Origin of the sequence: Nocardia kruczakiae NBRC 101016 (genome assembly GCF_001612965.1) — a bacterium.
Classification (GTDB): domain Bacteria; phylum Actinomycetota; class Actinomycetes; order Mycobacteriales; family Mycobacteriaceae; genus Nocardia; species Nocardia kruczakiae.
Genome location: NZ_BDBL01000023.1, coordinates 1 through 115,343, shown reverse-complemented (window position 1 = coordinate 115,343; position 115,343 = coordinate 1). Strand labels below are relative to the sequence as shown.

Sequence of the window (115,343 nt, the reverse complement as noted above, 5' to 3'; positions counted from 1 at the left end):
CTTGTTGCAGTAGGACTGGGTCGCGACGTCGATGTAGATCTGACCCGCCTGTTCAACCGACATCTTCTGCGGATCGAAGGACGGGTCGGTGCCCGCCATCGCGTTCACGAACGTCTTCACCTCTTGATCGGAGGCGCCGCTCGCCTTGCTTTGGCAGACGTAGTTGGCCGCGGTGATCGCGATGTCCGGGCTGGACGGATTCACCCCGCGCTTCTTCAACTCGTCCAGATAGGCCTGATCCTTCGCCGACAGCTGCGTGGTGTCGCCCGCGTTCGGCTGCGCCGGCTCGGGACGCTCGTTCGCGGTGCTGGTGACCGGGGCCTGTTCCTGCGTGGGCTCGGGCGCCGCCTGCGCGCTGCTCGGCGCACTCTGCGCGGACGCGACCGTGGCGGTCGTGTGGGACGGCTTCAACGTGGGCGTGCTCGACGCCGTGGAATCGTTACCGCCGCAGGCGGCCAGTAATCCGGTGGCCGCCAGCGCGACCACGATGCCGGCGACCTTGCCACCAGCGATGTACCGTTCTCCGACCGGACGGGTCCGAAGCATGAATCGTATCCTCGATCTAGTTCGCTAAAGGCTAGAGCTCGTTCCAAGGTCTAGCAGGTCGCGCTCCAGGTTAACGGCAACCGGCGCGGACAGGGATCCCATGGCCGGAACCCTCATCAACCACTTAAAGGTGATTTATCGCCCTAGGCCCCGTGCACCTCGGGGGGTTTGCCGTCGCGCACGACGACGAATCCGGCCTGGAAATTCTGCTGGACGCCGCCGGGCACCGGGAACTCGTCACTGATCGGATAGCCGAGCTTGCCGTTCTCGAAGCCCTGCTGGCCCCATGCGTCCATGATCGGGCCGTTGCGCACGGCCCACGCCCCGGAGAGCGGACTCCAGTAGATGTTGCCGCCCTCGAATTTGCTGTAGCGGCCGAGATCCTTGGTCGGCTGCTCCTCGGCCGCCGGGAAACCGAGCCAGCTGTTCTCGAAGCCCATCTGCGCGTACTTGCCGAGAATCAGGCCCTGCACCCGGTGCGCCCCGGTTTTGTCGCTGAAGTACATCGGCCCGCCCTGGAAGCCCTGCACCACGCCGTCCCTGTTCGGCGTCCTGGTCTCCGCCCCGGTCGGGTAGCCGGCGGGGCCGCGTTCGAAGCCCTGCCGCTCCCATTCGGCCAGAATCGCCCCGCGGATCACCTGGGCGCCGGTCTGCGGCGTCCAATAGACCGAACCGCCCTGGAAGGTCTGGAAACGGCCCTGACCGTCCGGCAGCGGCTGTTCGGCCGAGGTGGGCAGGCCCAGCGGGCCACCCGGGCCGGCCGTCGCCTGATAGGTCCCGCCGATCGCCCCCGCCACGGCATGGGCGCCGGTGGCCTGCGACCAGAACATCCGGCCGCCCTTGAAGTCCTGCGCGCTGCCATTGGTCACCTGGTACTCCCCGGTGACGCAGTCGCCCAGCCACTTGTCGATCTGCACGGCCGCGGCGACCGCGCCGTTCACCGCGCACGCCGGTTTGTCGGCCTCCACGCCGAGGGCGGCCGCGGCCTGTGGCCACGACTGCCGCATCTCGAAATCCCAGTACGGCCACGAATGTGTGCCGGAGGGGCGGTAATTGGCCTGTACCGGAATCGAGAGCTTGTTCAGCTTGTCGACGAAGTTCTGACTTGTCAACCGGGACAGCATCTCCAGGCCCATCCCGGCGTAGTTGGTGCTGATGCCCGGGATGTCGGACGGCTTGTCGTAGGCGCCCGTGGTGCCGCTGCCGGCGGAGACGTACATGCTGATGCCCTTGAGCTTGGGCGCCAGCTGGTACGGATCGTGTTCGGACCACTCGGCATTCGTCGGCGGCCCCCACATGGCGTTGGCGTCGAATCCGCCGGCGTCGCGCATCGCGAACATGATCGCCTGTGGCATACCGACACTCGTCGTGGTCAGGAAACCCGAATAGGAGGCGGCGTACTTCACCCAGCCGGGGTTGCGCCCGGCCAGGAACATCGCGGCCGTACCGCCCATCGAAAGCCCCTCCACCCCATGCGCATCGGTGGCACGCCACTGGTTCTCCAGCAGGGGCGGCAGTTCCTTGGTCAGGAAGGTTTCCCACTTGTAGTTCTTACCGTTGTCCTGCTGCACCCAGTCGGAATAGAAGCTCGACTGGCCGCCGATCGGCAGCACCACGGTGACGTTCTTGTCGGCGTAGAAGTCGACGGCGCCCGCATCCTTGGTCCAGCCGCTCTCGTCGTCCTGGGCACGCAGGCCGTCGAGCATGAACAGCAGCGGGAATCGCGCGTCCGGACGGGAATTCCAGTCCCGGGCCAGCAGTAGTTGCACCTGGACCGGCGAGCCCATGGACGGGGAATTGACCCACAGCGCGACACGACGCTCGGTCAGCCAGACGACCTTCTCGACGGTCGCCCCGGCGGGAGCCGGCACCGCGGCGGGTTCGGCGAACGCCGGGAGCGGTGCGACGGTGATCCCGGATGCGATCGGCACGATCACGGCGGCGGCCAGCATCGCCAGTCGTCGCCTGCCCCAACGGCCGCGACGCAGCGTCCCCCGGCTACCGGAAACCACACCTGCCACAGGAGTGTTGTACCGCGCCGAGGCCGCTCGAGGCGGTAGGACGCGCGGACAGCAAACCTGAGAAATGCCAGCGCACAAGGCAACCTGGGACGGCCCGCAACACATCGGCGCCGCGCAGATCGGATCTGCGCGGCGCCGAGTTCAGTTGCTGTTGCGGCCCTTGATCAGGCGTTCAGTGCGGCCAGGATGCCCGTGCGAGCCTTGGCCAGCTCGTCCTGCCAGTAGAGCCAGGCGTGGGTGCCGGTGGGCGGGAAGTCGTAGGCGGCCGGGATGCCCAGCGAGTCCAGTCGGGCCTTGAACGAGTGGGTGCTGACCATCGAGATCAACTCGATGCCCATGGCGTTACCGGTGTTGAACGCACCGACGAGGCCGTTCGGGTGGTCGTACTGACCCGGCAGACCACTGGCGGCCGAGATGTACATCGGCAGACCGCGCAGCTGCGGCGCGAACACCATCGGGTCCGAACGCAGCCACTGCGGGCTCCACGGCGCGGCCATCGAGTCGACGTTGAAGCGGCCGGCATCGAGCATCATCACGCGAATCGCCTCGCGCATACCCGGAGCGTTCCAGTTCAGCGGGCCCGAGAAGGAGGCCGCGTACTTGAACTGGTCGCGGTGGAATGCCGCCAGGCGCAACGCCGCCGGACCACTCATCGACAGACCGGCGACCGCGTAGTTGGTCCGCGAAACGCCGTAATTGCTGAGGAAGTCCGGAAGTTCCTTGGTGAGGAAGGTTTCCCACTTGTAGGTGAACTTCTGGCCGTTGGTGTTGCTCGGGCCCTGCCAGTCGGCGTACCAGCTGGACTGGCCACCCACCGGCATCACCAGGGTGACGTTGTCGTTGCCGAACATCTGCTGGGCGTTGGTCTCGAACGACCACGCGTTGCGGTCGTCGCGGGCACGCAGGCCGTCCAGCAGCAGCAGGGCGGCGTTACCGCCGTTGCGCGCCCACTGCACCTGCACCTTGATGGGGCCCATGCTCGACGGAACCATCAGTTCGTCGTAGCCGCCCGCGGGTGTCTGGTGCACGGGTGCGTGAACGGGAGCGGCGATGGCGGCCGGAGCCATGATGCCCGCCGCGATCGGGAGTGCCATCGCGGCACCCGCAGCGAGAAGTCGTGTGCGCCAACCACGCTGAGCGCCTCGCCGCCCTCTGGGGGCTGACTCCGGCGCGAGCGCCGAATGCGAAACCGGCGCGGCCGACCTGCCGAAACGCATGGATACTGCTCTCTTTCTGCTGCTGTCTGCTGTTGTCGCCGCGCCACGACCACTTCCGTCAGCGACGGCATGATCTGCGCTCACGTCGAACCCGACCTTTCGACATGAGCGACGCCGCGGCTACGAACGGTCACACTTGCGCTCGCTGGACGATATTCGACCGCCCAATCGTTAGCAACACGGACCCCGCCGGGTGGCTGAAATCCGCCCGTGCGCCATTCGTAATCGTGCAGTGACCCTATCGCGTCCGCACGGAAATGACAGCGTGAAATGACGAATCAACTACTGTGCCGGTGAATTTCACCAGGAAACGCCCAACATGCCACGGGCCCCGGCGGTTTCGGCCGGGGCCCGTGGGCAGAGGATGTTCAGCCGATATTCGCCGAAAGGTCCGGAATCATCCGGTATACCTCGGCCTGCCAGTTGAACCAGTCGTGCACACCGACATTCGGGAACGAATACACCACGTTGGTCGCGCCCAGCGTCATCATCCGCACCTGGAAGGCACGGGTATTCGCCAAGGCCAGCACCTCCAGCGGCGCACCGCGCATGATGTGGTCGGCCGCCGCCGGTAGTGGCAGGCCCAAGTCCTCCTGGGACGGCACACCGCTGCCGGCGGCGATCCAGAGCCGGGTGTTGTCGGCGATCAAGCGGGGAGCGAAGACGAAGGGATCCATCCGCAGCCACTGCGGGCCCCACGGCGGAGCCATCGAATCGACGTTGTAACCACCGGCGTCGATCATCGCCATCCGAATCGCCTCGCGCATACCGGGGGCGGAATTGTTCAGATATCCCGAGAACGATCCGGCGAAGCTGAACTGGTCCGGGTGATACGCCGCCAACGTCAACGCGGCGCTACCGCCCATCGACAATCCGAAGGCGCCGTTGCGACTCCCCCGGAAGCCGAGCCGATCCCGCAGGGCACTGCGCAACTGAACGGTCAGGAACGTCTCCCAGTCGTAGCGATAGTCCTTCCCCGGCCCACCCAGGAATGTTTCGGTCGCACCGGATCCGGAGTTGACCGAACCGAAATTGCCCGGCGGGACGCCGAAGAACGAGCTGGGCGCATTCCAGTCCGCGTAGAAACTGGATTGGCCGCCGACCGGCATCACGACGTTGATATTCCAGTCGGTCAGGACCTGGGCGACATTCGTCTCGATCTCCCAGCCGTTGAGTGTCTGAGGTGCCCGCAAACCGTCGAGCGCGTAGACCACGCGATCGGTGTTGCCATCCTTCGCCCGGAAAACCCGGGACTTGACCCCACCCATGACCGGGGAATCCACCCAGAAGTCGAACCCCGACGGATCGAATGCCGCGGACGCGCTCGCGCCGTTGCCGAGAACCGAAACTCCCAGCGGGAGCAACAGTGCCAATGCCATGCCCAGCGCCGAGCGCCTGAGCCACGAACCGGACCTACCTCCGAGTGACGGCTTCCTGTGCGCAAATCGCATCGACACGACCTTTCACCTGAAGCGGCGGTCGCACCCGATCCCACACCGCACGAGCCACCGCTCATTCCGGACAACACAGACAAAGCGTTCCGGCGAAGGCACTCGCCGCTGTACTGAGGATTCTTCGATACCAATCGAGTATCGGTGATCCGGTAGCGCGACCAAATGATTCAACACGGAAATAGTCCGAAAGGTGATCTGCGGCACACATCCCGGATACGACGCAGCCCCGCAGCGGAAGTCCGCCGCGGGGCTGCGAGTCGTGCTGAGATCAGCCGATATTGGCCGACATATCCGGGAGCATCCGGTAGACCTCGTCCTCCCAGTTGTGCCAGTTGTGCACACCGACGTTCGGGAAGTCGTAGGTGACGTTGCCGGCGCCCAGGGTCATCATGCGCACCTGGAAGGCGCGGGTGTTGGCCAGCGCCAAGGCCTCCAGCGGCGATCCCTGGATGATGTCGAGCGGGGCGACCGCGTCCTGCGGCGACGGAATGCCGCTGCCGGCCGCGACCCACAGTCGAGTGTTGTTGGCCTTCAACCGCGGTGCGAACACGAACGGATCCATCCGCAACCACTGCGGGCCCCACGGCGGTGCCATCGCGTCGATGTTGTACCCGCCGGCGCTCAGCATCGCCACGCGCATGGCCTCACGCATACCCGGCGCCGAGATGTTCAGGTAGCCCGAGAACGAGCCGGCGTAGCTGAACTGGTCCGGGTGATACGCGGCGAGCGTCAGGGCGGCGCTACCACCCATCGACAGGCCGAAGACGCCGTTGCGGTGCGAACTGAAGCCCATCCGCGCGCTCAGGGCGTTGGGCAGGTCCTGGGTGAGGAAGCTTTCCCACTTGTAGGTGTTGACCTTGCCCAGCGTCTCGTTGTAGTTCGAGGAACCGGTCATCGCGGAGCCGGTCGAGGCCGAGCCGGAGGAGCCGACCGAACCGGTATCGATTCCGAAGAAGTTGCTCGGCGCGTTCCAGTCGGCGTAGAAGCTCGACGGACCGCCGACCGGCATCACCACGTTGATGTTGGCGTTCACCAACGCCGGGATGATGTTGGTTTCCTTCTCCCAGCCGCTGATGTCGCCCTGGGCGCGCATACCGTCGAGGGCGTACACCACCCGTCCGGTGCTGCCGTCGGCCGCACGGAAGATGCGCGACTTGATCGGGCCCATCGACGAATCGACCCAGAAGTCGATACCCGTCGGATTGAACGCCGCGGCCGCATGTCCGGCCTCTGCCACCGACACCCCGAACGGCAGCAACGTCGCCAAGGCAACGCCCACCGCGGACCGCTTGAGCCATCCGGTTCGATGAGGCGCCGACGGCTGCTGCGACCGTCTCCGACGTCTCTGCTGCACCCATCGCACAGTCACGCCTCGCATACCCTGTCCGGCCTTTCCCGTAGCGCGGCCCGTCCGACCGCTGTTCTTCTCTGCGAATGATCACCCGTGCGCATACCGAGATGCGCCCCCGACGGACGTCCGTCACCGAGCGTATCGTGAAATCGATACGTCGGCGTTATCAAACCGAGACTAATACACGACTTCTTCGTTGCCGTCGGCGGTCTAGTTCGGCACCGGAGGCGGTGTCGTCGGGTCCACCAGGTGGCATCGCTGGATCTCGTATTTCGGCACCCGGTCGATGCGGTACTTCGCGAAATGCAGCGACTGGATAATGTTGTGCTTGAACCGATCCCGGGTCAGCGGCGCTCGATAGGAGGCCAGCAGGTCCTGGGTGGCCGGGCACGACAGCGCGGTCCGCGCCTGCCGTACCCACTTCTCGTCGAGGAACCACGGCATCCACGGATGCTGGTCGACCATACCGGTATCGACGACCACCCAGTCGGGATACAGGTTCTTGTCGTGTCCGATACGTCCGTCGGCCAGCCGGTCGGTATGGGCGGCCAGCGGATAGGCCAGGCCCTCCTGATCGATGACGCGTACGCTCAACGGCACGTTCATGCTGGTCATGCCCAGGTTGAGGAAGTAGACGGTGTGCCCGTACCCGCCGGGCGGAATCGGCAGCGGCGGCGGCGCGACGTACCACATCATGAACGACGGCGAGTTGATCAACAGTCCGCCGTCCGGCGTGGCGGCGATGTCCTGCAGCATCGCCCGCATGCGCGGGTAGTCCAGATAGTCCTCGGCCAGTACCGGATGGTCGTGCCCGCTGTTGAGGACGTAGTAGATCCGCTCGTCCACGATGCCCGAGGCGCTGATCTGCCCGCCCGAGGTGTCGGCGGTCGTGTTGGCCGCGAACAGCGCCCAGCCGACCGTCCCCGCCCAGGCGATCAGCGGCACGGCGAACGACCACCGCAGCCATGCGGAACGTTCGCCGACCGGCAACCGGACCGGCAGCACCGACACCGGCAGCAGCAGGCAGAACAGCTGCGGCAGCAGCATGCGGCCGTGCATGAAGTCGCCGCCGACCCGCATGTTGAACAGCACGAGCAGCAGGCCGCCGCCGACCATCAGGGTCACCACCGCGGCCGGGGAGCGCAGCCACCGCCGCAGCCGGACCCATCGCCCGGCATCGGCGGCAACGGCGGCGCCGGTCGTCCGGTGGCGTCTGCCGCGCAGCAGCACCGCGGCCACCACGACGAGGATCAGCAGCGGAATCCACAGGTAGTACGGGCCGAGTAGATCCCACAGATATTTCAGGCCCTGACCCCATTTCGCGCCGCCGGCCTCCTTGGCCACCGCGGTGTTCGGATAGGGCAGGCCGTAATAGCCCATGCGCCAGATCTGATAGCCGACCGGCACCGCGCCGCCGACCGCCACCAGCAGCGCGCGAATCAGCAGCGGGCGCAACCGGGTACGCGGCACCGGCGCGAAGAACAGCATGAGCAGGGCCAGACCGCCGATGACGGTCATCTCCGGCCGGACCACCCAGCACAGACCGGCCCAGAAGCCGGCCACGAGAAGTTGTGCCAGGCCGGGCTTCTCGTCCTGGCTCCAGCGCAGCAGCAACCACCACAGCACGCCGAGCCAGAAGATGACCAGGCAGTTCTCCAGGCCCGAGGTGGCATAGTCGCGAGCCGGCGGCACGGCGATGTAGACCAGCGCACCGGCGGGCAACAGCAGCGTCGGCGCGGTGGCGGTGAACGGGCGCCACAACCGCGCCGAACCCATCATGGCGAAGACGACGGCCAGCAGCGAAAGGGTCAGCGCGACAGCCAGACTGACGTATTCGAGCCGGGCTTCGCTGATCCAGCTGAAGAACCAGATCACATAGGTCCAGGCCGCGCTGGTGTTGGTCTCCACCCGCTCGCCGGCGTTGAAGACCGGGCCGTTTCCGGCCAGCAGATTGCGCACAGTGCGCAGGACGATCAGGCCGTCGTCGGCGATCCAGCGCCGTTGCCAGGCACCGATTCCGAACAACGCGACGGTGACGAGCACCCCACCGACGAATACCGTGCGGGAGAGCACCGAAAAGCGGCGCGCGGCATCGCCGTCGCGCTGTAGTGCGCGATCGGACGACTCCGCGTCTGCCCCCTCCCCGTGTTCGTCTCCCGCTACCAGCATCTCGTCAGGTGAGATAGACAGCGACACCTACCGCTCCGATCCAGGCGATGGCCAGGAGCTGCAATATGCGATCCCCCAGCGCGATCTCTTCGGGTTCCCCGGCCTCGCCGCCATCGACGTCGACCGCGTAGCGCAGGACTGCGATGGTAAACGGGATCATCGAGATCGCGAACCACTGGGTGTGCTTGTGATCGGTTTCGAAGGCCCACAGCCCGTAGAAGACCACCACTGCGGTGGCCGACAGGGTCCAGATGAAGCGCAGGTAGGTGGGTGTGTAGTACTGCAGCGACTTGCGGATCTTGGCGCCGGTGTCGAGCGCGATCTTCAACTCCGCGTAGCGCTTACCCGCCGCCATGAACAGCGAGCCGAAGGCCATGATCAGCAGGAACCACTGCGAGAGCCGGATATCGGCGGCCGCGCCGCCGGCGACCGCGCGCAGCAGGAAGCCCGAGGACACGATGCAGATGTCGAGCACCGCTTGGTGTTTCAGGCCGAAGCAGTAGGCCAGCTGAATGCCGATGTAGACCGCCATCACGACGGCCAGATGCCAGGACGCCAGGAACGAGCCCGCGATCGAGCCGACCAGCAGCACCGCCGAGAGCGAGTACGCCAGGTTCACCGGCACGATGCCGGCCGCGATGGGCCGGAACCGCTTGGTGGGGTGGGCGCGGTCCGCCTCGACGTCGAGCGCGTCGTTGACCAGGTAGATACCCGAGGCCGCCATGCAGAACACGACGAACGCGATCGCGATATGGGCGACCACGGTCGCATCCGCCAGCACGTACGCACCGGAGGCCGCGTCCTTACCGGCGGCCAGCGGCGCCGCCAGCACGAGGACGTTCTTCACCCACTGCCGTGGCCGCACCGCCTTGACGATTCCGCCGGCCAGCGTCTTCGGCGGACCCTTCAGGACGGCTTCGTCGAGGTCGGTGCCGGTCGGCTCTTCACTCATATCAGCGAGGGTTCTTTCCTGTGCGGTCACTGGCGAATCTCTTTTCGGCGGCTAGCACGGCTGCGGCGGATGCCGCACCCAGAGCGGATCCGGCGAGCACGTCGGAGGGATAGTGCACTCCCAGAACGACCCGGGAGAGCAGCATCGGCGGCACGAGCACCGCAGGCAAGGGTAGCCCGGTCAACTTCCCGAGCAACACGGCCGCCGCCGTCGTGGAGGTGGCGTGCGAGGACGGAAAGCTCAGTTTGCTCGGCGTCGATACGTTGACCTGCACCGATGGGTCGTGTGGGCGCGGGCGCCGGACGATGCGCTTGATGACGACCGAGGCGGCGTGCGCCCCGAAGGCGCCGACCGCGACTCCGGCCCACTGGCGCCTGCGGGACTTGTCGACCAGCGCACCGGCGGCTCCGACGGCCATCCAGCCGAGCGCGTGCTCACCGAAGTGCGACATCCCGCGCGCCGCCTTGATCACCGGCGGCGTGCCGATCGCGCCCTGCACCGCGTTGAGGATCTTGACCTCCGCGGGCTTGGAGACCTCGGGGTCCGCCACCACCTGCAGATGCGGGGCGCCTGCCGGATCGGAGGAGGCTGGGACGGTCATTTGTCCTCACTAGTGTTGATTCCGAACGCGTTCTCCCACGCCGCGGTGCTGGTCAAGCGGGCGTGTGCGGCACGGTACCGCTCCCGCAGCTCCGGGAATCGGGCGGCCAGTTCCCGGCGCAGCCGCATCGCCTCGGCGAACAGCTCCCGGGCCTGACGCGGATCACGCTTGCGGTACACCACACCACGCCCGTCGGCTGTGGTCACGGTAACCCCGTCGACCTGCGAGAGCAGGAACCAACGCGCGTCCAGGGTCGGGACGTTCAACTGCGGGCGGTCGTGATGTTCGGTCTTGGCTTTGCGCAGGTTGTGCACCACGCCCTTGCCGAGCCGCACGACCTTCGCCAGCGGATTCGACGGTTCACCGACCGCACCCACATCGGCGCCGCTGGGCAGCGGCAGATCCGTCGAGGAGCCGACGATCACCGCGTCGGGGAATTCTTTGCGCATCGCGGCGACCTGCCCCAGGGCGGTGGGCAGCAGTTCGAACAGCTTGTCCGGCCCGGCGAGGAAATCGCGGATCGCCTGGTTCTGAATGGCGACCGTCGAATATTCCAGGCACAGCAGATGTTTCAGCGTCGCCTTGACCGTGTTCACGATCATCGGGCGGCCGTCGTTGCCGAGGTGCAGGGCCGCGACCACCAGGCGATTGCGCAGGTGGAAATAGGCCTGCCAGTCGATGGCGTCGTCCTTGTCGCTCCACGCCATATGCCACACCGCCGCACCCGGCAGCGTGACCGTCGGATATCCGGCCGCCCGGGCGCGCAGCCCGTATTCCACGTCGTCCCACTTCAGGAAAAGCGGCAGCGGCTGCCCGATCTGCTCGGCCACCACGCGCGGGATCACGCAGGTCCACCAGCCGTTGAAATCGACATCGATGCGCCGGTGCAGCAGTTTGGAATTGTCGCGGTCGCGCAGCGGATATTTCGAGAAATCGTGGTCGTATTCGACATTCGGCGCCGCGGTCCACATCCAGATTCCGCGGTCGACCACCTCGCCCATGGTGTGCAGATGCGAGCGCTCCTGCAGATTCAGCATCTGCCCGCCCACCAGCGTGGGGGTGCGGGAGAAACGGGCGAAGGCCAGTGCGCGCAGAATGCAGTCCGGCTCGATCTCGATATCGTCGTCCATGTAGACGATGTATTGCGCGTCCGTGGTTTTCAGCGCCTCGTACATGACGCGGCTGTAACCGCCGGAACCACCGAGATTCGGCTGATCGTGAATCGCGAGCCGATCGCCGAGAACCGCGGCCGCCTCGGCGAATCCGGGTTCGTCGACGGCCTTGCGATTGCCCTGATCGGGAATGATCACGGCCTTGATCTTCTCCAGCACCAGCGGATCGGAACCGAGGGCCGCGAGGGTGTTCACACAGTCGGTGGGCCGGTTGAAGGTCGGCATGCCCACCGCGATACTGCCCTCACCGGGCGCCTCGATCGGCGCGTACCAACCACCGCTGCGCAATTCGACCGCGGAATCGGTGGTGATGTCGAACCAGATCCAGCCGCCGTCCTCGAACGGCGCCAACTCGACCTCGAATTCGACGGTGGTCACATCGGCCGGTGCGGTGAGCGATTCACGGCCCGCCGCGGTGGTGGCGAATTCGTTACCGCGCACATGGATTCGGGAGCCGTCGGCCTTGGAGCGGTAGACGTCCACCCGGCCGTGCCCGGACAGGTCCAGGCGCAGCACCACCGATTCCAGAATGGTCCAGCGCCGCCAGTAACTGGCCGGCACCGCGTTGAAATAGGTGCAGAACGACACTTCGGATTCGGCGCCGATGGACAGCGAGGTGCGCGTGGGAGCGTGGGCGCGCCGAGCGTTCGTCGCCGATTCCTCCAGATACAGCGTCCGCACATCCAGCGGCTCGCCGGGGCGCGGCAGAATGATGCGCTGCAGCAGGGATTTCGCGCGGGTCTCGGTGCTCATATCCTCGAGGGTCACTTGTGCGGTCATTTCACTTCCTGCATCCGCGGTACGGGCCGGTGGCACATTACTCGGAATCGCCGGCCGTGAGCGGCGCGCCGGATTCCAGATGCGGGCGCAGCACGTTGTCGAAGGTGCTCAGCGCGCTGCCGATGGCCATATGCATGTCGAGATACTGGTATGTGCCCAGACGACCGCCGAAAATCACCTTGGCCGTGGCGGTTTCGTTCTTCGCCCGCTCGCGGTAGGCGAGCAGTTTGGCGCGGTCCTCCGGGGTGTTGATCGGGTAGTACGGCTCGTCGCCGGTCTGCGCGAAGCGGGAGAATTCGCGCATGATCACGGTTTTGTCCTCCGGGTAGCTGTCCCGTTCCGGGTGGAAATGGCGCGGCTCGATGATGCGGGTGAACGGCACATCGGCATCGTTGTAGTTCATCACCGAGGTGCCCTGGAAGTCGCCGGTCTCGAGCACTTCGGTCTCGAAATCGATGGTGCGCCAGCCCAGCTCGCCCTCGCTGTAGTCGAAGTAGCGGTCCAGCGGGCCGGTGTAGACGACGGGCGCGTCCGGATTCTGCGCGCGGATTTCGTCGCGAACCTCGAACCAATCGGTATTCAGGCGCACCTCGATCAGATCCGATTCGGCCATCTTCTCCAGCCAGGCGGTGTAACCGTTGGCCGGTAGACCCTCGTAGGTGTCGTTGAAATAGCGATTGTCGAAGGTGTATCGCACGGGCAGCCGGGTGATATTGCCGGCGGGCAGTTCCTTGGGGTCGGTCTGCCACTGCTTGGCGGTGTAATCGCGGACGAACGCCTCGTACAGCGGGCGGCCGATCAGCGAAATCGCCTTTTCCTCGAGATTCGTGGCGTCTTTGGTGTCGATCTCGGCGGACTGCTCCGCGATGAGCGCGCGCGCCTCCTCGGGACCGAAATAGCGTCCGAAGAACTGCGAGATCAGCCCCAGACCCATCGGGAACTGGTAGGCCTGCCCCTTGTGCATCGCGAAGACCCGATGCTGGTAACCGGTGAACTCGGTGAACTGATTGACGTAATCCCACACTCGCTTGTTGGAGGTGTGGAACAGGTGGGCACCGTACTTGTGGATTTCGATTCCGGTTTCAGGGTCCGCCTCCGAATACGCGTTACCGCCCAAGTGGTAGCGGCGCTCGATCACGAGCACCCGCTTACCCAGCAGGTTGGCGGTGCGTTCGGCAACGGTCAGCCCGAAGAATCCGGAGCCGACGACGATCAGATCGAAGGGAGCTGCGACGGTCACGGGAGCCCAGCGTAGCCGTAGCGGGTCACCACGTCTGCACGCCGTAGGTCTCGCCGGCGGGGATGGTGGTCACGGCCGTGCGCGGACCGGGACGGGTAGCGGAATATCGCCGCGGGGGCCCGGAAGTGTTCACCGCACGGTCACCGGCCGGTCGATGACGGCCGTCCGAGCCACCGGCGGACCGGCCGCTGGGCATGCCGCGAACCCGACCGGGTCTCTGCGGAGGCGACGCACACGCGGTCGTCCGTTCACTCAGTAATAGGGGTATACAGGGGCCGGTGGAACGTGGGTTTTCACGGTTCGGGCCGCGATCCACCGTCCGGTCGAGCTCATCGCGGCGCACACGAGCGTGGGGAGCTCGACCGTGAAGAGCAGCGCGAGCATCACGGCGAACCCCACCACATCGGACTTCTCGACGCCGCCCCCGATCGCGGCGACGACGGGGAAGGCGGGAACTACCAGCATGACCAGCGATGTCACAGCGACGACGATGAATCGTCCGGCCTTTCGCCGGCAGAGCAGAAGTATCGCGCCGACGAGAAACAGCGACGACAGCGAGCCGAAGATGATCAAGGCGACGAGATCCTCCGTCGAGCCGTCTCCGCTCTGGCGATCCTGGCGGGTCGCGATCGCCCCGATGATGGAGAACACGGTCAACGCGATGCCCTGTAGCAGGGCCGACACCCCGGCGGTGATCGCCGTTCCGCCGCCCGGCTTCGGTGGCGCCGGGGCGTAGGCGGGTTGCATATACGGATACGCCACGTTCGCCTTCTCAGTACGGATACGGAGGCTGACCGTAGTAGGCCACCGGCGGATAGGCCGGCATTCCCACGCCGCACCACCGCTTCGCCGAACCGGACAGCGTCAGGCTCAACATCAGCACCGCGAACAGCAGTCCGATGATCGCGCCGATCGATGCCGCGGGCACGCCGTTGGCCAGCGCCATCACGATTCCCGCGAGACCACCGAGCAGTCCGAGCGAGGACAGCACGACCAGCATCACCCGCCCGGCATTCTTGTGGTTCATCAGCATGATTCCGCCGACGGCCCACAGCAGCGCGATCACGCCGTCGATCGCGGCCATGATGTAGAAGATGTCGGCCGAATCGCTGCTGTGCGAACGGTAGGACCCGTAGGAGTGGCTCACACTGTCGGCCGCGCTGAGCAATCCGATGATTCCGAACGCGGCCAGCAGCGCCAGCAGGAGTGCGAAGACTCCCGCGGTGATCGCCGCGCCGCCGCTCGGGCGCGGCTCCTGATAACCGTAGGGCGCGTAGCCCGGCGCCGGATATCCCGCGGGCGGATACCCGGGTGGCGGATAGCCCGCCGGCGGATAGCCGTTCCCCCCGTAGCCGGGTCCGTACGGATAGCTCATCGGCCTCCCCCTTCTCTCGGGCAGGCACTCTACCGCCTGCCGACGACGTCGGTACGAGGTGAACCCGCATCACGCGGGGAAGCCGGCTCACCGGATGTCATCTATCGTCGCGGGGGCGGTTGGCCGATCCTTATGGACGGGATAAAGCCGTGCCCGAGAACGTGGTTCGGTCCGGCAATTCAGTAGGCGACGGTGAAGCGGGTGCGGGTGTGGCGCTGCACCTCGGCCTCGTCGAGCAGGGCGACGGCGAGGTCTTCCATCGAGATGTGCGAGGCGCCCGTGCTGTCGGTGACCAGTTCGTCGGCGCCGACCCGGTAGGTTCCGCGGCGTTCGCCGGGCTCGAGCAGCGCGGGTGGGCTGAGATAGGTCCAGTCGACATCGGTTGTCGCGCTGCGGAACACCTCTCGTTGCGCATGGCAGGCCAGGGCGATCGGACGCCAGTCCGGCGGGAAATCCGGCCGTTGCATGACGGTCGTGCCGGTGCCGGGCACGATCAGATCGCCCGCGCCGCCGACGACCAGCAGGCGGATTCCGGTGCCGCGCAAACCATCCAGCAGTGCCGCGGCCACGTCCGCCAATTCGTATTCGCGCCCGGGTCGCGGCCGCGTCGCGCTGATGACCACGTCGCTACCGGCGGTGGCGTCCTTCACCTGGGCCGGGTCGGTGGCGTCGGCGGTGCGGAAGCTCGCCGCGGCGGGCAGATCGTCCGAACGCTCGCCACGGCCGACAGCGGTGACCTCGTGGCCGCGCGACAGCGCCTCGCGCACGATGCGGCTGCCAGCAGCGCCCGCCGCGCCGAAAACGGTGATATGCAACGTTTTTCACTCCTCGATCGATGAAAGTTGCCGTGGGTCGGCGAGTTCGGGTGCGTCGGTGACCGACGGCGAGAGCGGCTCCGGGTGCTCGGACGGCGGCTGCGCGTGATCGCCCACCTGTCCCAGCACCGTGCCGCCGAGGGCGATCGCCATGCCCAGCACCTGCAGCGGAGTCAGTGACTGTCCGAGCGCGAGCCAGCCGATCACCGCCGCGGACAGCGGACTCAACAGGCCCAGGAAGGCGACCGATGTGGCCGGTACCCGAGCCAGACCGCGGAACCAGAGGGCATAGGCGGCCGCGGTGCCGAGCACGCCGAGATAGAGGTATCCGCCGATGGCCGGAGCGTCCAGCGCGGGCGGCGCACCCTCGGCGATCAGCGCCAACGGCAGCAGCACCACCCCGCCCGCGGTCAGTTGCCAGCTCGTGAACGCCAGCGGGCCGACACCTTCGGGCCGTCCCCAATGCCCGGTCAGCACGGTTCCCGCGGCCATCGATGCCGCACCCGCCAACCCGGCCAGCACACCGATCGTGTCCAGGGCGGCGTTCGCCCGCAGCACCACCAGCGCCACACCGAGCATGCCGATCGCTCCGGCCAGCAGCTTGCGTCCGCTCGGCCGCACCCGCAACAGCACCGCCGCGAAGCCGAGCGCGAACAGCGGTGCGGCCGAACCCAATACGGCCGCCACGCCGCCGGGCAGCCGGTACGCGGCGAGGAACAGCAGCGGGAAGAAGGCGCCGATGTTGAGCACGCCGAGCAGGGCGGCACGGCCGATCCAGCGGCCGCGCGGCAGCACCCGGGTCGCGCCCAGCAGCACCAATCCGGCCGGGAGGGCTCGCATCAGCGCGGTGAACATCGGCCGCTCCGGCGGCAGGAATTCGGAGGTGACGGCGTACGTCGTCCCCCACACCAGCGGCGCCAGACCGGTGATCGCGAGGATCGCGGCGGTCGAACCACGGGCGGTGGCGGCACCTGTCATGACGGTATCTCCTCATTGATAATCTCAACGTTGAGATAATCGGACACCAGAGAGTGTCTTGATGTCAAGTATCTGAACGTTGAGATACTCTGTGCACGGAAGGAGAGCGCTGTGAGCGACGCCGTGGACCGGATCGTCGCGGACTGGGGTCGCGTCCGCCCCGACCTCGACGTCTGGCCGACCCACGTCATCGGCCGGTTGAAGCGGATGGGCCGCCGGCTCGAGCGTGAGATGAAGGAGTTCTTCGCCCGCTACGGACTCGAATACGGGGAGTTCGACGTGCTGTCCACGCTGCGCCGCTCCGGTGGGCCCGACGGCCTCACGGCCGGTGATCTGATCAAAGCCACCATGGTGACCTCGGGCGCGATCACCAATCGCATCGACCGCATGGCAGCCAAGGATCTGGTCCGCCGGGTTCCCGATGCGAGGGACCGGCGAACCATTCGCGTCCAGTTGACCGACCACGGCCGTGACGTGATCGACGAGGTCATGCCGCTGCACGTCGACAACGAGATCCGCCTGCTGTCCGGGATGAGCCGTACCGAACTGGACCAGCTCGCCGACCTGCTCCGGCGACTCTCCGAATCACTGGACGACACCTCGCTGGGTTGAGCGAGGGTGGGCAAACGCCCGGCTGCGTCACATCCGGCGAGCGAGGCGGCAGCGGTCCGCCCCTTATTTGGAAGCCGCTGCGGCCGGTGCGGTTGCGGTGTGGTCCGGCGCCGCGATCCCCGCGGCGGGCGGGCCGACGGGTGATCCGCTCGCGGCAGCCGGAGTGCCGGCCGCGTCCGCCGGGACCGGGCGGGTCTGCGCATCCTGCCCGGTAGGAGCCGGCGGCGGGATGGGAGTCGCCGCCGTCCCCGGCGGGTGGGTGCCGCCGGGAGCCGCGGCCTGCGCTCCGGCGTCCTCCCCCGCGCTCTGGCTCACCTGCGGCGCGATCTGCAGCAGGCGCGCGTAATCGACGATCTGGGCGCCGAGGGTCGGGGTGGCGATGATGACACCGCCCTGGTACAGGCGGAAGGTTCCCACCTTGCCGGGCAGCAACGACTCCGGCCCCATCGGATCACCCAAAGGTCCTGCCGCGCCGCCGCTTTCGGCATACTTCACATCGATGGCGGAATTGCCGCGGACCGCTTGTTCGGGGACCGCCGGCGCGGGTGCGGCCGGAGCCTCGGGCACGGCCGGCGCGGCTTCCAGCTCGGCGGGCGTCGGCCCGACCTCGAGGGTGGTGATGTCGATCGGCTGCCCGCCGCCGGGCGCCGCCGAATACTCCGTGCGCAGGATATGGCCGTCTCGCATGAGGACCTGGCCCGCGGTGGCGTGGACCGCGTCGGCCGCGCGCGGATCCTCCTTGTCGGTGCCGGGATACATCTGACAGTCGGTGGTGTCGCAGGTCTGGGCATACGGGTAGCGATGTTCGGCCAGAGCGTACGAGCGGGCCGCGATCGCCTGTGCCCGTAGCGCTTCCGCACCACCCTTGTCGGCCCAGTCGGCCTGCATCTCGGCCGGGACCACACCGAGCAGATAGTCCTCGACGTCGAGCTGGTTCACCGTCGCCGGCTGCCCGTCGTCCTGCGTAACCCCCAGTGCCCCACGGAAACTCGAGCCGTCGCACACCTTCAGCTGTTCGGCCTCGGGCCGGTCGGGACCCGGGTCGGCGGGGTAGGCCCAGGGGTCGTCGGTGGAACCCTGCCACAGCACATCACCGTCACAACCGATGGTCACCACGACGTTCGCACCACCGTCGGGGGTCGGGGTCAGGTGCGCGGCCTGGCCCGCCACCACCCGCCGGCCGGCGACGGTCAGCCCGGAATCGGAATACACGTCCAGGGTTTCGTTGTCGTAGACGGTGAGTCGCACCCGCACCGTGGTCGGCCCGATCGTCCCGAGCTGGGCGCCCGGGTAATAGTGCGCCAGGATGCCGTCGGCCGTCGCGCCCGCGGTGGCCTGGTCGAACGCGCCGACCTGACTCATCCCGCGCCCGTGCCCGGGACCCGCGGCCGCCTGATAGGCGGCGTTGCGAGTACCGGAACCGAACATCGGCACCGCGAAGGCGACGACGATCCCGCCGGTCACCGGCACCACGACCAAGCCGATCAGCGCACCACGCCGCATCCGCCGGCGACGCAGCAGTCCACCGTGCCGGCGTCGTAGTCGGCTCGTGAATCCGCCCACCACCCCGTCCGCGGGTGTGATGTTCGGGCGATCCGGCGGTGCGGCGCCGGCCCGAGGGACTTCGGTCCGGGTCATCGAACCCTCCTGTGGTGTGCGGACAGCGCCGATCGGCCATCCCGGCGCGCACTCGGGCGGGGGTGAGCCATCGTGCCTCCCAACGGGTTCGGCGAGCCGGGTGGTTGATCGAACGCACCGCTCGCCCGGCATGTCCTGAACTTGCGTGGCTACTGGAAAGTTACATTCGAGCTATCTTAGCTCTAATCCTCAACCAAAGGTTTAGATATGTGGCATTTGGGACTAGTGTGACCATCGATCCGTCAGGAATCAACCCCGCGCGCCACCCTGTTCCACGCTGACGGTCACCGGTTCTACCTGAATGGGAGATGCTCGTGCCGTACCGCCGCCCGAAACGTTCCGTCGTCCTGCCCGTGGTCGCGACTCTCGCGGTTGCCGCCCCACTCGCGACGCTGACACTGCGCGACGCTCCCGGCTATCGCCCAGCGGGCGACAGCGACCTCGCCGCGATACCCGCGCAACTCGCCGAGGTGGCCTTGGCGTCGGCCCCCGACATCGTGTTGCCGCTGCGCGAACTCACCGGATTGAACCTGCCGGATCTGCGGCTGTCCGACCTGCGCAAGCTCCCGCTGCCGAAGTCGATTCCCGTGCCGCCCGGCCTACCCGCCCCGCCGGGCGTGCAGCTACCCAGCGAGATTCCACTACCCCAATTCGATGATCGAACGACCACCACACCGACCCCGACGCCGTACGCCGGACCGGTCACCCCGCAGGCTCCCGCCCCCGCCGCGTCCCCCGCGCACGCCGGCCCCGGCTTCATCGCCGCCCCGCTCGAACCCGCACAGATTCCGGGCACCGACCCGGCCGCGCCCGCCCTGTCCCCCGGTGCCGTACCACCGGATATGGCCGATCAGGTCGGTGCGGAAGTCAAGGAATTGACCAGGGATACGCCCTTCAGCATGGTCGCGCTGACCGCGAAGGAGCTGGCCGACACCACCGCCCTGATCCGCGCCCAGCAGGCCGACGGCACCTGGGGACCGTGGTTCCCGGCCGACCGGGTCGACACCGGTCGCAGCGATCACGCGGCCGCCCCCGCCCGCACCGGTACCGAACCGATCTACGTCGGCGAGACCAAGGCGGTTCAGATCCTCACCACCCACAAGGCGATCGCTCCGGCCGCCGGCCGCTCCGACGATCCGGCGCAGCAGGCGGCGTCGCAACTGTCGGCGGTGCTGATCGATCCCGGCCGCGGCGCGATCGACGACAACCTGACTTCGGTCGCCGCGCCGCTGCCGGGCGGCGGGCCGAAGGTGATCAGCCGCGCGCAGTGGGGCGCCGACGAATCGCTGCGCTGCGAGGAGCCCACCTACGACGACGGGCTGGGCGGAATCACCGTCCACCACACCGCCGGTCGCAACGACTACAGCAAGGCCGAATCCGCCGGCATCGTGCGCGCGATCTACGCGTATCACGCCAAGACGCTGGGCTGGTGCGATATCGGCTACAACGCGCTGGTCGACAAGTACGGCCAGATCTTCGAGGGCCGCTACGGCGGTCTGGACCGCCCGGTCGAGGGCGCGCACGCCGGTGGTTTCAACGAGAACACCGCGGGCGTGGCGATGATGGGCGATTTCGAGACCGCCGCACCCAGCGACGCCCAGCTCCAGGCCACCGGGCAGTTCGTCGGGTGGCGGGCCAAGGTCGCGGGGCTGGATCCCGAGGGCCACACCACCATGTATTCCGAGGGCACCGACTACACGCCGTACGCCGAGGGTGAGGCGGTGGACCTGCCGATCGTGTTCGCACATCGCGACGTCGGCAACACCACCTGCCCCGGCGACGCCGCCTACGCGCGCATGGACCGGATCCGGGAGATCGCCGCGGGGGTTGCCGCCGGCACCGCGCCCGCGGCTCCGAAAGACCAACGCGCGCACGCGGATCTGGCAGCTCTGGCGAATCTGACCACGCAGCTGCTGAGCATGGTCGACAAGAACACCATCGCCACCTACTGGGCGGGACAGGGCGGTCCGGACGGACGCCTCGGTGCCGCCTCCTCCGAACCGACCCCGACCGGGGACGGCGGTCAGTACGCCAAGTTCGTCAACGGATACGTCTACGCGGCGCCCGACGGTTCGATCGTGGAACTGGCCGGCCAGATTCTCGACCGCTTCGTTCAGCTCGGCGCCGAATCCGGACTGCTCGGAACGCCGCTGCGCAACCCGTACCCGGTTCCCGGCGGCCAGCGGGCCGATTTCCGGCTCGGCTCGTTGATCCTCAACACCGCCACCGGCGTGGTCACCACCCTGCTGAAGCATGGTGGCGCACAACCGGGCCCGGCGGGCGAGCCGATTCCGCAGGCACTGCCCGCCGCGGACGCCCCCGCCCCGCAGGCGGAGCCGGAGGCGGAGCCTTCCGATCCGCAAGCGCCCCCGGTGGCGCCGTCTCAGCCCATTCCTGTCGCCCCCGCGGGCTGAGGGCTGGGCCGAGAGTTCGCATCACCCTGCATTTTTCGTGCAAACCTCCGACCGAATGCGCGAAACCTGCTCGAAGCGGCGAGGTTTGCACGATCAGTTCAGGGCAAAGCCAACCTGGCGGACGTCCCTAACTCTCCCACCAGCGCTCGAGCACCCGCGCCACGCCGTCCTCCGAATTGGAGGCGGTGATCTCGTCGGCGGCGGCAAGGGCTTCGGGGTGGGCGTTGCCCATCGCGACGCCGTGGCCGGCCATGCGGAGCATCGGCACATCGTTGGGCATATCGCCGAAGGCCAGGATCGCCGCCGCGTCCACCCCGAGCCGCTCGGCGACCACACTCAGTCCGGCGGCCTTGGTGATACCGGGCGCGGACAGTTCGATGAGTCCGTTGTTGGTGGAGTAGGTGATGTCGGCGCGCCCGGCCAGATGCGGTTCCAGGGCCGACTGCATCTGGGCGCTCGGCGTTCCGCGCAGCCGGATCAGCATCTTGATCGCCGAGGCCGAGATGACCTCCTGCCGCGAGACCTGCGTGTCGTCCGGATTCAGCCAGGCGTGCTCGTACTCGGGCGAGCTGACGAACTGCGGCGTCGCCGCATCGTGCGCACTGCGGCCGACGCGCTCGGCGGCCAGCCCACAGCCCGGCAGTACGCGCTCGGCGAGGTCGGCGATCCACGCCAGACTCTCCACATCCAGCGTGCTGGTGTGCAGGATGCGGTCGGCGGCACTGTCGTAGATCACCGCGCCGTTGCCGCAGACGCACAGCGGAGGAAAGCCCAGCCCCTCGATCACCGGATCGATCCAGCGCGGCGGACGGCCCGTGGCCAGCACGAACGGCACGCCGTCGGCGATCAGCGCGGCCACCGCGGTACGGGTGCGCGGCGTCACCCGTTCCCACTCGTCGAGCAGCGTGCCATCGACATCGGTGGCCACCATCTTCGGCTTCGGCAGACGCGTCACCTATTCCATCCTGCCCGAAATCGCGGCGCGGCTGTAATCGTTTGCCCGCGCCCCGCCTGCGAGCGGGCCGGAAGTGGTGCACGATGTCACCGGTGGACTCGAGACCATTCCCTATGATCAGGGGCTAGTAACCGACCCGAGGGGACCGATGACCGGCTTTCTGCTACGACGTGCGCTCAACTATGTCGTGCTGCTGGCGCTGGCGTCGTTCCTGGCCTTCAGTCTGGCGTCGCTGACATTTCGCCCGCTGGACAGCCTCGAACAGCGCAATCCGCGACCGCCGCAGTCGGTGATCGACGCCAAGGCCCACGAACTGCATCTCGACCAGCCCATCCCGCAGCGCTACCTCACCTGGGTCGGCGGTGTGATGCACGGCGACTTCGGCACGACCCTGACGGGGCAGCCGGTCAGTCAGGAACTGCCGCGCCGGATCGGGGTCAGTCTGCGGTTGCTGATCGTGGGCTCGGTGGTCGGAACGGTCCTCGGTGTGCTGATCGGCGCGGCCGGTGCGATCCGGCAATATCGGTTCACCGATTACTTCACGACGATTATTTCCCTGCTGGTGCTCAGCACGCCCGTATTCCTCTTGGCGACCCTACTGAAATACGGTGCACTGGAAATCAATTCGGCCACCGGTCAGCAGATATTCCTGTACACCGGGGAAACGTCGGCCAATGCCGTACACGGGGTGTGGAATCAGTTCGTCGACCGGTTGCAGCACATGATCGTCCCAACCCTCGGCCTCGCCTTGGGCGCGATGGCCAGTTACAGCCGCTATCAGCGCAACGCCATGCTGGACGTGCTGCAGAGCGATTTCATCCGTACCGCGCGGGCGAAGGGACTCACCCGCCGCCGCGCACTCTACAAACACGGTCTGCGCACCGCGCTGATTCCGATGGCGACCCTGTTCGCCTACAGTCTCGGCGCGCTGATCACCGGCGCCACCTTCACCGAGAAGATCTTCGGATGGCACGGCGTCGGTGAATGGCTGGTCGACGCGATCAACGCGCAGGACATCTACATCGTGGTGACCGTCACGGTGTTCGCGGGATTCGTGGTGCTGGTTTCGGGCCTGCTGTCCGACATCGTGTATGCGATTCTGGATCCGCGAGTGCGGGTCGGATGATCGGGGCGAGACAGTGACCGAAACCGAGATCATCGCGCAGGGCGCGCCGGAACCCGCGGCCGCGGGTCGCCGAAAGCTGGTGTGGCGCAGGTTCCTGCGCAACAAACCCGCCATCGCCGGTGCGTCCGTGCTGATCATCATGCTGATCGGCGCCTTCGCGATTCCGCCGTTCCTGTCCTACGACTATCAGGAGCGCGACCCGTACGCGCTGCTGCAACCACCTTCGCCGCAGCATCTGTTCGGCACCAACGAGATCGGCCAGGACATGCTGGCCCAGACCCTGCACGGTTTGCAGAAATCGCTGATCATCGGCATCTGCGTGGCGGTGCTGACCTCTCTGGTCGCGGTCACCGCGGGGTCGATCGCGGGTCTGCTCGGCGGCTGGACCGACCGGGCGATCATGTGGCTGGTCGATCTGCTGCTGGTGGTGCCCAGCTTCATCATCATCGCGATCTTCGCCCCGCGCACCAAGGGCAGCAGTTCGATTCTGCTGCTGATCGTGCTGCTGGCCGGATTCAGCTGGATGATCAGCGCCCGGATCGTGCGCGGATTGACGATGAGCCTGCGGGAACGCGAATTCGTCCGCGCGGCACGGTATATGGGCGCGTCGACGCGTTCGGTGATCGTCACTCACATCGTGCCGAATATCGCGTCCATCCTCATCATCGACACCACCCTCGCGGTCGGCGCGGCGATCATGTCCGAAACCGGTTTGAGCTTCCTCGGATTCGGCGTGCAGCCGCCGGATGTGTCACTGGGCTCGCTGATCGCCTTCGGCACCAAATCGGCGCTGACCTTCCCGTGGTTGTTCCTGTTCCCGGGTGGTTTCCTGATCGCGATCGTGCTGTGCGCCAACCTCGTCGGCGACGGCCTCCGCGACGCCTTCGACCCCAGTTCCAAGGGGGCGCGGGCGGGCCGCAAGGCCGGCAAGCGGGACAAGGCGCTGCGTGGACAGTCGGCGCGGACCTCCGGTGCCGGTCCGGATGAGCAGTCGGACAAGAGGATTGAAGCGGCATGACCGATCGCACCACCGAATCCGCCGACCGGGCGGACTCGCGCCGCGCTACGACCGCGCCCCTGCTGGAAGTGTCGGACCTGCACGTGTCCTTCCCCGGCGAGGAGGGCCGCATCGATGCGGTGCGCGGTGTGAACTACACCGTCGCCGACGGTGAGGTGCTGGCCATCGTCGGCGAGTCGGGTTCCGGTAAATCGGTGTCCTCGCTGGCCGTGATGGGGTTGCTGCCCAATCAGGCCCGCATCCGCGGCTCGATTCGCCTGCGCGGCAGGGAATTGCTCGGCATGGGCGACAAACAGCTCTCGGCGCTGCGGGGCACGCGGGTCAGCATGGTCTTCCAGGACCCGCTCTCGGCGCTCACCCCGGTCTACCGGGTCGGCGATCAGATCGCCGAAGCGCTGGTCGCCCACAAGAAGATGAGCAAGTCGCAGGCCGCGGGCCGGGCGGTGGAGCTGCTCGATCTGGTCGGCATTCCCGAACCGGCGGTGCGTGCCAAGGCTTTTCCACACGAATTCTCCGGCGGTATGCGTCAGCGCGTGGTGATCGCGATGGCGATCGCCAACGATCCGGAACTTATCATCTGCGACGAACCGACCACCGCCTTGGATGTGACGGTGCAGGCGCAGATTCTCGACCTGCTGCGCAAGGCCCGCGACATCACCGGCGCCGGTGTCATCATGATCACCCACGACATGGGGATCGCGGCCACACTGGCCGACCGCGTGGCCGTGATGTACGCCGGGCGGATCGTCGAGAACGCCCCGGCCGCAGAGCTGTTCAACTCACCGCGGATGCCGTACACCGTCGGCTTGCTCGGGTCCATCCCGCGGATGGACGGCCCGGCCCGCGCGCCGCTCATCCCGATCGTCGGCGCTCCCCCGCCCATGCACGCCCTGCCGCCGGGCTGTCCCTTCGCGCCGCGTTGCCCGGTCTCGATCGACGACTGCCTGGCCGCGGAGCCGCCGCTGCAGGAAACCGCGCCCGCGCACCGGGCCGCCTGCATCCGCACCGCCGAAGTGGGGACCGCGGAACTGTTCGACGCCTACCGCCACGACACCGACAGTGTGGCCGCGGCGGAACCCGCCGATTCGGATGTGGTGCTGCGCGTTTCGGGTCTGACCAAGACCTTCCCGGTCACCTCCGGTGTCGTCTTCAAACGGCGCACCGGTGAGGTGCGCGCGGTCGACGGTATCGATTTCGCCGTGCGAAAGGGACGCACCCTCGCACTCGTCGGCGAATCCGGATCCGGGAAGTCGACGACGCTGAGCCAGATCATGGACCTCGCCCAACCCGAGGCGGGCACGATCGAGGTCTTCGGCGAGGATGTGGCGACACTGAGCAAGCAGCGCAAACGCGATATCCGCCGCAGATTGCAGATCGTCTTCCAGGATCCGTCCTCCTCGCTGGATCCACGTCTGCCGATCTTCGACGCCCTGGCCGAACCGTTGCGGGTCGACGGCCGGTCCCGCGACGAAATCCGCAAGCGGGTACCGGAATTGCTGAAGCAGGTCGGGCTGCGCGCCGAACACGCCGATCGCTATCCGGCCGATTTCTCCGGCGGACAGAAGCAGCGCATCAATATCGCGCGGGCGATGGCGCTGGATCCGGACATGCTGGTGCTCGACGAGCCGGTGTCCTCGCTCGACGTGTCCATTCAGGCCGGGGTGCTGAACCTCCTGCGGGATCTGCAGGCCGAACGCGGGCTGTCGTATCTGTTCGTCTCCCACGACCTTTCGGTGGTCCGCAACCTCGCGCACGATATCGCGGTCATGTATCGCGGCAAGATCGTCGAATCCGGGCCGGCCGAGCAGATTTTCGCGGCGCCGCAGCACGAGTACACCCGCGCGCTGATCGACGCGGTGCCCCTTCCGGTCGTCGCACGCTAGGAGTTCGCCGTGAGGATACGTTCGCGCGCAGTACGTTCGGCTGTTGTCGTACTGTCGGCCGGGCTGGCTGTCGCGCTGGCCGGCTGCGCATCCGTGAACACGACGAACGGGCCCGCGGCCCTCGGAACCACCGACGACATCAATCCGCAGCCGCGCGATGCGGTGCGCGAGGGCGGCAACCTGCGGTTGGCGATCAGTGGATATCCGGCCAATTGGAACAGCCTGTCCATCGACGGCAACGAGTTGGAGACCGGTGAGGTGCTGTGGCCGTTGATGCCGCGGTCATACCTGATCGACGCAACCGGCCAATTGACGATCAACAGAGACTACTTCACCGATATCCAGCTCACCGGCACCGATCCGCAGCAGGTCACCTACACCATCAACCCCAAGGCGGTGTGGAGTGACGGATCACCGATCACCTGGGAGGACATCGCCTCCGAAGCTCGTGCGCTGTCGAGTGTGGACAAACGCTATCTGATCGCGATCAACAACGGGTTCGATCGGGTCGACAGGGTCGAACGCGGGGTCGACGACCGACAGGCCGTCATCACCTTCAAACAGCATTACGCGGATTGGCGCGGTCAGTTCGCCGGAAACGCGATGCTGTATCCGAAGTCGGTCACCGCCGATCCGGATACCTTCAATCGCGCGCTCGCCGAAGGCATCAGGCTGACCTCCGGACCGTTCGTGATCCGCTCCACCGACCGTACGCAGGGCCGAATCGTGCTGAGCCGCAATCCGAAATGGTGGGGCGACACTCCGAAACTGGACACCATCACCTTCAGTGTGATGGATCAGGCCGCATATGCGGCAGCTCTGCAGAACAACGAACTCGACGCCGCACGCCTGAACTCCATCGAGGATCTGGCGACCGTGCGCAGCAGTGCCGAACTGGTCGTACGCCACGCACCGGGAAATCTGTGGCGGCACATCACCTTCAACGGCGCGCCCGGTTCGATACTGGCCGATCCCGCGCTGCGCGTGGCGATTTCGAAGGCCGTCGATCGGCAGGGCATCGCGAATGCGATCGAAAACGGTCTGGTGTCGAACCCGAAGCCGTTGAACAACCACATTTTCGTCCAGGGCCAAGAGGGCTATCAAGACAACAGCCTGCCGTTCGATCCCGCGGCCGCCGCGCGCGAGCTCGATGCACTGGGCTGGAAACAGCAGGGTGATGTGCGGGTCAAGGACGGCCGCCGCCTCGAGATTCGGGATGTGATGTACAACGACCCCACCTGGGTTCGGGTCGCGCAGATCGTCCAGGGTGATCTCGCGAAGGTCGGCGTGAAGCTGATCATCGCCACCCGGCAACGCCAGGGATTCTTCAGCGATGCGATGATTCCCGGTGATTTCGATATCGCCCAGTTCCAGTTCTCGGGTGACGCATTCCCGTTCGGGAGCATCCCGCAGATCTACGCGTACCACCCCGATGACGAGCAGAGCAATTTCGGTCGGATCGGCTCTCCGGAGTTGAATGCGCTGATCGAGCAGACGCTCAGCGAATTGGATCCGAAAAAGGCTGTCGACCTGGCGAATCAGGTGGACCGCAAGGTTTTCGAAGAGGGTTTCTCGCTGCCGCTCACCCAGGATCCCGGCAACTACGGCGTGCGCACCACCGTCGCCAACTACGGCGCTCCGGGCCTGGCCTCCTACGACTACACCAAGATCGGCTTCGTAAGTTAGCCGCCCGTCCCGACGAAAGGAGAACGAGACCATGCGGATTCGTTCGACAATAACCCGGCTCGCGATTCCCGCGGTCGCGTGCGGACTGCTGCTGTCGGGGTGTTCGGGCTCCACGACCGGGACCGGGAGCTCCGCTCTCGGCACGACCAACGACATCAATCCGCACGACGTCGCCGACCTTCGCGACGGCGGCAGCGTGCGGTTGGCGATCTCGGAGTTCCCGCCGAACTGGAACACCCTCCAGATCGACGGCAACAACTACGACATCACCGCGGTGGAACGCCCGATGCTGCCGCAGGCGTTCAGCATCGATGCCGCCGGTGGCACCCATCTCAACACCGACTACTTCACCAATGTCGAGTTGACCGGAACCGATCCGCAGACCGTCACCTACACCATCAACCCGAAAGCGGTGTGGACGGACGGGACGCCGATCACCTGGGAGGACATCGCTTCTCAGGCCGAGGCGCTGAGTGGTCGCAACCCGGAGTACCTGATCGCCAACAACATGGGTTTCGATCGGGTCGCGAAGGTCGAGCGCGGCGTCGACGATCGCCAGGCGGTGCTGACCTTCAGCAAGCACTTCGGTGAATGGCAGGGGCAATTCTCCGGCAACAGCATGCTGTACCCGAAGTCGGTGACCTCGAATCCGGAGGCGTTCAACAAGAGCCTCGTCGACGGCATCAAGGTGACGGCCGGACCGTTCGCCGTCCAATCCACCGACCGGACTCAGGGGCGGATCACGCTGGGGCGCAATCCGAAATGGTGGGGTGCGACGCCGAAACTCGACACCGTCAATTTCAGCGTGCTCGATTCCGCCGCACTGGTACCCGCATTGCAGAACGACGAACTGGACGCGATCGGCATCGGCAGCCGTGGTGATTTGGTGACGGCACAAGGTGTTCCGAATGTCTCCATTCGCCGCGCGCCGGCGCTGCAGTGGTCGCATCTGACCTTCAACGGCGCTCCGGGTTCGATTCTGGAGGATCCCAAGGTTCGGGTGGCCGTTTCGAAGGCCATCGATCGCCAGGGCATCGCGAACGCGATTCAGAACGGTCTGGTCGCCGAACCCAAACCGCTGAACAATCACATCTACCTGGAGGGGCAGAAGGGTTACCAGGACAACGCCCTGCCCTACGACCCCGATGCCGCCGCCCGCGAACTCGACGCCTTGGGCTGGAAATTGCAGGGTGACGTGCGCGTGAAGGACGGCCGCAGACTCGAGATCCGCGACGTGATGTACAACGATCCGTCCTGGGTTCAGATGGCGCAGATCATGCAGCAGAATCTCGCCAAGATCGGTGTGAAGCTGACGATCGACACCCGACCCGGCCAGGGGCTTTTCACCAATGTCTTCCAAAAGGGCGACTTCGATCTGGCCCAGTTCTCCTGGGTCGGTGACCCCTTCCCGTTGGGCAGCATCAACCAGATCTGGGGATACGACCCGAACAACTGGCAGGGCAATTACGGCCACATCGGTTCCCCGGAACTCAACGATCTGATCGAGAAGACCGTCTCCGAACTGGATCCGGCCAAGGCCATCGATCTGGCCAATCAGGTCGACCGCCAGATCTTCGCCGAGGGTCATTCCCTCCCGCTGCTGCAGTCGCCCGGCATCGTCGCGGCCCGATCCAACCTCGCCAACTACGGCGCGCGCGGCCTGGCCTCCCTGGACTGGACGAAAGTCGGCTACCTGAAGTGATTTCCGGTACCGGCCATCCGCTGGCCTATCCGGTTCTGACCACGATCGGCGCCCTGGTGATCTGCATCGCCTGGGCGCCGTTCGCCGATCCGGAACAGTTGGCCATGCTGGCGGCGGTGGGGCTGGTTGTGCTGCTGTACACCGGGTTTCGCCTCGCGGTGGCGTTCGGGGTGGTGCCGTGGCGCACGATTCCGGCCGGGACGTTCCGGGTGAAGCGGGTACGCCAGCAGAACCGGTTGGTCAGCCGATCGTGGCTGGAACTGAGCTCCGGCGGCCGAACCCGTTGGCTGCCGGTCTATTTCGATCCGTCACTCGCCGTCCTCACGGAGTCCGACGCCGACTGTGACGCGGCTGTGGTCGTGCACGGCCACCGCCTGTTCGCCTCCGGAGCGGTCCGCGACCGCGAACCGCAGGGCCGCCTGATCGACAACCCGACCCGCCCCGACCCCGACGGCCCGTCCCACGCCGCCGCAGCCACCCGCCTCGGCCGCCGCCTCCTCCTCGACGCCCAATTCGCCGTCGTCGCCCCCTTCGCCGGCCTGTTCTGGATCTACGTCGGCGGCGGCGGCGTTCCCGCCTTCGCCGCCGCGACGGTGGTCGCTGCGGCTACCGCCACCTGGTTCGCCGCCATCCGGGGATCGGATCCGAGCTGAGGCGATCGAGGGCCGAAGAGCAGCGGTGGCGGCTCGGCATCGAAGCGCTGGGCCCGGGTCAGCGTCTTCACCCTTGTGCGCGTTTGGCTTTCGCGGCGGCGCGGCGTTCCATCTCCTCGCGTTCCAGGACCTTCGCCTGCTCCAATGTCGGTGCGGTGCCGCCCAAACGGGCCGGGACCCAGCGGGCGCCCGGGGGCATGTCGTAGTCCCGTTGCGCGGCGTCGAGCAGTTTCTCCATGCTGGAGCGCAGGGCGGCGGTGAGGTCGTCGGCGTGGTCGACGGGGGCTATGGGGTCGCCTACCTGGATGTGGATCGGGAAGTTGTGGCGGCCCAGTTGTTTCGGGATGTCTTTGGTCCAGACGCGTTGGGCACCCCAGATCGTCATGGGGATGATGGGGACGGCGGCTTCGATCGCCATGCGGGCGGCGCCGGATTTGAATTCCTTCAGTTCGAAGCTGCGGCTGATGGTGGCTTCGGGGTAGACGACGACGATTTCACCGTCGCGCAGGGCGGTGACGGCGCGGGCGTAGGATTCGGCGCCGGCGGTGCGGTCGACGCCGATCGCCTTGCACTGTCTCATGAGCCAGCCGACGATGCCGTGTTCGAGTTCGGCCTTCATCATGTAGCGGACGTTGCGGCCCGATTCGCGGCCGACGAGTCCGACCTCCATGAAGTCCAGGTAGGCCGTGTGATTCACGGCCAGGACCGCACCGCCGGTGCGCGGGATGTGCTCGCCGCCGACGATGTCGATCTTCAGGCCCTGTGCCCAGAAGATGGTGCGAACCAATCCGGTGAGGACGTCGAAAACGGGTTCTCGCGTCATCGGTGACACTCCTGGTACTACCGGGCCGACCCTGCCGTCAGGAGTCGGCATCTCCCGCTTCGGCGGCGCGACGCGCGGCGCGCGCCTCCGCTTTCGCCTTGGCCTCGGCCGCGTCCATCGCGTCGGCTTCCTCCAGTGTCGGTGCGCCGCCGCCCAAGCGGGCCGGAACCCAGTATGCGCCGGGCTCGTGCGGGTAGTCCTTCTGCAGGCCGAGCAGCATCTCCTGCATGGTCGCGCGCACGGTCTCGGTGAGTTCGGCGACCGCCTTCTCGTCCGCCTCCGCGGGCGGGAAGATGGGTTTGCCGACGGCGATCGAAATGGGGGTGTTGGTGCGGCCCAGGCGTTTCGGATGCCCCTTGGTCCAGACCCGCTGCGCACCCCAGATCGTCATCGGGACGATCGGTACCCCGGCCTCGACGGCCATCCGCGCGGCACCCGATTTGAATTCCTTGATCTCGAAGCTGCGGCTGATGGTCGCCTCGGGATACACCCCGACCAGTTCGCCGCGGCGCAGATAGTCGACGGCCGCCTTGTAGGAGTCCGCGCCGGCCCCACGGTCGACCGGGATGTGCCGCAGCACGCGCATGATCGGCCCGGAGATCGGGTTGTCGAAGACTTCCTTCTTCGCCATGAACCGGATGTAGCGCTTCGGTGTCCGCGCGGGCAGGCCCGCGTAGGTGAAGTCCATATAGCCGGTGTGGTTGATCGCGATGACCGCGCCGCCCTGCGCGGGGATGTTCTCAGCGCCCGTGACGTCGAATTTCAGTCCCTGTACGAAGAAGACGGTCCGGGCCAGGCCGATGATCGTCCGGTATACGGGTTCCACAATTCCGCTAGCGTAGTCGCTGTCACATTTTCGCTACCGACCGCCGCACAGAAAACGAGGTTCAGCGCAGTGGAAAGCCCCAATCCAGCATCGCGTGCAGGCGGCCGGAAACCACGAGGGGGTATGGGCGCAGCGCTGCATACCGGACGGGCGGCGCGACGCGGCAGGCGGTTCTCGGCGGTGCGGGCAGGTGGTCTGGCGATCGTGGTCGCGGGCATCCTCGCCGGATGTGATTCGCAGGTCGGCATCGAGGGCACCGACTATCACAAGTCCGAGAATTCCCCCGCGGCAACGCGATCCGCCGCTCCGTCGTCCTCGCGGATCGCCGCTCCCGCTCCGGCAGCGCCCGAACCCGCGGTAGCGGTGGCCCTCGTCACGGCCGATCCTCAGGCCACCGACGCCATGACCCGCTGGGTGACCGATCTGCGGCAGCTCACTCCGGCGGAAATGGCAGCCAAGTGCTGGACGATGGCTCCCCGCAACGTCGAGACGATGTACTCCGACAAGCAGGCCATCGAGGCGGCGCTGGCCGAACCCGGCAGTGACAACGGAACCGCCCTCGTGTGGAAGTCGGCGAGCGGAGCCGCCGACGCGGTGACCGTCGTCGCCGAGCGAACCGATATCGCCACCGGATATGCCTGCCCACGGGTATACCCTGCCGGCACCGAGATCGGTTTCGGCACCGGCAGCGAGGCCCAGACCGCCGACGCCCGCCACATCGTCCGGCGCTATCTGTCCCGCCAGACCGGACATCCGATCGACGCGGCGGACCAGGAAAACACCCATCCGCTGGTGTGCACCGCCGCCACCGCGTGGGATCCGAACGGCACCGGACGCACATCGCGCCCGCCGCTGGCCACGAATGCGGCCAAGCTCACCTCGCCGACCGCTTTCGCCGATCAGTCGCTCAGTTCCACGGCTCTGAACAGCACATACCTGTCCATATCCGCGACGGTCACGGCCGGCGGTGCCCAGCAGGAACGGACATACACCGTGAAAGCGACGGACAACGGATATTGCATCGGCGACGTTTCGGCCTGATGCGCGGGAGCGGGCCGGCCTCGTCGCGATAGCCCGGGGGTAACCGCGAGGTCACGAGATGACAGTGGGCGCGATAGCGATCCGCCTGCCGCTCAGACCAGTTCGGGGACGCGCAGATGCGCGAGGGCGACCTCGAAATCGCCGACTTCGAGCACGTCGACACCGGCTCGGCGGGTTCCTTCGCGGCGCAGGGTGGCGAGTTGTTCGCGATTGCGTTCGACCGCGTCGGCGCTCTCGAAGGTCTCGCACGCGACACCGCGCCCGTTCGCCCGATCGACCAGCAGGCTCGTGCTGCAGAACCCCGGCATCTGTTCCAGTTGCGACGCCACCATGGACTTGTAGGTGTCGATCGCCTGGTCGAACCTGCTGGGATCGTCGGACTTGGCCCAGGTGAGCTGGGCACATGCGCCTTCGGGCAGGCGATGGTCGCGGTGCATGGCCGCGACCTCCCACTGCTCGACCCGCGCCGAATCGGCACCGAGCAGCTGGACGGCGCGATCACGCAGCGAACGCACCCGATCGGCGCTCTCGCGCATCATCTCCTCGGATTCCCAGGACGTCGTCGCGATGCAACGACCGGACTTCCGGTCGACAAGCAACGACATCCCGACACAGCCGGGCATGTTCTCCAGGGCCGGCATCACCTCGTCGCGCATATGCGCGATTCCGGTGTCGATCGCGGAGGTCTTGGCTTGGATAGTCGTAGAACGTGCGTACACGGGTCCACTTCCTCTGTACTCGGGGCAGCGCCCCGGTGGCGCCACCGTGCACCTCCACACTGCGCCGGTCCGACGGCCAAGGCAATAGCTCGGAAATAACCGGTATCGAGGCCTTCGAAAGCGCCCCTCAGGCTGCGCAAGCCCGTTCAACCGCTACCCTGGGTGGCTGGTAGCCGGGTTCAGGAGGGACTTCTTCGTGCAGATCACCAGCGTCGGACATGCCGGATTCCACATCCGCACCGCGGCCGGGACGATCCTCTGTGATCCGTGGGTGAATCCGGCCTATTTCGCGTCGTGGGTCCCGTTCCCGGACAACACCGGGCTGGACTGGGACGAGCTGGGCAACTGCGATTTCCTCTACGTCTCGCACCTGCATCGCGACCACTTCGACGCGAAGAATCTGCTCGACCACGTGAACAAGGACGCCACCGTCCTGCTGCCGGACTATCCGGTGCCGGATCTGCAGCGCGAGCTCGAGAAGCTGGGCTTCCACACATTCTTCGAAACCCAGGACTCGGTCAAGCACACGATCACCGGCCGGGACGGGCACGAACTGGACATCATGATCATCGCGCTGCGGGCGCCGGCCGACGGGCCGATCGGCGATTCGGGCCTGGTCGTCTCCGACCGCGAGACCGTGTGTTTCAACATGAACGACGCCCGGCCGGTGGACATGGACGTCCTGCACGAGCAGTTCGGACATATCGACATCCACCTGCTGCAGTATTCGGGTGCCATCTGGTACCCGATGGTCTACGACATCCCGAGCAAGACCAAGGCGAATTTCGGCAAGCAGAAGCGCCAGCGCGGAATGGACCGCGCGCGCAGCTATATCGAGCAGGTCGGCGCCACCTGGGTGGTGCCCTCGGCCGGACCGCCGGTGTTCCTCGACGACGAACTGCGCTACCTCAACGACGACGGCGAGAACCGCTACTCCACCGACAACGGCAATATCTTCCCGGACCAGATGGTCTTCCTCGAGCAGATGCGCATCCACGGCAATCCCGGTGGGGTGCTGATGATTCCGGGTTCGGTCGCCGATGTGCGCGGGAAGGAACTGGATCTGACCCATCCGTTCGATCCGGCCGAGATCTACGACGACAAGGCCGGCTATATCGAGCGGATGGCGCAGCGCATGGCGCCGGTGCTGGAACGCGAGAAGGCTTCCTGGGCAACCGAAGACGGCACACCGCTGCTTCCCCAGCTCAAGGAGCTGTTCGAACCGATCATGGCGCAGAGCGATCTGATCTGCGACGGGATCGGCTATCCGGTCGGGCTGGTCATGGGCGAGGAAACCGTGGTGCTCGACTTCCCGAAGCGGCTGGTGCGCGGGCCGATCGAGGGAGAAGGCAAGTACCGGTACGGGTTCCGCATCGCCCCGCAGCTGGTACGCACCGTGCTGCGCGACAACGAACCCGACTGGGTGAACACCATCTTCCTGTCCACCCGCTTCCAGGCGTGGCGGATCGGCGGCTACAACGAATTCCTCTACACCTTCTTCAAGTGCCTCACCGACGAGCGCATCGCGTATGCCGACGGCTGGTTCGCCGAGGCACACGACGATTCCGCCTCGACCGAGCTCGCCGGCTGGGAGGTACAGCGACGCTGCCCGCACCTGAAGGCCGATCTGTCGAAATTCGGTGTGGTGGAGGGCAATACGCTCACCTGCAATCTGCACGGCTGGCAGTGGGATCTGGAGACCGGGCGCTGCAAGACGTCCAAGGGGCACGAACTTCGTTCGCGCAAGTTGTGAAAGGGGTGAACTATTCGTGCAAACTCGGGCCGAATGAGCAGATTTCCGCGCAGAAGGCTCAGGTTTGCACGAATAGTTCACCGCCCTCAGCCGGGCGCCAACCGGCTGAGCGACTCCCAGGCTCGATACCCTTCGGAGCGCACCGCAGTGAGTTCGGCGACCTGATCGAAGGAATTGCCGCCCACGATCAGACGTCGCGGCGGATCCTCGAGTTCGACCAGTTTCATGATCACCGGCGCGGCCGAACTCGGCGCCGGCCCGGATTCGTCGCCCCACATGCGTGCCAGCTCCTCGCGCAGTGACTCGTACTGCGGCAGGGCCTCGGTCGCGGTCGTTCCCGCGGTGAACAGGCCGGTGTCGTAGCCGCCCATCTCCAGATTGGTGACCTTGACGCCGAAGGGTTCGGCCTCCATCGCCAGAGCTTCGGTCAGCGAGGCCAGCGCCGCCTTCCCGGCGCCGTAGTAGCCGACGGCGGCCATATCACCGGCGGTTCCCATCGAGGTCACCTGCAGGATGCGGCCGTGCCCCTGTGCGCGCAGCTGCGGCAGCACGGCCTGGACGACCCATACCGCGCCGAAGAAGTTCACATCCAGATGCGCGCGAATCTGGTCCTCGCTCGCCTCCTCGACCATGCCGTAGAGCATGCCGCCGGCGTTGTTCACGACGACGTCGAGCTCCCCGACCAGCGCGAGGGCCCGCTCGACGACCTCGAATACGGCCCGGCGATCCGACACGTCCAGGCCGAGCGGAATCAGCCGATCCGGATGTGCGGCGGCCAGATCCCGTAGCGGTTCGACATCGCGGGCCGTCGCGACCACTCGATCACCGGCATGGAGGGCGGCTTCGGTGAACGCACGCCCCAGCCCACGGGAAGCGCCGGTGATGAACCAGGTCTTACCGGTGGTCATATCCCACATCCTCTCTTAATGAGACGGTCCGTCTCGTCTCGACACAGAGTGCTGACCGCAGTGCGAATTGTCAAGACGATCCGTCTCGTCTCGCTGGAAATGCTAGGGTCGACCGCGTGTCCGATACCGCGAAATCCGAACCGGCCGGCTCCCGGCGCAGCGAGAAGTCGCGGCAGGCGATTCTGACGGCCACGCGTGACCTGCTCTCCGAGGTCGGATATCGGAAGGTCTCGATCGAGGCGATCGCCTCGCGCGCGGGTGTCGGCAAGCAGACGATCTACCGCTGGTGGCCGTCCAAGGGGGCGGTGATCTTCGAATCGTTCCTGGACCTGAGCGACACCGACGGGGAGGGCATCTCGCTGCCGGACACCGGGGATATCGAGGCGGATCTGAAGCTGGTGATGCGGGCGACGGTCGCGGAATTCGCGGATGCGGAATTCGAGAAGCCGGTGCGGGCGCTCAACACCGAGATCATCAACGATCCGGAGCTGGCCGCGCAGTACGACCGGCAGTTGCGACGTCCCGTCGACGACGCCAAGAAGGCGCGGTTACGCAGCGCGCAGGCGGCCGGGCAGGTGCGCGCGGATGCCGACCTCGACCTGATGCTCGAAATGCTGTACGCGCCGGTGTATCAGCGATGGCTGCTGCGATACGGGCCGCTCGACGACGCGTATGCCGATGCGCTGGTGGAGCACACGCTCCGCGCCTTCCGGCCCTGAATCACGAAAGCCGTTCAGGCCGGTGGGTGGTGCGCCCCTGCGCGAGGACGCCGATAGCGGCGGCGAGCAGCGTCAATACGCACCCGACGACGGTCAGCGCCGACAGTCGGGTGCCCGTCGGTGCGACGACATCCAGGACCACCGAACCGATGAGCTGGCCGGACACCGAGGTCAGGCCGAACAGGAGCACCCCGATCCAGCGCACGATCAGCGCCGCCACGGCGATGAAGAAGACCCCGATCGCCCCGCCGAGGTAGAGCCACGGTTCGGTGGGAAAGCCGCTGGGCCGGCCGATCCGTGCGAGTTGCGCCGCCTCCACCACCAGCAGGCCCGCGGTCCCGGTCGCGAAATTGATCGTGGTGGCCGGCACCGGCCCGCCGACGGTCGCCAGCCGTCCGTTGACCGCCTGCTGCCACGCCAAACCGAGTCCCGCCAGGGCGGGCAGTGCGATCAGTAGATAGGCCGCGCCCCCGCCGGAAGCGGATTCGCCGCCGGAGCGCCCCAGCGCGGCCACACCGACAGCCGCGACCGCGAGGGCCGCCGCACCGAGCCGCACCGGCGTCACCGGCGTGATTCCGGCCGGGCTCACACCCAGACGGTCCACGACGAGACCGCTGGTCAACTGGCCGGCGACCACCGCGATCGTGAAGGCGGTGACGCCGATCGTGGCCACGGACAACCCTTGACAGGCAACGAAGAACGCGCCGCACAACCCACCCAGCAGATGCCACCACCGCAGCCGGCCGGCGTGCACCGAGCGGCGTATCGCGGCCAGACCGATGCGCATCCGCCCGCTGAAACCGCTGACGATGAGCAGCAGGATCAGACCGGAGCCGAAACTGATGACCGCCGCGGCGATTCCGTCGTTCAGCCGATCGCCGAGATCACCGTTGATTCGTGCCTGGACCGCCACGCCGGCGCCGCAGCACAGGCCCAGCAGCACCCCGATCCAGCGCCGCACGTCGGTTCGTTCACGGGCTGCGGTCATATCCGCCACGGTAGTGGGTCCGGCCGAGCCGATACCGCACCCCTGATCGGGTCAGCTCCGACGGATCGAGCCCTCGGGATCGAATCCGTTGTTGTCCAACGGGACCCAGCCCTTGGCGGCGAGCTCCCGATCGGTCGCACCCGCGCCGACCAGCCCGCGGTTGGAGTTCATATCGCTGATCAGCTCGGACACCGGATGCGAATCGCTGTAGTGATAGCCCTGGGCGAGCGCGAAGCCGAGTTCGGTCAGCACGGCCGCCTGATATTCGGTTTCCACACCCTCGGCGATGACTTGGAGATCCAGCGACTTGCTCAGCGCCGCAATCACTCCCAGTAGCGGTGGGGCGGGCGAATCGGACCGGATCGCGGCGACGAACGACTGGTCGACCTTGAGAATGTCGCTGGGGATGGTGGCCAATCGGCTCAGCGAGGAGTAGCCGGTGCCGAAATCGTCGATGGCGATCCGAACGCCGCTGTCGCGCAATTGGTTCAGATTCGCGATGGCGGTCTGCGATTCGGCGGCCAATTCGCTCTCGGTGACCTCCAGGACGAGCTGGTCGGCCGGCCAGCCGGTATCGGCGAGGATGCCGGAGACTCGGTCGGCGTAGTTGCTCTCGGCCAATTCGAGACCGCTGACGTTGACATTCAGGGTCAGATCGAGCTGGGCGAAGGTCTGTTGCAACCGGGCCGCATCGGCACACGCGCGCCGCAGAACCAGCTCGTCGAGGTCGGAGATCAGGTCGTATTCCTCGGCGACCCGGATCAGCCCCTCGGTGGTCACGTCGGGCTGGGCGTTGGACGACCAGCGCAGCAGCGCCTCCACGCCGACCGCCTGGGCGCCGTCCTCACCCAGGCTCACGATGGGCTGGTAGTGCACGTCCAGCGCACCGGTGTCGATGGCTTCGCGCAGTTCGACCGCCAGCGGCAGCTGCCGCGACGACTCCAGCACAGTGCGGTTGCGCCCGGCCTGCTTGGCGCGGTACAGACCCACGTCGGCGCGACTGACCAGCAGCGATCCGGATTCGCCGGGCTGCCAGGAGGTGACGCCGGCCGAACATCCCGTGGTGACCGCGGCACGCAGCTGTTCGGTCAGCAGGATCGCGGCCTGTTCGGTGGTGTTGGGCAACAACAGCGCGAACGCGTCGCCGCCGTATCGGGCCAGCACCTGATCCGGGCCCAGCAGTTTCGACCAGGTGTCGCCGACGCGCTGCAGCACGGCATCGCCGGCGCGGTGGCCGAGATGATCGTTGATCTTCTGGAACCGGTCCAGGTCGACCAGGACCAGCGCCAGGCCCTGCCCGGTCCGCCCGGCATGTCCGATGGCGCTGTTGAGCGCGCGATCGAAACCGCGGCGGTTCAGCAAGCCGGTGAGTGTGTCGATATCGGCGTCCGAGGCCATCCGGGTGAGGATGCCGACCACGATGCCGACGCCGACCGTGATACCGGCCGGGATGATGCCCGACCACCAGGGCAGACCCCGGGACGGCACCACCCACAGACAGAGCACGACCGCGAAGCCCACATGCGCCCCGGCCAGCCGCCAGGCGAAGAAGATCGCGGCATCGGCGGCGACGAAGACGTAGAAGGCGGCGAGGGTGATCGCGCCGACGGTGTTCGGGAACCAGTGCACGGCGATGGTGACCAGTACCGTCGCCACCGCGACATAGCCGTGGTGCACCCAGTGCGGCTGGCGCGGGCCCCAGATCAGCAGGCTCACGCCGAGCAACAGCGCGACCGCGGCGGCCGAGCCGACCAGCGGGCGGTTGCCCTCGTCTCCCGGTGCGATGGCAGTGATCAGCAGGCCCAGGACCCCACCCATGACGTAGAACGCCCCGGTGGTCCGAGCCATGACCATTGCCGTCGCCAGCGCCGATGCCGCCCGAACCTGCGTGCGGGTATCGCCGCGAGACCCGAGTCCTCGCACGCCGTCCAGCCTAGACAACGCGGTGCATAGCAGTAGTGACAACCGCCGGATTCGAGGTCGAAGTCACCGCGCCCCGGCCGCGATCATCACCGCGACAGGGCCGCAACCGTCAGCGCGGCGGCTCGAGCACCTCGCGGCCCACGAACGGAACCAGCGCGGCGGGCACCCGGACCGAGCCGTCGGCCTGCTGGTGATTTTCCAGCAACGCGACGATCCACCGAGTGGTCGCGAGGGTTCCGTTGAGGGTCGCGGCGATCTGCGGCTTGCCGTTCTCGTCCCGGTAGCGCACCGACAGGCGGCGGGCCTGGAAGGTGGTGCAGTTCGAGGTCGAGGTGAGTTCGCGATAGGTCTGCTGGGTCGGCACCCAGGCCTCGCAGTCGAATTTGCGGGCGGCCGAGCTGCCGAGATCGCCACCGGCCACATCGATGACCCGGTACGGGACCTCGATCGCGGCGAGCATCTCCTTCTCCCAGTCCAGCAGGCGGCGGTGTTCGGCGTCGGCGTCCTCGGGACGGCAGTAGACGAACATCTCGACCTTGTCGAACTGATGCACCCGAATGATGCCGCGGGTGTCCTTGCCGTAGCTGCCGGCCTCGCGGCGGAAGCACGACGACCAGCCGGCATAGCGCTTCGGACCCTCGCTCAGATCGAGGATCTCGCCCGAGTGGTAGCCGGCCAGCGGGACCTCCGAGGTGCCGACCAGGTACAGATCGTCGTCGTCGAGGTGGTAGACCTCGGCCGAATGCTGGCCCAGGAAGCCCGTTCCGGCCATGATCTCCGGACGCACGAGTACCGGCGGGATCATCATGGTGAAACCGTTGGCGACCGCGCGCTGGGCGGCCAGCTGCAGCAGACCGAGTTGCAGCAGGGCGCCGTAGCCGGTCAGGAAGTAGAACCGGGCGCCCGAGACCTTGGCGCCGCGTTCCATATCGATCAGTCCGAGCGCCTCGCCCAGGTCGAGATGATCGCGCGGAGAGAAGTCGAATTCGGTGGGAGCGCCCACGGTTTCGAGCAGAACGAAATCGTCCTCGCCGCCCGCGGGTGCGCCCTCCTGCACGACGTTCGAGATCGCGCGGTGGGCGCTGTCGAGTTCGGCGTCGGCGGCGTTCTCGGCGGCCTCGGCCTCCTTCACCTTCGCCGACAGCTCCTGCGCGTGGGCCAGCAGCGTCGCGCGCTCGTCCGGGGACGCCTTGCCGACCTTCTTACCCAGCGCCTTCTGCTCGGCGCGCAGGTTGTCCGCCGTCGCGACCGCGGCGCGGCGGGCGGCGTCCGCCTCGAGCAGGGCATCCACCAGCGCCGGGTCCTCACCGCGGGCACGCTGCGAGGCACGGACCGCTTCGGGATTCTCGCGCAGGAATCGGAGGTCGATCATGGGCAATCAGCCTAGTGGGAGGTGTCCACCGCATTTTCTGTGGATCCGGTGAAATCCGAACCGATCGTGGCAGGCCCCGCACGGCGCCTGCCATGATGGACGGCGATGTCCTCCGACGATGGGGCGCCAGCGGCGCCGGAACCGGGAAACGAAGAATCCGACATGCCTCGCCGCAGGCGTGCCGGGGCGAACCGTCACCGCCCGTCGCCGGGCGCCGGGAAACGCTCCGGGGACGGCAAGGCGCTGCATCCGCATCGGCTGCGGTGGGGATTGCTCGCGGTCGCCGTCGGCGCCGTGGTAGCGGCCCTGGTGACGCTGTCCATATCGGGATTTCGCAGTTCGCACGGGCTGGAGGTGCACGATCCCGGGTCGGGCAAGGCGCCCGCCGGCCGCGCAGACGCCGCCTTCGGCTCCGCCAGATCGGGTGACTGCCTCACCTGGACCAGCGCCAAAACCCTGGATCTGACCAAGGTCAACTGCGCCGACAAACATCTGTTCGAGGTGACCGCCGACATCGACCTGAGCAAATATCCGGGCCGCGAATTCGGGCCGGGCTCGGCCTTCCCCGATTCGCTGCGCTTCGGCGAACTGCGCGACGAACACTGCGCCTCGGCCGCGGCCGCCTACCTCGGTGGCCGGCTCGACCCGCGGGGGCGGTTCGTGGTCGGCATGGTCAACCCGGGTGAACCGGGCTGGCGCAACGGCGACCGGACCATCCGGTGCGGATTGCAGTTGGTGAGCGCCACGGGTAGCGCGACGCAGCAGACCGTGGGCCGGGTGCGCGACAGCGACCAGTCCCGCGTCTTCGATCCGGGCACCTGCATCGGCATCAATCAGAATCTGCCGACCAACGAACCGGTCCCCTGTGGTCAGCCGCACGCCTACGAGGTGATGTCGACCGTCGATCTCGGCACCCACTTCAACGGCGGCCCGCCGGCGAATGCCGATCAGGACAAGTTCATGCAGGACGAATGCGCCCGCGCCGCAGGCGATTACCTCGGCGGTCAGGACGCGCTGATCAACAAGACGCTGACCATCTTCTGGGACAACCTCGACGCCCGCAGCTGGCTGGTCGGCAGTCACAAGCTGAACTGCCTGGTGGGCAAGGGCTCTCAGGACGGGTTCGCGACGATCACCGGATCCGCCAAGGGCGATGTGCTGATCGACGGCCAGGCCCCGGTGCCGCCGCCGAGTTCCGGGCGTTCCACCCCGGCACCGCTGCCGGGCGCGGCGCCCGCGCCGATTCCACCGCAGCGCTGACACCATGCCGGTGTCGATGTCGGAGAGCCGGTTCGAGGAACTGGTCGGCGATGCGCTGGATACGATTCCGCCCGCGCTCGCCGCGGCGATCGAGAACGTGGTGGTGCTGATCGAGGCCCGCGATCCCGAGGATCCGCAACTGCTCGGGCTGTATCACGGCATCGCGCTGACCGACCGGGTGGACAGTCAGTACGGCGGCGCGCTACCGGACACCGTCACCATCTACCGCGACACGATTCTGGAAATGTGCGACGACGAACGGCAGGTCGTCGAGGAAGTGGCCATCACGGTGATCCATGAGATAGCTCACTATTTCGGGATCGACGAAGAACGGCTGCATCAGCTCGGTTGGGGCTAGTCTTTACGCGCGTAGCGGGTAAAGTCGAATCGATTCGTGACTCGAGGGAACCGAACCGGGGGCCGTCGCGTCCAATCATCTCGTAGGGGGAATTCTCGTGGTTCCACCGACGGGTCTGCCGGATCCTCTGTGCCGGAACAGCACTGGGCTCGGGCAGCCTCGACACTTGCACAGCCGCCACAAGAAGGAGTTCGAGTCATGGTTGGTTTGCTCGGTGTACAGCCCGAAGTCGTGCTCGCGGCCTCGGCGGAACTCGATCTGCTCGCCGAACGTCTCACTGCTGCCGCCGCTTTGAGCGGCCCGGCCACCCACGTCGTCCCCGCCGGCGCCGAAGAGGTGTCCGTCGCCGCGGCAACCCATCTGAACGAGGGCGCGCTCAGCCATGACCGCGCGGCCGCGCAGGCCATTCTCGAATTGCACCACGCGGCCGCGATCCTGCGTCAGCAGCTGGCCTCGTACATCGCCGAGGACGCGATCAACGCGGCCGGCACCGCCGCGATTCAGTTCTGACCGGCGCGATCCTTCACCACACCATTCGTTCAGGGGAGAGACAATGACTGCAGGGATCACCGGAATCTATTGGCTGCCGCGGCTCGCCGAGGGCAACTCGAGTCTGCTGACCGCGGGTCCGCACGCCGTTCCGGCCGCTGCCGCGGCCACGGCATGGGGTGGTCTCACGGCGGCGTGGGTCGACGCGACCGCCACCGTCACCCGGGTCATGGCCGAACTGGGTGTCGGCATGGTCGGTCTCAACGGTGCCGTCGCACTGACCAAACTCGCCGGCTTCACCGGCTGGGCCGAACAGCAGGGCATGCAGGCGGCGGCGATGGCGGCCAAGGCCTCCGCCCACGCCACCGCCAATACCGTTGCCACCCTTGCCATGCCGAGCCTGCCGGAGATCGCCGCGGTGGACGCCGCGCGCGTCGCGGCACATGCTCACGGCGGCGATCTGGACGGCAGCGCCGAGGTGGCGGAAGCCGCCAAGGCCGCCCTGGATGTGCAGGCCGCACTGGTCATGGACACCTACGAATCCACCGTCGAGGCCATGACGGCGACTCCGGCCGAGTTCCTGACGCCGCCGCCGATCGCGGCGGGCGCCGGGGTGGCCGACAGCGGCGCCGAGGCGGCGTCGCAGAACACCACCAGCGACCCCGTGCAGACGGCCATCGGTGTGGCACAGGCGCTCGCGACCGATCCGGGCGTGATCAGCGCCGCCACCCAGGCGGCCAATGTCGCCGGATCGGTGGCGACGACGGGTGTGTCCACGGTGGGCAATGTCGCCGGTACCGCGATCGCCGCGGCGACCAGCCAAGCCGCGCCCGCCGCGAGCATGTCGCCGATGATGATGGGCGGCATCGGTGGAGTCGCCGCCGCCGGTGGTGCCGCGGCCGCCACGCGCGCCGTGTCCTTCGGTGGCAGCTCCGTCGGCATCGGCAACGGCGCCGGCACGCTGCAACTCCCCGAGGGCTGGGGCGCCGGCAACGTGATCGGCGCTCCGGCCGCGACCGCTCCGGTGGCGGAGACGGCACCCGTCGCGCAGATGGGCGCACCGGCTCCGGCCCGCGCGAACAACGCCGCCGGTAACCCGCTGCTGGGCCGCCAGGTGGACAGCGACGACGACGAGGGCGAGCACCAGGGCAACGACTACCTGCGGGGCGAGCACTTCGCCGACGGCCGGGTCATCGCACCCGGTGTCATCGGAGCAGACCCGGCCGCCGGAGCGCGCTAAGTGACCGTGCTCGGCGCCGGCCGCGGGCCGTCGATGCTCGAGTCGGTCGTGTTGTCGCTCGACGAGATGCAGTTTCTGCTCGAGAAACTGGAGATCGACGAGGTGCCTGTCGTACTGGATGCGAGGGGCCGCTACGACAATGTCGTCGACCACGACCGGGCGATGACCGCGGCCGCCGAATCGCTCACCGCGCGTGACCTGCTCGTCGACGGAGTCGTGCATCACGACCTCGAAGACCGGCTGCGCGGGCTGTACCGCCCGCACTGGGTGATCTCGATGCGCTGGTACGTCGGCGACCGAGTGAACCGATTCTGCCTCGCCAAGGGCGACGACATCGATGTCGTCGCCCTACGCGGGCCGACTTCCTACAGCATCGACGAGGCGGGACACGACCTGCCGGGCACGATCATGGCGGCGCTGGGTCCGGCGGAGGCGCTCGAACTCAGCGGAATGAATGTTCTCACCGAGGAACTCAAGCCGATTCTCGGTGATGCCGGGGATGCCGCGACCACCGCGCGGCGCCTGGAGCGAGTGGGGCGGCCGCCCCGCGACGCGCAGGCGCTGGCCTCGGCGCTGGTCGAAATCCATTCGCACGCTTCGATCGTCGGCGTCGTGTACAACGACGCCAGTCGCGACATCTCCGACGGGATGATCGCGGTGTACAACACCCGCAACGGGCGATTCATCGGCGTCACCACCCGCTCCGACGACGAGGTCATGTGGACCTCGCTGGCCAGCGGGACACCGGGCCGATTGCGCACCGCGATCAAGGACCTCGTCGACAAGCTTCCGCTCCGTGAGGATTTCAAGCCGGCGACGCCCGGAATCGGCTAACCCATCGGGTCGTCGGCCTTCGGTTCGACCTTGTATCCGAACGGCGGGGTGTAGCGGCCCCAGCGGACACAGGTCCAACCGCCGTCGGCGGTCGGTGCCAGCTCGATGGTTTCGGTGTTGTCCAGATGGTTGTTGGTCGTGAACGGCGGGGCGACGCCGGTGAGTTCACGGGCCGCCAGTCGCATCGCGGCGCCGTGGCTGACCAGAAGCACGTCGCGCGATTCCGAGCCGGGGAGCAGGTAGTCGTCTCGAAGTTGTTCCAGCACGGGCAGATACCGCTCGAGGACCTCCTCGCCGGATTCGCCGCCGGGCAGTCGCGTATGCAGTTCACCCAGATGCCAGGAACGGTAGACCCGCTGGAATTCCCGATGCGCCGCATCGGAATTCTGCCCCTCCAGTTCACCGACCTGCACCTCGTACACACCGTCGGCCACCTCGGCCGCCACACCGGTCACCGATTCGATATGGCTCGCGGTCTGCTGGGCACGCAGCGCCACCGAGGAGTACAACCGCACCGGCGGCACCGCGAGCCGCGCGGCGAACGACTTCGCTTGCGCCACACCACGTTCGGTCAGCGGTAGACCCGGTACCCGGGTATCCAGAAGTTTCGCGACATTACCCTCGGTCTCGCCGTGACGGACCAGCACCAATCTGCCGGAACCGCGGACGGGATCGCGGTTCGCACCGGTTTCGCTCATGAGGCGTCCACCCCCTTTTTCACATCGTCCAACCAGGCCGCCGCCGGCTCGTCGGCGGGCGGCGGCGAACCACTCGGTGAACTGGCCGGCCAGGAACCCAGATAGCGGATCCGCCCGGCGGTCCGGTGCAGCGCCTTGAGGGCCTCGGCGACGGCGGTGTCGTCGATATGGCCGACACAGTCCAGATAGAAGCGATAGGTGCCCATCCCGGTGCGCGTCGGCCGGGATTCGATGCGGGTCAGATCCACACCGCGCGTGGCGAATTCGGCGAACACCCGCATCAGCGAACCGGGTTCGTTCGCCAGTTCCAGCACCACCAGCGAGGTGCGGTCGGCGCCGGTGCGGGCCGGCGCCTCCCGTGGTGGGGTGACGAGCACGAAACGGGTGATGGCCTGGTCGTGGTCGGCGACGCCGGTGGCCAGTTCGATGAGGTTCAGCCGCTGACCGGCCAGGGTGGTCGAGACCGCGGCGTCGGCATGACCGGCCACCACATCCTCGGCCGCGGCCGCGTTGGAGGCCGAGGTGTACAGCGTTGCCTGCGGTATCCGATCCGCCAGCCACAACCGCACCTGTGCGGCCGCCACGGGATAGGCCGCGACGGTACGCACCCGTGACAGCTCCATTCCGGGTTTCGCCACGATCGTGAACGCCACGTCGAGCTCGGTTTCGGCGATGATCTGGAGCCGCGGGCCCACCGCGAGCGCGTCCAGGGTCGCCGAGATGGAACCCTCGACCGAGCTCTCGATCGGCACCACCGCGCCGTCGGCCGCACCGGACCGGACCATCTCGAGTGCCGCGCCCTGACTGGGTGCGGCGATCCGCTCGACCGGCTCGTCGAAGGCCCCGTCCGATTCGAGTCGGGCCAGGGCCATCTCGGTGAAAGTTCCCGACGGTCCGAAATAGGCGATACGCGGCACGGATACGACATTACTGGCAGTTGGCTGCGCGCTCGCCGTTTGTGCGTACCCAGCGGTAACAGCCCAGGTCGGGGCCGGGCTCGATCAGGAGGTCAGCACCCGCAGCGCCGCCGTCACCGACTCCACCTGTTCGGTCTCGACGGCCAGCAGCACCTCGCGCAGTGCCTGGACGGCCGGCGCGGACAGGCCACGCAGGAAATCGATATCGGGGCTGGTCAGCGCGGTCCGGATATTCTCGCCGCACAGCGCGGCCACCGTCGCCGCGACGATCGCCACCGCCCGCTCACCCGAGCCCGTCGCGGCGACGAATCCGGTATCGGAATGTGCTACGCCGACCAGGAATTCGGCGATGCGCTCATCGGGCAGGGTCAGATCGAGTACCGGCGCCTGGGGATTCGCCGAGGGCGGCCGGACCAGTCCGTCCACCAGATCGGACGGGCCCGTGCTGGGCACGCTCAACGACAACAGAACGGGTTCGGAAGCGGGCGTCGAATCGTGCGGCACATTTCCACCGTAGCGAGCGCAATGCTTGCGTAACCACGGGCCGTGACTTAGCTTAGGTTTACCTAATTATCCGTCCGTATCCGTCCCGGGTTCGTCACTGGAGGTCTGTATGCGCCGCACGATCACGTCCGCCGCTCCATCCGCCGCGGAGCGGATCCGCAGTGCGTGCGCCCATGCCGAGAGTTCCGTCCTGGCCCTGCCCGGCACCGATCCGATTCCCACGACCGTGCACCACCTGCGCGCGTGCGGTGATGTGGTCGTCGCCGTCGCGCGCAACTCGGCGGCGGTCGCCGCCGCGGCGGCCGAGGTCGGTTCACCAGGTGTGCTGGAGCTGACCGACCACGCACCCTTGGCGTTACGCGAACCCGTGCGTGCGCTGGTCTGGTTGCGCGGGCGCGTGCGGGCGGTACCCGGACATGCCCAGCGCGCCTTGGCATCTCAGGTCGCGAGCGAATATCCGCATCCCGGCCTGCTCGATGTCGGCCATACCAGCACCCTGCTGCGAGTGGTGCTGGAATCGGCCGTCGTCGCCGACTCCGCCGGCGCCGAATCGGTCTGCCCGCACGATCTGCGCAGCGCCGACGCCGATCCGTTCTGGGAGCTGGAAGCGGCCTGGTTGCAGCATATGGACTCCGATCACGCGGATGTGATCGCCCGGCTGGCCCGCCATCTGCCGGTCCGGCTGCGCGGCGGCTCGGTGCGGCCGCTGGCCATCGACCGCTACGGCGTCACGCTGCGGGTCGAGGGGCCCGACGCCGATCACGACGTGCGCCTGCCCTTCCACGCGCCGGTGGACGACGTGCAGCAGTTGAGCCGCGCGGTGCGCATCCTCGCCGGCTGCCCGTTCTTCGATCGCATGCACGGCTCCGATCGCTCCGCCTGAAACAACTCCCGCCACGGCCGGATACGCGGCATGCGGCCGACCACCCCTAGATTGTTCCTATGGTTCCGGCCGATCGTTTCGCAGCTGCCTGGCCCGATCCCGCTGCGGAGCGCGACCGGTTCGCGATCCGGGTGGAGATCGCGATCGTCCTGGTCGTCACCTTCGGGACGAGCGGGGCCGGTGCGGCACTGTCGTTGCTGGAAAGCGCGCTGGCACCGGGCGGAATCGGTGGTCAGCAGGTCGCGCTGAATCCCTCCCGGGCCGCCCAGTCGACGATCGATCTGCTGTTTCAGCTGTTGAGCGTCACCCGCCTGATCGGCTGGGGTGCGCTGGGACTGTATCTGTTGTGGCGCAGCGGAATCGGGCCGCGACCGGTCGGGCTGGCGCGGATCCGGTGGCGTGGTGATGTGGTCCCCGGTGTCGTCCTCGCCGCGGTGATCGGGCTGCCCGGACTGGGTCTGTACCTGGCCGCCCACGCGCTGGGCATGAGCGTGACGATCGTGCCCAGTTCACTGCACGACCACTGGTGGCGGTTGCCGGTGCTGGTGCTCTCGGCCGTGGCGAATGCCGTGGCCGAGGAGATCGTCGTCGTCGGCTATCTGATCAGCCGGCTGCGCACGCTCGGCTGGTCGGAGAACCGATCGCTGGCCGCGTCGGCGCTGCTGCGTGGCAGTTATCACCTGTACCAGGGGCTGGGGGGAGGCCTCGGCAACCTGGTGATGGGGGTGATCTTCGGCCGGTACTGGCAGCGGACCGGACGGCTGTGGCCGCTGATCCTGGCACACGCGACGATCGATTCGGTGGCCTACATCGGCTACACCGCCCTGCACGGCCACGTCTCCTGGCTGCCGTGAGATCGCGCCGACCTGCGGAAATCGGCCACGTTCAGCCCTGCGGACGCATTGTGCCGACCGGCACAACGCCCCGGTCAGTACCATCTCGGTGGTGAACGGCGACGACCCCCAGCAGTATCCGCGGACCCGCCGGGTGCCGCCGCCGGCGGGCCCGGACGGTCGACGCATGCCGCCGCCGGACCGGCACGGGCACGATCCGCGCGTCCCGCCCGGTTCCGGGCGGCCGGTACCACCCGGCTCGGGCCGCCCGCCGCATTCGGGCCGTCCTCCCGGTTCGGGACGGCCGCTACCCCCGGGATCGGGTCATCCGCCCGGACGTCCACCGATCGAACCGACCCAGGTCATTCGCCGCGACGGCAACAATCCGCCGCTGGCCTGGTCGCAGGTGCCGAGCAGCCCCGCGCGGCCGCGCGGCAACCCGCCGCCCTACGAACACGGCGGCGAGCCGCCCACCCACGCTCCGACCCAGCGCCCGGTGCCGTACCGGGAAGCACCACCACCACCGCCCCCGGCACGTCCCCGCCGCACCGAGCGCCCGCCGCGCGAACCCCGTGCGCCGCGGGCCCGCCGGAAGCGGCATTGGGGCAGATGGTTGCTGATCCTGCTGCTCATCGTCATCCTGCTGCCGGTCGCCGGGCTGATCTATCTGGATCGCTCACTCCACCGCGTCGACGCACTGGCCGCCTATCCGGACCGCGTCGCGCAGACGGCCGGTACCAATTGGCTGCTCACCGGATCCGATACCCGCGTCGGTCTGACGCCGGAACAGGAGAAGGAACTGTCGACCGGCGACAGCGCCGACGCGGGCGGTGAGCGCAGCGACACCATCATGCTCGTGCACATCCCGAAATCGGGTGCGCCCACCGTGGTGAGCCTGCCGCGCGATTCGTATGTGAGCATTCCGGGCGTCGGCAAGGACAAACTCAATGCGGCGTTTTCCGCCGGTGGCCCGAAATTGCTGGTGCAGACGGTCGAGAACGCGACCGGCCTGCGCATCGACCATTTCGCCGAAATCGGATTCGGCGGTTTCGCCGGCATGGTCGATTCACTCGGCGGGATCGATATGTGCCTGCCCGATGCGATCGACGATCCGAAGGCCGGTATCGACCTTCCGGCCGGATGTCAGCATCTGTCCGGCTCTCAGGCACTCGGGTTCGTGCGGACCCGCGCCACCCCGCGAGCGGATCTGGACCGCATGAACAATCAGCGGCTGTTCCTGTCCGCGCTGCTGGAGAAGGCGACCAGCGCGGGTACGCTCGCCAACCCGTTGAAGGTGTGGCCGCTGGCCCGCGATGTGGCCTCCTCGATGCAGGTCGACAACGGCGATCACATCTGGGATCTCGGCCGGTTGGGCTGGGCGCTGCACGGTAAGACGATCGCCACCACCGTGCCGATCGGCGGCTTCATCGACGAGTCGGGTTCCGGCAACGTGCTGCTGTGGGACAAGGATCGGGCGAGCCGCTTCTTCGATGCGCTGGCACACGACCGGGCGGTCCCGGACGATCTGCTCACCCGGTAGCGTCGGGGTATGTCCGGTACCGGCCCCTTCCCCGACCTGCTGCGCGCGCAGATTCGACGCGAATTCACCGCCTCGCAGCAATATCTCGCCGCGGCCGTCCATTTCGACGCGCAGCGGCTGCCGCAGCTGGCACGTATCTGCTATCTGGGCGCGGAGGACAAACGCGCCCATGCCCTGCGGATGGTGCGGTATCTGCTCGACCGGGATGTCGCCGTCGCGGTCACCGGAACCGACGAGGTGCGCTCGGATTTCGAATCCCCCTCGGCCACCGTGGAATTCCTGCTGGCTCGGGAACGGGAACTGACCGATCACATCACCACGCTGACCCGCACCGCCCGCGATGCGGGGGATTATCTCGGTGAGCAGTTCATCCGCTGGTTCCTCGAGGATCAGCTCGCGGAGGTCGCGCGGCTCACCACCCTGACGGCGGTGTGCGAGCGAGCGGCGGGCAATCTGTTCGACATCGAGGAGTTCGTGGCGCGCGAGATCCCGGCCACACGCACGCCCGACGCCTCCGCTCCGAAACCGGCGGGAATCGCGCGGCGATGAAAATGCGAGGGCGTCCGAAATCGCAGGCAGCCGGCGAATTCCGAAATGCGGCCGAGCCGCTCGGGTAAGGCGCCGGTAACTAAGGCAATACTTGCCTCATTAAGGGTGTACTTGGATGACAGCCGCACTTGACCAGCACTAATGTCGGGCCCATGTCCAGCCACCCCGATTCCTCGCACAGCAAATTTCACGCCCTGCTCCACGATCAGATCCGGCATGAATTCAATGCCGAGCACCAGTACATCGCGATCGCGGTGTGGTTCGACAATGCCGATCTGCCGGTTCTGGCGAAGCACTTCTACGCCCAGGCCATCGAGGAACGTAATCACGCGATGATGATCGTGCGGTATTTCCTCGATCGGGACATGAGCGTCGAACTGTCCGGCGTCGACGCCGCGCGGTCGCAATTCGAGAATGCCCGCGAGCCGATCCAACTGGCGCTGCAGCAGGAGAAGACCGTCACCGAGCAGATAGTCCAATTGGCCAGCACCGCCCGCGAGGAGGGCGATTATCTGGGCGAACAGTTCATGCAGTGGTTCCTGAAGGAGCAGGTCGAGGAGGTGGCGCGGATGACCACGCTGCTCACCGTCGCCGACCGGGCCGGATCGAACCTGTTCGACCTCGAGTATTTCGTCTCCCGCGAGATGAGCGGTCCGAGCGATGCTTCCGGGGCGCCGGCGGCGGCCGGCGGAAATATCTGACGCGAGAGATCGACGAACTCGGCCTGCCGTCCGGCGGGCCGAGTTCGTCGTATGCAGCCGGTGCGGAACGCTTGTCCCGCAGTGGGTTTCGCTAGCGCAGCGTGACCTGGCGCGAGCGCAGTCCGTCGCGCGAGCGCCGCTCCTCCGAGCTCAGCGGCGCGTCGGAGGCCAGCGCCTCGGCCAGGCGGGCACCGAATTCGTGTGCGGGGGTGACCCATTCGCTCGGGTGCCGTTCGCGATCCAGATCGAAGACCGGCACCAGCAGGCCGTGCGTGCGGAACGAACCCGCGAATCGAGAGCCGTCGCCCAGGTGCAGCCCACCCGCGGCGTGCACGCGTGCGAGGGCCAGCATCAGGGCGTCCTCGTCCTCGGGCCGGACCCAGCGCAGATGCGCCTTCTCGCCGGCGTCGACCCACCAGGCCGCGCCCACGGATTCGGCGCCGAGGGCCAGCCGGTCCGACGGCATGATCGCCTGATCGGCCTGGTCGATGGTCGCGGCGACCTGCGGATCCGGCGTGACGCCCTCCGGAACCCACCACTGGAAGTTCTGGTGGACGGTCAGATCCAGATTCGCCTTGGGGTCGATGACCTCCGACAGCGGGGGCACCGCGTCCTGGGCGGCTTCGCTTGCCGCGGTGAGCGATTCGCCGGGTTCGGCGGCCTGCGTCCACAGAATCGCGGCGGCCAGATCGGCGGCCGGATTGTCCGACTGGACCTGCACCTGCGCACCGACGAATCCGGTCGGCTCGTCACCGGCGCGAACCAGGGCGGCGACGGCGCCGGGCAGCACGGTGGCCAGCGTCACCGGGCGCTCGGCGGAGACACCCGCGGCCAGATCGAGGGTCGCGGTCGCCGACGGGACGAATTCGCGGAGTGCGACCAGGTCGCATTCGGCGGCCAGCCCGGCGAAGGGGCGCGTCACGGCCGAAGCGGCCTGCTGTTGCGCCGCACGACGTTCGGCGAGGCGCTGGGCCCGATTACTGTCGGGCTTGGGACTGTTGCGCTTGCTCTTACCCACGAACGCAGAACCTACAGGTTCCCGCGGCCACCGCTGCGCAGGGGCGCACCGAATTGCCGCGGAAGCGCGGACGGAATCCGCCGCGGAGGGCGAACCGATTCCGCCGCCGGGATTTCCCGTTCGATCAGATTCCGTCCAGCACGTTCTTGGTCCGGCCGGGATGGTTGGTCGCGACCCAGCTGACGCCCAGTTCCGCGCACAGTTCGACGTCCTGGGGATCGTCGACGGTCCAGCAGTAGGTGGCGCGTCCGGCGGCGGCGGCCTTGTCGACCAGTTCCGGATGTTCGCGCAGGGTTTTCACCGACGGGCCGACGGCGGTGGCACCGACCGTCGTCGCGGCGCTTCCGCCCAGATACCGCGAGGATTCGCCGAGCAGCACGGTCGGCAACAGCGGCGCGGCCCGGCGGATCCGCCACACCGCGGTGGCGGCGAACGACATCACGACCGCGCGGGAATGGTCGGCCGAGGCCGGTGTGGCGATGCCGAAGCGCTGCAGTTCGGCCAGCACCTTGTTCTCCACCAGCGCGCCGTAGCGGACCGGATGCTTGGTCTCGATGAACAGTTTGGTCGGGCGGCTGCGCCAGTCCAGTACCAGCGTGATCAGCTCACTCAGCGTCAGCACCGGTGCGGGGCTGCCGTTGCCGCCGAAGTCGAGATCCCGCAGCTCGTCGAGGGTCATCTCGCTGACCAGGCCGGTGCCGGAGGAGGTGCGGTCCACCGTGCGGTCGTGCACACAGACCAGATGACCGTCACGAGTCAGCCGGACATCGCATTCGACACCGTCCGCGCCCTCCTCCAATGCCAGCTCGTAGGCGGCGAGGGTGTGTTCGGGACGGGTACCCGACGCACCCCGGTGCGCGACCACGAACGGTGCGCGATTGCCCTGGCTCACTTGGCCATGACCTCCTCCTGTTCGACGCGCTCCGCCTCGGTGTTCTCGGCGCCGGTGCTCTCGGCTTCGGTGTGCTGCGTTTCGGCGTTCCCGGCGGGCGCCCGGTCCGCGGTTTCCACCGCGCCGACCGGATGGACGGGCTCGATCACCGGTACCGCCGGACCGGCCGCGGGCAACCAGCGCTTGGCCGTCCGGATCCGGCCGCGCAGATCACGACCCTCGCACATCCGCAGCACCCACAGCGACAGCACCGCCGCCGCGACCGCGACCAGATCGGTGTAGACCGTGAAGATCACACCGTCGGCTTGGCCCTGCAGCGTATCGGCCGTGCGCCAGAACAGCGACGCAATGACCATCACACCGTTGAGAACCCAGACACACCACCAGATCCGGACCGCGCGCAGCGTGCGCGGGTCACCGCCGAGCTGGCGAGCCAGTTCGGTGAGGAAAACACCCGGCCAGACCAGATTGACCACCGGAATGAGCCCGCCGCACAGCAGCGCCCGCAGGGAGCGGGGATCGCGACGGCCGTTTCCGGCGTAGGCGCTGCGGCGAGCACGGACCAGCCAGCCGAGCAGGCCGACCGCGGTGATCAACGCGCAGATCAGTGCGGCGACCGAGGTCGCGTAGACGGTGAGATCGGAGAAGAACAGCAGCAGCGGCTGGATCAGCCGGGTGCGGTTGCGCAGCAGAATCAGATAGCGGCCGAATTCGGCGACCGCCGAGAGTCCGAACAGGATGACGGTGGCCAGCAGCAGACCGGCGACCCGTTCGGTCAGCCAGTGCAGGACGGCCTGGATCCGGTTCCGCGGCGCGGCGGCGAGGTGCGGCGGCCGGTCCCGCAGTCCCCAGCGCGGAATCTCGGTGTAGCGCGGGGTGGCCGGATCGATCGCGGGCGCCGGACGCGGACGTTCGACCCGCGGGCCGCGCCCCGGCGGGCGGGCCACCCAGCGGTAGTTGCGCCGTTCCGGCGGGGCGTCGACGGGCGCCGGTGACAGCAGCACACCGCGGCAGCGCGGACACCAGTGCATCGGGGCGCCGTGCACCGCCCAGCGGGCGCCGCACCGGGCGCAGGGTTGCACGACCGTACTCACCGGGCTGCTCCCCCTTCCATCCAGTCGACCTTCATCATCGGGTGTGCGGTTGCGTTCGTATTCGACAGCTCGTCAGTAGATTTTCGCCTCGGTATCGCCCGCGCCGATCAGGGGGCGTCCGGCCTGCTGCCAGGCGACCATGCCGCCCACGACCTGGTAGACCTCGAATCCCACGTACGCCAGATACTTCGCGACCTCGATCGAGCGTCCGCCCTGACGGCAGACGACGTAGATGTCGGCGTCGTAGTCCAGTTCGTCCAGGCGTGCGGGCACGTCGATCATCGGGATGTGCAGCGCGGCCGGCGCGTGGCCGAGCTGCCACTCGTCTTCCTCGCGGACATCGAGCAGGATCGCGGACGGGGCGCCGGCTCCGGATCCGGCACCCGCCGACGGTGCGGCGTCGAATTCGGCAGGCAGATCCTGGACCGGCACCGAGGGGATTTCGGAGCTCGTCACAATGGACGATCCTGCCACGTCCCCCGGATCGGCGGGGAGACCCGGCAGTCGATCGCCCGGGTGAACTCCAGGTTTGTTCCGGCCATCCTTACCGTGCCGCACACCCCGGGCACACCGACCTGTGTATATCTCACCCCTAGTTATCCACATAATCCACAACCTCATCCACAGGTTGCGACTTGCGAGACCGGTCGGTTCGCATCAACCGATTCCGGAAAACGGAACGGGGGCCGCTCCGGGACTCCCCTCCTCGGTCCCGGAGCGGCCCCCGCCGCCGCCTGCGGGTCTCCTGCGCTGGTCAACGGCGTATCACCGGCCGCTACGAGAGCCCGACACATACTTGGACGGGGCGGCTGACCGATCGGTTCCCTCGCTTCGGCAAAAAAACGACAACACTAGCGAGAAACCGAAATACCGGGCTCGACGGCGGGGAATCGGTAGCCTGACGCTATGGACGCGAGCAGGGCGTTACTCGACGGATTGGATACGACCGGGCTCAACACCGCACTCGCCGAGGCGACCTGCCTCGGACTCGTGGTCGACGCCGCGGACGGACGACTTCGAATCGAACTGGAGGTACTCACCCTCCCCGGTGACGGGCAGCCCGCCGACAGCCGGGTGACGCTCACACTGTCCGGGGTCAGCCGGGTCGCGGCATCCCTGCGCCAGCAGCGCTGGGACGATCTGGCACCGCGCATCTTCCCGCTCACCCTCGACACCCTCGGGGACGCCATCGCCGGATTCGGCGGCGGCGCCCTGCACGGCTGGGATTTCATCGATGTCGACGACAGTGGCTGGGCGCTGTGGCGCGAGCTGCTGAGTTTCGACACCACGATCAGCGATCGGGTTCCGGCCCACGTCCTCGAGTTCTCCCAGCAGGAGGGCACCGATCCGCGTGAGCTGGATGTGCGGGTCTGGTTCGAGGACGTCACCATCGAGACCGCCGACGGAACTCTGGTCGGGCTCGACGAATTCGTGGCCGGCGCACGGCGCTGGTGGAAGGCACACGACTCGTGCGATCCGCGCACGATGCTGCCCGACGTCGCACCGCCTATGTAGGCGCGGCCCACCGCCGGCGTGGCGGAACTCCGTACCGCGATCCGGGCGAAATCGCGCCGACATGCGTTCAGCGTGAATAAATCTCCGAGCCGGGGCATACCACGGGCGTGCGCCCTCGATCCTGGCCGAGCCGTCGATTTCGGGCCGTGGGAATCTAGGGTGGACCGGACCCGGTTGCATCGAGCGGGTGTACGAATGAAGGTTGGTGTGCTCGACATGACCGGGTACACGCGCCGACATCATGAGGAAGGGACATCGTGGCTGAGTACACGCTGCCAGATCTGGATTACGACTACGGCGCCTTGGAGCCTCACATCTCCGGGCAGATCAACGAGATTCACCACTCGAAGCATCACGCCGCATACGTCGCCGGCGTCAACACCGCGCTCGAGAAGCTGGAAGCCGCGCGCGAGGCCGACGACCACGGTGCGATCTTCCTGCACGAGAAGAACCTGGCCTTCCACCTCGGTGGTCACGTGAACCACTCCATCTGGTGGAAGAACCTGTCCCCCAACGGCGGCGACAAGCCGGTCGGGGACCTGGCCGCCGCGATCGACGACCAGTTCGGATCGTTCGACAAGTTCCGCGCGCAGTTCACCGCTGCCGCCAACGGCCTGCAGGGCTCGGGCTGGGCGGTGCTGGGTTACGACACCCTCGGTCAGAAGCTGCTGACCTTCCAGCTGTACGACCAGCAGGCCAACGTGCCGCTCGGCATCATCCCGCTGCTGCAGGTCGACATGTGGGAGCACGCCTTCTACCTGCAGTACAAGAACGTCAAGGCCGATTACGTGAAGGCGTTCTGGAACGTCGTCAACTGGGCCGACGTGCAGGAGCGCTTCGCCAAGGCCGTCGCTCAGGGCAAGGGCCTGATCTTCGGCTGATATGCCTCTCCGCGACTTCAGGCCATACCCGCCGGGTATGGCCTGAGTTGCGTTTCGGCCGTGTTACCTGCGACTTAGCACTCTGTGGTACTTGTGTGCCAGACATTGTTCGAGTCATTCTCGGGTACTCCTATCGCACGATAGGTCGAGGACGGGCTCGCTCATCGCGGAGCCGCCCCCGTTGACAGTTCGGGAGGCATCCGATGCGTACGAACAATCCGGTCGGGGTCACGCCGTTCCAGGCACGCGGCATACTGCGTGGCTTCGTGATCTCCGGGCGCTGGCCCGATACGACCAAGGAATGGGCACAACTGCTGGCACTCGCGGTGCGGGTGGCGAGCCTGCCCGGCCTGCTGACCACCACGACGGTCTTCGGTGCGCGCGAAGAACTGCCCGACGATCCGCAGCCGGACACCGTCGGACTGGTGGTGGCCGAGGGGCCGGTACTGGGCGAGCAAGCGATCGAACCGGGACGCTTCGCCGATCATGTGCCGCCCGCGTTGATGATGTTGCATCCCCCCTCGGAGACCAATCCGTCGCTGCCCGAATGTGTCGGCGCCGCGTCGGGATGCGTTCTGCTGCCGGGCATTCCGCATCTGGGGCTTGCGCACCGGGCGGCGTGGGTGGAGGCCGAACTCGACGGCACGGTCACCTCGATGGTCAGCCGCGTGGGCGTGGACCCGATCTCGGATCCGGACACCGCGGTGCTGGCCATGCTGCTCGCCGCCTGAGGCCCACGGGCACCCCGGCACCCGCGGCACGGACGTCCGAACGCGGTGCGGAGCCCCGGCGAAACACCTTCGACGGGTACCCGAAACTTTTCGGCCGCATCGCCAAACTTATTGTGCGCATTGCGATTTCGACAACAGATACTTGGCGGCAGCGCGCAGGTAAGGGTAGGCTGAAAGACAGCGAAGGGGAGTAGCCCGCAATCGCATGGTCGACATACTGATCCGCTCGACGGATCCGGCCATCCGAACCGGATTTCCGGTGGGCGAGACCTTCGGCCGACGACAGACCGTTCATACGGGCGTGGTCGGCTGAGGGCGCCCCGTCTTCGGCCGACACGCCGGAGACCTGGGAGCCGATGATGATCGCCGCGATACTACTGAGCTTCGGCGTGCTCTTCGTCGCCGAACTCGGCGACAAATCGCAGCTGATGGCCCTGACCTTCGCATTGCGTTACCGCTGGTGGATCGTGCTGGGCGGTATCACCGTCGCGAGCGTGCTGGTGAATGTAATCGCCGTCGGCGTCGGACATTTCCTCGGCGCGGCCCTGCCCACCGACTTCATCGCACTCTGCACCGGCCTCATCCTGCTGGCGGTGGGCGTGTGGACGCTGTGGGCGGCCCGGCACGAGGAACCCGATCCCGACGAACCCGAGACCGCCGGCCCGGCCTCTCCCGGCCGCGCCTTCCTCATCGTGATCTCGTCGTTCCTGCTCGCCGAACTCGGCGACCGCACCATGTTCGCGACCATCGCCCTGGCCTCGAATCACAGCTGGGTGGCCGTCTGGGTGGGTTCGGTCGCGGGCATGGTCGCCGCCGGCGGTCTCGCCATCGCCATCGGCATCACGGTCGGCAAGCACATTCCGGAGCGGGCGGTCGCCGTCGCGTCCGGCCTGCTGTTCCTGTACATCGGTGCCGCCACCCTGCTCGGCGCGATAGCGCCGGACCTGGGCAAACTCGGCGAGTACTCGATCGCGGCGGTGGTGCCGATGGTCGGCGGCGCGCTGTGGGGACTGCTGGGGCGGTCGAATCGGACCGACGAGGAGCCGGCGGAACCGCATTCGCTGCACGGACGCTGAGCGGCTCGCCGCACAGCGGTCGGCTCAGCCCGGTTCGGCTAGAGCCGACAGATCGTGGGCCAGGTGAGCGGCGGCTTCGCGGAGTTCCGGAGGCTCCAGCACGTCGACCTCGAAGCCGAGGCGGACGATGCGGACCGCGAGCCAGTCCAGGTCGTCGCCGGCCACCACCAGGACCGACCAGCCGTCACGATCGTCTTCGACGCGGCCGACCTGGGGCGGAATCAGGTCGCGTACCCGGGCGGAATCGGCGTGGACGCGGATCCGGGCGAGATAGCGGTAGGGCGCCTCGGCCACCGATCGCTGGACGTAGCCGACCGGATCCGGATGGTCCCGCGGCCGGAACCGCCAGGTCGTGGCACGCACCTCCCGCATGCGGTCGAGGCGGAATGTGCGCCAGTCGTCGCGGTCGATATCGCGGGCCATCAGATACCAGCGGCGGCCGGTGGTGACCATGCGGACCGGTTCGACGGTACGTTCACCGGCGACCCCGTTGCGGCCCGCGTACTGGAAGCGGACCCGGACGGCGTCGCGGCAGGCCCGGGCGAGGGTCATCAGCAGTTCCGCATCGATCTCGATACCCGGGCCGACCATGGTCTCGGTGGCGTCGTGTACCGCGCGCACCTCGGCACGCAATCTGGGCGGCATCACCTGATCGAGCTTCGTCAGCGCCCGTAGCGCCGCCTCACCCGAGCCGGCGACGGTTCCTCCGGTGGCCAGGCGCAGCGACACCGCCGTGGCGATGGCCTCCTCGTCGTCGAGCAGCAGCGGCGGCAGCCGCGTCCCGGCACCCAGTCGGTATCCGCCGCCGACGCCGGCCGTGGCCTGTACCGGATAACCGATCGCGCGCAGTCGTTCCACGTCGCGGCGCACCGAACGGTCGGTGACACCCAGCTCGTCGGCCAGTTCCGTGGCGGTCCACGACGGCCGGCGTTGCAGCAGGGCCAGCAGCCGCAACACCCGTTCGGTGGTCGCCTCGACGGTCATTCGCTCATGGTGACACAGATCGCGGAAGGCATCTGTCCGCTATGCCCGCGAAGCTGTGTCCATGACCGACTGGAACACGCTGCTGCGCGAGCAGATCGACTGGCACTGGACCCACCAGCTCCGCCCCCGGCTCGACGGGCTCACCGACGACGAGTACTTCTGGGAGCCCGTGCCCGGCTGCTGGAATCTGCACCCGCGCGGCACCGGCAACGCACCGATCCAGGGTGGTTCGGGCGCGATGACCATCGACTTCGCCTTCCCGCCGCCGGAGCCGGCGCCGTTCACGACGATCGCGTGGCGGCTCGGGCACGTGATCGTCGGCGTACTCGCCGTGCGCAACGCCTCGCATTTCGGGCGCGCGGCCACCGATTACCATTCGTTCGAGTACGCCGAGACGGCGAAAGGCGCACTGGCCCAGCTCGATTCGGAATATTCCACCTGGCTGGCCGGCATCGGATCGCTGGGTGAGGACGACCTCGACCGTCCGTGCGGTGCGGCCGAAGGGCCCTATGCCGAATTCCCGTTCTCGGCACTGGTTTTGCACATCAATCGTGAACTGATCCACCATCTGGCGGAGGTGTGCCTGCTGCGCGACCTCAACCTGCACCACAACCGACAGGAGGCGAGCTGATGGCCCGCGATGTCCAGATCACCTTCGACTGCGGCGATCCCGCGGAATTGGCCGCGTTCTGGGCCGAAGCCCTCGGCTACCGACTGCAGGATCCACCGCCCGGATTCCGGACCTGGGACGAGGCACTGGCGGCCATGAACGTGCCGCCGGAACGGCGCAACGACGCCTCGGCGTTGATCGATCCCGAGGGCGCCGGCCCGCGGCTGTTCTTCCAGCGGGTGCCCGAAGGCAAGCAGGCCAAGAATCGGGTCCACCTGGATGTACGAGCGGCCCCGGGCCTGACCGGCGACGACCGGATGGCCGCGTTGGAGGCCGAGGCCGAGCGGCTGGTATCCCGCGGTGCGACCAGGCTGCGGCGCTACGAACCCGCTCCCCCGCTCGGCAACGGTCACATCGTGATGGCCGATCCGGAGGGCAACGAGTTCTGCCTCGACTGACCGGGGAGCCCGCGCCGCGACCGGGATGCGGCGGACGACCCGGCTACCACGGGTCGAAATGCTCGCTCGGATCGGTGCGAGGCACGTCGACGCGGTCGGCGGGCGCGTCGCCGAACAGATCGCCGCTGCGGTGGACCAGCTCGAGCATGGGCTCGCGCAGTTCACGCAGACCGTCCAGATCGTCGGCGGCGACGTGGCTGGTGACCATGGCGCTGAGCGCGGCGACCATGGTGCGGCAGGCGAAGCGCTGCTGATCGGTGCGGGCATCGAGGATGTCGGCGACCAGCGATACGAACGATTCCTGCAGTTCCGCGCGGCGCGCGATCGCCTCGGTACCGGCGGCGTAGACCTCGACGAGGAACAGCCGCGCATAGGCCGGTTCGGAAGCCAGCCCGTCGAGGTAGGCATCGAGCAAGGCGCCGATCGGCGGTTCGGCCGCGTGCGAATCGCGGCCGATCTCCGTCCCGGACCGCGCTCGATCGGGGGCTGGGCGATCGGGGGCTGGGCGCAGCGCGTCCTGGATGCGCGCGATCAGCTGTTCCACCGCCCGCTCGTAGGCCGCCTCGAAACAGTCCTCCTTGGAGCGGAACTGCTCGTAGAACGTCTCCCGCGACACTCCCGCACGCTTGATCACCTCCGCGACCGATGTGCCCACATATCCGTGCGCGGCCATCGCGTCTGCCATCGCCGCGAGAATCCGGTCGCGTTGGTCCCGGACGACCGTTTCCCGCGGGATACCGTGCCGGCCCCGAGGTAGCCGGCGGTCCGCGGGGGCCGAGGCGGTCATGTGGCAACTCCATCGTTCGATCGGGTACCGGTTCGCAAACGAAACTAGCTGGTTGTCTTCCATTCTGCGCTGCGCCGGCTTCCCACGCGGCGCACCCCCGGCTGTGACGGCACCCACGCCCGATATGGTGCTGTTGACGGAAGGCCAGTACCCATAGGGCCGTCACTAACGAGAGGACCAAACACCGTGGAGATTTCCGGCTCCGCCGCGATCATCACCGGAGCTGCGTCCGGTCTGGGCGCCGCGACCGCACAACGCTTCGCCGACCAGGGTGCGACCGTATTCGGTCTCGATCTGACTCAGTCGATCGAACGGGCCGGCGACAGCGTCCCCGCCGGTGTCACCCTGATTCCGACCGATGTGACCAGCAACGACGAGGTCGCCGCCGCGGTGGCGAAGGTCGTCGAATCCGGTGTGCCGCCGCGCATCGTGGTCAACTGCGCCGGTGTGGGCTGGGCGGGACGCATCCTGTCCAAGAACGGCCCGCACGATCTGGAGCTGTTCCGGACCGTGATCACCGTGAATCTGCTGGGCACCTTCAACGTGATGCGCCTGGCCGCCGACGCCATCTCCAAGACCGAGCCGGTCGACGAGTACGGCCAGCGCGGCGTCGTGATCAACACCGCGTCGGTGGCGGCGTTCGAGGGCCAGATCGGCCAGATCGCCTACTCCGCCTCCAAGGGCGGCGTGGCCGGTATGACCGTTCCGGCCGCGCGCGACCTGGCCCAGTTCGGCATCCGCGTCAACACGATCGCCCCCGGCATCATCGACACCCCGATGCTGGCCGGCGTCACCGAGGAGTACCGCAAGGGCCTCGAGGCCGGCGTGCCGTTCCCCTCGCGCCTGGGCCGGCCGGACGAGTACGCGCAGCTCGCGCAGTACATCACCGAGCACGACTACCTGAACGGCGAAACCTTCCGTATGGACGGTGCGCTGCGCATGGCGCCGCGCTGACGTCGAGTGAGGCCGGCACGGATTCCCGTGTCGGCCTTTTGCTTCGACGGGCCGCCGGTTGTGAACCATCACAATTTCGGCGGCCCGGTTTCGGGGCGGGTGACCAGGTATTTCTCCCCAGAGGGAATTAACGCTATGTTAAAGCTGATTCTACTGGGTAGTAAGTTCAAAAGGCCAGGTCGTGACGATGCAACTGGGTGACAGAGCACAACGCTCGAGGGCGAGCGGATCGCCGAGACGGCGTGCGGGCGGCTTCCGCCGGATGGTCGCGCTCGGGGCTGCGGCATGTGCGGGGGCGGCGCTCACCGGCGCCGCCGCGGGCACCGCCACCGCCACGCCGGTGAGCGAGTTCTACACTCCCCCGGCACAATTCGCGACCACGCCGGGCTCGGTGATCAAGACCGAGGCGATGCCGGTTTTCGTGGCGCCGCCGGGATTCGGGCCGTGGCCCGCGAACGCGCAGAAGGTGCTGTACACCTCGCAGACCCAGGACGGCGCTCCCACCGCGGTCAGCGGCACCTACCTCGACGCCACCGCCGCCTGGCAGGGCACCGGACCGCGGCCGACCGTCGTGATCGCGCCCGGTACCTCCGGACAGGGCGATCAGTGCGCGCCGTCGGAGGCCTTCGCCACCGGTCTCTACGCCCAGATCACCCCGCCGAGCATCTCCGCCAATCAGGAGGCGGTATCGGCGATGGTGTGGCATGCGCTGGGCGCCCGGGTTTTCGTGACCGACTACATCGGACTGGGCACGCCCGGCGTCCACACCTACGTCAACCGGGTGGAAGAGGCGCACGCCGTTCTCGACGCGGCGCGCGCCGCGAATGCGCTCTCGGGTACCGGAGCGCAGACGCCGCTCGCCTTCTGGGGTTACTCCCAGGGCGGCGGGGCGACCGCGTCCGCGGCGGAGTTGCAGCCGAGCTATGCACCGGAGCTGAACCTGAAAGGGGTGTGGGCCGGCGCGCCGACCGCCGATCTGAGCGCGGTTCTGCAGAAGATCGACGGAAATCTCATCGGTGGTGTGGTCGCCTATGCCCTCAACGGATTCCTCGAACGCTATCCGGATTTGAAACCCGAGGTGGACAAGCGGGTGACGCCGCAGGGCGAGGGCCTGCTCGCGGAACTGCGGGACAGCTGCGTGGGCGATGTCATCCTGAAACATCCGCTCCTGCGCGGCAGTGACTTCACCCGCGACCATCGGCCGATTCTGGACAACCTGCGCGAAGTTCCGGCGGCCATGGACATTCTGAACCGGCAGCGCATCGGCACCCTCAGCCCCACCGCACCGGTTCTGATCACCAGCGGGGTCAACGACGACACCGTGCCCTATCCGCAGGCGCGCCGGCTCGCCGACGACTGGTGCGGCAAGGGTGCCACCGTCACCTTCCGCAGTAACGGTCTCCCGCCGATCCTGCCCGGGATGGCGCTGCCGAACCACTTCGGTCCGGAGATCATCGACGGTTTCAGCCCGAGCGGTGTCATTCCCTATCTGATGGACCGGTTGAACGACAAGCCGGTCGCCGGTTGCACCGTCGACTGATGCGCCGCTGACGGCGGCCCGGTCGAGCACGTGCGTTCACGATCCGAGGCCCGCAAGGAAATTCCTTGCGGGCCTCGGTGTTTCGGTTGTCGTGGTCGGACGGTCCCGCCGAGTCAGACGGACTTGGTGAGGCGGTCGGCCAGGAGCCGGGCGAAGTGGGCCGGGTCTTTCAATTCGCCACCTTCGGCCAGAACCGCTGTGCCGTAGAGCAATTCGGCCGTCGCGCCCAGATCCTCGGACTCCTTGTCCTTGGCGTACGCATCGCGCAGGCCGGTGACCAGCGGGTGCTCCGGGTTGAGCTCCAGAATCCGCTTGGATTCCGGGAGCGCCTGGCCGGACGCGCGGTACATCCGCTCCAGCTGCGGGGTGAAGTCGAAGACATCACCGACGACACAGGCCGGGGAGGTGGTCAGGCGGGAGGACAGGCGGACCTCCTTGACGCTGTCGCTCAGCGTCTCCTGCAGCCACTTCAGCACCTCGCCGAAGTCCTTCTCCTGCTGTTCGCGCAGCTGTTCGGAGGCCTTCTTCTCCTCCTCGGTCTCCAGATCGACCTCGCCCTTGGCGATCGACTGGAACGGCTTGCCGTCGAAGTCCGGCACCGAGCCGACCCACATCTCGTCGACCGGGTCGGTGAGGATCAGCACCTCGAGACCCTTGGCCTTGAAGGCCTCCATATGCGGGGAATTCTCGATCTGCTGCCGGGATTCACCGGTCATGTAGTAGATCTGGTCCTGGCCCTCGGCCATGCGCTCCACGTACTGCGCGAGCGTGGTCGGCTCGGAATCGGAGTGCGTCGAGGCGAAAGACGAGACCTGCAGGATGGTTTCGCGGTTGTCGAAGTCGGAGAGCAAGCCCTCCTTGAGAACTCGGCCGAATTCGTTCCAGAAGGTCTGGTACTTCGACTCTTTCGCGGTGGCGTCGTCGGAGCCGGATTCGGCCGATTCGGCGCTCTGCAAATCCTTGATCGTCGAGAGCACCTTGCGGACCAGGCGCTTGCGGATCATCTGAATCTGCCGGTCCTGCTGCAGAATCTCGCGCGAGACGTTCAGCGACAGATCCTGCGCGTCCACCACACCCTTGACGAAGCGCAGATACTCCGGCATCAACTCTTCGCAGTTGTCCATGATGAACACCCGGCGCACGTAGAGCTGCACGCCGCGCTTGTGCTCGCGCATGAACAGATCGAACGGCGCGCGCGACGGGATGAACAGCAGCGCCTGATATTCGAACGTGCCCTCGGCCTTGAGCGGGATGATCTCCAAGGGATCGTCCCAGGCATGCGAGACGTGCTTGTAGAACTCCTTGTACTCCTCGTCGGAGACGTCGCTGCGCGGGCGCGTCCACAGCGCCTTCTGCGAATTGAGCGTCTGCTCCTCGAGGATGGTCTTTTCCTGCTTCTCCTCGCCCTCACCCTCGGTGACGGTGCGCTCCACCTGCATCCGAATCGGCCAGGAGATGAAGTCCGAGTACTTCTTGACGATCTCGCGGAGCTTCCACTCCTGCGTGTAATCGAAGAGGTGATCGTCCTCGTCCGCGGACTTCAGATGCAGCGACACCGCGGTGCCCTGGGGCGCCTCGTCGAGGGTTTCGATGGTGTAGGTCGAGCTGCCGGCCGCGGACTCCCAGCGGGTCCCCTCGGACTCACCGGCGCGGCGGGTGGTCAGCGTGACCTTGTCGGCCACCATGAAGGTCGAGTAGAAGCCGATACCGAACTGGCCGATGAGGTCTTCGGAGCTCACCGCGCCCTCGCCGCTCTTGGATTCCAGCAGCTGGCGGCGCAGTTCCGCGGTGCCCGACTTGGCCAGGGTGCCGATGAGATCGACCACCTCGGCGCGCGACATGCCGATGCCGTTGTCGCGGACGGTCAGCACCCGGGCGTCCTTGTCGACCTCGAGTTCGATATGCAGATCCGAGGTGTCGACCTCGAGATCCTTGTCCCGGAACGACTCGAGCCGCAGCTTGTCCAGCGCGTCCGAGGCGTTCGAGATCAATTCCCGCAGGAAGGTGTCCTTGTTCGAGTAGACCGAGTGGATCATCAGTTCCAGAAGCTGATGGGTCTCGGCCTGAAACTCCAGTTGTTCGACGTGATCGGTCACGTGCAGATATTACGACGGACCGCGGGTGGCTCGCGAAAGTCGGTCATCGCGGGAACCTCCGCGTCGGCACTGTGCGCCCGCGGTTGCGCGGGCGCCATCCATTCGCGCAACACCTGGGTGGCGCGGACGTCGTCCTCGTTGTATTCCAGCAGGCGGGTGCGCTGCGACAGATCGGGTGCACCGTCGTATCCGACCGCCAGGCGATACCAGCTCATCGACGCCTCGCCGCCCGCCTCGGGGTCGCGCCAGCCGAATCCGGCGACCGGGGCGATCTTCTTGAGCCCCTTGCCGTTCGGGCAGATGAACTGCTCAGACACCGCCTGGAACATATCCACCCACTGCGGGCTGTCGACGAAGGCGCGGACCTCGGCCTCGGTGGGCACGCCGGGCCGTCCGGCGAATCGGCGCGCCGATTCGTAGAGCCACTTGTCCTCGGCCGTGCGCGAATAGCAGTAGGCGGCGAACGTCTTGCCCGCCGCGGCCGCGTCGGCGCGCACCGCCATCAGCCAGGTCCAGAATTCGGCGAACGAGCGCGCCTCATCGGCGGTCGGCAGCGGGTCCCAGGTGAAGAAGGGGCGATACACCCCGTCGAGCAGGGTCCCCCACAGGTACGCGCCGTACTCCTGATAGCTCTCCAGATCGACGTCGACCTCGACGTCGGCCCGGGTGACCCGCACCCGGTCCACGCGGCGGACCAGTGGCGCGCCCGAGATCCAGGCACGCGCGGTCACGACCGTCTCGGCGAACGGCTCGTACTGCCAGTCCTCGGGTTCCTCGGCGGTCCACTCGGCCAGGTCGTCGATGGTCTGCACGCCGTGGCGGCGCAGCAGTTCGGCGCGTGAGCCGGGTGCGACGAGGCTGACGTCGCGGTGGGCCGCCAGCCAGCCCTCACAGCTCACCGCGGGCGGTTCGGTGATATCCGGACGCTCACCGCCGGTCACACTCGGCGCCCGCGTCCACCACGGGCACTGCCGGCATTCCGGCACCTTGGACGGAACGGTCGGCAGCTCACCGCGCACCACCGCGATGCGGTCGGCATAACGCCGGTCGTACTCGTCGAGCACCGGGGCCAGATCGTGCACCAGGATCCGGTCGAAGTGATAGCCGATGGCCCCGCCGACCAGCGCCGGACTGGCCAGCCCGTGCCGCTGCAACATGCGGTAGAGATGGGCCAGCCGCTGCTGGTCGCGCGGTTGGGTGCGGACCCGGACGTGCCGGTCGGGGCGCGGATCCCAGCGGTACAGGTCGGAGGTGGTGGGATGGAAATCTGCCGGATCCGGCTGGCGCGGGTCGGTCACCTTGTGGTTGACCACGATGATCGGGATGTAACCGCCGCGGTCGGTATCGCGCAACAGGATCTCGCAGCCGCCACGGCGGCCGGTATCGGCCTCCTGCGGTAGCAACGCGCCCCAAATGTACCGCGCCCCTTCCGAACACGCGCGCAGCGTGTCCTCGGCGCGGCCGCTCGCGTGCTGATCCGGGTCGATGATCACCCATGCCTGCGGATCGGCGGCGACGAGTGTGTCGCGAACCTTCGAGCGATGCGCGGTGGCGGCGTCGCGGCGCTGTTTGACACCCGCGTCCTCCGGCACCCCCAGCAGCCGTTCCGGATGGGTCGCGTCCAGATGCAGCCGGTGCCGGCAGCCGACCAGCGCGCGGGCGTCGACATAGGCGATGCGCGGTGGGCGCTCGCCGGGCCCGGCGGGCGCCGACAGGTCCGCCGGGCCGGCCGGAGCACTCGCCGTACCGGCCGAAACCTGCTGCGCCCGTTCCACTTCGGCGGGCACCACGACGGTTCGTCGAGCAGCAGCCCGCCGCTCGTCGCCTCCGCCGTCCTCCTCGCGACCGTCTGGGTCGCCGCTGCCCGAATACACGCTAAGCAGTATGGTCCCTACCTCCGACACTCCCGCGAACCGCCTGCGTGCCGGGCGTACGCGGAGCCGCTACCTCGGCACTCACGCGGCCGGCGAGCCCGGATCGGCCCGCGCCCCGACCGCGCACCGGCCGCCGCGACGGCGCCCTCGGGTGCGCATCCCGCTACAGTTGGCGCAAACCGTGTGGCATGTGGGTATATCAGCATGACGGAACTTCGTGACGGAGGGCTTTCGATGGGGTTGTTCACCAAGCGCAAGCGGCGTGCGGACCGCAAAGCCGAGGCGAAAGCCCTCAAGCACAAGGCCGCGATGGAGGCCAAACTCGGCGCCCGCAACGAACGCAAACGCCAGCGCGCCGAACTCCGCACCCAGCGCGAGGTGGCGAAGGCACAGATCGCGGCATTGAAGGCCGAGGAGAAAGCCGCCCTCAAGACCGCCGAACGCGCCGACCGGGAACTGCTCACCGCGAGCCAGGTGAAGAAGTATCTGGGCGTGGCGCGGGTGCTGGTGCCGGTGCTGGCGCCGCTGGCCTACCGGGCCGCCACCTTCGTCCGCGGCCAGATCGACACCCGCCGCGCCCACCGGCTGGGTATCGGCCTCGGCGAGCTGGGCAACTTCACCGGCCACGGCGCCCGACTGCAGGCCCGCATCACCGGCGTCGAATCGACCCTGGCCGGTATCGAGAACTCCGGTGACAAGAGCGGCGAGACGCAGAAGTTCGTGGCCGCCACCCGCGACCGGCTCGCCAGCCTGTCCGCGGCCGTGCGCACCGCCGAGCAGATGCCCGCGCCGCGCCGCCGGGCGGTGCACAACTCCATCTCGCACGAACTCTCCGGCGTCGAAGCCGATATCCTCGCGCGCCTCGGCGTGCACTGACCGACCGTTTCGCCATGCTGCCTCGTGCCCGGCCCGCGACCGGATCCCCGCCGTCCCGGCGAGCGGTCCGGCGGCCGGGCATCGATGGACTCCGGGGCGGCCTGGTCGGTATGGCGGTGGTGGTCCTCGCGACCGCCGCGCACGGCTGGGCCGACGGCGGCTATCCCGGCTCGGCGACGCTGGCGCTGCTCCTGGTGAGCGCGACGGTCGCCGGAACCTTCGCCTCGATGCTGCCGGCCGCCGGCGGCGCGTGGGGCCGGACCGGCGTCCTGGCGGCACTCGGTGGCGGACAGGCGGTTTCCCATATCGCGCTGAGTCTGCTGCCCGCCCACGGGCCGAGTGAAACATCGTGCGGGAGCGGCCTTTCCGGCCCGACGTCGATCTTCCCGAGCGGCTGGATGACGCTGGCGCACACGCTCGCGACCGTGACCTGTGCCGCGCTCATCGTGGCCGTGGAACGTCTGTACGCCGCTGTCTCGCACTCGGTCCGGGCCGTCACGACCCGGCCGCTGCCGCCGGTGGATATCGCCACACCCCGGTGGCGAAGCTCCGTGCCGCCACCGTGGCAGCAATGGCGCGCCGGTGCCCTCGGCTCCCGCGCACCGCCGGTACTCGCCTGAACCGCTCCCCGACCACAGGCAATTCCCCCGGCAAATCGCCGAGTACCGAGAAAGTCATCCAACGTGAGCTCACGCATGTCCACCTCCCTGTCGCGCGCCCTGGTCGCGACCGGCGCCGCCGCAGGTCTGGCCCTGCTCGCCTCCGGCACCGCGGCCGCGCACGTCACCGCCGACGCGCCCGGCGCGGCCCAGGGCGGTTACGCCGTCATCACCTTCCGCGTGCCGACCGAATCGGCGACCGCGTCGACCACCAAGCTGACCGTCGCGCTGCCGCAACTGTCCGCGGCCCGCACCGAACCCGTCGCGGGCTGGACCGCCAAGACCGAGAAGAACGACAAGAACCAGTTCACCTCCGTGACCTGGACCGCGAACCCGGGTAATCCCGGCATCACCCCCGAACAGTTCCAGCGCTTCGCCCTGGCGGTCGGTCCGCTACCGAAGCAGGACAAGATCAGCTTCCCGGCCACCCAGACCTACAGCGACGGCAAGGTCGTCAACTGGAACGAGCCCATGCCCGCCGGCGGCGACGAACCCGAGCATCCCGCACCGAGCGTCACGCTGGCGGCCGCCGGATCCGATCACGACCACGCGGCCGGCATGTCGAGCGACACCGACAGCGACGAGTCCGATTCCGACAACACCGCGCGCTGGCTGGGCGGTATCGGACTGGTGCTCGGCGCCCTCGGCGCCGCGCTCGGACTCGGCAGCCTGATCCGGAGCCGGCGCGCATGATGCGCCGCATACTGTTCGCCCTGGTCGGTGCGCTGGCGCTGGGCGGACTGACGATCGCGGTCGCCGGCCCGGCCGCCGCGCATTCGACGGTGGTATCCACCGACCCCGCCGACGGCGCGAAACTCGCGTCCGGCCCGGCGCGGGTCAGCATCACCTTCAACGAGAATCTGCAGCCGAGCTTCCCGTCGCTGACCGTCGTCGGCCCGGACGGGAATCTGTGGTCGAAGGGCAAACCGGTGGTGGACGGGCCGACCGTCAGCGTCGAGGTCGGTGACCTCGGCCCGGCCGGCACGTACACGATGGCGTACCGCGTCACCTCCGCCGACGGACATCCGGTCAGCGGCACCCGCACCTTCGAGCTGACCACGCCCGGGCACGGGACACCGGGGGCCAAGGCCGACGCCAAGAGCAGCTCCGGTGGTGACGGTGATTCCGGTGGCGTTCCGCTGTGGGTGTTCATCGTGGCCGCGGTCGTCCTGTTCGGCGGTGGATTGGCGTTCGCGCTGTTCGGCGGTCGCTCCCGACGGCCGGGCAGCGGCGGCAAACCATGAGGCCGGGGACGGCCGGCAGCAGATCGACCGCACTGCGTTACGCACTGCTGCTGGTCGTCCCGGCCGCCCTCGTCGGGGTCGCCGCCGGATGGGCGCTCGCCGCACCCGATCCGGTACAGGCCGAGGCGCCGGTACGCACCCTGGCCGACGGGCTGGGCGCGACGGTTCTCGGCCTCGCGGCTCTGCCGCGCCTGCACGACCGGCTGCGGCCCGCGTGGCGGCTGCTGGCCGTGTTCGGCGGGCTCTGGACGCTCGCGGAATTCGTACTGCTGTCCACCGAGGCCGCCGAGGTGGTCGGGGTCCCGCTGAGCCGGTTGCGCGCCGCCGATTTCGGCGACTACGTCGCGCATGTCAGCGGCGGCCAGATCGGCATCGCCGTACTGATCGGCACCGCGGCGGTCGCCTGCTACAGCACGCTGGCCTTCCGGCGACCGGAGCGCGCGAGCGCCGATCTGGTGCTGGTCTTCGCCGCGGTGACGCTGGTGCTGCGGCCGATCACCGGCCATATGTCACAGCAGACGCTCGGCTCGGTCCTGGCCGCGGTGCACGCTCTCGCCGCGGCCGCCTGGTTCGGTCTGCTGCTGGCGCTGGCACTGGTGGTGCGCACCCGCGGTGAATGGGCGGTGATCCTGCCGCGCTATTCGGGCTGGGCGCTGCCCGCGGTGGCGGCGGTGACGGTGACCGGCGTGGTCAACGGGCTGGTCCGCGTCGGCGATCCGGTGGCGCTGCTCGACACCGGGTACGGCCGCATCCTGCTCGCGAAGACGGTCATGGCTCTCGCGCTGCTCGGGCTCGGCTGGTGGTGGCGGCGCAGCTGGGTTCCGGTGGCCACCGACCATCGGATGAGTGCGGACGACTCGCTGCGCCGGGCACTGATCGAGGTGGTGGTGATGGCGGCGGTGTTCGGTCTGGCGGCGACCCTGTCGGTGACGGCCTGAGTCCGAGCCCGGACCGGATAGGCCCTGCGAACTGGAGTGATAGCAATTACATCCGGTCCGGGCCGGACTGCAACACGTTACGGTTACTGCATGACCGCAGTGAAGATCGTGGCCGATTGCGCCGCGCCGGCCGAGACCGCGTTCGACTACGTCAACGACTATCGCCATCTTCCGGAATTCGTCACCGAGGTCCATTCCTTCCGCCCGATCACCGATCAGGTGGCCGGGCTGGGCGCGACGTTCGACACCGAGATCAAACTGGGCCCCGCATCACTGACCTCCCGGTTGCAGATCGTGCGCTGGGAGAAGAACGTCGCGATCGCGGTGAAGGCCGTGACCGGATTCGAGATCGAATCGACCTTCCTGTTCCATCCGCGTGGCGAGCGCGACTGCACGGTGGACGCCATCGTGGAGTACCGGGTACCGGGCGGGCTCGCGGGCAAGGTACTGGGTAAGACCATCGAGCCGTTCGTGAAGATGTCGGTCAAACACACCACCCACAACCTGACGACCAAGATCGCGGAGTATCAGCGCACCCTCGACAGTTGATCCGGGCCGGTGCCCGCGGCGGGCGGCCGAGGTCTCAGGATTCGATCACCGCCCGCATGGCAAGCTTATTTGGTGACCGATTCAGCAAACTCAGTGGCAACCGCCGACCTCGCCGATGAGATCGGCCCCGAGATTCGTAGCTGCGACACGCAATTCACGCAGTTCGGCGGCAATCCGGTGTTCAGCGGACGCATCGTCACCATTCGCTGCTTCCAGGACAATCTGTTGGTCAAGCAGACTCTCAGCGAACCCGGTGAAGGACGTGTGCTGGTCGTCGACGGCGGTGCGAGCATCCACACCGCCCTCGTCGGTGACGTGATCGCCGGACGCGGCGTCGACAACGGCTGGTCCGGTGTCGTCGTCAACGGCGGCGTGCGCGATTCGGCGATTCTGCGCACTCTGCCCATCGGCATCAAGGCGCTGGGCACCAATCCCCGCAAGAGCACGCAGACCGGATCCGGCGAACGCGACGTGCCGGTCGAATTCGGCGGCGTCACCTTCGTTCCGGGCGAGATGCTCTACAGCGATCACGACGGGGTCGTCGTCCGCGCGGAATGAATCACCGATCGCCGCCGGGCCGGAAGGCCCCGCGCCTGCCGGACTATCCGCCTGCCACCCGCACGCGGTGGCCGGCCAGTTCGACCACGTCTCCGGCATGGAGCTGGCGGCCCCGCCGTAGTTCCACCTCTTCGTTGACGCGCACGAGCCCGGCGGCGATCACCGTCTTGGCCTCCGACCCGCTGTCGATGAGATTGGCCAGCTTCAGGAATTGCCCGAGTCGAATGACTTCGTCTTCGATCGGCACATCGACTGGATCCGACATGGGTTACATCTTTACCGCCGCGCCCGACGGGCCGCACGCCGCCCCCGTCGCGACGGATACCGGGGTCCGGCGAAAGGATCGAATATGACCGTGCACGAGCAGGACTCGCCCGGTGGCCTTCTCCCCTCGAGCGGTCCCAGCCCGCACACTGGTGCGGTGACTTCCACGCAAGACCAGCTTCACTCGCGCGACCGCAGATCACCCGCCTCACCGGTTCCGCATCGCGCCCACGGTCGGCTGAGCGAAGTCCCCCACCTGGTCGGCCTGGTTCTCGGCGTGTTCTCGATTCTGTGTGCGCTGTGGAGTATTTCGCCCGGTCTGCGCTACATCACCTCGGTCCCGCGGCACTACCTCGACGCCTACTATTTCGACGCGCCCGACACGAACCTGATGTGGGCGGTGATCGTCGGTCTGCTCGCCGGCGCGACGGCGTCCCGCAAACGCATCGCCTGGTGGCTGCTGGCCGGGTACATGGCGCTGTTCGCGCTCGCCAACGGACTGGATTTCGCCGAGGAACAGGATCCGCACGCGCTGGCCGCGCTGTTCGTCCACCTGGCGGTGATCGGCCTGATGATCGCGGCGTGGCCGGAGTTCTACACCCGGGTGCGGCGGGGCGCGGTGTGGAAGGCGCTCGGTGTCCTGGTCAGCGGGCTGATCATCAGCAGTCTGCTCGGGTGGGGGCTGGTGGAACTGTTCCCCGGCAGCCTGCCGCGCGGTGCGCAACGGCCGCTGTGGGCGGTCTCGCGGGTCACCGCGACAATTCTGGTGGCGGACAACAACTTCGACGGGCACCCCCCGCACGTGGTGAATCTGCTGCTCGGCCTGTTCGGTGCGATCGCGCTGCTGGCGGCGGCACTGGTGCTGTTCCGCTCCCAGCGCGCCTCCAACGCCATGACCGGACTGGACGAGTCCGCGGTGCGCGGCCTGCTCGCCCGCTCCGACGTCGAGGATTCGCTGGGCTACTTCGCGACTCGCCGCGACAAGGCCGTGGTGTTCGCGCCCAGCGGTAAAGCGGCTATCACCTATCGCGTCGAACTCGGCGTCTGCCTGGCCTCCGGCGATCCGATCGGTGTGCGGGAGGCGTGGCCGCAGGCCATCGATGCCTGGTTGCGACTGGCCGACGAATACGGTTGGGCCCCGGCCGTGATGGGTGCGGGTGAACTCGGCGCCACCGCCTACCGCCGGGCGGGCCTGTCCGCCCTGCGCCTGGGCGACGAGGCGATTCTCGACACCCGTTCCTTCTCGCTGGCCGGGCCCGAGATGAAGCAGGTCCGCCAGGCCGCCAACCGTTTACACAAACAGGGTTTCACCGTCCGGGTCCGCCGGCACAGCGAACTGTCGCCGGACGAGATGGCGCAGATGATCGCCCGCGCCGATTCGTGGCGCGACACCGAAACCGAACGCGGCTTCTCGATGGCACTGGGCCGGCTCGGCGACCGGCTCGACGGAGACAGCCTGCTGGTGGAGGCGCTCGACCGCGACGGCCGCGTATGGGGCATGCTCTCGCTGGTGCCGTGGGGCCGCAGCGGTGTCTCGCTCGATGTGATGCGACGAGATCCCAAGGGCCCCAACGGAATCATGGAATTCATGATTTCCCAGCTGGCGCTGACCTCGGATCAGTACGGGATCACCCGAGTCTCGCTGAACTTCGCGGTGTTCCGCTCGGTGTTCGAGGAGGGCGGCCGGATCGGCGCCGGCCCGGTGCTGCGGCTGTGGCGCAGTGTGCTGATGTTCTTCAGCCGCTGGTGGCAGCTCGAGGCGCTGTACCGGTCGAATGTGAAATATCAGCCGCAGTGGGTGCCGCGGTTCCTCATCTTCGAGGAACGCCGCCAGCTGCCGCGGGTGGCGTTCGCCGGCGCGCTGGCCGAGGGCTTCCTGCCGCGCTTCGGCACGCAGCCGGACGCCTCGGCGCACACCGGTCTTCATTCCGCGGTACCGCCCACCCTCACGGGCCTGCACGCCGACGGCAGCCCGCCCGAGGCGCCGCCCTCGGAACTCGAACAGGCCGCCGCCCGCCGCCCCGAACAGGTGCGGGTACGGATGGACAAGGTGCGCCGGCTCGAATCGGCCGATATCGACGCCTACCCGGTGGCCTACGCCCCGACCCATTCGATCGCCGATGCCCGCCGCTCCCCCAAGGGCACCACGGTGCGGGTGTGTGGACGGCTGTTGCGGATCCGCGATCACGGCGGCGTCACCTTCGCCGCACTGCGCGACTGGTCCGGCGACATCCAGATCCTCATCGACCGGGACCGGGTCGGCGCGCGCCGCTCGAGTTCGTTCGGCGAGTACTTCGACCTGGGTGATCTGATCGAGGTGAGCGGCCAGATCGGCAGCAGCCGCCGCGGCGAACTGTCGCTGCTCGCCCAGGACTGGCGGATGATCGGCAAATGCCTGCACCCGCTGCCGGACAAGTGGCGCGGACTCGCCGACCCCGAGGCGCGGGTGCGTCAGCGCTACGTCGATATGACGATCAACGTCGAGGCGCGCGAGGTGCTGGCCAAACGCAGTGCGGTGGTGCGGTCGCTGCGGGACACGTTGAACGGCTGGGGTTTCCTCGAGGTCGAGACGCCGGTCCTGCAGCAGGTGCACGGCGGCGCCAACGCCACGCCCTTCCGCACCCACATCAACGCCTACGACCTGGACCTGTATCTGCGCATCGCACCGGAGCTGTATCTCAAGCGGCTGTGCGTGGGCGGGATGGAGAAGGTCTTCGAACTGGGCCGGGTGTTCCGCAACGAGGGTGTGGACTACAGCCACAATCCGGAATTCACGATTCTGGAAGCCTATGAGGCGCACAGTGACTACGAGCGGATGATGCACGCGTGCCGCCAGCTGATCCAGAATGCGGCGATCGCGGCCAACGGCGCCTGCGTCGCCCTGCGACCGGATGCGGACGGAACGCTGACCGAGGTCGACATCTCCGGCGACTGGCCGGTGCGCACCGTGCACGGCGCCATCTCCGAAGCGGTCGGCGAGACGGTCACCCCCGACACCCCGGTGGATCGGCTGCGATTGCTGTGCGACAAGGTCGAGGTGCCGTATCAGCCGGGCTGGGACGCCGGGCAGATCGTGCTCGAGATGTACGAGCACCTCGTCGAGGACCGGACCCAGGAACCGACCTTCTACATCGACTTCCCGACCTCCGTCTCACCGCTGACCCGCGCGCATCGGCGCATCGACGGCGTCGCCGAACGCTGGGATCTGGTGGCGTGGGGTGTCGAACTCGGCACCGCCTACAGCGAATTGACCAATCCGATCGAACAGCGCCGCCGCCTGACCGAACAGTCGCTGCTGGCCGCGGGCGGCGACCCGGAGGCCATGGAGCTGGACGAGGATTTCCTCGAGGCGCTGGAATTCGCGATGCCGCCGACCGGTGGCCTGGGTGTGGGCGTGGACCGCGTGGTCATGCTGATCACCGGGCGCAGCATCCGCGAAACCCTGCCGTTCCCGCTGGTCAAACCGCGCACCGGCCAAGGCGACGGACGCTGACCGCACCTACGGCGTCCGAGGCGCGCACCCGTTCGCGAACCGGGAACCGGCGTCCGGCACAGTAGATCCGTGCAGCTTGTTCTCGTGCGTCACGCCCAGCCCGGTCGGGTACTGACCACCTCCGGTCCCGCCGATCCCGAACTCACCGAACTGGGTGTCGAACAGGCCCGGCGGGTACCCGCGGTGATCGCCCGCTTCGCGGGGGGCGAGCATCGCATCGCGCGGGTGGTGAGCAGTCCGCAGCGGCGGGCCCGCGATACCGCCGCGCCGACGGCCGAGAAGCTGGGACTGCCGGTCGAGGTGCTCGACGGGCTGGCCGAATACGACCGCGACCTACCCGCCTACATCCCGATCGAGGACGCCAAGCGCGACTTCCGCGCCACCTACGACCGGATCAAGGCCGGACATCTGCCCGAACAGATCGACGGTCCCGCGTTCGTGGCCCGGGTACTGGGCACGATCGCCGATATCGTCGCGGCCGCCGAACCGGCCGATACGGTCGTCGCCTTCGCGCACGGCGGGGTGATCAACGTACTGCTGCAGGACGTCCTCGGCCTGCAACGGCCGCTGACCTTTCCGATCGACTACTGCTCGATCACCCGGGTGCTCTTCTCGCGCAGCGGGACCCGGACCGCGGCGACGGTGAACGAGAACAGCCACGTCTGGGAACTGTTGCCGCGCAATCTGCCGGTGGACTGAACAGCCGCCACAATTCACAGCCGATTACCAGCGCGATCGCTCGTCCATCCCAGGGTCGAGTCGTTCGATGAGTGACCATGGGCCCCCGCACGACGGCCCGTGTTCCGAGTGAAAGGTAATCCGTTGCTCTCCAAGAGTTCTTCGCGCCGCAGGCTGATCGCCCGCATCGCCGTCGCCGGCGCCGTCGCCGCCGCCCCCGTGGCGGCGGTCGCCGTTCCCGCCTTCGCCGACACCCCCTCCGCCGCCCCCGTCGACTGGCACGACCACGACCACGACGGGTGGCGTCATCACCACGATCACGATCACGGCCCCTGGCAGCCGGGCCCGGGCGGTTTCCTGCCCGGCGGCCCCGACGGTTTCCTGCCCGGCGGTCCCGGCGGCTTCCTCCCCGGACCGCCTCCCACCGGCTCGTTCGGCTGATCGACCGCCACGGCATACGAGGGCCGCTCCTTTTCGGGAGCGGCCCTCGTTGCTGTGTGTGGGGGGGCGAAACCATTGGGCCTGACCGGGATCCGCGGAACGGTGACCGGTCGCTTCAAAGTTCATTCACAGTTCGCGGACATCGCTGACCCAGCCGAGGGCGTTTCGATGTACTCGTGAGCCGCCGGGCCGACCGGCCCGAAATCGACAGCGCGGCTCCATATTCGCAGACGAAAGGCCGAAACCTTGCAGACCACCGCGAAGCCGAAGAACCGCACCCGCCGTCTCGTGACCCGCGTCGCCGTCGCCGGTGCGCTCGTCGTCGTTCCCCTGTCCGCGCTCGCCGTGCCGGCCTTCGCCGACACCCCCGCCAACGCACCCAGCGCGGTCGCCATCGACCGTGACAACCACCCCGGCGACCGCGATCACGACGGTGACCACCGCGGGCCCGACGGCGACCACCGCGGCGACAACCGCGGGGATCGGGACCGCGGACCGGAGAACCAGCCGGCTCCCGCGCCGCAGCTGCCCCAGCTCCCGCCGACCGGTTCCGCCGGCTGATCCCGGAAACGGCTGATCCCGGAAACGACGAGGGCCACCCCGCTCGACGCGGGGTGGCCCTCACGGGTGGATCACCGGCTCATGCCATTCCGGCGATCCAGTTGTGCATCCAGGAGATCGCGGTCTGACCGCCGCCCACCGAATAGCTGCCGTAGGAGGTGTGGGTGCCGGACTGGTAGAAGTGCTCGAGCTGTTCGACCCGCTGCTGGTTGGCGTCGTCGGTGAGCTGCGACTGCAGAGCCGCGACACCGCCGTGCGCCATCAGATCGCCGATGATCGAACCCGCCTCGAGCTGGTAGCGCCACAGGTTGGCCGCGCTCGCCCCGGAGGCCTGCGCCAGGAAGCCGGCGAAGCGGGTGACGTAGTCGGTGTCCTCGGTGGAGCAGTACAGATCACCGGCCGCGCAGATGGTGCGTACCCGGTCGCTGAGGAAGCCGAATCCACCGACGCGCGGACCACCGGCGCCGGCGCCGCCGACCACCGGGCCGACCTGGACGTCGGTGGGCGAACGGCGCGGATCGGAGATCAGGCCGACACCCGAAACGCGGTCCGGCGGAACGACGCCCAGACCGGTGCCGATCTCGGCCGCCAGATCGCCCGCGGCATCCGCACCCTGGCTGTAGCCGACGATCGCGTAATGCGTACCGGCGCAGCGGGCCGCCATCCCCTGGATGAGGCCGCGTGCGTTGTCGGTCGCTTCCTTCTTGGAGGCGCCGTAGACATCGCCCTCCCACGGGAAGGCGGTCGCGGCGTAGCTGACGTAGTCGACGTCCGTCGAACTCGGCAGGCCGCGGGTCACACCGGACAGCATGCCGGGGCCGACCATGTGATCGGGCTTGTGGTCACCGGTTTCCCAGGTGCCCGGAATAGCGACGACATACAGGCTCGGACATCCGGGATCCGCACTCGCGGAACCGCTTCCGATCGCGGTACCCGACACTGCCATACCAGCCAGTACCGCGACTGCCGCCCCGGCGGCCGCGACAACCTTCTTCAACCGCATGCTGCTCCAGTTCAAGCCAGCCCTCGCCGGGGCTCCTGATATGTATTCGCCGCTGATGATGCCGCCGCCACATTGCCGCGCGGTAAATTCCCGGCGAAGCAAAAACCGCCCGCCTCCGTGACGCGCGGCAGCGAGACGACCTCGCGACAACGAGTCCGGACACGGACCAAGAGCATTTACGACATACCGGTGCTCAGGATAACGGCGACATCGAGGAACTGCCATCCGAGCTCGAAATCCCGTCCGATTTCCGATGTTTGAGACTCGGGTACAAGTTTCCGCACTACAGAGCGAAAAAACAGGCGCCCACGGGCTCGAAAGCCCGTGGACGCCGGTGATTTCAGGTTCAGCGCTGGGCGACCGCCGTCGGAGCGATCGGCGCCGGCAGCGCGGTCTCGCCCTCGAGGTGCTGGTCCACCGCCGACGCGGCGGCCCGGCCCTCGGCGATGGCCCACACGATCAGCGACTGCCCACGCCCCATATCGCCGGCGACGAAGACGCCGGGAACGGTGGTCTGGAAGTCCTTACCACGCTTGACGTTGCCGCGCTGGTCGTAGCCCACGCCGAGATCCTCGAGCAGACCCGGCTTCTGCGGGCCGACGAAGCCCATCGCCAGCAGGACCAGATCGGCCTCCAGAGTGAAGTCGGTGCCCTCGACCTTCTCGAAGCGGCCGTTGACGTTGCGGACCTCGTGCGCCTGCAGTCCGGTCACCTTGCCGTCCTCGCCGATGAACCGCTCGGTGTTCACCGAGAAGACGCGCTCGCCGCCCTCTTCGTGCGCCGAGGAGACCCGGAACATCAGCGGGTAGGTCGGCCACGGGGTCGACTCGGCCCGCTCGGCCGGCGGCTTCGGCATGATCTCGAACTGGTGGATGCTGGCCGCCCCCTGCCGGTGCGAGGTGCCCAGGCAGTCGGCGCCGGTGTCACCGCCACCGATGATGACGACCTTCTTGCCCTTGGCGTGAATCCGCGGCAGGCCCTCCTCGTCGGCGACCGGATCGCCCAGCTGAACGCGGTTGGCCAGCGGGAGGAATTCCATCGCCTGGTGGATGCCGTCCAGATCGCGACCCGGAATCGGCAGGTCCCGGGCGATGGTGGAACCACCGGCGAGGACCACCGCGTCGAACTGCTCGCGCAGCTGCTCGGCGGTGATGTCGACACCGACGTTCACGCCCGCCTTGAAGATGGTGCCCTCGGCCTCCATCTGCGCCAGGCGGCGGTCGATGAAGCGCTTCTCCATCTTGAATTCCGGAATGCCGTAGCGCAGCAGACCGCCGATACGGTCGTCGCGCTCGAACACCGTGACGGTGTGGCCGGCGCGGGTCAGCTGCTGGGCCGCGGCCAGACCGGCCGGACCCGAACCCACGACCGCGATCTTCTTACCGGTCAGGCGGGTCGGATAGACCGGCTGCACCCAGCCCTCGTCGAAGGCGTTCTCGATGAGCTCGACCTCGACCTGCTTGATGGTGACCGGATCCTGATTGATGCCGAGCACACACGACGCCTCACACGGCGCCGGGCACAGCCGCCCGGTGAACTCCGGGAAGTTGTTGGTCGCGTGCAGACGGTCGATGCCCTCGCGCCAGCGATCCCGGTACACCAGGTCGTTCCACTCGGGAATCAGGTTCCCCAGCGGGCAGCCGTTGTGGCAGAACGGGATACCGCAGTCCATGCAGCGGCTGGCCTGGGTCTGCAGGGTCTGGTGGGAGTAGTTCTCCTCGTAGACCTCTTTCCAGTCCATCAGTCGCAGCGGAACCGGACGGCGGGTGGGCAGCTCCCGCTTGGTGTGCTTCAGAAATCCCTGTGGATCACCCACGTGCGGCCTCCATGATCGCCTCGTCGACATCCCGCCCGGCCTTCTCAGCCTCGGAGATAGCGAGCAGTACCTTCTTGTAGTCGCGAGGCATAACCTTCACGAAGTGGTTCACCTGCTGCGACCAATCGCTCAGGATGCGTTCGGCCACCGCCGAACCCGTCGCCTCGCGATGGCTCGCGACCACGTCGCGCAGCCAGGTGAAGTCCTCGCCCTCGAGCTGTTCGATATCCACCAGCTCGGTGTTGAGGTTGGCTTCGAACGTGCCGTTCGGGTTGTAGATGTAGGCGATACCGCCCGACATACCGGCACCGAAGTTCCGGCCGGTCTCGCCGAGGATCACCACTCGGCCACCGGTCATGTACTCGCAGCCGTGATCACCCACGCCCTCGACCACCGCGGTGGCGCCCGAGTTGCGCACGCAGAACCGCTCGCCGACCACACCGCGGATGAACGCCTCACCGCTGGTGGCGCCGAACAGGATCACGTTGCCCGCGATGATGTTCTCTTCGGCGACGAAGGACTCCGGCGCGTTCAGCGACGGCCGCACCACCAGGTGCCCGCCCGAAAGACCCTTGCCCACATAGTCGTTGGCATCACCGAACACCCGCAGGGTGATACCCGCCGGGACGAACGCGCCGAAGCTGTTGCCCGCCGAACCGGTGAAGGTGATGTCGATGGTGTCGTCGGGCAGGCCGGCGCCACCGTAGAGCTTGGTCACCTCGTGGCCGAGCATGGTGCCGACCGTGCGGTTCACGTTCGTGATCTTGGTCTCGAACTTGACCGGCTTGCCGCGCTCGAGCGCATCCGCCGCCTGGGCGATGAGCTGGTTGTCCAGCGCCTTGTCCAGGCCGTGGTCCTGAGTCTTGGTGTTGCGGCGGTCCTGGTACATGAACGCCGTCTCGACATCGTCGAGGATCGGCGACAGATCCAGCTTGCTCGCCTTCCAGTGCTCCTTGGCCTTGGTGGTGTCGAGCAGGTCGACCCGGCCGATGGCCTCGTCGAGCGTGCGCAGACCCAGCGAGGCCAGCAGCTCCCGCACCTCTTCGGCGATGAACATGAAGAAGTTCTCGACGAATTCGGGCTTACCGGTGAAGCGCTGACGCAGTACCGGGTTCTGGGTCGCGACGCCGACCGGGCAGGTGTCGAGATGGCAGACGCGCATCATGACGCAGCCGGAGACCACCAGCGGAGCGGTCGCGAAACCGTACTCCTCGGCACCGAGCAGCGCGCCGATCAGCACATCGCGGCCGGTCTTCATCTGGCCGTCGACCTGCACCACGATGCGGTCACGCAGACCGTTGAGCAGCAGCGTCTGCTGGGTCTCGGCCAGGCCGAGCTCCCAGGGGCCGCCCGCGTGCTTCAGCGAGGTCAGCGGCGAGGCACCGGTACCACCGTCGTGGCCGGAGATCAGCACGACATCGGCGTGGGCCTTGGAAACACCCGCGGCGACGGTGCCGACACCGGGCTCCGCGACAAGTTTCACGTGAATCCGAGCCTGCGGATTCGCGTTCTTCAGGTCGTGGATCAGCTGGGCCAGATCCTCGATCGAGTAGATGTCGTGGTGCGGCGGCGGCGAGATCAGGCCGACACCCGGCGTCGAGTGCCGCACCTCGGCGACCCACGGGTACACCTTGTGCGCGGGCAGCTGACCGCCCTCACCGGGCTTGGCGCCCTGGGCCATCTTGATCTGGATATCGGTGCAGTTGGTCAGGTAGTGCGCGGTCACACCGAAGCGGCCCGAGGCCACCTGCTTGATCGCACTGCGCCGCCAGTCGCCGTTGTCCTCCGGCTCGAAGCGAGCCGGCGACTCGCCGCCCTCACCCGAGTTGGAGCGGCCGCCGAGGCGGTTCATCGCGATGGCGAGGGTCTCGTGCGCCTCCGCCGAGATCGAGCCGTAGCTCATCGCGCCGGTGGAGAAGCGCTTCACGATCTCGCTCGCCGGCTCGACCTCCTCGACCGGAATCGCGTGCCGGCCCTCGGTCTTGAACTTGAACAGGCCGCGCAGCGAGGCCAGGCGCTCGGACTGGTCGTCGACCAGCTTGGTGTACTCCTTGAAGATCGAGTACTGGCCCGAGCGGGTCGCGTGCTGCAGTTTGAACACCGTGTCCGGGTTGAACAGGTGGAACTCGCCCTCGCGCCGCCACTGGTACTCACCGCCGATCTCGAGTTCGCGGTGCGCGCGCTCGGTGCGGTTCTCCAGGAAGGCGACCCGGTGGCGGGCGGCGACCTCGGCGGCGATGTCGTCGAGACCGATGCCGTCCAGCGGCGAGGTCAGGCCGGTGAAGTACTGGTCGCACAGTTCCTGCGACAGGCCCACGACCTGGAACAGCTGCGCGCCGCGGTAGGAGGCGATGGTGGAGATGCCCATCTTGGACATCACCTTCAGCACGCCCTTGCCGGCCGCCTTGTTGTAGTTCTTGACGGCCGCGGCGTAGTCGGCCGCCTTGTCGCCGGTGCTGCCCGGCATCTCCAGCGCACCGCGCTCGAGCATGTCCTCGATCGACTCGAAGGCCATGTAGGGGTTGATCGCGGCCGCGCCGAAGCCGACCAGCATCGCCATGTGGTGCACCTCGCGGGCGTCACCGGCCTCGATGACCAGGCCGACCTTGGTGCGGGTGCGCTCGCGCACCAGGTGGTGGTGCACCGAGGCGGTGAGCAGCAGCGACGGAATCGGCGCCAGCTTCTCGTTGGATTCGCGGTCGGACAGCACGATGATCCGCGCGCCGCCGTCGATGGCGGCCGACACCTGGGCGTTGATCGCCTCGAGCGCCTTGCGCAGGCCCTTGCCGCCCTTCTTCACCGAGTAGAGGCCGCGCACGACCACCGAACGCAGCTCGGGCCGCGAACCGTCGTCGTTGATGTGGACGAGCTTGGCCAGCTCGTCGTTGTCGAGAATCGGCTGGGTCAGCGTGATGTGACGACAGGACTCCGGTCCCGGATGCAGCAGGTCGGCCTCGGGACCGATGGTGCTGCGCAGGCTGGTGACGACCTCCTCACGGATGGCGTCCAGCGGCGGGTTGGTGACCTGCGCGAACAGCTGCGCGAAGTAGTCGAACAGCAGGCGCGGACGCGAGGACAGCACCGCGATCGGCGTATCGGTGCCCATCGAACCCAGCGCCTCACCGCCGGTCTTGGCCATCGGCGAGATCAGCAGGCTCAGTTCCTCGGTGGAGTATCCGAAGATCTGCTGGCGGATGAGCACGCGGTCGTGCGACATGTGCTCGTGCGGACGGTCGGGCAGCTCGGCCAGCTTGATGATGCCCTCGTCGAGCCATTCCTGATAAGGCTGCTCGGCGGCCAGCTGCGACTTGATCTCGTCGTCGCTGATGATGCGGCCCTGCGAGGTGTCGACCAGGAACATGCGGCCGGGCTGCAGACGGGCCTTGCGGACCACCTTCGACGGCTCGATGTCGAGCACGCCGACCTCGGAGGCCATGACGACCAGGCCGTCCTCGGTGACCCAGATACGCGACGGGCGCAGACCGTTGCGGTCCAGCACCGCGCCGACGACGGTGCCGTCGGTGAAGCACACCGAGGCCGGGCCGTCCCACGGCTCCATCAGCATGGAGTGGTAGCGGTAGAAGGCGCGCTGCGCCGGGTCCATCGACTCGTGCCGCTCCCAGGCCTCCGGGATCATCATCAGCACGGCGTGCGGCAGGCTGCGGCCACCGAGGTGCAGCAGTTCCAGCACCTCGTCGAAGCGCGCGGTGTCGGAGGCGCCCGGGGTGCAGACCGGGAAGATCTTCTCCAGCCGGTTGTTGCCCTCGCTGTCGGTGCCGAAGATCTCGGAGTTCAGCAGCGCCTCGCGGGCGCGCATCCAGTTCTCGTTACCGGTGACGGTGTTGATCTCACCGTTGTGCGCGACGCGGCGGAAGGGGTGGGCCAGCGGCCAGGAGGGGAAGGTGTTGGTCGAGAAGCGCGAGTGCACGATGCCCAGCGCCGACTCGACCCGGTCGTCCTGCAGATCCAGGTAGAACGCCCGCAGCTGCGGGGTGGTGAACATGCCCTTGTAGACGAAGGTCTGACCGGACAGGCTCGGGAAGTAGACGGTCTCGCGGCCGACCGCGCCCTCGCCGGCGCCCTGCTTGCCGAGTTCGTGCTCGACCCGCTTGCGCACGACGTAGGCACGCCGCTCCAGATCCATGCCGCTGAGCTGCTCGGCGGCGTCGGCGGGCGAGGCGATGAACAGCTGCCGGAACGTCGGCATGGCGTCCCGCGACAGCGCACCCAGGGAGGACTCGTCGATCGGAACCTCGCGCCAGCCCAGAACGGCCAGACCCTCTTCCTTGACGATCTTCTCGACCCGGTAGCAGGCGCGGGCGGCCTCGCGGCGGGCCTGCGGCAGGAATGCGATACCGGTGGCGTAGGAACCTTCCGGCGGCAACTCGAACGCGGCGCCGCTCTCGGCCAGCGTGGCCCGGAAGAACGCATCCGGGAGCTGGATCAGGATGCCCGCACCGTCACCCGAGTTGGGTTCCGCACCCGCAGCACCACGGTGCTCCAGGTTCAGCAGTGCCGTAATAGCCTTGTCGACGATGTCGCGGCTACGACGGCCATGCATGTCGACGACGAACGCGACACCGCAGGAGTCGTGCTCGTTCGCCGGGTCATAAAGACCAGTGCGGCCAGGTGACCGGTGTCCCATTCGCGGCTCGCCGCGGTGGCCAGGAAGTTGCGTCATGCCTCTGCCTTCAAGAAATAGGCGCCTTCAACGAAGAGGCCTTCGATTTCGATGCCCTCTTTCCGATGGCCCTCGTCGAAACGCCTCCGCCTAGACTGCGTCCGGACGTTGCGGCGACCAGCGGCGCTGATGGTCATCCCGTGCAGTCAAACTCTCCAGTTGTCCACCCGCTTCGGTTTCGTAGTCGGGTGCTCGGTGGTAGCGGAACTCTGAGGAGTTCCTTACCCACCGCGCCGTGCTCGCCCGCTAGGCTGATGCTTGCGGCTCGTGGCCGAGTCGGGGCGACGAGTCGGACATTTCACGTCCGACACCTAGAGCAAACGATAAGTCAGGACCGGAGCCCAACCAACTTAGGTTGTGCTAAATACTCCGTCTACCTGGGCATCTTCATCGGTCCTCCACTACCTGCGCGTTCTCCAGTGTAAAGCAGGCAGCGCGGATCGCTGAGTCGCGTTCGCCACTGCCGCCGATAGCGTCCGAGCATCGGCCACGAGCTGGGAGCCCGGTCCTGCGCAACGCTCTCACCTGCGTCGAAACAGATTTCCCCGTACGCCGCGGCGGCAAACCGGGGTGTAAGGCGGCTAACTCTCCGGACACCCGGAGGAGACATTCCGGATACGGGAGCGACAAGCCACGCCAATGTGCGGACCGTACGGCATCGTTTGCGAATGTGGAGTTCAGCACATTCTGGGCAAACCAAGATCGGGAATGACTGTGGTTTATTTCACATACGTTGCGGGACAAAGCGTTACGGTCGCGCGGACCAGCGCCGCGCCGTGCAGTGCGTCCACCCGGCCCGAGGTCAGAACGGGAAAGACGGCGGCCGCGAGCCGCTGCGCGCAATCCGGCGCGCCCAGCACGGTGCGATGCGCCGCCAGCTGACTCAGGATTTCGCTGTTGACCTGGTCGATCACGGGCCGCACGGCTGCCAGATCCGACGCATCCGATGCGGGCGCGGCAGCCGGATCGAACCGCCACCGGGTGAGTAGTCCGTACTGCACGGTCTTGTTGGCTTCGATCTGACCGGTGAAGACCTGCCGCACCCAGTCCTGCGGCAGCCCCGATCGGGTGCCGGCGGCGGCCATCGCGTCGTAGACCTGCGCCTCGCGCACCGGATCGTCGACCACGGGAGCCTGTCCGGTCCGCTGCGACGTGGTCCATTTCGCGGCGGCGACGGAGTCGGCGGTGTTCAGGCGGCGCAGCACCAGCTCCACCAGGGGACTCAATACCGACCGGCCTTCCTCCGCGGGAGCCGCCTGCGCCCGCGGAAGTACTTGTTCCGCGGTCATCGGCGCCGCGAGCGCGAATGCCGAGGTGAGCAGCGCGGCGACCGCGGCGAGCCGAGCGCGGCGGCGCGGGCGGTGACCATCGCATCGCGACGGTGCGGCGGGGGCGTCGACCGCCACCGCGGAGTCGCCGGTCTCACCCGCATATGGTCCCCCGCTCCGATGAGCACCGACTTCCGGAGTCGCTCGCACGTTCCGCCCTCCTGTCACGGCCGCAGCGTCGTGTCGATCGGTGCCGCCTACCCGAGAGTAGGGTTTCGCTCCCCGGCCGTCTGTGAGGCTTACCACATCGATGCCATCGCACTCGGTGGTTCCCCGGTCGGCCTGTCACTCTGAACCTGATTGCGCGCGGCCGGGGCGCTCGGCGGATTACCCGCTCCGCCCGCGCGCGGGGGCACACCACCGCCCGGACCACGATGCAACGACCGTTTCGCCCGCGGCGACAACGATTGGGACCCAGAGGATGTGAATCTGTTGACCGATCCCCGCGTCTTCGATCAATCCGCCACCGGACGTCCGGCGTCCGAAGCCCCGGCCTCCGAAAGCCCGGCCTCCGAAAGCCCGGCCTCCGAAACCTCGGCGCCCGAATCTCCGGGTGCCGGCTCTCCCACGACCGCACCGCGACCGACTTCCCGGCGGTCGCCGATCGGCGCGCTGACCTGGCTCGGCGGCGCCGAAGCCGGTCGTGGCGACCGGCACGAGGCGTCGGCCTACGCCGTCACCGGTGGGGTGGTGCTGCTGTTCGCGGTGCTGTCCGGGATCGTCGTCGCGGCAGCGGGTGCGGCGGCGCACTGGCCCGCCGCGGTTGTGGCGATCGTCGCGCTGCCCGCGACACTGCTGGTCGGCGCGATCTCGCGAGCTCTGGCCACCGCGCCACTGTCGGACCGGGGCGGCCGCGGCCGGGCCGAGCGGTTCGGGCGGATCGCGGTCGCGGTGATCACCGGTGTGCTGGTGGCCGAGCTGGCGAGCACGGTGATTCTCGCCGGATCCGTCGACCGCACGCTCGACGATCGATCCCGCCGCGACGCCGAATCCGCCGCGACCGTGGTCACCGCGCGCACCGAACTCGACCGGGCGACGGCCGAACGCGCCGCACTCACGCAGACCATCGCCCAGGCACAGGCCGATATGGATCAGGCCCTGGTCGTCGCCCGCTGCGAATACAACCCGACGCCGCAGTGCCCGCAGACCAAGATCACCGGGGTGCCCGGCCGGGGACCCGAATCACAGACCGCCAACGCGATGCTCGACGACGCCCGCGGGCGGTTCAACACCGCACAGGCGCGGATCCAGCCCTCGGACGCGGAGATCGCCGCCCGGCAGAGCGCCCTGGAGCAGGCCCGGACCGCCGCATTCCGCACGGGGGACCGTGGTCTGGGCGCGCGCTGGCTGGCCATGAACGACTACACCGCCGGGCATATCGGCGCGCTGCTGTTGCGCCTGCTCACGATCGCGATCGCGGTGGTACTGGCCCTGTTGCCGCTGATACTGCGGTCCTGGCGCGGCGAATCGTCGTTCGACCGCGCCGTGGCCGCGCGGGCCGAAGCCGACCGCGCCGCCCGGGCCGCCGACACCGCGGTCGCGGTCCAGCACGCCGAACACCGGGTGGCCGCCGCGCAACTGGCATTGCACGCCGATACCGCGATCGATCGCGAACGTCAGCGCAAACGGGTGATCGCCGCGATCGGCAACCTGGAAATCGGCATCACCGAACCGCAGCGCCGGGCGGTGGCCGAATTCGAAGCGCTGGCCGCCCTTCCCCCGGGGGCGCAGACCGCCCCGAACGCATTGCCCGCCGCCGAATCCACGGCCCGAACCGACCCCCTACAGGAGGCGACCGTGACCGCACGGAATCTGCCCGCACAGCTACCCTCGACCGGCCTGGCGCCGAATGCGCCCGCCGCGGTGCCCGCCCCGCGCGAGGATGCGAAAAAGGGTGGTGGACTGGAACTTCCGGTGATCGGCACGGTTCCGTTCACCGATACCGCGGCGCGCTGGATCCGGCCGCTGGTGCCCGGATTCGTCACCTCCGCACTCGACCGGACCATCGACACTGCGACCGCACCGCTGCGGACCGTCCGGCAGGTCTTCGAAGAGGCGGAGGAAATCACCTTCACTCTCAAACGCACCCGCAAGGTGACGGTGAACTCCGAGGATTCGCACGATCCGGCGGTGGGCTACGCACATCCGGGCCAGGCGCTGCCGAATGCGCCGTACGCCCAGGTCACCGCGTCGTACCCGTACGACGCCTACCAGCACGACCCGCGCTACGCCGCCTACCGGCACGATCCGCGCTATGCGCGCTACGCGGCCCTCCCGTACCGGGATCCCGCGGCCCACCCCCGCCTGCCGGAATCCGGCCCGTACGGCGAATTGCCCGCCCCCGACGCGACCGAACTCGGCTACCGCGCCCCGCGCGAACTGCCGCCCGGCTCCGGCCGCGACTGACCGAGGGTTCCGGCCGGTCGGATAACCGTCACGTGTCCGGGTCCGTGGATAGACTCGGCCCGTGTTTCCCGCCGTGACCGGTCGAGAGGGGCGATCGTCCGCCCACCGCGTGGTGCCGCCGCGCGGTGCCGACGACCGCGACTCCGGAGGCGGCGGTGCGGACGACGCCGAACGAATTCCGGTGCGACCGCTGTCGTGGCGCGAGCTGGCCGATCTGCCCTTCGCGGTGTTGCAGCATCGAATTCGGCTGATCGCCGGACTGGCCGGGGCGGGTTCGGCCGCGGCCCTGGGGGTCGTGGTCGGGATCACCGCCCTGGTGTCGTTCGCGACCGACGGCTCGAGCGCCGGAACCGCCTGGGCGGCAATTCTTTCCACAGCCTGCTGTGCATGGGTACTGCGGCTGTGGACAGTCGGCGTCACCGTGCCGATCGGGCTCGCCGTCGTCGACGACCAGCCGATCACCGCGCGCACCGCCGCCGAGCGCCTGTTTCCGGTCTCGGGGCGGCTGCTGCTGAATCAGGTGATTTCCACATCGATCGGCGTCGGAATCCTGCTGCTCGGCACGCCGCTGATCGTCACCCTGATCCCGGCGGTGATCTGGCTGGCCCGGGTGCGCGGGACGCGGTGGCCGATCGCGCCGGTCCTGTTCACCGAATCGATTCCGTACCGGGCGGCGGTCCGACGGGCGAAACTGCTCGCCACCGGCCGCGTGATGCCGTTGGCGGGTCTGTGGCTCTATCTGCGCGCGGTGCTGCTGGTGCTGTCGGCACCGGTCGCGGGGCTCCTGGGCTTCCTCTCCGATATCTCCGGAACCCATCGCTGGGCTGTCGTCACCCTGCTGTCCGGTGCGGTGCTGCTGATTTCGGCGTTCGCCGCGGCGGTGGACGCCGCGACCGCGGTGGTGGTCCATATCGACCGGCGCTGCGGCCGCGAAGGTTTCGATATCCGGATACCGAGCGGGCAGGTGACACGGTGACCGACGACACGGTGACCGACGATGCGGCCCGGCCGGATCGGCCCTCGGCGCCCGCACCCCCGACACTCGGCCCGGCCGCCCAGCACCGCGCCGCGGCCGAATCCGCCGCCGGGCACCACGATTTCGATACCGCACTGCGCGAACGCTTCCGCGCCGTGGTGCGCGGTCTCGAACAAGGTGGGGTGCTCGAGGTCCGGCGGTCGCGTACCGCGCGCGAAACCGCATCGGCCGCAGCGCGTGCCCTTCCCGCCGTCGCCGCCGAATTCGACGGCGCCGCACACAGTTTCGACGAGATCGTCTACGGCGGGCGCACCGCCACCGCGGACGAATATCAGCGCCTCACCTCGGCCGACCGGTATTCGCTGGCGCCGCCGCCACCGCCGGACCCGATCGAACAGCAGCGCTCGATCCGCAAGCGCCGTGGCCCCCGTCAGCTACCACCACTGCCACAGTTGTTGCGCGACAAGCGTTTCTGGGCGGCAATCGTGGGCGCGCTCATCGTCGCGCTGGTGGTGTACCTGCTGTTCCGGCTGGCCGCCGCACCGACGGCCCCACCGCAGCCGACGCAGCCGCATCCACCACCCCCGCCCGACCACCCGGATGTCCGCCCACCCGATGTGGGCGAGGGCAACGATTCGATCTTTCAGCGCCTGCCGCCCTGGCTGGCCTACGGCGGATTGCAGGCGCTGATCTTCGCCGCGGTCGTGGTCTGGTGGCGCGCCCGCCGCCGCGGTGCCGTGGTGGGCGAACCCCGCCCGGTGCAGGTGGCGGCCGGTGAGCTGCTCGCCGGTCAGGCCGCGCTCTACCGCAGCACCAAGGATCGCGCCCATGTCGCGGCGAAATTACGCGCGGCCACACTGCGGCGCATCCGCGGCCGCGTGGACCTGCGCGCCGATGCCGCGCCGGAACGAGTGAGCGCGGTGATCGGAGCCCGGATCGGCGTCGATCCCGGCCGCGTCGCCGCGGCCTTCCACGGGCCCGTCGCCGACGATGCGGCACTGGAATACGTGGCGGCACAACTGGACTGGATCGAATCGGAAATAGGATGACGGAGACCGGATGACAACGGCACAGACCAACCACACCCCCACCGCCGACCAGGCGCTCCGGGCGCTCGGCGAGGTGCGTGCCGAGATCGGCAAGGCCGTCGTCGGCAACGACCACGCGGTGCTGTACCTGGTACTCGCGCTGCTGTGCCGGGGCCATGTGCTGTTGGAAGGTGTTCCGGGCGTGGCGAAGACGCTGCTGGTGCGATCGCTGGCCGCGGCGCTGGAACTCGAGCACACCCGGGTGCAGTTCACTCCGGACCTGATGCCGGGCGATGTCACCGGCTCCCAGATCTACGATCCGCATTCGGCCGAATTCACCTTCCGCCGCGGCCCGGTCTTCACCAATCTGCTGCTCGCCGACGAGATCAACCGCACACCGCCGAAAACCCAATCGGCACTGCTGGAGTCGATGGAGGAGCGGCAGGTGTCGGTGGCCGGCGTGCCGCAGCCGCTGCCCGATCCGTTCGTGGTGATCGCGACCCAGAACCCGATCGAACAGGAGGGCACCTATCCGCTGCCGGAAGCGCAACTGGACCGGTTCCTGTTCAAGGTGGACATCCAGTTGCCCGGCCGGGACGACGAATTCCGGATTCTGCAGCGCCACGCCGCCGGCTTCGATCCGCGCGATCTGGGCGCGGCGGGTGTGCGACCGGTCGCGGGGGCGGCGCATATCGCGGCGGCGCGGGCCGCCGTCGCGCAGGTGACGGTCAATCCGGAGGTGCTGGCCTACATCGTCGATCTGTGCCGGGCGACCCGCACCTCCCCGGCGGTTCAGCACGGCGCGTCACCGCGCGGGGCGACCGCGGTGCTGGCCTCGGCTCGGGCCCTGGCCTGGCTGAACGGACGCGCCTTCGTCACTCCCGACGACGTCAAAACCGTTGCGGGGACGGTCCTGCGGCATCGTCTGCAGCTGCGTCCCGAGGCCGAACTGGACGGCGTAACCGGTGACGGCGTGATGTCCTCGCTGTTGGCCGCGGTCCCGGTTCCGGTGTAGCGCGATGATCGTGACGGGTCGGCTCGCCGTCTGCGCGGCCGTGGCGGCGGTGGTCGTCGGGCTCGCACTGCCGTCCTGGGCCGGAGTCGTGGTGCTGACGGGTGTGCTGACTCTGCTGGTCGCCGTCGACGTGATCGCCTGTCGCACCGACGCTCTCGAACTGTCCCGGGTGCCGCTCACCACCGTCCGTGTCGGCCGCACCGCCACCGTCGAACTCACGGTCCTGAATCGCGGCCCGGGCGCAGTGCGGGCGCTGCTGTGGGACGACTGGCCGCCCAGTGCGCAGGCACCGGCCGAGACCCACCGGTTGCGTCTGCCGCCGAACACCACCACCCGGCTGGCCACCACCGTCAGTCCGGCTCGCCGCGGCGATCGGATCGCGGGGCCGGTCACGGTTCGGCTGGTCGGACCGCTCGGCCTGGCGGGGCGGCAGTTCCGCCGCACCGTTCCCGCCACGGTTCGGGCACTGCCGCCGTTCCGGACCGAACGGATCCTCGCCGCCAAGGTGAAACGGCTGCAGCATCTGGACGGCCGATCGGTCGCCAACCTGCGCGGCCCGGGCTCGGAATTCGATTCCTTTCGCGAATACGTGGCCGGTGACGATGTGCGTTCCATCGACTGGCGAGCCACGGCCCGCGCGACCGATGTGCTGGTCCGCACCTGGCGGCCCGAGCGCAATCGCCACGTGCTGATGTTGATGGACACCGGGCGGATCAGCGCCGCCCGGCTCGGCGAGCAGACCCGGCTGGACACCGCCATCGAGGCCGCCCTGCTGCTGGGCGGTTTGGCGGCCGCGGCCGGGGACACCGTCGATCTGCTGGCCTTCGATCGGGAGATCCGCGCCGAGGTCCGGGGCGCGCGCGGAAAAGCCGTGCAGCCCAAGCTGATGCACGCCCTCTCGGGCGTCGTGCCCGCGCTGCTGGATGCCGACACCCCGGCGATGGTCCGCACCGCGGTTCGCCACACCCGGCGGCGCAGCCTGGTGGTCTGGTTCACCAGCCTCGACGGGGCGATGGTCGAAGAGAATCTGCTGCCGGTACTCCCGGTGCTGAGCAGTCGGCACCGGGTGCTGCTGGTGTCGGTCACCGATCCGGAGATCGCCGCGACCGCGACCCGGCGTGATTCCGCCGCCGAGGTCTATGCCGCGGCGGCCGCCGAACATCTGCTCACCGAACGCGCGATCGTGCGAGAAACCTTGCAGCGCCAGGGAATCGACGTGGTGGCCGCGGCGCCGGATCGCGTGCCGGAGGCGCTGGCCGACGAGTACCTGGAACTGAAGCGGTCGGGAGCGCTCTGAGCGGTCACGCTCCCGGCCGGACCGCCGGGGCGTACGGCTGCGCGGGTGCCGGCCACTGCTGCGACATCGGCCAGAAGGGCAGGCGTGGTGGCGGCAGAATCCGTCGTTGCCGCTCCCCGATCACCGCGCCGAGAATCTGCAGCGGCGGATATCCGGCCGGTGGCGCCACCCGCAGTTGGTCGCAGACCGCGACCACCAGCGCCGCACCGAGTTCCGCCTGTACCTGCGGGGTGAGTTGCGGGAAGCGGGTCAGATACCGGCGCACCGGCAGTGCGAGATCCTCGGTGAGCCCGGACAGGTCCAGCCGTCCCACCCAGTCGACCAGCCAGGGCGGCGCGACGGCCAAGGCGGGCATGGGAATTCGCGCCCGATCCGACACCACGACGGTGCCGGCCAGGATGTCTCCGACGCGCCGCGCCCGCGGCGAACACAGTGAGGTGACCACCGCCACCAGACCGAACCCGCCGAGATTCCAGAAATCGACGAGCGCGCCGGCGAGTCCACGGGTCAGCGCGTGCCGGAAATCGACGGGACCGCCGTCGCCGCGCACCACACGCAGGCCCAGGGCCATTTTTCCGACCGTCCGCCCGCGCATCAGGGTTTCGCTGACGACCGGATATCCGACGAGGACGGTCACCATCGTCACCAGCACGGCCACATCGACCCACGCGCCGTCGGGTTCGAATCGGAACAGCAGGCCGACGACGGCCGACAACAACAGAAGGGCGAGAACGAGCTGCAGCACCAGATCGATCGCGAAGGCCGCGGCGCGGGTGGGGATGCGCGCGATCGGCAACTGCAGGGAGACGGCCTCCCCCGTGGTGAAATCGGCCATGATCGCTCCAGTATCCCGAATCGGGCGCGTGCGAACTAGCCTTCGGGGTGGAGGTCGGCACGAACACAGGAGGAGCCGATGGACGTCGATGCCTATTCGTTCGCGCAGCGGCGGCATTGGGATCGGCTCGACCGGCTGACCGCGCAGCGGCGCCTCAGCGGCGCCGAGGTCGACGAATTCGTGGCCCTGTATCGCCGCACCTCCCAGCAGCTGGCGCGACTGCAATCGCATTCACCGGATCCGGAGTTGATCAACGGTCTCAGCGCGGTCCTGGCGCGAGCGCGGGGGCGGCTGCTGGGCGCGCGGACCGACACCTGGTCGCAGATCGGCTATTTCGTCACCCACCGGTTTCCCGCCGTGGTGTATCGAGCGTGGTCGTGGTGGGCCGGGGTGGCGGCCGCGTTCCTGGCCGTCTCGGCCGGAATCGGCATCTGGGTGTCCGGTTCCGGTTCGGCGCGAAGGACGTTGGGGCTACCTGCGGACGCGGCATCGCTGACCGCCCCCGGCGGTCGCTTCGAGTCCTACTACTCCGAACATCCGCACGACGCCTTCGCCGCACAGGTGTGGACCAACAACGCCTGGGTGTCGGCGATCGCGTTGTTCACCGGCATCCTGATTCTCCCGGCCGCCTATCTGCTGTTCATGAACGCGCTGAACGTGGGGGTGTCCGCCGGGCTGATGGCGGATGCCGGGCGGCTCGACTCGTTCTTCGGTTTCCTGCTGCCACACGGCATGCTCGAACTCACGGCAGTTTTCGTCGCCGGCGGTGCGGGGCTGAAGCTGGGGTGGACGCTGATCGATCCGGGGCGGTCGTCGCGGGCCGAGGCGCTGGCCCGGCAGGGCCGGGCGACGGCCACGATCGCACTCGGGCTGGTGGCGGTCCTGTTGGTATCGGGCCTGATCGAGGGATTCGTCACGCCCGCCGGCTGGCCCGCGCCGGTGCGCATCGGTATCGGGCTGGTTGCCGAGCTCGGATTTCTGACCTACGTCTTCGGCCCCGGACGCCGTGCGGCGCAGGAAAGTGTGGCGTTGCGGTCCGCGGCGGACGCGGACGAGCGCATATCGAGCTAACGCCGGCCGGGTTCTGCTGAGGCTGAGAAAATCCCTTGCGAGAGGGCGGGGATTCGAAGGATCATCGGAGTGCCGATTTGAGATCCACTGGCCGCAGCGAGTCCAGCTCAGCTGCGGCCAGCGTTACCGTCGACTCTACACAATCGTTATCCCTACGCAACCTCCTGCACACTCCGTCTGCCCGGCCGTAACCGAGCCGAAACTCGCAGCCAGACAGCACTTCCGGAGACCGGGCGCAAATACCTGGCGGGCGGTCGGAAATAGCGGCGTACCCCATACCGCAACGCTCGAGTAGCCGAGATTTTTCTGCCAATTCGGCGGTTGGTCCCGCTGCCGGATACGCGGTCCGCGATCATTTCCCGGCGCGTCGCCTGTTGCTTACCCGTTCGACATCACCGCAGGTCAGCGCGTCAATCGGAGCCGCTGCGGCGCCATCCGGAAGGGCGACACGACCAAGAAACAAACTTCAAGTTTGTTACCGCCGGAGATTCCAAGTCTGCCGTCAGGTAATTCTCAGATAGTTGCGGATGCGCTTCCATTGAATTGTGCAGTTATTTCGACCGCGAACTCGAACAACAATTTTTCACCAGTAATACCGGAGACGAATAACGACCGGTCAGCCGCCGAGAATGCGGCGAAGATCACACTGCCGCGCGCGTCCTCGCCCGAACCTGCCCGATTCCGGCCGGCCGGGCCGCAATACTGGGACCATGACCGCCGAACAGCAACCCTCCCCGGTCGTCACGCAAGCCGCGGAGCGGTTCGAAATCAGCGTGGACGATCGGCTCGCCGGCTTCACCGAATACCTCGACCACGACGGGCAGCGGATCTTCTACCACACCGAAATCGACTCCGACTTCGCCGGACGCGGCCTGGCCGGCGCCCTGGTCTCGCAGGCACTGGACCGTACCCGCGAGGCCGGTCTGCGCATCGTGCCGATCTGCCCGTTCGTTGCGGGCTACATCCAGAAGCACGAGGAATTCGCCGACATCACCGACGCTGTCACGCAGGACGCCGTCGACTACGTGCGCACCCAGCGAGGCCGCTGACGAACGGCGCCCCGCAGTACGACAGTCAGAGGACTCCGCCCGCGACCGGAGCGTCCCACGCCCCGGGCAGATTGCGACTCGACACCTCGGCGATCTCGCGCAACCGCGAGAGCGGAGTTCCCAAGCGACTCAATTGAATGAGGCCCTGCGCGGTCATCACCACCGCGGCGCTGTAAGCGGCCAGGGTCGCCGCATCGAGTTCGGCACCGGATTCCTCGGCGGCGCGGCGTAACCGCTCGGCGACACTCTGTTCCATCGCGGCGGTGGTCCGATTCCCGATGCCGATCACCTCGGGCAGGCGCGAGCCGAGTTGGGCGATGCTGTTGAGCATCAGGCAGCCGCGCCGATCGGGCTGTGCGACGCAGTCGTCGATGATCGCCTCGAACAACGCGCGCACGGCCGCGCGCGCCGAACCGGGAGCCGTGGTCACCACCTCGCGAACCAGGCGGGCGCGGCCCTCGCAGTAGCGTTCGAAGGCCGCGAGGAACAGGCCACGTTTGCTGCGGTAAGCGGCATAGATGCTGCCGTTGCCGATGCCACTCGTGCGCGAGACGTCCTCGACCGACGTCTGTTCGAACCCCTGCGACCAGAACAGTTCGGTGGCGGCGTCGAGCAACGCCGATTCGTCGAACTGCCGTGGCCTCCCCATGGCGCCCACCGTATCAATCACACTGCGAGCCCGACCACAAAGCTTGTTCTGGAGGCGTTACTCCACAATGATGGCGGGATGACCCTCGAACTCGCCCATCTACCGCGCCGGCGGGTAGGAATACTGGTCTTCGACGGGGTCAAGATGCTCGACTTCACCGGCCCCGCGGAAGTTTTCGTCGAGGCCAACCAGACGTGCCCGGGATACGAGGTCGTGCTGGTGTCGGCGGACGGCGGCAGTGTGCAGACCTCGATCGGCGCCCGGATCGAATGCGCGGTCGCGGCGGCCGACGCCGGCGTCTTCGACACCGTCGTCATACCGGGCAGTGAGCTGCCGCCCTCTCGATTCGTCACACCCGAACTGCTCACGGCGGCACGGCGACTGTCCTGGAACACGCGGCGCCTGGCATCGGTGTGCAGCGGCGCGTTCGTCCTCGCCGAACTGGGCCTGTTCGACGGGCGCCGGGCCACCACACACTGGAAGTTCGCCGCACATCTGGCGCGGCGCTATCCCGCGATCGACGTGGCCGCCGACGACATCTACGTACGCGACGGAAACCTCTACAGCTCGGCCGGCGTGACCGCCGGGGTCGACCTGGCATTGGCGATGGTCGAGGAGGATTTCGGCCCCGACATCGCGCGCCGGATCGCCCAGTTGATGGTGGTGTACATGCACCGCGCGGGCGGGCAGTCGCAGTTCTCGGCCTCGCTGTCCGGGCCGGCGCCGCGCAGCCCACTGGTGCGCAAGGTGGTCGATCTCATCTGCGCGGAACCCGCCTTCCCCCATACCGTTCGGACGCTGGCGGCCCATGCCAACGTCAGCCCGCGGCATCTGACCAGACTCTTCCGCGCCGAATTGGAGCGCTCCCCCGCCGAATACGTCGCCTTCATCCGCTTCGGGGTCGCCCGGGACATGCTGCATGCCGGCCGCGGAGTGACCGAGGCGGCGATGGCGGCGGGCTACGGCAGCACCGAGGCGATGCGGCGCGCGTTCATAGCCCGCCTCGGGATATCGCCCGGTAAATATCAGCGCCGGTTCCGGTCCACCGGTTCCGGCGAGACGCCGCTGGTGGCCGCCGTGTCTTGATCCGGTGTTTTCCCGTCCCGTAGCGAGGGGCGCGCTGCCCTCCCACCAGCGGAAACTGATCGGGCGCCGCGTTGTCCGCAGCCGCACACCCCGCCGAAAGGAAATCACCGATGACCGGAAATCCGCTGGGCGTCTCCCTGGAGCAGGCCGCTCAGGAGTTCGTCGACGCGACCGCACAGCCGCCGTTCCTCTACCAGCTGCCGCCCGAGGAGGGACGCAAAGCCGTTGACTCGGTGCAGGATTCGCCGATCGAGAAGCCGGCGATCGACGAGGAGTGGATCACGGTCGAGGGCGGCCCGACCGGGTCGGTCCGGGCCCGCATCGTCAAACCGCAGGGGGTGACCGAAACGCTGCCCGTCATCGTGTACACCCACGGCGCCGGCTGGGTGTTCGGCGACGCGCACACCCACGACCGGCTGGTGCGCGATCTCGCCGTGGGCGTGCACGCGGCCGTCGTCTTCCCCGAGTACGACCGCTCCCCCGAGGTGCGCTACCCGGTGGCCAACGAGCAGTCCTATCGGGTCGCGCAGTGGGTGCGCTCGAACGGCGCGGAGAAGGGCCTCGACACCGCCCGGATCGCGATCGCGGGCGATTCGGTGGGCGGCAATATGGCCATCGCGCTGACGCTGATGGCGAAGGAGCGCGGCGACGTCTCGTTCGTCCAGCAGGTGCTGTTCTATCCCGTCACCGACGCCAACTTCGACACTCCGTCCTACGAGCAGTTCGCCGAGGGCTACTTCCTGACCCGGGAAGGTATGCGGTGGTTCTGGGACCAGTACACGACCAGCGAAGCGGACCGCGCCCAGATCACGGCCTCCCCGCTGCGCGCCACCACCGAGCAGCTGGCCGGACTGCCCCCGGCGCTGGTGATCACCGGTGAGGCCGATGTCCTGCGCGACGAGGGCGAGGCCTTCGCCGCCAAACTCCGCGACGCCGGCGTCCCCGTCGTCCAGACCCGGTACGGCGGCATCATCCACGATTTCGTGATGGTCAACTCCATGCACGACACCGACGCGGCGAAAGCGGCGGTCGCCCAAGCGGTCTCGGTGCTGCGGGCGGCACTGCACACCGCCTGACGGATACGAAAAAAAGAGCCGCAGATCGAATTCGATCTGCGGCTCTTCTTCTGTGGGCGAAGGGGGACTTGAACCCCCACGTCCCGAAGGACACTGGCACCTGAAGCCAGCGCGTCTGCCATTCCGCCACTCGCCCGAGCGACTGGAAGACAGTATCACGCGCCCGCTTCACACACGAAATCGCCTGCTCACGACGGTTGCGGAGGAGAATTTTCGGGTAATGGGAACCGTGGGTGGCCGGTCGTGAGTTACAGCGGTGGAGGATCGTGGATATCATGCAGTGACCGTGTCCGTTCGACGACACGCCCTATCGGCATGTCGTGTCGCGGGATCGTGACGCCCGGACGACACAGACCGATCAGCTGACGTAGACAGACAGCGCAGGCAACGAGGGCGGGCATCGAAGGGAGGCCGGTATGGGCATCGTCTCGCGTTTCGAGCGACGTCTGCAGGGCGCCGTCGGTGACGCCTTCGCCAGGGTCTTCGGCGGCAGCGTCGTTCCCCAGGAGGTGGAAGCGGCGCTGCAGCGCGAGGCCTCGGATCGCCTGAGCGAACTCGAGGGCGGGCATCTGCTCGCCCCGAACGTCTACGTCATCACGGTCAACCCCACGGACCTGCAGGAACTCGATGCAGACCACGAGTTGACCACCCGCGCGTTCGCCAAGCATTTACAGGACTACATCCGCGATCAGGGGTGGCAGACCTACGGTGAAGTGCACGTCGAATTCGAGGCATCCCCTACGCTGCACACCGGACAGTTCAGGACGCACGGACGGGTCGACCCGGATGCGGGCCGCCGGAACCCCCCGGCACCGCGCCGGCCGCCCGATCGACCTGGACGACCCCCACAACGACCCGCACACCCGCAACCAGGAGCTGGCCCCATGACGCAGAACTCAGGCTACGACCCCAGCCGAGAGCCCGCGGAGTCCGATCCACGCAACCGCGGGTACGCACCCCCGCCGGGGGGCCGCCCCGCGCCGCAATATCAGGACGACTACGGCCGGGGTGGTCAGTACCCCGGTGCCGGTGAATACGCCGCTCCGGAATCGCAGCCCGCCTACGGCGACTATCAGCAGGGCGGCGACTACCAGAACGGCTACGACTACCAGCAGGGCGGCGCGGGCTACCAGCAGGGTGGCGCGGCCTACGGGCAGCCGGGCTACGAGCAGGGCAGCTACGACCAGAGCAGTTACGACCAGGGGTACGGCCAGCAGGCCTACGCCGACCAGGGGTACGGCCAGCAGCAGGCGTACGAACAGGGCGGCTACGAGCAGAGCGGTTACGACCAGGGTTACGGCCAGCAGGGCTACGCCGACCAGGGTTACGGGCAACAGCAGGGTTATCCGGAGCAGAACTACGGTCAGCAGCCGGGCTACGGCCAGACGCCCGGATACGACCAGGGCTATCCGGCTCAGGGCGGTTACGGCCAGCAGGGGTACGCCGACCCCGGCTATGCCGATCAGGGATACGCCGACCAGGGCGGTTACGGCGCCGAGGATCAGGCGTACGGACAGCAGCCGGCCTACGGACAGCAGGGCGGTTACGCCGCGGCCCCGCAGCCGGCGCGCGGCGGGTCCGGCTATTCGGCCACCCTGCACCTCGACGACGGCAGCGGCCGCACGTACCAGCTACGCGAGGGCAGCAACATCATCGGGCGTGGCCAGGACGCCCATTTCCGGCTTCCCGACACCGGGGTGTCCCGCCGCCACATCGAGGTGCGCTGGGACGGTCAGGTCGCCATGCTCTCGGATCTCGGTTCCACCAACGGGACGCTGGTCAACGGCTCTCCCGTCCAGGATTGGCAGCTCGCCGACGGAGATGTGATCCGGGCCGGGCATTCCGAGATCCTGATCCGAATCGTCTGATCCCGTAAGCTCGCCGGTGCAGGTCACGATGGGGCGCGAAAACCGCTCGCCCGTATCGTGATCGCAACCGGTCATCGGCCCTATTATGCTGCCAACATTCGCTCGGCAGCCGGGCCGTGCTGACCAGCACGCCGGTTGGGGGACGAAACGCCACTACGGGACCGGTCGAACAGGAGGTGGAGCGCCGTGCAGGGACTGATCCTGCAGTTGACCCGTGCGGGGTTCCTCTTGTTGTTGTGGCTGTTCGTGTGGGCGGTGCTTCGCACCTTGCGCAGCGACATCTACGCGGCATCAGGCATTCGGATCCAGCCCCGACCCACCCGAGGTTCGGTGGTGCTGCCATCCTTCAGCCGTGGCCAGAAGGGCGCCAAGTATCTAGTGGTGACTCAGGGTTCACTCGCCGGCACTCGGATCACGCTCGGCACCCAACCGGTGCTCATCGGGCGTGCAGACGACTCCACGCTGGTACTGACCGACGACTACGCCTCGACCCGGCATGCACGGTTATCGCCGCGCGGCGAGGACTGGTACGTCGAAGACTTAGGATCGACCAACGGGACCTACCTCGATCGAGCGAAGGTCACCACTCCCGTCCGAGTTCCGCTCGGCACCCCTGTCCGTGTCGGTAAGACTGTGATCGAGCTGCGATCGTGACTCAAGTTCTCCGCTACGCAGCGCGTAGCGACCGTGGTCTCGTCCGGGCAAACAACGAGGACTCCGTCTATGCCGGTGCACGCCTGCTGGCGCTCGCCGACGGCATGGGCGGGCACGCCGCCGGTGAGGTGGCCTCGCAGTTGATGATCGCCGCGCTGGCTCATCTCGACGACGACGAGCCCGGCGACGATCTGCTCGGCAAACTCGACCGGGCGATTCGCGAAGGCAACGCCGCGATCGCCGACCAGGTCGAAGAGGAACCCGAACTCGACGGTATGGGCACCACGCTCACCACCATCCTGTTCGCGGGTAAGAAACTCGGCCTCGCCCATATCGGCGACTCCCGGGCCTATATGCTCCGCAACGGCGAGCTCGCCCAGATCACCCGCGACGACACCTTCGTCCAGTCGCTGGTCGACGAGGGCCGGATCACACCGGAGCAGGCCCACACCCATCCGCAGCGGTCACTGATCATGCGGGCACTCACCGGAAACGAGATCGAGCCGACGCTCATCGTCCGGGAAGCCCGCGCCGGTGACCGCTATCTGCTGTGCTCGGACGGCCTGTCCGATGTGGTGAGCGACGAGACGATCGCCAACACCCTGCGCGAGGGCAACACCGACGAGGCGGCCGACCGGCTCATCGAACTGGCTCTGCGCAGCGGCGGTCCCGACAACGTCACCGTCGTCGTCGCCGATGTGATCGATCTCGACTACGGCCAGAGCCACCCCATCGTCGCGGGCGCCGCCTCCGGTGAGGACGAGGACACACCCCCGCCCAACACCGCCGCCGGGCGCGCCGCCGCCATGCGTCCGCCGCGGGCGGCACCTCGCCGGGCCGCGGTCGCCGCGGAACCGCCCGAGCCGCGCAAGAGCCACAAGGGCCGCTGGATCGCACTGGCCGTCGCCCTCGTCGTGGCCGTCGTGGTCGGACTCGTGGTGGGCTACAAGATGATTCGCAGCAACTACTACGTGGGCGCCGACAACGGCAACGTGGTGATCATGCGCGGTCTGCCCGGCTCGGTTCTCGGCTATTCGATTCAGGATGTGGACCAGGTGGTCTGCGTCGACTCGCGCAACAAGGTCACCCTCATGCGGCCGGGCGCCGGCTTCCCGAGCGGGTGTAAGCAGCTGGCGGTGGCCGATCTGCAGCAGACCGGCCGCGACAAGGTCAACAACGGCCTGCTGCCGCCGGGTGGGTTCGATTCCACGCGTGGGCAACTGGAGAAGCTGGCCGCCACCGACCTGCTGCCCGTCTGCGCGAAGCCGGCGCCGCCGGTCGCCCCGCCGCCCGCCGAGGGCAGCACCGTGGCCCCGGGCAGCCCGGCTCCCGCCACGCCCGCACCCTCCCCCGCGCCCAACACCCCGGGTACGTCCGCGCCGAACCCGACCAATGCCCCCGCCCATTCCGAGCAGCCGGCACCCACCACCGCGGCGCCGGCCCCTCAGACTCCGGGGGAGAACTGCAGGAAGGCGGACTGATGTCCGCACCGGCACCGCCGTCCGCTGGAGCGTTCCCCAGTCCACCGGGCGGGTTCGCTCCCGCGCCGCCACCCTCGACCCGCCGCAACGTCGAACTGTTGCTGCTGGGTTTCGCGGTGGTCATCACCACGGTTGCGCTGGTGCTGGTCGAGGCCAGTCAGGATCAGGAAATCACCTGGGATCTGGCCAAATTGGGTTTCGCCTATCTGGCGCTGTTCGGTGTCGCCCATCTCGCGGTGCGGCGCTTCGCCCCGTTCGCCGATCCGCTGCTGTTACCGATCGCCGCGCTGCTCAACGGACTCGGGCTGGTGCTGATCCATCGCCTGGATCTCGCCGACGAGCAGACCGCGATCCACAACTCGTGGTCGATCCCCTCCCCCGACGCCAACCAACAGGTGCTGTGGACAGCACTGGGGATCACTCTGTTCATCGCGGTGCTGGTGTTGCTGCGCGACTACCGCACCCTGGCCCGCTACGGCTATACGCTCGGGTTGCTCGGCCTGGTCGCGTTGATGATCCCCGCGCTGCTGCCGGGAAGGTTCTCCGAAACCAACGGCGCCAAGATCTGGATCCGGTTACCCGGTTTCAGTGTGCAGCCGGGTGAGTTCGCGAAGATCCTGCTGATCATCTTCTTCGCCTCGGTACTGGTCGCCAAGCGGGATCTGTTCACCGCGGCCGGGCGCCACGTCCTGGGGATGGAGTTGCCGCGACCGCGCGACCTCGGCCCGATTCTGCTGGTGTGGGCGGCCTGCCTGGTCGTGTTGTTCTTCGAGAAGGACCTCGGCACCTCGCTGCTGATCTTCGCCACCGTGCTGGCGATGCTCTACATCGCGACCGAGCGGGTGGGCTGGCTGATCGTCGGCGCCGGACTGCTGGCGCTCGGATTCTTCCTCGCCTACAACGCCTTCGGCCACGTGCGGGTGCGGGTGTCGACGTGGTTGCATCCGTTCGACGACTACAACAGCACCGGCTACCAGATCTCGCAATCGCTGTTCGGGCTCGCGACCGGCGGCCTGGCCGGAACCGGACTCGGCAGCGGCCGGCCTTCCCAGGTGCCGTTCGCCAAGACCGACTTCATCATCGCCACCATCGGTGAAGAACTGGGTCTGATCGGACTCACCGTGGTGCTGATGCTGTTCGCCGTCTTCGTGGTGCGCGGATTGCGCACGGCCCTGGCGGTCCGCGACAGTTTCGGCAAGCTGCTCGCCGCCGGATTGGCGTTCACCATCGCCATTCAGGTATTCGTGGTGGTGGGTGGCGTCACCAAACTGATTCCTCTGACCGGACTCACCACCCCCTTCGTGTCCTACGGCGGCTCCTCGCTGCTCGCGAACTACGCCCTGTTGGCGTTGCTGGTCAAGATCTCCGACGCCGCTCGGGCGCCGGCGCCTGCTCGCCGCCGGGAAGCCGCACCGATCGCCGAAGCACAGACCGAGATGATCCGCGCCGAGACGCCCCGACCCGAGAAGGGAGAGCCGGCATGAACACCCCGCTCCGCCGGGTCGCGATGGCCGTCATGGTGATGATCGTCGCGCTGCTGGTGAACGCGACCTACGTCCAGGTCATCAAGGCCGACAGCCTGCGCAACGATCCCCGCAACTCCCGGGTGCTGCTCGACGAGTACAGCCGCCAGCGCGGTCAGATCTCGGCCGGCGGCACGGTGCTCGCCAGTTCGGTGGCCACCGACGACCGCTACAAATACCTGCGCACCTACCCCACCGATCCCTCCGCCTACGCCCCGGTGACCGGCTTCTATTCGATGCAGTACGGCAGCACCGGGCTGGAGCGTTCCGAGGATTCGGTGCTCAACGGCTCCGACAGCGCCCTGTTCGGGCGCCGCCTGATCGACATGATCTCCGGCCGCGATCCGCGCGGCGGCAACGTGGTGACCACCATCAATCCGATGATGCAGAAGGTCGCCTACGACCAGCTCACCAGCAAGGGCTACACCGGTTCGGTCGTCGCGATCGAACCGAGTACCGGTCGCATCCTGACCATGGTGTCGACACCGAGCTACGACCCCAACCAGCTGTCCACGCACGACGGGGCGCGCGCCACCCAGGCCTGGGAATCGCTGAGCGCGGACCCGAGTCAGCCGATGTTGAATCGTGCGGTGTCGCAGACGTATCCGCCCGGTTCGACCTTCAAGGTCGTCGTCGCGGCGGCCGCACTGTCGATGGGGATCAAGCCGGAGGACGCGTTCACCGCGGCGCCGAACATCACGCTGCCCGGGACGAACACCACGCTGGAGAACTACAACGGCACCCCGTGCGGCGGGGGTGCAACCGCGACCATGCACGACGCGTTCCGGCTCTCGTGCAACACCGCCTTCGCCGAGATCGGCATGAAGGTGGGCGCGGCCAAACTCAAGGACGAGGCCACGGCCTTCGGTATCGGCCCGCATTCGGGCATCCCGATCCCGGTGGCCGACAGCACGGTCGGCCCGATTCCGGACAACGCGGCGCTGGCCCAGACCAGCATCGGCCAGCGAGACGTAGCTCTCACCCCACTCGACGATGCGGTGATCGCGGCTACCGTGGCCAATGGCGGTGTGCGGATGGAGCCGCATCTGGTCGACCGGACCCAGGGGCCCGACCTGCGCGATCTGTCCACCACCAAACCGGTGTCGGTGGGCCAGGCGATCAGCGCCCCGGTGGCCAGCCAGCTGACCGGGCTGATGATCGATTCGGAGAAGGCCACGGCCGGGGGCACCCAGCCGCGGCCGTACCAGATCGCTTCCAAGACCGGCACCGCCGAACACGGCAGCGACCCGCGCAACACCCCGCCGCATGCCTGGTACATCGCGTTCGCGCCGGCGCAGAACCCGAAGATCGCGATCGCGGTCATCGTGGAGAACGGCGGCGACCGCGCGCTGGCCGCGACCGGTGGATCGGTGGCGGCGCCGGTGGCCCGGGCGGTGCTGGATGCCGGATTGCAGGGGGGCTGAGGACGATGAGTAAGCGAGGACCAGGACCCCAGGTGGATATGCAACAACGTCGCGATCGGCGAACCTACCGTCGGGGGCGGCCATGCTGAACAACGGTGCCCTGATCGCCGATCGGTATCGGCTGCAACGTCTGATCGCCACGGGCGGTATGGGCCAGGTGTGGGAGGCATTGGACACCCGCCTGGACCGCCGGGTCGCGGTGAAGGTCCTCAAGGCCGAATTCTCCGCGGATCCGACGTTCCGGCATCGGTTCAAGACCGAGGCCAAGACCACCGCGCAGCTCAACCACCCCGGCATCGCCGGGGTCTACGACTACGGCGAGACCTACGACCCGCAGGGTGGTGAAACCGCCTATCTGGTGATGGAGCTCGTCCAGGGCGAACCGCTCAACGCGGTGCTGAACCGGCTCGGCCGGCTCTCGGTCGGCCAGGGTCTGGACATGCTGGAGCAGACCAGCCGCGCCCTCGAGGTCGCCCATGCCGCGGGCGTGGTCCACCGCGACGTGAAGCCCGGCAATATCCTGGTCACCCCCACCGGACAGGTGAAGATCACCGACTTCGGCATCGCGAAGGCGGTCGACGCCTCCCCGGTGACCAAGACCGGCATGGTGATGGGCACCGCCCAGTACATCGCTCCCGAGCAGGCCACCGGCGAGGATGCCACCTCGGCCAGCGACGTGTACTCACTCGGCGTCGTCGGCTATGAGGCGCTGTCGGGCCATCGGCCGTTCACCGGTGACGGTGCCCTGACGGTGGCGATGAAGCATGTGCGCGAGGCGCCGCCGCCGATGCCGGCCGATCTGCCGCCGAACGTGCGCGAACTGATCGACATCACGATGACCAAGGATCCGACGCGGCGCTACCACAGCGGCGGCGAATTCGCCGATGCCGTGGCCGCGGTCCGGGCCGGTCGCCGCCCACCGCCGCCGCGCGGAGGTGCGGTCCCGCAGACCGGCGCCACTCGCGTCCTCCCGCCCGGCCCGACCGCGGTCATCCCGCGCGGCGACTACGACGGCGCGACCGTCCGTTACTCGACCGCCGAACCGGCCAGGGTGGGCGCGGCGGCCGGTTCGACCGCCATGATGCCGGGCCCCGGCCCGGCCGGCGACACCGAGAAGCCGGGATTCACCACCGGTCAGAAGGTGATGGCCGGACTCGGCGCGGGCGCGGTTCTGCTCGGCGGCCTGGCCGCCTGGGTGCTGCTCAGTGGCAAAGCTCCGGATTCGAAGGTGTCGCCGGTGAAGTCGACCACCTCCGTGGTCGCGCCCCCGCCGCCGACCACGGTGTGGACCACGAACGAAGAGCCGACGACCACCTTCCAACCGGCACCGCCGCCGGTGGTGACGACGACTCCCGAGCCGACGACGACCACCACACCCCCGCCGACCACGACCACCACGGCACCGCCGACGACCACCACCCGGGAGCGGCCGACCCGCACCACGCGTCCCACAACACGCCCGTCCGTCCCCTCGCTCGACCTACCATTGCCGGGGGCCGGCGATTCACTACCGGGGGCCGGCGGTACGCACGAAGCCGACAGCAGTAGACACCCTGACACCTCCTCACAAGGACTGCCATGACGACCCCGAAGAATCTGTCTTCTCGCTACGAACTGGGCGAGATCATCGGATTCGGTGGTATGTCGGAGGTCCACAAGGCTCGTGACCTGCGGCTGGGGCGGGACGTGGCGATCAAGGTGCTGCGCGCGGATCTCGCCCGCGACCCCACGTTCTATCTGCGCTTCAAACGCGAGGCGCAGAACGCGGCGGCGCTGAACCATCCGGCGATCGTCGCGGTGTACGACACCGGCGAGGCCGAGATCGACGGCGGCCCGCTGCCCTACATCGTGATGGAGTACGTCGACGGCGAGACGCTGCGCGATATCGTGCGCGGCAAGGGTCCGCTGCCGCCGCGGCGGGCGATGGAGATCATCGCCGATGTCTGTGCCGCACTGGATTTCAGCCACAAGAACGGCATCGTGCATCGCGATATGAAGCCGGCCAACATCATGATCAACCGCCAGGGTGCGGTGAAGGTGATGGACTTCGGTATCGCGCGTGCCATCGCGGACAGCTCGAATCCGATGACCCAGACCGCCGCGGTGATCGGCACCGCGCAGTATCTGTCACCGGAACAGGCGCGCGGCGAACAGGTCGACGCCCGGTCCGACGTGTACTCCGTCGGCTGTGTGCTGTACGAAATCCTCACGGGGCAGCCACCTTTCACCGGCGATTCACCGGTGGCGGTCGCCTACCAGCATGTCCGCGAGGATCCGAAGCTGCCGTCGCTGGTTCATCCGGGCGTACCGCGCGAACTCGATTCGGTCATCCTCAAGGCGATGAGCAAGAATCCGGCCAACCGGTATCAGTCCGCGGCCGAGATGCGCGCCGATCTGATCCGGGTGCTGGGTGGTCAGAAGCCGCAGGCGCCGATGGTGATGACCGAGGAGGACCGCACCACCTTCCTCGGCAGCATGGATCCCGAACCGCGCAGCTACCGCACGGTCGAACGCAACGACGGCGACGACGAGCCGGAACCCGAATCCGACGGTTCCAGGCGCAAGGTATGGATCGGCATCGGTGCCGCCGCGGTGGTCGCGGTGCTGGTGACGCTGTTCTGGGTGTTGATCGGTCCGGGGAGCAGACCCGATCAGGTCGCGATCCCCGATCTGTCGAATCAGCCGGCGGAGCAGGCGCGCAACGATCTCCAGAAACTGGGTTTCAATGTCGCCGTCCAGCCGAAACCGGACGGCAAGGTCGCCAGCGGCAATGTGGTCGCGACCCAGCCCCTGGGCGGTGCGCGTGTCGACAAGGGGTCCACGGTGACCCTGCAGATTTCGACCGGTCCGCAGCAGGTGCCGGTGCCACAGCTGACGAAACTCACCCAGCAGCAGGCCGAACAGAATTTGAACGCGGCCGGGCTGCTCCTGGATCCGCAGATCCAGCGCGGCGCCTCCAGTCCGGAGGACAAGGACAAGGTGATCGCCGAATCCCCCGCCGCCGGAACCAAGATCGATGCCGGTTCGAAGGTGACGATCACCCTCGGCAAGGGGCCGGACCAGGTTCGCGTGCCCGACGTGGTGGGCCAGTCGATCGATGTGGCGGAACCGAATTTGGCCGACAGCGCGGGGTTCAAGGTCGTGATCCAGAAGGTCAGCTCGTCGCGGCCCGCCGGTGAGGTGCTGTCCACCGATCCGGTCGGCGGTTCGATGGCAGACAAGGGCTCGACCATCACCGTGCAGGTGTCCAGCGATCAGATCACCATGCCGTCGCTGACCGGTCTCACCCCGTCGCAGGCTGTCGACAAACTGCGCTCGGTGGGCTGGACCGGCGGTGTGGGCCAGATCAGCCAGAGCACCCAGGGCACGTTCGACGCGAGCAACGTCGGCCGGGTGATCGATCAGCAGCCGCGGCCGGGTTCGTCGGTGGCACGCAACGCGACCATCACGATCGTCACGGGAGTGCTCGGCCCGCCCTGACGCGGGCCGGTGATCACAGCGCGAGGTGGCGATTCATCGACATGGCCTCCTCCGCCAGGTCGGGAAGTTCGACCACCTCGACGCCGTGGTCGCGCAGATTCTCCACGCCGACACAGTTCTCCACGAAAGTGCGCGGTTCACGCCACGCGATGACGACGCGCGGAATTCCGGCGGCCAGGATGCGGTCGGCACACGGGGCGCGGCCGACCGAGGCCCGGGTGGAACACGGTTCGAGCGTGCTGTAGATGGTGGCCTGCGCGAGCCGGGGATCGGCGCCGAGTTTGTTCAGTGCCGATTCCTCGGCGTGCACCTTCGCCTCGGTTTCGCGAGAGTAGCCGTGCGCGAGTTCGACGCCGTCCGGCCCGACGATCACCGCGCCGACCGAGAAGGCGGTGGCACTGGGCGGGCACAGCCGGGCCAGGCCGATCGCGTGATGCATCCAGAACCGGTGCGCCCCGGGCCGGCCCGGGATACGGCTACCCGACTCGACCGACTCCCACGCATCGGATTCGGTTGTCACTGTGCGCCTTTCATCGTCGCCGAACTCCCATCGGACGGTGCCGGCCGCGGCAGATACCGCAGGACCGCGATATCTCCGAGGCGAGTGATATCCACCAAAGCCATTCTGCGCCGAGAACCGCCGGGAAAGTCCGCCGGATGCAAAAATTTCGGGGCCGCGCTGTCACCGACCAGTACCGGGGCGACCGCCATCAGCAGTTCGTCGGCCAGATCCGCCGACAGAAAGGCGGTGTGGATGCGGCCACCGCCCTCGACCATCAAGCGGGCGATCCCGCGCTCGCCCAGATCGTCGAGCAACGCGCCGAAGTCGACGGAGCTGCCGAGGGCCACGACCTCCGCTCGGCCGGCGAACCGATCGCCCAGCCGCTCCCGCCCGGCCGTGGTCGTATAGATCAGCCGCCGGCCACCCTGGTTCCACAACCGCTGCCCGGGGTCGATTTCACCGCTCGCGGTGACGACGACGCGCACGGGGAATTCGGGTTTTCCGGCCGCGATCCGAGACTCGCGTCGCCGCTCACTGCTCAGCGACAACCGAGGATCGTCGCGTCGCAGGGTCTCGGCTCCGATCAGAATCGCGTCGGACTCGGCACGCACCTGGTCGACGCGATCGAAATCCTCGGCGTTGGACAGCAGCAATCGTTGCGGACCGGCGTCATCGATATATCCGTCGATGCTGGTGGCCACCGAGAGCACGACGTACGGCCGGGCCATCAGCGCCGCCCGGGCACGACGACCGCGCCGAGCTCATGCATGCGCATACTCCTTGTCACGGTGAGGCTTTCGCTCGCCCGGCGCGGCAACGGGTCAGACCAGCGCGGCGACCTCGGATTCGAGCGTCCGGACCAGCCCCTCGGCCGGACGCTCGCCGCACACCTCGAGCCAGTTCGCCAGCATCCGGTGCCCGCCCTGGGTGAGCACCGATTCGGGGTGGAACTGCACGCCGTGGATGGGCAGGTCGCGGTGCCGCATGGCCATCACGATGCCGCTCTCGGTGCGTCCGATCACCTCGATGTCACCGGGCAAGGTGTCCTCGAGCACGGTCAGCGAGTGATAGCGGGTGGCGGTGAACGGGTCGGGCAGGCCCGCCAGCACTCCGGCACCGATGTGGAAGACCGAACTCGTCTTACCGTGCAGCAACTCGGGGGCGCGGGTCACGGTCGCGCCGAACGCCTCTCCGATCGCCTGATGTCCCAGGCACACGCCGAGCAGCGGAGTCCGGGTCCGGGCGCAGGCGCGAACCAGTTCGATACTGGCGCCGGCACGGTCCGGGGTGCCCGGGCCCGGGCTGATCAACAGGCCGTCGAAGTCGGCGGCCACGGCGTCGGTGTCCTGCAGCCGGGAATCGTCGTTGCGCCAGACGGTCGCCTCGGCACCCAGCTGGCCCAGATATTGGACCAGGTTGAATACGAAGCTGTCGTAATTGTCGACGACCAGAACACGCATGGTTCGAGAGTACGTGGCGCCACCATCGATACGCAGCTGAGATAGCCTTTAGGCAGACCTGCACGCCGAATACGAGGACGTCATGCCCAAGTCGAAGGTCCGCAAGAAGACCGACTACACGATCAACCCGACCAGCCGCACTCCGGTGAAGGTGAAGGGCGGTCCGTCGCCGGTCTGGTATGTGGCGATCATGCTCGGCTTCATGCTGGCCGGTCTGGCGTGGTTGCTGGTCTACTACCTGGGCGCCGACCACATCCAGTGGATGAGCGATCTCAACGCCTGGAACTTCCTGATCGGCTTCGGACTCATGGTGATCGGCCTGATCATGACGATGCGGTGGCGCTGATCGTGCTGTCGCACGGGTGGCGCTGATCGTGCTGTCGCACGGGTGGCGCTGATCGTGCTGTCGCACGGGTGGCGCTGATCGGGCAGCGTTTGCGCTTATTACACGTGTGTGATTCATGCACACCTGTGGATGAATCTGTGGACAACTCGAGGAGCAATTGGGGACCGTGAGCACACCGCCCGAACACCCCGAGTCCGATCGTCCGGGGGCCGCTGGGGAATTCGGTAGTTCGGAGCCGGCGCCCCGGCTGGAGTGGTCCACCCCGGCGCCCGCCCTGGCCGCGGTCACTCTCGGCGGAGTGGCGCTGGCCGTGGCCGCCGCGTTCGCCTCCGACGCACCGAGCCGGCTGTTGATCGGCTTGGCCGCGGCGCTGCTGCTGTGCTTGGCCGGATTGGGCTTCCGGCAGCGCCCGCGCCTGACCGTCATTCCCGGAAAACCGGCCCGGCTGGTGATTCGTGGCCTGCTCGGGCCGGTCGGCTACGGTCCCGACCAGATTCTGCGGGCACGAGTCGTCGGGTTCCGGCGCCTGGGCCGCAGCATCCCCAATCTGGAACTCGACGTCGACCACAAGGGTGAGGAGCGGCTGGTGATCTTCGGCCGCTGGGACCTCGGTACCCATCCCCAGGACGTCCTGGATGTGATGAGCGTGCACGGTCTCGTTCCGGCCGAACCCCGCGACAGCTGACACCGGGATCCGCCGCGGACCGAATCAGGCGAGAACCGCCGCACCCGCGCCGATCAGCGCGATCGTCAGCACCGCGAGGCCGGCCACCGAACCCCATCCGATCCATCGGATCGTATCCCGCGTCCGCGCCCGCAGCCATTCCGGCAGGAACAGGATTCCGGCGGCGGCGAGCGTGCCCGCCACCAGCCCACCGAGATGGCCCCACAGCGAGATACCCGGCAGGGACACACTGATGAGCAGGTTGATCGCGATCAACACCAGCATCTGCACGGGGCTCTGCCGCAGCCGCAGCAGAATCACGGTCATCGCGCCGAACAGGCCGTAGATGGCGCCGGACGCACCGGCCGTGGCGGAATCGGTCGCCAGCCACATGACCGCCGCCGATCCGCCGAGCAGCGAGACCAGATAGATCGCGAGGAATCGCGAACGCCCCAGCACGAGTTCGGTGTCACGGCCGAGGATGTAGAGGGCGAACATGTTGACCACCAGGTGCAACGGCCCGTAGTGCAGGAATCCGGAACCGAGGACGCGAATCCACTGCCCCTGGGCGACCCACTGCGGGGCGAGTACCCAGTCGTAGAACAGCTGCGACAGATGATTGTCGGTGACACTGTGGGCTTGACTCGCGGTGACCGCGAAGACCGCGACATTGATCGCGATCAACGCGTAGGTGACATACGGTGTACGACCCGTGGTGGTGGACGGACCGCTGACGGCCGGCCGGCCGGAACGAATATCGCTGCGCCCCTGCGCGACACACTCCGCACAGTGCTGTCCGACGGCGGCCGGTTGCAGGCATTGGGGGCACGCCGGCCGCCCGCACCGCGTGCATGCCAGTCCGGTGGTGCGATCGGGATGGCGGTAACAGGTGGGTGCGGGCGGTTGCGGATTCACGAAACTCCGATGGGTCAGCTCAGGGTGATGCTCGAGATGACGACCGGCTCCTTCGGCCGGTCGTTGCGGTCGGTCGCGGTGGTCGCGATGGCGTCGACGACCTTGCGCGAATCGGCGTCCACCACTTCGCCGAAGATGGTGTGGCGGCGGTTCAGGTGCGGCTGCGCACCGACGGTGATGAAGAACTGCGAACCGTTGGTGCCGGGCCCGGCGTTGGCCATGGCCAGCAGGTAGCCGCGGTCGAAGCGCAGTTCGGGGTGGAATTCGTCGGCGAATTCGTAGCCCGGCCCACCACGGCCGGTACCCGTCGGGTCACCGCCCTGAATCATGAAACCGTCGATCACGCGGTGGAATACGCTGCCGTCGTAGAACGGTCCGGAGGTGCCGCCGCCGGCGTTCTTCGTGGTGTAGGCCGCGCTGCCGTCGGCGAGGCCGACGAAGTTGCGCACCGTCTTCGGGGCGTGGTTACCGAAGAGCGAGATCTTGATATCGCCGAGGTTGGTGTGCAGGACGGCCACGGCGGTCTGATTCGGTGAGGTCACGCCGAATATCGTGCCATGTCGGCTGTCCGTACTCGCAGGGCGCGCCTAGCCGGTGTGCGCCGCGTCGTCGGCCGGCTGCGCCGCCGTCCGGGGTGCGGTCGCTCCGCCGGCATATCCCAGCCGGGGTGGTTCGGCGGCAGGCTCCGGCAGCTGCGGGCGAC

The 115,343-nt window shown here is 67.9% G+C and carries 105 protein-coding genes and 1 tRNA gene (2 of these 106 only partly in view); 58 read left to right on the top strand and 48 right to left on the bottom strand.

The genetic code is table 11. The annotated features are described in order from the left end of the window. Position 1, bottom strand: a 1-nt sliver of a protein-coding gene (locus tag NK1_RS17595) for a cutinase family protein (RefSeq protein ID WP_063009970.1). It extends 995 nt beyond the left edge of the window; a 1-nt sliver of its 996-nt coding sequence is all that appears in the window; its start codon straddles the left edge of the window (only 1 of its three bases is visible, at position 1); its stop codon lies off the left edge, out of view. Continuing rightward, positions 1-546 carry the 5' portion of a DUF732 domain-containing protein gene (locus tag NK1_RS17590; RefSeq protein ID WP_063009968.1) on the bottom strand. It extends 3 nt beyond the left edge of the window, so only the first 546 of its 549 coding nucleotides appear in the window; the start codon lies at positions 544-546; its stop codon lies off the left edge, out of view. The genes NK1_RS17595 and NK1_RS17590 overlap by 4 nt, the downstream gene beginning before the upstream one ends. Before the next feature lie 143 nt (positions 547-689). Further along, positions 690-2,498: an alpha/beta hydrolase-fold protein gene (locus NK1_RS17585; RefSeq protein WP_063009966.1), complete on the bottom strand. Its 1,809-nt coding sequence runs from the start codon at positions 2,496-2,498 to the stop codon at positions 690-692. A 233-nt stretch (positions 2,499-2,731) separates the two neighbouring features. Next, positions 2,732-3,661 (bottom strand): alpha/beta hydrolase, encoded by a 930-nt coding sequence (locus NK1_RS17580; RefSeq protein WP_036525379.1) that lies wholly within the window; start codon positions 3,659-3,661, stop codon positions 2,732-2,734. Positions 3,662-4,152: 491 nt separating this feature from the next. Then, complete coding sequence (locus NK1_RS17575; RefSeq protein ID WP_063009964.1) at positions 4,153-5,163, bottom strand: alpha/beta hydrolase; 1,011 nt, start codon at positions 5,161-5,163, stop codon at positions 4,153-4,155. Positions 5,164-5,506: 343 nt separating this feature from the next. Beyond that, entirely contained in the window at positions 5,507-6,517 is a 1,011-nt protein-coding gene (locus NK1_RS17570) for an alpha/beta hydrolase (RefSeq protein ID WP_062994845.1), read from the bottom strand. Positions 6,518-6,799: 282 nt separating this feature from the next. Further along, positions 6,800-8,758, bottom strand: a complete 1,959-nt coding sequence (locus tag NK1_RS17565; protein ID WP_063009962.1) for an arabinofuranosyltransferase AftB family protein — start codon at positions 8,756-8,758, stop codon at positions 6,800-6,802. Between the two features lie 4 nt (positions 8,759-8,762). Beyond that, positions 8,763-9,710 carry a decaprenyl-phosphate phosphoribosyltransferase gene (locus NK1_RS17560; RefSeq protein ID WP_063009960.1) on the bottom strand — a complete coding sequence of 316 codons (948 nt, stop codon included), beginning with the start codon at positions 9,708-9,710 and terminating at the stop codon, positions 8,763-8,765. Between the two features lies 1 nt (position 9,711). Next, a complete protein-coding gene (locus NK1_RS17555; RefSeq protein WP_084461099.1) occupies positions 9,712-10,311 on the bottom strand; it encodes a phosphatase PAP2 family protein in 600 nt (199 codons plus the stop codon). After that, on the bottom strand, positions 10,308-12,263 hold the full coding sequence (locus NK1_RS17550) for a glycosyltransferase (protein WP_063009958.1): 1,956 nt from the start codon (positions 12,261-12,263) through the stop codon (positions 10,308-10,310). The genes NK1_RS17555 and NK1_RS17550 overlap by 4 nt, the downstream gene beginning before the upstream one ends. 37 nt (positions 12,264-12,300) lie before the next feature. Beyond that, complete coding sequence (glf, locus tag NK1_RS17545; protein WP_063009956.1) at positions 12,301-13,503, bottom strand: UDP-galactopyranose mutase; 1,203 nt, start codon at positions 13,501-13,503, stop codon at positions 12,301-12,303. A 252-nt stretch (positions 13,504-13,755) separates the two neighbouring features. Beyond that, entirely contained in the window at positions 13,756-14,265 is a 510-nt protein-coding gene (locus NK1_RS17540; protein ID WP_063009954.1) for a hypothetical protein, read from the bottom strand. Positions 14,266-14,275: 10 nt separating this feature from the next. Then, on the bottom strand, positions 14,276-14,878 hold the full coding sequence (locus tag NK1_RS17535) for a hypothetical protein (RefSeq protein ID WP_063009952.1): 603 nt from the start codon (positions 14,876-14,878) through the stop codon (positions 14,276-14,278). A 179-nt stretch (positions 14,879-15,057) separates the two neighbouring features. Beyond that, complete coding sequence (locus tag NK1_RS17530) at positions 15,058-15,693, bottom strand: NAD(P)-dependent oxidoreductase (protein ID WP_063009950.1); 636 nt, start codon at positions 15,691-15,693, stop codon at positions 15,058-15,060. A gap of 6 nt (positions 15,694-15,699) precedes the next feature. Continuing rightward, complete coding sequence (locus NK1_RS17525; RefSeq protein ID WP_063009948.1) at positions 15,700-16,671, bottom strand: EamA family transporter; 972 nt, start codon at positions 16,669-16,671, stop codon at positions 15,700-15,702. 111 nt (positions 16,672-16,782) lie between these two features. On the opposite strand from NK1_RS17525, the gene NK1_RS17520 reads away from it, so the two are divergent. After that, on the top strand, positions 16,783-17,283 hold the full coding sequence (locus NK1_RS17520) for a MarR family winged helix-turn-helix transcriptional regulator (RefSeq protein ID WP_063009946.1): 501 nt from the start codon (positions 16,783-16,785) through the stop codon (positions 17,281-17,283). A gap of 63 nt (positions 17,284-17,346) precedes the next feature. On the opposite strand, the gene NK1_RS17515 is transcribed toward NK1_RS17520, so the two are convergent. Beyond that, a complete protein-coding gene (locus NK1_RS17515; protein WP_063009944.1) occupies positions 17,347-18,921 on the bottom strand; it encodes a SpoIID/LytB domain-containing protein in 1,575 nt (524 codons plus the stop codon). Between the two features lie 308 nt (positions 18,922-19,229). Here NK1_RS17515 and NK1_RS17510 point away from each other — a divergent pair, with 308 nt between their 5' ends. Next, positions 19,230-21,335: an N-acetylmuramoyl-L-alanine amidase gene (locus NK1_RS17510; RefSeq protein ID WP_063009942.1), complete on the top strand. Its 2,106-nt coding sequence runs from the start codon at positions 19,230-19,232 to the stop codon at positions 21,333-21,335. A 127-nt stretch (positions 21,336-21,462) separates the two neighbouring features. Here the strand turns inward: NK1_RS17510 and NK1_RS17505 are convergent, their stop codons facing one another. Beyond that, entirely contained in the window at positions 21,463-22,266 is an 804-nt protein-coding gene (locus NK1_RS17505) for a Cof-type HAD-IIB family hydrolase (protein WP_086007165.1), read from the bottom strand. Positions 22,267-22,438: 172 nt separating this feature from the next. Between NK1_RS17505 and NK1_RS17500 the strand changes: the two genes are divergently transcribed. From NK1_RS17500 to NK1_RS17475, 6 genes are read left to right on the top strand one after another with little or no spacing between them, the layout of a single operon-like run. Further along, positions 22,439-23,416, top strand: coding sequence for an ABC transporter permease (locus NK1_RS17500; RefSeq protein WP_063009940.1), 978 nt, complete (start codon positions 22,439-22,441; stop codon positions 23,414-23,416). 13 nt (positions 23,417-23,429) lie between these two features. Beyond that, complete coding sequence (locus NK1_RS17495; protein WP_063009938.1) at positions 23,430-24,434, top strand: ABC transporter permease; 1,005 nt, start codon at positions 23,430-23,432, stop codon at positions 24,432-24,434. Beyond that, positions 24,431-26,317: an ABC transporter ATP-binding protein gene (locus tag NK1_RS17490; protein ID WP_063009936.1), complete on the top strand. Its 1,887-nt coding sequence runs from the start codon at positions 24,431-24,433 to the stop codon at positions 26,315-26,317. The genes NK1_RS17495 and NK1_RS17490 overlap by 4 nt, the downstream gene beginning before the upstream one ends. Before the next feature lie 9 nt (positions 26,318-26,326). Then, positions 26,327-28,003: an ABC transporter family substrate-binding protein gene (locus tag NK1_RS17485; protein WP_063009934.1), complete on the top strand. Its 1,677-nt coding sequence runs from the start codon at positions 26,327-26,329 to the stop codon at positions 28,001-28,003. Between the two features lie 31 nt (positions 28,004-28,034). After that, positions 28,035-29,705 carry an ABC transporter family substrate-binding protein gene (locus NK1_RS17480; RefSeq protein ID WP_063009932.1) on the top strand — a complete coding sequence of 557 codons (1,671 nt, stop codon included), beginning with the start codon at positions 28,035-28,037 and terminating at the stop codon, positions 29,703-29,705. After that, entirely contained in the window at positions 29,702-30,358 is a 657-nt protein-coding gene (locus NK1_RS17475; RefSeq protein ID WP_439955946.1) for a hypothetical protein, read from the top strand. The genes NK1_RS17480 and NK1_RS17475 overlap by 4 nt, the downstream gene beginning before the upstream one ends. Before the next feature lie 67 nt (positions 30,359-30,425). Here the strand turns inward: NK1_RS17475 and NK1_RS17470 are convergent, their stop codons facing one another. Then, a complete protein-coding gene (locus tag NK1_RS17470; protein WP_063009930.1) occupies positions 30,426-31,181 on the bottom strand; it encodes a lysophospholipid acyltransferase family protein in 756 nt (251 codons plus the stop codon). A gap of 37 nt (positions 31,182-31,218) precedes the next feature. Next, complete coding sequence (locus NK1_RS17465) at positions 31,219-32,007, bottom strand: lysophospholipid acyltransferase family protein (protein ID WP_063009928.1); 789 nt, start codon at positions 32,005-32,007, stop codon at positions 31,219-31,221. A 123-nt stretch (positions 32,008-32,130) separates the two neighbouring features. Between NK1_RS17465 and NK1_RS17460 the strand changes: the two genes are divergently transcribed. Continuing rightward, positions 32,131-33,048: a hypothetical protein gene (locus NK1_RS17460; protein WP_063009926.1), complete on the top strand. Its 918-nt coding sequence runs from the start codon at positions 32,131-32,133 to the stop codon at positions 33,046-33,048. A gap of 92 nt (positions 33,049-33,140) precedes the next feature. Here the strand turns inward: NK1_RS17460 and NK1_RS17455 are convergent, their stop codons facing one another. Next, on the bottom strand, positions 33,141-33,767 hold the full coding sequence (locus tag NK1_RS17455; RefSeq protein WP_063009924.1) for a hypothetical protein: 627 nt from the start codon (positions 33,765-33,767) through the stop codon (positions 33,141-33,143). 196 nt (positions 33,768-33,963) lie between these two features. Between NK1_RS17455 and NK1_RS17450 the strand changes: the two genes are divergently transcribed. Then, entirely contained in the window at positions 33,964-35,520 is a 1,557-nt protein-coding gene (locus NK1_RS17450; protein ID WP_063009922.1) for a Rieske 2Fe-2S domain-containing protein, read from the top strand. A gap of 86 nt (positions 35,521-35,606) precedes the next feature. Here NK1_RS17450 and NK1_RS17445 read toward each other — a convergent pair whose 3' ends face one another. Next, a complete protein-coding gene (locus tag NK1_RS17445) occupies positions 35,607-36,428 on the bottom strand; it encodes an SDR family NAD(P)-dependent oxidoreductase (RefSeq protein ID WP_063010004.1) in 822 nt (273 codons plus the stop codon). A 116-nt stretch (positions 36,429-36,544) separates the two neighbouring features. Between NK1_RS17445 and NK1_RS17440 the strand changes: the two genes are divergently transcribed. Beyond that, positions 36,545-37,147, top strand: coding sequence for a TetR/AcrR family transcriptional regulator (locus NK1_RS17440; RefSeq protein WP_245660614.1), 603 nt, complete (start codon positions 36,545-36,547; stop codon positions 37,145-37,147). Between the two features lies 1 nt (position 37,148). Here the strand turns inward: NK1_RS17440 and NK1_RS17435 are convergent, their stop codons facing one another. From NK1_RS17435 to serS, 3 genes are all read right to left on the bottom strand, one after another. Further along, the gene (locus NK1_RS17435) at positions 37,149-38,135 is read right to left on the bottom strand and encodes a DMT family transporter (protein ID WP_063009920.1); all 987 of its coding nucleotides are present in this window, start codon (positions 38,133-38,135) and stop codon (positions 37,149-37,151) included. A gap of 51 nt (positions 38,136-38,186) precedes the next feature. Then, complete coding sequence (locus tag NK1_RS17430; RefSeq protein WP_245660613.1) at positions 38,187-40,058, bottom strand: putative bifunctional diguanylate cyclase/phosphodiesterase; 1,872 nt, start codon at positions 40,056-40,058, stop codon at positions 38,187-38,189. A gap of 109 nt (positions 40,059-40,167) precedes the next feature. Further along, positions 40,168-41,430, bottom strand: a complete 1,263-nt coding sequence (serS, locus tag NK1_RS17425) for a serine--tRNA ligase (RefSeq protein WP_063009917.1) — start codon at positions 41,428-41,430, stop codon at positions 40,168-40,170. 105 nt (positions 41,431-41,535) lie between these two features. Between serS and NK1_RS17420 the strand changes: the two genes are divergently transcribed. The 5 genes from NK1_RS17420 (at position 41,536) to NK1_RS17400 (ending at position 45,611) form a co-directional block, all read left to right on the top strand. Beyond that, positions 41,536-42,690: a septum formation family protein gene (locus NK1_RS17420; protein WP_063009916.1), complete on the top strand. Its 1,155-nt coding sequence runs from the start codon at positions 41,536-41,538 to the stop codon at positions 42,688-42,690. A gap of 4 nt (positions 42,691-42,694) precedes the next feature. Further along, the gene (locus tag NK1_RS17415) at positions 42,695-43,048 is read left to right on the top strand and encodes a metallopeptidase family protein (protein WP_063009915.1); all 354 of its coding nucleotides are present in this window, start codon (positions 42,695-42,697) and stop codon (positions 43,046-43,048) included. Positions 43,049-43,246: 198 nt separating this feature from the next. Beyond that, positions 43,247-43,558, top strand: a complete 312-nt coding sequence (locus tag NK1_RS17410) for a PE family protein (protein WP_036496990.1) — start codon at positions 43,247-43,249, stop codon at positions 43,556-43,558. 43 nt (positions 43,559-43,601) lie between these two features. Beyond that, entirely contained in the window at positions 43,602-44,777 is a 1,176-nt protein-coding gene (locus tag NK1_RS17405; RefSeq protein ID WP_063009914.1) for a PPE domain-containing protein, read from the top strand. After that, positions 44,778-45,611, top strand: coding sequence for an ESX secretion-associated protein EspG (locus NK1_RS17400; protein ID WP_063009913.1), 834 nt, complete (start codon positions 44,778-44,780; stop codon positions 45,609-45,611). It abuts the gene before it with no gap. Here the strand turns inward: NK1_RS17400 and NK1_RS17395 are convergent. From NK1_RS17395 to NK1_RS17385, 3 genes are all read right to left on the bottom strand, one after another. Then, positions 45,608-46,309 (bottom strand): histidine phosphatase family protein, encoded by a 702-nt coding sequence (locus NK1_RS17395; RefSeq protein ID WP_063009912.1) that lies wholly within the window; start codon positions 46,307-46,309, stop codon positions 45,608-45,610. The two genes, NK1_RS17400 and NK1_RS17395, sit on opposite strands and share 4 nt — an antisense overlap. Next, positions 46,306-47,226 (bottom strand): prephenate dehydratase, encoded by a 921-nt coding sequence (gene pheA, locus NK1_RS17390; RefSeq protein WP_063009910.1) that lies wholly within the window; start codon positions 47,224-47,226, stop codon positions 46,306-46,308. Before pheA ends, NK1_RS17395 begins: the two co-directional genes overlap by 4 nt. Positions 47,227-47,310: 84 nt before the next feature. Continuing rightward, a complete protein-coding gene (locus NK1_RS17385) occupies positions 47,311-47,730 on the bottom strand; it encodes a hypothetical protein (protein WP_063009908.1) in 420 nt (139 codons plus the stop codon). Between the two features lie 109 nt (positions 47,731-47,839). Here NK1_RS17385 and NK1_RS17380 point away from each other — a divergent pair, with 109 nt between their 5' ends. From NK1_RS17380 to NK1_RS17360, 5 genes are all read left to right on the top strand, one after another. Next, the gene (locus NK1_RS17380; protein WP_063009907.1) at positions 47,840-48,613 is read left to right on the top strand and encodes a DUF2470 domain-containing protein; all 774 of its coding nucleotides are present in this window, start codon (positions 47,840-47,842) and stop codon (positions 48,611-48,613) included. 59 nt (positions 48,614-48,672) lie between these two features. Next, on the top strand, positions 48,673-49,467 hold the full coding sequence (locus tag NK1_RS17375) for a CPBP family intramembrane glutamic endopeptidase (protein ID WP_063009905.1): 795 nt from the start codon (positions 48,673-48,675) through the stop codon (positions 49,465-49,467). Positions 49,468-49,558: 91 nt separating this feature from the next. Next, the gene (locus NK1_RS17370) at positions 49,559-50,986 is read left to right on the top strand and encodes an LCP family protein (protein ID WP_439955945.1); all 1,428 of its coding nucleotides are present in this window, start codon (positions 49,559-49,561) and stop codon (positions 50,984-50,986) included. 9 nt (positions 50,987-50,995) lie between these two features. After that, complete coding sequence (locus tag NK1_RS17365) at positions 50,996-51,535, top strand: ferritin (protein WP_063009902.1); 540 nt, start codon at positions 50,996-50,998, stop codon at positions 51,533-51,535. Between the two features lie 152 nt (positions 51,536-51,687). Further along, on the top strand, positions 51,688-52,236 hold the full coding sequence (locus tag NK1_RS17360; protein WP_063009900.1) for a ferritin: 549 nt from the start codon (positions 51,688-51,690) through the stop codon (positions 52,234-52,236). A 91-nt stretch (positions 52,237-52,327) separates the two neighbouring features. Here NK1_RS17360 and NK1_RS17355 read toward each other — a convergent pair whose 3' ends face one another. From NK1_RS17355 to NK1_RS33835, 4 genes are all read right to left on the bottom strand, one after another. After that, positions 52,328-53,254 (bottom strand): DUF5926 family protein, encoded by a 927-nt coding sequence (locus NK1_RS17355; protein WP_063009898.1) that lies wholly within the window; start codon positions 53,252-53,254, stop codon positions 52,328-52,330. A gap of 124 nt (positions 53,255-53,378) precedes the next feature. Continuing rightward, positions 53,379-54,146, bottom strand: a complete 768-nt coding sequence (locus NK1_RS17350) for a glycerophosphodiester phosphodiesterase (RefSeq protein WP_036496965.1) — start codon at positions 54,144-54,146, stop codon at positions 53,379-53,381. Continuing rightward, on the bottom strand, positions 54,143-55,240 hold the full coding sequence (locus NK1_RS17345; RefSeq protein WP_245660611.1) for a DUF4328 domain-containing protein: 1,098 nt from the start codon (positions 55,238-55,240) through the stop codon (positions 54,143-54,145). The genes NK1_RS17350 and NK1_RS17345 overlap by 4 nt, the downstream gene beginning before the upstream one ends. 72 nt (positions 55,241-55,312) lie before the next feature. Next, positions 55,313-55,696 (bottom strand): rhodanese-like domain-containing protein, encoded by a 384-nt coding sequence (locus NK1_RS33835; protein WP_245660610.1) that lies wholly within the window; start codon positions 55,694-55,696, stop codon positions 55,313-55,315. Positions 55,697-56,146: 450 nt separating this feature from the next. Between NK1_RS33835 and NK1_RS17335 the strand changes: the two genes are divergently transcribed. The 4 genes from NK1_RS17335 (at position 56,147) to NK1_RS17320 (ending at position 59,443) form a co-directional block, all read left to right on the top strand. After that, on the top strand, positions 56,147-56,755 hold the full coding sequence (locus NK1_RS17335) for a hypothetical protein (protein ID WP_063009896.1): 609 nt from the start codon (positions 56,147-56,149) through the stop codon (positions 56,753-56,755). Between the two features lie 257 nt (positions 56,756-57,012). Further along, on the top strand, positions 57,013-57,636 hold the full coding sequence (locus NK1_RS17330; RefSeq protein ID WP_036496963.1) for a superoxide dismutase: 624 nt from the start codon (positions 57,013-57,015) through the stop codon (positions 57,634-57,636). 203 nt (positions 57,637-57,839) lie between these two features. Continuing rightward, on the top strand, positions 57,840-58,367 hold the full coding sequence (locus NK1_RS17325; protein ID WP_063009894.1) for a hypothetical protein: 528 nt from the start codon (positions 57,840-57,842) through the stop codon (positions 58,365-58,367). A gap of 356 nt (positions 58,368-58,723) precedes the next feature. Beyond that, the gene (locus tag NK1_RS17320) at positions 58,724-59,443 is read left to right on the top strand and encodes a TMEM165/GDT1 family protein (protein ID WP_245660609.1); all 720 of its coding nucleotides are present in this window, start codon (positions 58,724-58,726) and stop codon (positions 59,441-59,443) included. 24 nt (positions 59,444-59,467) lie between these two features. Here NK1_RS17320 and NK1_RS17315 read toward each other — a convergent pair whose 3' ends face one another. Continuing rightward, on the bottom strand, positions 59,468-60,427 hold the full coding sequence (locus tag NK1_RS17315; protein ID WP_063009892.1) for a helix-turn-helix transcriptional regulator: 960 nt from the start codon (positions 60,425-60,427) through the stop codon (positions 59,468-59,470). A 61-nt stretch (positions 60,428-60,488) separates the two neighbouring features. On the opposite strand from NK1_RS17315, the gene NK1_RS17310 reads away from it, so the two are divergent. Beyond that, a complete protein-coding gene (locus tag NK1_RS17310) occupies positions 60,489-61,058 on the top strand; it encodes a DinB family protein (protein WP_063009890.1) in 570 nt (189 codons plus the stop codon). Continuing rightward, positions 61,058-61,495, top strand: a complete 438-nt coding sequence (locus NK1_RS17305; protein WP_063009888.1) for a VOC family protein — start codon at positions 61,058-61,060, stop codon at positions 61,493-61,495. Before NK1_RS17310 ends, NK1_RS17305 begins: the two co-directional genes overlap by 1 nt. A gap of 43 nt (positions 61,496-61,538) precedes the next feature. Here NK1_RS17305 and NK1_RS17300 read toward each other — a convergent pair whose 3' ends face one another. Then, the gene (locus NK1_RS17300) at positions 61,539-62,180 is read right to left on the bottom strand and encodes a TetR/AcrR family transcriptional regulator (RefSeq protein ID WP_245660608.1); all 642 of its coding nucleotides are present in this window, start codon (positions 62,178-62,180) and stop codon (positions 61,539-61,541) included. A 288-nt stretch (positions 62,181-62,468) separates the two neighbouring features. On the opposite strand from NK1_RS17300, the gene NK1_RS17295 reads away from it, so the two are divergent. Beyond that, positions 62,469-63,236, top strand: a complete 768-nt coding sequence (locus tag NK1_RS17295) for an SDR family NAD(P)-dependent oxidoreductase (protein WP_036496958.1) — start codon at positions 62,469-62,471, stop codon at positions 63,234-63,236. A gap of 187 nt (positions 63,237-63,423) precedes the next feature. Further along, complete coding sequence (locus tag NK1_RS17290) at positions 63,424-64,776, top strand: lipase family protein (RefSeq protein ID WP_063009884.1); 1,353 nt, start codon at positions 63,424-63,426, stop codon at positions 64,774-64,776. Positions 64,777-64,889: 113 nt separating this feature from the next. Here the strand turns inward: NK1_RS17290 and htpG are convergent, their stop codons facing one another. Together htpG and NK1_RS17280 are read right to left on the bottom strand one after the other, a co-directional pair. Next, positions 64,890-66,872 (bottom strand): molecular chaperone HtpG, encoded by a 1,983-nt coding sequence (htpG, locus tag NK1_RS17285; RefSeq protein ID WP_063009882.1) that lies wholly within the window; start codon positions 66,870-66,872, stop codon positions 64,890-64,892. Then, entirely contained in the window at positions 66,869-68,587 is a 1,719-nt protein-coding gene (locus tag NK1_RS17280) for a TM0106 family RecB-like putative nuclease (RefSeq protein WP_063009995.1), read from the bottom strand. The genes htpG and NK1_RS17280 overlap by 4 nt, the downstream gene beginning before the upstream one ends. A gap of 393 nt (positions 68,588-68,980) precedes the next feature. Here NK1_RS17280 and NK1_RS17275 point away from each other — a divergent pair, with 393 nt between their 5' ends. The 7 genes from NK1_RS17275 to rraA all read left to right on the top strand — a co-directional run bounded on the left by NK1_RS17275 (position 68,981) and on the right by rraA (position 73,570). Continuing rightward, entirely contained in the window at positions 68,981-69,622 is a 642-nt protein-coding gene (locus tag NK1_RS17275; protein WP_063009880.1) for a DUF6474 family protein, read from the top strand. A 14-nt stretch (positions 69,623-69,636) separates the two neighbouring features. Beyond that, a complete protein-coding gene (locus tag NK1_RS17270; protein ID WP_157104321.1) occupies positions 69,637-70,242 on the top strand; it encodes a hypothetical protein in 606 nt (201 codons plus the stop codon). A gap of 75 nt (positions 70,243-70,317) precedes the next feature. Then, complete coding sequence (locus NK1_RS17265) at positions 70,318-70,974, top strand: YcnI family copper-binding membrane protein (protein WP_063009875.1); 657 nt, start codon at positions 70,318-70,320, stop codon at positions 70,972-70,974. Continuing rightward, complete coding sequence (locus tag NK1_RS17260; RefSeq protein ID WP_084461093.1) at positions 70,971-71,525, top strand: copper resistance CopC family protein; 555 nt, start codon at positions 70,971-70,973, stop codon at positions 71,523-71,525. Before NK1_RS17265 ends, NK1_RS17260 begins: the two co-directional genes overlap by 4 nt. Continuing rightward, the gene (locus tag NK1_RS17255; RefSeq protein WP_063009871.1) at positions 71,522-72,463 is read left to right on the top strand and encodes a CopD family protein; all 942 of its coding nucleotides are present in this window, start codon (positions 71,522-71,524) and stop codon (positions 72,461-72,463) included. Before NK1_RS17260 ends, NK1_RS17255 begins: the two co-directional genes overlap by 4 nt. Positions 72,464-72,553: 90 nt before the next feature. Then, complete coding sequence (locus NK1_RS17250) at positions 72,554-73,012, top strand: SRPBCC family protein (RefSeq protein ID WP_063009869.1); 459 nt, start codon at positions 72,554-72,556, stop codon at positions 73,010-73,012. A 72-nt stretch (positions 73,013-73,084) separates the two neighbouring features. After that, a complete protein-coding gene (gene rraA / locus NK1_RS17245) occupies positions 73,085-73,570 on the top strand; it encodes a ribonuclease E activity regulator RraA (protein WP_063009866.1) in 486 nt (161 codons plus the stop codon). Positions 73,571-73,613: 43 nt separating this feature from the next. Here the strand turns inward: rraA and NK1_RS17240 are convergent, their stop codons facing one another. Continuing rightward, positions 73,614-73,835: an RNA-binding S4 domain-containing protein gene (locus NK1_RS17240; RefSeq protein ID WP_063009864.1), complete on the bottom strand. Its 222-nt coding sequence runs from the start codon at positions 73,833-73,835 to the stop codon at positions 73,614-73,616. 156 nt (positions 73,836-73,991) lie between these two features. On the opposite strand from NK1_RS17240, the gene lysX reads away from it, so the two are divergent. The 4 genes from lysX to NK1_RS17220 all read left to right on the top strand — a co-directional run bounded on the left by lysX (position 73,992) and on the right by NK1_RS17220 (position 79,007). After that, positions 73,992-77,327: a bifunctional lysylphosphatidylglycerol synthetase/lysine--tRNA ligase LysX gene (gene lysX / locus NK1_RS17235; RefSeq protein WP_063009994.1), complete on the top strand. Its 3,336-nt coding sequence runs from the start codon at positions 73,992-73,994 to the stop codon at positions 77,325-77,327. Between the two features lie 69 nt (positions 77,328-77,396). Beyond that, positions 77,397-78,026 (top strand): histidine phosphatase family protein, encoded by a 630-nt coding sequence (locus NK1_RS17230; protein ID WP_063009862.1) that lies wholly within the window; start codon positions 77,397-77,399, stop codon positions 78,024-78,026. A gap of 108 nt (positions 78,027-78,134) precedes the next feature. Beyond that, a complete protein-coding gene (locus NK1_RS17225; protein WP_245660607.1) occupies positions 78,135-78,446 on the top strand; it encodes a hypothetical protein in 312 nt (103 codons plus the stop codon). Between the two features lie 246 nt (positions 78,447-78,692). Continuing rightward, positions 78,693-79,007: a hypothetical protein gene (locus tag NK1_RS17220; RefSeq protein WP_062994904.1), complete on the top strand. Its 315-nt coding sequence runs from the start codon at positions 78,693-78,695 to the stop codon at positions 79,005-79,007. A 79-nt stretch (positions 79,008-79,086) separates the two neighbouring features. Here the strand turns inward: NK1_RS17220 and NK1_RS17215 are convergent, their stop codons facing one another. The 4 genes from NK1_RS17215 to aroQ form a co-directional block, all read right to left on the bottom strand. Then, the gene (locus tag NK1_RS17215; protein ID WP_083903576.1) at positions 79,087-80,010 is read right to left on the bottom strand and encodes a cutinase family protein; all 924 of its coding nucleotides are present in this window, start codon (positions 80,008-80,010) and stop codon (positions 79,087-79,089) included. A gap of 346 nt (positions 80,011-80,356) precedes the next feature. Beyond that, complete coding sequence (locus NK1_RS17210) at positions 80,357-81,826, bottom strand: glutamate synthase subunit beta (RefSeq protein WP_063009858.1); 1,470 nt, start codon at positions 81,824-81,826, stop codon at positions 80,357-80,359. After that, positions 81,819-86,471, bottom strand: a complete 4,653-nt coding sequence (gltB, locus tag NK1_RS17205) for a glutamate synthase large subunit (RefSeq protein ID WP_063009856.1) — start codon at positions 86,469-86,471, stop codon at positions 81,819-81,821. Before gltB ends, NK1_RS17210 begins: the two co-directional genes overlap by 8 nt. Before the next feature lie 755 nt (positions 86,472-87,226). Further along, entirely contained in the window at positions 87,227-87,985 is a 759-nt protein-coding gene (aroQ, locus tag NK1_RS17200) for a gamma subclass chorismate mutase AroQ (protein WP_157104319.1), read from the bottom strand. A 273-nt stretch (positions 87,986-88,258) separates the two neighbouring features. On the opposite strand from aroQ, the gene NK1_RS17195 reads away from it, so the two are divergent. The 5 genes from NK1_RS17195 to NK1_RS17175 all read left to right on the top strand — a co-directional run bounded on the left by NK1_RS17195 (position 88,259) and on the right by NK1_RS17175 (position 94,557). Beyond that, positions 88,259-90,241: a DUF4407 domain-containing protein gene (locus tag NK1_RS17195; RefSeq protein ID WP_157104318.1), complete on the top strand. Its 1,983-nt coding sequence runs from the start codon at positions 88,259-88,261 to the stop codon at positions 90,239-90,241. A 61-nt stretch (positions 90,242-90,302) separates the two neighbouring features. Next, positions 90,303-91,217, top strand: a complete 915-nt coding sequence (locus NK1_RS35790; protein ID WP_157104317.1) for a hypothetical protein — start codon at positions 90,303-90,305, stop codon at positions 91,215-91,217. Continuing rightward, positions 91,214-92,266 (top strand): DUF4129 domain-containing protein, encoded by a 1,053-nt coding sequence (locus NK1_RS35785; RefSeq protein ID WP_063009850.1) that lies wholly within the window; start codon positions 91,214-91,216, stop codon positions 92,264-92,266. The genes NK1_RS35790 and NK1_RS35785 overlap by 4 nt, the downstream gene beginning before the upstream one ends. 10 nt (positions 92,267-92,276) lie before the next feature. After that, on the top strand, positions 92,277-93,260 hold the full coding sequence (locus tag NK1_RS17180; RefSeq protein WP_063009848.1) for an AAA family ATPase: 984 nt from the start codon (positions 92,277-92,279) through the stop codon (positions 93,258-93,260). A 4-nt stretch (positions 93,261-93,264) separates the two neighbouring features. Further along, on the top strand, positions 93,265-94,557 hold the full coding sequence (locus NK1_RS17175; protein ID WP_063009846.1) for a DUF58 domain-containing protein: 1,293 nt from the start codon (positions 93,265-93,267) through the stop codon (positions 94,555-94,557). Between the two features lie 4 nt (positions 94,558-94,561). Here the strand turns inward: NK1_RS17175 and NK1_RS17170 are convergent, their stop codons facing one another. After that, positions 94,562-95,392: an RDD family protein gene (locus NK1_RS17170; protein ID WP_063906031.1), complete on the bottom strand. Its 831-nt coding sequence runs from the start codon at positions 95,390-95,392 to the stop codon at positions 94,562-94,564. Between the two features lie 78 nt (positions 95,393-95,470). On the opposite strand from NK1_RS17170, the gene NK1_RS17165 reads away from it, so the two are divergent. Continuing rightward, entirely contained in the window at positions 95,471-96,463 is a 993-nt protein-coding gene (locus tag NK1_RS17165) for a stage II sporulation protein M (protein ID WP_063009844.1), read from the top strand. Between the two features lie 710 nt (positions 96,464-97,173). Further along, positions 97,174-97,512, top strand: a complete 339-nt coding sequence (locus tag NK1_RS17160; RefSeq protein WP_036496941.1) for a GNAT family N-acetyltransferase — start codon at positions 97,174-97,176, stop codon at positions 97,510-97,512. A gap of 25 nt (positions 97,513-97,537) precedes the next feature. Here the strand turns inward: NK1_RS17160 and NK1_RS17155 are convergent, their stop codons facing one another. Beyond that, positions 97,538-98,161 (bottom strand): TetR/AcrR family transcriptional regulator, encoded by a 624-nt coding sequence (locus NK1_RS17155; RefSeq protein WP_063009842.1) that lies wholly within the window; start codon positions 98,159-98,161, stop codon positions 97,538-97,540. A gap of 78 nt (positions 98,162-98,239) precedes the next feature. Here NK1_RS17155 and NK1_RS17150 point away from each other — a divergent pair, with 78 nt between their 5' ends. Together NK1_RS17150 and NK1_RS17145 are read left to right on the top strand one after the other, a co-directional pair. Continuing rightward, on the top strand, positions 98,240-99,247 hold the full coding sequence (locus NK1_RS17150) for a GlxA family transcriptional regulator (protein WP_063009841.1): 1,008 nt from the start codon (positions 98,240-98,242) through the stop codon (positions 99,245-99,247). 110 nt (positions 99,248-99,357) lie between these two features. Next, positions 99,358-100,323 carry an alpha/beta hydrolase gene (locus NK1_RS17145; RefSeq protein ID WP_063009839.1) on the top strand — a complete coding sequence of 322 codons (966 nt, stop codon included), beginning with the start codon at positions 99,358-99,360 and terminating at the stop codon, positions 100,321-100,323. Between the two features lie 53 nt (positions 100,324-100,376). Here the strand turns inward: NK1_RS17145 and NK1_RS17140 are convergent. Then, positions 100,377-100,459: transfer RNA gene (locus tag NK1_RS17140), tRNA-Leu, on the bottom strand. A gap of 280 nt (positions 100,460-100,739) precedes the next feature. On the opposite strand from NK1_RS17140, the gene NK1_RS17135 reads away from it, so the two are divergent. From NK1_RS17135 to pknB, 7 genes are all read left to right on the top strand, one after another. Next, the gene (locus NK1_RS17135; RefSeq protein WP_063009837.1) at positions 100,740-102,191 is read left to right on the top strand and encodes an FHA domain-containing protein; all 1,452 of its coding nucleotides are present in this window, start codon (positions 100,740-100,742) and stop codon (positions 102,189-102,191) included. 186 nt (positions 102,192-102,377) lie between these two features. Then, positions 102,378-102,845, top strand: coding sequence for an FHA domain-containing protein FhaB/FipA (locus NK1_RS17130; RefSeq protein ID WP_030516711.1), 468 nt, complete (start codon positions 102,378-102,380; stop codon positions 102,843-102,845). Continuing rightward, a complete protein-coding gene (locus tag NK1_RS17125; RefSeq protein ID WP_063009835.1) occupies positions 102,842-104,326 on the top strand; it encodes a PP2C family protein-serine/threonine phosphatase in 1,485 nt (494 codons plus the stop codon). Before NK1_RS17130 ends, NK1_RS17125 begins: the two co-directional genes overlap by 4 nt. After that, a complete protein-coding gene (locus tag NK1_RS17120; protein WP_036496933.1) occupies positions 104,326-105,810 on the top strand; it encodes an FtsW/RodA/SpoVE family cell cycle protein in 1,485 nt (494 codons plus the stop codon). Before NK1_RS17125 ends, NK1_RS17120 begins: the two co-directional genes overlap by 1 nt. Then, on the top strand, positions 105,807-107,273 hold the full coding sequence (locus NK1_RS17115) for a peptidoglycan D,D-transpeptidase FtsI family protein (protein ID WP_036496932.1): 1,467 nt from the start codon (positions 105,807-105,809) through the stop codon (positions 107,271-107,273). The genes NK1_RS17120 and NK1_RS17115 overlap by 4 nt, the downstream gene beginning before the upstream one ends. A gap of 82 nt (positions 107,274-107,355) precedes the next feature. Further along, positions 107,356-108,855 (top strand): protein kinase domain-containing protein, encoded by a 1,500-nt coding sequence (locus NK1_RS17110; RefSeq protein WP_063009833.1) that lies wholly within the window; start codon positions 107,356-107,358, stop codon positions 108,853-108,855. After that, positions 108,852-110,753 carry a Stk1 family PASTA domain-containing Ser/Thr kinase gene (gene pknB / locus NK1_RS17105; protein WP_063009831.1) on the top strand — a complete coding sequence of 634 codons (1,902 nt, stop codon included), beginning with the start codon at positions 108,852-108,854 and terminating at the stop codon, positions 110,751-110,753. The genes NK1_RS17110 and pknB overlap by 4 nt, the downstream gene beginning before the upstream one ends. A gap of 13 nt (positions 110,754-110,766) precedes the next feature. On the opposite strand, the gene NK1_RS17100 is transcribed toward pknB, so the two are convergent. From NK1_RS17100 to NK1_RS17090, 3 genes are all read right to left on the bottom strand, one after another. After that, positions 110,767-111,273: a deaminase gene (locus NK1_RS17100; protein ID WP_245660605.1), complete on the bottom strand. Its 507-nt coding sequence runs from the start codon at positions 111,271-111,273 to the stop codon at positions 110,767-110,769. Further along, entirely contained in the window at positions 111,270-111,983 is a 714-nt protein-coding gene (locus NK1_RS17095; RefSeq protein ID WP_063009829.1) for a RibD family protein, read from the bottom strand. The genes NK1_RS17100 and NK1_RS17095 overlap by 4 nt, the downstream gene beginning before the upstream one ends. Positions 111,984-112,076: 93 nt before the next feature. Beyond that, positions 112,077-112,715, bottom strand: a complete 639-nt coding sequence (locus tag NK1_RS17090) for an aminodeoxychorismate/anthranilate synthase component II (RefSeq protein ID WP_063009827.1) — start codon at positions 112,713-112,715, stop codon at positions 112,077-112,079. A gap of 82 nt (positions 112,716-112,797) precedes the next feature. Between NK1_RS17090 and crgA the strand changes: the two genes are divergently transcribed. Next, positions 112,798-113,061: a cell division protein CrgA gene (crgA, locus tag NK1_RS17085; protein WP_030516702.1), complete on the top strand. Its 264-nt coding sequence runs from the start codon at positions 112,798-112,800 to the stop codon at positions 113,059-113,061. Between the two features lie 247 nt (positions 113,062-113,308). Beyond that, positions 113,309-113,746: a PH domain-containing protein gene (locus NK1_RS17080; RefSeq protein WP_063009988.1), complete on the top strand. Its 438-nt coding sequence runs from the start codon at positions 113,309-113,311 to the stop codon at positions 113,744-113,746. Between the two features lie 24 nt (positions 113,747-113,770). Here NK1_RS17080 and NK1_RS17075 read toward each other — a convergent pair whose 3' ends face one another. Both NK1_RS17075 and NK1_RS17070 read right to left on the bottom strand, forming a co-directional pair. Continuing rightward, positions 113,771-114,640, bottom strand: a complete 870-nt coding sequence (locus NK1_RS17075) for a rhomboid family intramembrane serine protease (protein WP_084461085.1) — start codon at positions 114,638-114,640, stop codon at positions 113,771-113,773. 14 nt (positions 114,641-114,654) lie between these two features. Further along, positions 114,655-115,182 carry a peptidylprolyl isomerase gene (locus tag NK1_RS17070; RefSeq protein ID WP_036496926.1) on the bottom strand — a complete coding sequence of 176 codons (528 nt, stop codon included), beginning with the start codon at positions 115,180-115,182 and terminating at the stop codon, positions 114,655-114,657. Positions 115,183-115,343: the final 161 nt, after the last annotated feature.

Excerpts from the sequence above, each read along its gene's own strand:
- NK1_RS17585 (WP_063009966.1), bottom strand. The coding sequence starts at position 2,498 with ATGCTGGCCGCCGCCGTGATCGTGCCGATCGCATCCGGGATCACCGTC.
- NK1_RS17580 (WP_036525379.1), bottom strand. The coding sequence starts at position 3,661 with ATGGCACTCCCGATCGCGGCGGGCATCATGGCTCCGGCCGCCATCGCC.
- NK1_RS17575 (WP_063009964.1), bottom strand. The coding sequence starts at position 5,163 with ATGGCATTGGCACTGTTGCTCCCGCTGGGAGTTTCGGTTCTCGGCAAC.
- NK1_RS17565 (WP_063009962.1), bottom strand. The coding sequence starts at position 8,758 with ATGCTGGTAGCGGGAGACGAACACGGGGAGGGGGCAGACGCGGAGTCG.
- NK1_RS17560 (WP_063009960.1), bottom strand. The coding sequence starts at position 9,710 with ATGAGTGAAGAGCCGACCGGCACCGACCTCGACGAAGCCGTCCTGAAG.
- NK1_RS17555 (WP_084461099.1), bottom strand. The coding sequence starts at position 10,311 with ATGACCGTCCCAGCCTCCTCCGATCCGGCAGGCGCCCCGCATCTGCAG.
- NK1_RS17550 (WP_063009958.1), bottom strand. The coding sequence starts at position 12,263 with ATGACCGCACAAGTGACCCTCGAGGATATGAGCACCGAGACCCGCGCG.
- NK1_RS17535 (WP_063009952.1), bottom strand. The coding sequence starts at position 14,878 with ATGAGCTATCCGTACGGACCCGGCTACGGGGGGAACGGCTATCCGCCG.
- NK1_RS17525 (WP_063009948.1), bottom strand. The coding sequence starts at position 16,671 with ATGACAGGTGCCGCCACCGCCCGTGGTTCGACCGCCGCGATCCTCGCG.
- NK1_RS17515 (WP_063009944.1), bottom strand. The coding sequence starts at position 18,921 with ATGACCCGGACCGAAGTCCCTCGGGCCGGCGCCGCACCGCCGGATCGC.
- NK1_RS17510 (WP_063009942.1), top strand. The coding sequence starts at position 19,230 with ATGCTCGTGCCGTACCGCCGCCCGAAACGTTCCGTCGTCCTGCCCGTG.
- NK1_RS17505 (WP_086007165.1), bottom strand. The coding sequence starts at position 22,266 with ATGGTGGCCACCGATGTCGATGGCACGCTGCTCGACGAGTGGGAACGG.
- NK1_RS17500 (WP_063009940.1), top strand. The coding sequence starts at position 22,439 with ATGACCGGCTTTCTGCTACGACGTGCGCTCAACTATGTCGTGCTGCTG.
- NK1_RS17490 (WP_063009936.1), top strand. The coding sequence starts at position 24,431 with ATGACCGATCGCACCACCGAATCCGCCGACCGGGCGGACTCGCGCCGC.
- NK1_RS17480 (WP_063009932.1), top strand. The coding sequence starts at position 28,035 with ATGCGGATTCGTTCGACAATAACCCGGCTCGCGATTCCCGCGGTCGCG.
- NK1_RS17470 (WP_063009930.1), bottom strand. The coding sequence starts at position 31,181 with ATGACGCGAGAACCCGTTTTCGACGTCCTCACCGGATTGGTTCGCACC.
- NK1_RS17460 (WP_063009926.1), top strand. The coding sequence starts at position 32,131 with ATGGGCGCAGCGCTGCATACCGGACGGGCGGCGCGACGCGGCAGGCGG.
- NK1_RS17445 (WP_063010004.1), bottom strand. The coding sequence starts at position 36,428 with ATGACCACCGGTAAGACCTGGTTCATCACCGGCGCTTCCCGTGGGCTG.
- NK1_RS17435 (WP_063009920.1), bottom strand. The coding sequence starts at position 38,135 with ATGACCGCAGCCCGTGAACGAACCGACGTGCGGCGCTGGATCGGGGTG.
- serS (WP_063009917.1), bottom strand. The coding sequence starts at position 41,430 with ATGATCGACCTCCGATTCCTGCGCGAGAATCCCGAAGCGGTCCGTGCC.
- NK1_RS17420 (WP_063009916.1), top strand. The coding sequence starts at position 41,536 with ATGTCCTCCGACGATGGGGCGCCAGCGGCGCCGGAACCGGGAAACGAA.
- NK1_RS17415 (WP_063009915.1), top strand. The coding sequence starts at position 42,695 with ATGCCGGTGTCGATGTCGGAGAGCCGGTTCGAGGAACTGGTCGGCGAT.
- NK1_RS17410 (WP_036496990.1), top strand. The coding sequence starts at position 43,247 with ATGGTTGGTTTGCTCGGTGTACAGCCCGAAGTCGTGCTCGCGGCCTCG.
- NK1_RS17405 (WP_063009914.1), top strand. The coding sequence starts at position 43,602 with ATGACTGCAGGGATCACCGGAATCTATTGGCTGCCGCGGCTCGCCGAG.
- NK1_RS17395 (WP_063009912.1), bottom strand. The coding sequence starts at position 46,309 with ATGAGCGAAACCGGTGCGAACCGCGATCCCGTCCGCGGTTCCGGCAGA.
- NK1_RS17380 (WP_063009907.1), top strand. The coding sequence starts at position 47,840 with ATGCGCCGCACGATCACGTCCGCCGCTCCATCCGCCGCGGAGCGGATC.
- NK1_RS17375 (WP_063009905.1), top strand. The coding sequence starts at position 48,673 with ATGGTTCCGGCCGATCGTTTCGCAGCTGCCTGGCCCGATCCCGCTGCG.
- NK1_RS17365 (WP_063009902.1), top strand. The coding sequence starts at position 50,996 with ATGTCCGGTACCGGCCCCTTCCCCGACCTGCTGCGCGCGCAGATTCGA.
- NK1_RS17360 (WP_063009900.1), top strand. The coding sequence starts at position 51,688 with ATGTCCAGCCACCCCGATTCCTCGCACAGCAAATTTCACGCCCTGCTC.
- NK1_RS17335 (WP_063009896.1), top strand. The coding sequence starts at position 56,147 with ATGGACGCGAGCAGGGCGTTACTCGACGGATTGGATACGACCGGGCTC.
- NK1_RS17325 (WP_063009894.1), top strand. The coding sequence starts at position 57,840 with ATGCGTACGAACAATCCGGTCGGGGTCACGCCGTTCCAGGCACGCGGC.
- NK1_RS17320 (WP_245660609.1), top strand. The coding sequence starts at position 58,724 with ATGATGATCGCCGCGATACTACTGAGCTTCGGCGTGCTCTTCGTCGCC.
- NK1_RS17315 (WP_063009892.1), bottom strand. The coding sequence starts at position 60,427 with ATGACCGTCGAGGCGACCACCGAACGGGTGTTGCGGCTGCTGGCCCTG.
- NK1_RS17310 (WP_063009890.1), top strand. The coding sequence starts at position 60,489 with ATGACCGACTGGAACACGCTGCTGCGCGAGCAGATCGACTGGCACTGG.
- NK1_RS17305 (WP_063009888.1), top strand. The coding sequence starts at position 61,058 with ATGGCCCGCGATGTCCAGATCACCTTCGACTGCGGCGATCCCGCGGAA.
- NK1_RS17300 (WP_245660608.1), bottom strand. The coding sequence starts at position 62,180 with ATGGCAGACGCGATGGCCGCGCACGGATATGTGGGCACATCGGTCGCG.
- NK1_RS17290 (WP_063009884.1), top strand. The coding sequence starts at position 63,424 with ATGCAACTGGGTGACAGAGCACAACGCTCGAGGGCGAGCGGATCGCCG.
- NK1_RS17275 (WP_063009880.1), top strand. The coding sequence starts at position 68,981 with ATGGGGTTGTTCACCAAGCGCAAGCGGCGTGCGGACCGCAAAGCCGAG.
- NK1_RS17270 (WP_157104321.1), top strand. The coding sequence starts at position 69,637 with ATGCTGCCTCGTGCCCGGCCCGCGACCGGATCCCCGCCGTCCCGGCGA.
- NK1_RS17265 (WP_063009875.1), top strand. The coding sequence starts at position 70,318 with ATGTCCACCTCCCTGTCGCGCGCCCTGGTCGCGACCGGCGCCGCCGCA.
- NK1_RS17260 (WP_084461093.1), top strand. The coding sequence starts at position 70,971 with ATGATGCGCCGCATACTGTTCGCCCTGGTCGGTGCGCTGGCGCTGGGC.
- NK1_RS17255 (WP_063009871.1), top strand. The coding sequence starts at position 71,522 with ATGAGGCCGGGGACGGCCGGCAGCAGATCGACCGCACTGCGTTACGCA.
- NK1_RS17250 (WP_063009869.1), top strand. The coding sequence starts at position 72,554 with ATGACCGCAGTGAAGATCGTGGCCGATTGCGCCGCGCCGGCCGAGACC.
- NK1_RS17240 (WP_063009864.1), bottom strand. The coding sequence starts at position 73,835 with ATGTCGGATCCAGTCGATGTGCCGATCGAAGACGAAGTCATTCGACTC.
- NK1_RS17215 (WP_083903576.1), bottom strand. The coding sequence starts at position 80,010 with ATGCGGTTGAAGAAGGTTGTCGCGGCCGCCGGGGCGGCAGTCGCGGTA.
- gltB (WP_063009856.1), bottom strand. The coding sequence starts at position 86,471 with ATGGGACACCGGTCACCTGGCCGCACTGGTCTTTATGACCCGGCGAAC.
- NK1_RS17180 (WP_063009848.1), top strand. The coding sequence starts at position 92,277 with ATGACAACGGCACAGACCAACCACACCCCCACCGCCGACCAGGCGCTC.
- NK1_RS17175 (WP_063009846.1), top strand. The coding sequence starts at position 93,265 with ATGATCGTGACGGGTCGGCTCGCCGTCTGCGCGGCCGTGGCGGCGGTG.
- NK1_RS17170 (WP_063906031.1), bottom strand. The coding sequence starts at position 95,392 with ATGGCCGATTTCACCACGGGGGAGGCCGTCTCCCTGCAGTTGCCGATC.
- NK1_RS17165 (WP_063009844.1), top strand. The coding sequence starts at position 95,471 with ATGGACGTCGATGCCTATTCGTTCGCGCAGCGGCGGCATTGGGATCGG.
- NK1_RS17160 (WP_036496941.1), top strand. The coding sequence starts at position 97,174 with ATGACCGCCGAACAGCAACCCTCCCCGGTCGTCACGCAAGCCGCGGAG.
- NK1_RS17155 (WP_063009842.1), bottom strand. The coding sequence starts at position 98,161 with ATGGGGAGGCCACGGCAGTTCGACGAATCGGCGTTGCTCGACGCCGCC.
- NK1_RS17150 (WP_063009841.1), top strand. The coding sequence starts at position 98,240 with ATGACCCTCGAACTCGCCCATCTACCGCGCCGGCGGGTAGGAATACTG.
- NK1_RS17145 (WP_063009839.1), top strand. The coding sequence starts at position 99,358 with ATGACCGGAAATCCGCTGGGCGTCTCCCTGGAGCAGGCCGCTCAGGAG.
- NK1_RS17135 (WP_063009837.1), top strand. The coding sequence starts at position 100,740 with ATGGGCATCGTCTCGCGTTTCGAGCGACGTCTGCAGGGCGCCGTCGGT.
- NK1_RS17120 (WP_036496933.1), top strand. The coding sequence starts at position 104,326 with ATGTCCGCACCGGCACCGCCGTCCGCTGGAGCGTTCCCCAGTCCACCG.
- NK1_RS17115 (WP_036496932.1), top strand. The coding sequence starts at position 105,807 with ATGAACACCCCGCTCCGCCGGGTCGCGATGGCCGTCATGGTGATGATC.
- NK1_RS17110 (WP_063009833.1), top strand. The coding sequence starts at position 107,356 with ATGCTGAACAACGGTGCCCTGATCGCCGATCGGTATCGGCTGCAACGT.
- pknB (WP_063009831.1), top strand. The coding sequence starts at position 108,852 with ATGACGACCCCGAAGAATCTGTCTTCTCGCTACGAACTGGGCGAGATC.
- NK1_RS17095 (WP_063009829.1), bottom strand. The coding sequence starts at position 111,983 with ATGGCCCGGCCGTACGTCGTGCTCTCGGTGGCCACCAGCATCGACGGA.
- NK1_RS17090 (WP_063009827.1), bottom strand. The coding sequence starts at position 112,715 with ATGCGTGTTCTGGTCGTCGACAATTACGACAGCTTCGTATTCAACCTG.
- crgA (WP_030516702.1), top strand. The coding sequence starts at position 112,798 with ATGCCCAAGTCGAAGGTCCGCAAGAAGACCGACTACACGATCAACCCG.